The organism is Streptomyces sp. NPDC052042 (assembly GCF_044548345.1).
Classification (GTDB): Bacteria; Actinomycetota; Actinomycetes; order Streptomycetales; family Streptomycetaceae; genus Streptomyces.
Genome location: NZ_JBIUBU010000011.1, coordinates 134644 through 248732 on the forward strand (window position 1 = coordinate 134644; position 114089 = coordinate 248732).

The 114089-nt window shown below is 72.2% G+C and carries 98 protein-coding genes, 1 tRNA gene and 1 pseudogene; 38 read left to right on the forward strand and 62 right to left on the reverse strand.

The window, feature by feature from the left end; genetic code table 11:
- The first annotated feature begins 200 nt into the window (after positions 1-200).
- Positions 201-986 carry a Clp protease N-terminal domain-containing protein gene (locus ACIHCL_RS19890; RefSeq protein ID WP_399863466.1) on the forward strand — a complete coding sequence of 262 codons (786 nt, stop codon included), beginning with the start codon at positions 201-203 and terminating at the stop codon, positions 984-986.
- 251 nt (positions 987-1237) lie between these two features.
- Here the strand turns inward: ACIHCL_RS19890 and ACIHCL_RS19895 are convergent, their stop codons facing one another.
- On the reverse strand, positions 1238-2740 hold the full coding sequence (locus ACIHCL_RS19895; RefSeq protein WP_399863468.1) for a PLP-dependent aminotransferase family protein: 1503 nt from the start codon (positions 2738-2740) through the stop codon (positions 1238-1240).
- Between ACIHCL_RS19895 and ACIHCL_RS19900 the strand changes: the two genes are divergently transcribed.
- Positions 2739-3722, forward strand: a complete 984-nt coding sequence (locus ACIHCL_RS19900; protein WP_399863470.1) for a DMT family transporter — start codon at positions 2739-2741, stop codon at positions 3720-3722. The genes ACIHCL_RS19895 and ACIHCL_RS19900 overlap by 2 nt on opposite strands.
- Positions 3723-3902: 180 nt before the next feature.
- A complete protein-coding gene (locus ACIHCL_RS19905) occupies positions 3903-4115 on the forward strand; it encodes a DUF1918 domain-containing protein (RefSeq protein WP_399863716.1) in 213 nt (70 codons plus the stop codon).
- Between the two features lie 96 nt (positions 4116-4211).
- On the opposite strand, the gene ACIHCL_RS19910 is transcribed toward ACIHCL_RS19905, so the two are convergent.
- Positions 4212-5507 carry a glycoside hydrolase family 10 protein gene (locus ACIHCL_RS19910; protein WP_399863472.1) on the reverse strand — a complete coding sequence of 432 codons (1296 nt, stop codon included), beginning with the start codon at positions 5505-5507 and terminating at the stop codon, positions 4212-4214.
- Positions 5508-5729: 222 nt separating this feature from the next.
- Between ACIHCL_RS19910 and ACIHCL_RS19915 the strand changes: the two genes are divergently transcribed.
- Positions 5730-6590: a 3-hydroxybutyryl-CoA dehydrogenase gene (locus ACIHCL_RS19915; RefSeq protein ID WP_399863475.1), complete on the forward strand. Its 861-nt coding sequence runs from the start codon at positions 5730-5732 to the stop codon at positions 6588-6590.
- 214 nt (positions 6591-6804) lie between these two features.
- Here ACIHCL_RS19915 and pheT read toward each other — a convergent pair whose 3' ends face one another.
- The 7 genes from pheT to infC all read right to left on the reverse strand — a co-directional run bounded on the left by pheT (position 6805) and on the right by infC (position 14588).
- Positions 6805-9318, reverse strand: coding sequence for a phenylalanine--tRNA ligase subunit beta (pheT, locus tag ACIHCL_RS19920; protein WP_399863478.1), 2514 nt, complete (start codon positions 9316-9318; stop codon positions 6805-6807).
- The gene (gene pheS, locus ACIHCL_RS19925) at positions 9318-10445 is read right to left on the reverse strand and encodes a phenylalanine--tRNA ligase subunit alpha (RefSeq protein ID WP_399863480.1); all 1128 of its coding nucleotides are present in this window, start codon (positions 10443-10445) and stop codon (positions 9318-9320) included. Before pheS ends, pheT begins: the two co-directional genes overlap by 1 nt.
- Before the next feature lie 191 nt (positions 10446-10636).
- The gene (locus tag ACIHCL_RS19930) at positions 10637-11860 is read right to left on the reverse strand and encodes an ATP-binding protein (RefSeq protein WP_399863482.1); all 1224 of its coding nucleotides are present in this window, start codon (positions 11858-11860) and stop codon (positions 10637-10639) included.
- A gap of 246 nt (positions 11861-12106) precedes the next feature.
- Positions 12107-12937: a TrmH family RNA methyltransferase gene (locus ACIHCL_RS19935; protein WP_399863485.1), complete on the reverse strand. Its 831-nt coding sequence runs from the start codon at positions 12935-12937 to the stop codon at positions 12107-12109.
- A gap of 134 nt (positions 12938-13071) precedes the next feature.
- Positions 13072-13458, reverse strand: a complete 387-nt coding sequence (gene rplT, locus ACIHCL_RS19940; RefSeq protein WP_073787782.1) for a 50S ribosomal protein L20 — start codon at positions 13456-13458, stop codon at positions 13072-13074.
- 110 nt (positions 13459-13568) lie between these two features.
- Positions 13569-13763 carry a 50S ribosomal protein L35 gene (gene rpmI, locus ACIHCL_RS19945; RefSeq protein WP_399863488.1) on the reverse strand — a complete coding sequence of 65 codons (195 nt, stop codon included), beginning with the start codon at positions 13761-13763 and terminating at the stop codon, positions 13569-13571.
- Positions 13764-13883: 120 nt separating this feature from the next.
- The gene (gene infC / locus ACIHCL_RS19950) at positions 13884-14588 is read right to left on the reverse strand and encodes a translation initiation factor IF-3 (RefSeq protein ID WP_399863718.1); all 705 of its coding nucleotides are present in this window, start codon (positions 14586-14588) and stop codon (positions 13884-13886) included.
- A 341-nt stretch (positions 14589-14929) separates the two neighbouring features.
- Between infC and ACIHCL_RS19955 the strand changes: the two genes are divergently transcribed.
- On the forward strand, positions 14930-15328 hold the full coding sequence (locus ACIHCL_RS19955; RefSeq protein WP_399863490.1) for a DUF1844 domain-containing protein: 399 nt from the start codon (positions 14930-14932) through the stop codon (positions 15326-15328).
- Between the two features lie 124 nt (positions 15329-15452).
- On the opposite strand, the gene ACIHCL_RS19960 is transcribed toward ACIHCL_RS19955, so the two are convergent.
- From ACIHCL_RS19960 to ACIHCL_RS19970, 3 genes are all read right to left on the reverse strand, one after another.
- Positions 15453-16226, reverse strand: coding sequence for an SseB family protein (locus ACIHCL_RS19960; RefSeq protein WP_399863492.1), 774 nt, complete (start codon positions 16224-16226; stop codon positions 15453-15455).
- 179 nt (positions 16227-16405) lie between these two features.
- Complete coding sequence (mycP, locus tag ACIHCL_RS19965; RefSeq protein WP_399863494.1) at positions 16406-17602, reverse strand: type VII secretion-associated serine protease mycosin; 1197 nt, start codon at positions 17600-17602, stop codon at positions 16406-16408.
- Positions 17599-18645 (reverse strand): hypothetical protein, encoded by a 1047-nt coding sequence (locus tag ACIHCL_RS19970; RefSeq protein WP_399863497.1) that lies wholly within the window; start codon positions 18643-18645, stop codon positions 17599-17601. The genes mycP and ACIHCL_RS19970 overlap by 4 nt, the downstream gene beginning before the upstream one ends.
- 184 nt (positions 18646-18829) lie before the next feature.
- Between ACIHCL_RS19970 and ACIHCL_RS19975 the strand changes: the two genes are divergently transcribed.
- The 3 genes from ACIHCL_RS19975 to ACIHCL_RS19985 all read left to right on the forward strand — a co-directional run bounded on the left by ACIHCL_RS19975 (position 18830) and on the right by ACIHCL_RS19985 (position 22253).
- The gene (locus tag ACIHCL_RS19975; RefSeq protein ID WP_399863499.1) at positions 18830-20032 is read left to right on the forward strand and encodes an amino acid deaminase/aldolase; all 1203 of its coding nucleotides are present in this window, start codon (positions 18830-18832) and stop codon (positions 20030-20032) included.
- A gap of 610 nt (positions 20033-20642) precedes the next feature.
- Positions 20643-21371 carry a FadR/GntR family transcriptional regulator gene (locus ACIHCL_RS19980; RefSeq protein WP_399863502.1) on the forward strand — a complete coding sequence of 243 codons (729 nt, stop codon included), beginning with the start codon at positions 20643-20645 and terminating at the stop codon, positions 21369-21371.
- A gap of 111 nt (positions 21372-21482) precedes the next feature.
- Positions 21483-22253 (forward strand): gamma-glutamyl-gamma-aminobutyrate hydrolase family protein, encoded by a 771-nt coding sequence (locus ACIHCL_RS19985; protein WP_399863504.1) that lies wholly within the window; start codon positions 21483-21485, stop codon positions 22251-22253.
- A gap of 305 nt (positions 22254-22558) precedes the next feature.
- On the opposite strand, the gene ACIHCL_RS19990 is transcribed toward ACIHCL_RS19985, so the two are convergent.
- On the reverse strand, positions 22559-23491 hold the full coding sequence (locus tag ACIHCL_RS19990; RefSeq protein WP_399863506.1) for a LysR family transcriptional regulator: 933 nt from the start codon (positions 23489-23491) through the stop codon (positions 22559-22561).
- A gap of 70 nt (positions 23492-23561) precedes the next feature.
- Between ACIHCL_RS19990 and ACIHCL_RS19995 the strand changes: the two genes are divergently transcribed.
- A complete protein-coding gene (locus tag ACIHCL_RS19995) occupies positions 23562-24725 on the forward strand; it encodes a TDT family transporter (protein WP_399863508.1) in 1164 nt (387 codons plus the stop codon).
- Here ACIHCL_RS19995 and ACIHCL_RS20000 read toward each other — a convergent pair.
- The 4 genes from ACIHCL_RS20000 to ACIHCL_RS20015 form a co-directional block, all read right to left on the reverse strand.
- Positions 24664-25371, reverse strand: coding sequence for a helical backbone metal receptor (locus ACIHCL_RS20000; protein ID WP_399863511.1), 708 nt, complete (start codon positions 25369-25371; stop codon positions 24664-24666). The two genes, ACIHCL_RS19995 and ACIHCL_RS20000, sit on opposite strands and share 62 nt — an antisense overlap.
- Before the next feature lie 14 nt (positions 25372-25385).
- Positions 25386-26063 carry a helix-turn-helix domain-containing protein gene (locus tag ACIHCL_RS20005; RefSeq protein ID WP_399863513.1) on the reverse strand — a complete coding sequence of 226 codons (678 nt, stop codon included), beginning with the start codon at positions 26061-26063 and terminating at the stop codon, positions 25386-25388.
- A 270-nt stretch (positions 26064-26333) separates the two neighbouring features.
- Positions 26334-28961, reverse strand: coding sequence for an ABC transporter permease/substrate binding protein (locus tag ACIHCL_RS20010; protein ID WP_399863516.1), 2628 nt, complete (start codon positions 28959-28961; stop codon positions 26334-26336).
- The gene (locus ACIHCL_RS20015; protein WP_399863519.1) at positions 28954-30087 is read right to left on the reverse strand and encodes a glycine betaine/L-proline ABC transporter ATP-binding protein; all 1134 of its coding nucleotides are present in this window, start codon (positions 30085-30087) and stop codon (positions 28954-28956) included. The genes ACIHCL_RS20010 and ACIHCL_RS20015 overlap by 8 nt, the downstream gene beginning before the upstream one ends.
- Before the next feature lie 356 nt (positions 30088-30443).
- Here ACIHCL_RS20015 and ACIHCL_RS20020 point away from each other — a divergent pair, with 356 nt between their 5' ends.
- The 5 genes from ACIHCL_RS20020 (at position 30444) to ACIHCL_RS20040 (ending at position 34939) form a co-directional block, all read left to right on the forward strand.
- A complete protein-coding gene (locus tag ACIHCL_RS20020) occupies positions 30444-31352 on the forward strand; it encodes a 5'-3' exonuclease H3TH domain-containing protein (RefSeq protein WP_399863720.1) in 909 nt (302 codons plus the stop codon).
- 47 nt (positions 31353-31399) lie between these two features.
- Positions 31400-32245 carry a siderophore-interacting protein gene (locus ACIHCL_RS20025; RefSeq protein WP_399863521.1) on the forward strand — a complete coding sequence of 282 codons (846 nt, stop codon included), beginning with the start codon at positions 31400-31402 and terminating at the stop codon, positions 32243-32245.
- Between the two features lie 362 nt (positions 32246-32607).
- On the forward strand, positions 32608-33987 hold the full coding sequence (locus ACIHCL_RS20030) for a cryptochrome/photolyase family protein (protein ID WP_399863523.1): 1380 nt from the start codon (positions 32608-32610) through the stop codon (positions 33985-33987).
- A 161-nt stretch (positions 33988-34148) separates the two neighbouring features.
- Positions 34149-34358: a hypothetical protein gene (locus ACIHCL_RS20035; protein ID WP_399863526.1), complete on the forward strand. Its 210-nt coding sequence runs from the start codon at positions 34149-34151 to the stop codon at positions 34356-34358.
- Between the two features lie 86 nt (positions 34359-34444).
- Positions 34445-34939 carry an SPW repeat protein gene (locus ACIHCL_RS20040; RefSeq protein WP_399863528.1) on the forward strand — a complete coding sequence of 165 codons (495 nt, stop codon included), beginning with the start codon at positions 34445-34447 and terminating at the stop codon, positions 34937-34939.
- Between the two features lie 122 nt (positions 34940-35061).
- Here ACIHCL_RS20040 and ACIHCL_RS20045 read toward each other — a convergent pair whose 3' ends face one another.
- The 5 genes from ACIHCL_RS20045 to ACIHCL_RS20065 all read right to left on the reverse strand — a co-directional run bounded on the left by ACIHCL_RS20045 (position 35062) and on the right by ACIHCL_RS20065 (position 41696).
- Positions 35062-36132, reverse strand: a complete 1071-nt coding sequence (locus ACIHCL_RS20045; RefSeq protein WP_399863530.1) for a DUF917 domain-containing protein — start codon at positions 36130-36132, stop codon at positions 35062-35064.
- Positions 36125-37720: a hydantoinase/oxoprolinase N-terminal domain-containing protein gene (locus ACIHCL_RS20050; protein WP_399863531.1), complete on the reverse strand. Its 1596-nt coding sequence runs from the start codon at positions 37718-37720 to the stop codon at positions 36125-36127. The genes ACIHCL_RS20045 and ACIHCL_RS20050 overlap by 8 nt, the downstream gene beginning before the upstream one ends.
- Before the next feature lie 51 nt (positions 37721-37771).
- Positions 37772-39205, reverse strand: coding sequence for a purine-cytosine permease family protein (locus ACIHCL_RS20055; RefSeq protein WP_399863533.1), 1434 nt, complete (start codon positions 39203-39205; stop codon positions 37772-37774).
- 116 nt (positions 39206-39321) lie between these two features.
- Positions 39322-40662: a hydantoinase/oxoprolinase N-terminal domain-containing protein gene (locus ACIHCL_RS20060; protein ID WP_399863536.1), complete on the reverse strand. Its 1341-nt coding sequence runs from the start codon at positions 40660-40662 to the stop codon at positions 39322-39324.
- Positions 40659-41696: a DUF917 domain-containing protein gene (locus tag ACIHCL_RS20065; protein WP_399863539.1), complete on the reverse strand. Its 1038-nt coding sequence runs from the start codon at positions 41694-41696 to the stop codon at positions 40659-40661. The genes ACIHCL_RS20060 and ACIHCL_RS20065 overlap by 4 nt, the downstream gene beginning before the upstream one ends.
- A gap of 89 nt (positions 41697-41785) precedes the next feature.
- Here ACIHCL_RS20065 and ACIHCL_RS20070 point away from each other — a divergent pair, with 89 nt between their 5' ends.
- On the forward strand, positions 41786-43303 hold the full coding sequence (locus tag ACIHCL_RS20070) for a PucR family transcriptional regulator (protein WP_399863541.1): 1518 nt from the start codon (positions 41786-41788) through the stop codon (positions 43301-43303).
- Positions 43304-43315: 12 nt separating this feature from the next.
- Here the strand turns inward: ACIHCL_RS20070 and ACIHCL_RS20075 are convergent, their stop codons facing one another.
- From ACIHCL_RS20075 to ACIHCL_RS20135, 13 genes and pseudogenes are all read right to left on the reverse strand, one after another.
- Complete coding sequence (locus tag ACIHCL_RS20075) at positions 43316-43738, reverse strand: SgcJ/EcaC family oxidoreductase (RefSeq protein WP_399863543.1); 423 nt, start codon at positions 43736-43738, stop codon at positions 43316-43318.
- 133 nt (positions 43739-43871) lie between these two features.
- Entirely contained in the window at positions 43872-46700 is a 2829-nt protein-coding gene (locus ACIHCL_RS20080; protein ID WP_399863722.1) for a DEAD/DEAH box helicase, read from the reverse strand.
- 64 nt (positions 46701-46764) lie between these two features.
- Positions 46765-47680, reverse strand: a pseudogene (locus ACIHCL_RS20085) (YegS/Rv2252/BmrU family lipid kinase).
- 31 nt (positions 47681-47711) lie between these two features.
- A complete protein-coding gene (gene tatC / locus ACIHCL_RS20090) occupies positions 47712-48662 on the reverse strand; it encodes a twin-arginine translocase subunit TatC (protein WP_399863545.1) in 951 nt (316 codons plus the stop codon).
- Between the two features lie 64 nt (positions 48663-48726).
- Positions 48727-49020, reverse strand: coding sequence for a Sec-independent protein translocase subunit TatA (gene tatA / locus ACIHCL_RS20095; protein WP_399863547.1), 294 nt, complete (start codon positions 49018-49020; stop codon positions 48727-48729).
- 279 nt (positions 49021-49299) lie between these two features.
- Positions 49300-49491, reverse strand: a complete 192-nt coding sequence (locus ACIHCL_RS20100) for a hypothetical protein (protein ID WP_399863549.1) — start codon at positions 49489-49491, stop codon at positions 49300-49302.
- Positions 49492-49935: 444 nt separating this feature from the next.
- Positions 49936-50196, reverse strand: a complete 261-nt coding sequence (locus ACIHCL_RS20105; protein ID WP_399863725.1) for a hypothetical protein — start codon at positions 50194-50196, stop codon at positions 49936-49938.
- A gap of 28 nt (positions 50197-50224) precedes the next feature.
- Positions 50225-51181 carry a helix-turn-helix transcriptional regulator gene (locus ACIHCL_RS20110; protein ID WP_399863551.1) on the reverse strand — a complete coding sequence of 319 codons (957 nt, stop codon included), beginning with the start codon at positions 51179-51181 and terminating at the stop codon, positions 50225-50227.
- A 12-nt stretch (positions 51182-51193) separates the two neighbouring features.
- Positions 51194-52150, reverse strand: a complete 957-nt coding sequence (locus ACIHCL_RS20115) for a helix-turn-helix transcriptional regulator (RefSeq protein ID WP_399863554.1) — start codon at positions 52148-52150, stop codon at positions 51194-51196.
- Between the two features lie 112 nt (positions 52151-52262).
- Complete coding sequence (locus ACIHCL_RS20120) at positions 52263-52637, reverse strand: FKBP-type peptidyl-prolyl cis-trans isomerase (protein WP_399863556.1); 375 nt, start codon at positions 52635-52637, stop codon at positions 52263-52265.
- A 43-nt stretch (positions 52638-52680) separates the two neighbouring features.
- On the reverse strand, positions 52681-53598 hold the full coding sequence (locus ACIHCL_RS20125; protein ID WP_399863559.1) for an FKBP-type peptidyl-prolyl cis-trans isomerase: 918 nt from the start codon (positions 53596-53598) through the stop codon (positions 52681-52683).
- Between the two features lie 126 nt (positions 53599-53724).
- Complete coding sequence (gene pafA, locus ACIHCL_RS20130) at positions 53725-55086, reverse strand: Pup--protein ligase (RefSeq protein WP_399863562.1); 1362 nt, start codon at positions 55084-55086, stop codon at positions 53725-53727.
- 9 nt (positions 55087-55095) lie between these two features.
- A complete protein-coding gene (locus tag ACIHCL_RS20135; RefSeq protein ID WP_399863565.1) occupies positions 55096-56355 on the reverse strand; it encodes an MFS transporter in 1260 nt (419 codons plus the stop codon).
- Between the two features lie 131 nt (positions 56356-56486).
- On the opposite strand from ACIHCL_RS20135, the gene ACIHCL_RS20140 reads away from it, so the two are divergent.
- Positions 56487-57527, forward strand: a complete 1041-nt coding sequence (locus ACIHCL_RS20140; protein ID WP_399863567.1) for a LacI family DNA-binding transcriptional regulator — start codon at positions 56487-56489, stop codon at positions 57525-57527.
- A 49-nt stretch (positions 57528-57576) separates the two neighbouring features.
- Here the strand turns inward: ACIHCL_RS20140 and prcA are convergent, their stop codons facing one another.
- From prcA to arc, 5 genes are all read right to left on the reverse strand, one after another.
- Entirely contained in the window at positions 57577-58392 is an 816-nt protein-coding gene (gene prcA, locus ACIHCL_RS20145; protein ID WP_399863570.1) for a proteasome subunit alpha, read from the reverse strand.
- Positions 58393-58452: 60 nt separating this feature from the next.
- Entirely contained in the window at positions 58453-59298 is an 846-nt protein-coding gene (gene prcB, locus ACIHCL_RS20150) for a proteasome subunit beta (protein WP_399863573.1), read from the reverse strand.
- Positions 59299-59542: 244 nt separating this feature from the next.
- Positions 59543-59761, reverse strand: a complete 219-nt coding sequence (locus tag ACIHCL_RS20155; protein WP_399863575.1) for a ubiquitin-like protein Pup — start codon at positions 59759-59761, stop codon at positions 59543-59545.
- 120 nt (positions 59762-59881) lie between these two features.
- Positions 59882-61393 carry a depupylase/deamidase Dop gene (dop, locus tag ACIHCL_RS20160; RefSeq protein ID WP_399863577.1) on the reverse strand — a complete coding sequence of 504 codons (1512 nt, stop codon included), beginning with the start codon at positions 61391-61393 and terminating at the stop codon, positions 59882-59884.
- Positions 61394-61612: 219 nt separating this feature from the next.
- A complete protein-coding gene (gene arc, locus ACIHCL_RS20165) occupies positions 61613-63379 on the reverse strand; it encodes a proteasome ATPase (protein WP_399863579.1) in 1767 nt (588 codons plus the stop codon).
- 219 nt (positions 63380-63598) lie between these two features.
- On the opposite strand from arc, the gene ACIHCL_RS20170 reads away from it, so the two are divergent.
- Positions 63599-63943 carry a ferredoxin gene (locus ACIHCL_RS20170; protein WP_399863582.1) on the forward strand — a complete coding sequence of 115 codons (345 nt, stop codon included), beginning with the start codon at positions 63599-63601 and terminating at the stop codon, positions 63941-63943.
- A gap of 59 nt (positions 63944-64002) precedes the next feature.
- Here ACIHCL_RS20170 and ACIHCL_RS20175 read toward each other — a convergent pair whose 3' ends face one another.
- From ACIHCL_RS20175 to ACIHCL_RS20185, 3 genes are all read right to left on the reverse strand, one after another.
- Positions 64003-64575: a hypothetical protein gene (locus tag ACIHCL_RS20175; RefSeq protein ID WP_399863585.1), complete on the reverse strand. Its 573-nt coding sequence runs from the start codon at positions 64573-64575 to the stop codon at positions 64003-64005.
- A 257-nt stretch (positions 64576-64832) separates the two neighbouring features.
- On the reverse strand, positions 64833-65741 hold the full coding sequence (locus ACIHCL_RS20180) for a tRNA (adenine-N1)-methyltransferase (RefSeq protein ID WP_399863587.1): 909 nt from the start codon (positions 65739-65741) through the stop codon (positions 64833-64835).
- 114 nt (positions 65742-65855) lie between these two features.
- On the reverse strand, positions 65856-67106 hold the full coding sequence (locus ACIHCL_RS20185) for a site-2 protease family protein (RefSeq protein ID WP_399863727.1): 1251 nt from the start codon (positions 67104-67106) through the stop codon (positions 65856-65858).
- Positions 67107-67211: 105 nt separating this feature from the next.
- Here ACIHCL_RS20185 and ACIHCL_RS20190 point away from each other — a divergent pair, with 105 nt between their 5' ends.
- The gene (locus ACIHCL_RS20190; RefSeq protein WP_399863589.1) at positions 67212-68117 is read left to right on the forward strand and encodes a RecB family exonuclease; all 906 of its coding nucleotides are present in this window, start codon (positions 67212-67214) and stop codon (positions 68115-68117) included.
- Between the two features lie 79 nt (positions 68118-68196).
- Entirely contained in the window at positions 68197-68868 is a 672-nt protein-coding gene (locus ACIHCL_RS20195) for a response regulator (RefSeq protein WP_399863593.1), read from the forward strand.
- Between the two features lie 81 nt (positions 68869-68949).
- Here ACIHCL_RS20195 and ACIHCL_RS20200 read toward each other — a convergent pair whose 3' ends face one another.
- The 3 genes from ACIHCL_RS20200 to metH all read right to left on the reverse strand — a co-directional run bounded on the left by ACIHCL_RS20200 (position 68950) and on the right by metH (position 75237).
- On the reverse strand, positions 68950-70548 hold the full coding sequence (locus ACIHCL_RS20200; RefSeq protein ID WP_399863595.1) for an ABC transporter substrate-binding protein: 1599 nt from the start codon (positions 70546-70548) through the stop codon (positions 68950-68952).
- Positions 70549-70912: 364 nt separating this feature from the next.
- Positions 70913-71605: an HAD family hydrolase gene (locus ACIHCL_RS20205; RefSeq protein ID WP_399863597.1), complete on the reverse strand. Its 693-nt coding sequence runs from the start codon at positions 71603-71605 to the stop codon at positions 70913-70915.
- Positions 71606-71724: 119 nt separating this feature from the next.
- Positions 71725-75237 (reverse strand): methionine synthase, encoded by a 3513-nt coding sequence (gene metH, locus ACIHCL_RS20210; protein WP_399863599.1) that lies wholly within the window; start codon positions 75235-75237, stop codon positions 71725-71727.
- Positions 75238-75471: 234 nt separating this feature from the next.
- On the opposite strand from metH, the gene ACIHCL_RS20215 reads away from it, so the two are divergent.
- The 5 genes from ACIHCL_RS20215 to ACIHCL_RS20235 all read left to right on the forward strand — a co-directional run bounded on the left by ACIHCL_RS20215 (position 75472) and on the right by ACIHCL_RS20235 (position 82247).
- Entirely contained in the window at positions 75472-76254 is a 783-nt protein-coding gene (locus ACIHCL_RS20215; RefSeq protein WP_399863728.1) for an IclR family transcriptional regulator, read from the forward strand.
- 481 nt (positions 76255-76735) lie between these two features.
- Positions 76736-77527: an MIP/aquaporin family protein gene (locus tag ACIHCL_RS20220; RefSeq protein WP_399863601.1), complete on the forward strand. Its 792-nt coding sequence runs from the start codon at positions 76736-76738 to the stop codon at positions 77525-77527.
- A gap of 57 nt (positions 77528-77584) precedes the next feature.
- On the forward strand, positions 77585-79111 hold the full coding sequence (glpK, locus tag ACIHCL_RS20225; protein WP_399863603.1) for a glycerol kinase GlpK: 1527 nt from the start codon (positions 77585-77587) through the stop codon (positions 79109-79111).
- Between the two features lie 5 nt (positions 79112-79116).
- The gene (locus ACIHCL_RS20230; protein WP_399863606.1) at positions 79117-80727 is read left to right on the forward strand and encodes an FAD-dependent oxidoreductase; all 1611 of its coding nucleotides are present in this window, start codon (positions 79117-79119) and stop codon (positions 80725-80727) included.
- A 446-nt stretch (positions 80728-81173) separates the two neighbouring features.
- Positions 81174-82247: a PAC2 family protein gene (locus ACIHCL_RS20235; protein WP_399863607.1), complete on the forward strand. Its 1074-nt coding sequence runs from the start codon at positions 81174-81176 to the stop codon at positions 82245-82247.
- A 253-nt stretch (positions 82248-82500) separates the two neighbouring features.
- On the opposite strand, the gene mshC is transcribed toward ACIHCL_RS20235, so the two are convergent.
- The 4 genes from mshC to ACIHCL_RS20255 form a co-directional block, all read right to left on the reverse strand.
- Positions 82501-83730: a cysteine--1-D-myo-inosityl 2-amino-2-deoxy-alpha-D-glucopyranoside ligase gene (gene mshC / locus ACIHCL_RS20240; RefSeq protein ID WP_399863609.1), complete on the reverse strand. Its 1230-nt coding sequence runs from the start codon at positions 83728-83730 to the stop codon at positions 82501-82503.
- Positions 83731-84125: 395 nt separating this feature from the next.
- Positions 84126-84980 carry an SCO1664 family protein gene (locus ACIHCL_RS20245; RefSeq protein ID WP_399863612.1) on the reverse strand — a complete coding sequence of 285 codons (855 nt, stop codon included), beginning with the start codon at positions 84978-84980 and terminating at the stop codon, positions 84126-84128.
- Positions 84944-85534 carry a DUF3090 domain-containing protein gene (locus ACIHCL_RS20250; protein ID WP_399863614.1) on the reverse strand — a complete coding sequence of 197 codons (591 nt, stop codon included), beginning with the start codon at positions 85532-85534 and terminating at the stop codon, positions 84944-84946. The genes ACIHCL_RS20245 and ACIHCL_RS20250 overlap by 37 nt, the downstream gene beginning before the upstream one ends.
- 108 nt (positions 85535-85642) lie before the next feature.
- Positions 85643-86365 carry a histidine phosphatase family protein gene (locus ACIHCL_RS20255; RefSeq protein ID WP_399863616.1) on the reverse strand — a complete coding sequence of 241 codons (723 nt, stop codon included), beginning with the start codon at positions 86363-86365 and terminating at the stop codon, positions 85643-85645.
- 73 nt (positions 86366-86438) lie between these two features.
- Here ACIHCL_RS20255 and corA point away from each other — a divergent pair, with 73 nt between their 5' ends.
- Positions 86439-87434 carry a magnesium/cobalt transporter CorA gene (gene corA / locus ACIHCL_RS20260; protein WP_399863618.1) on the forward strand — a complete coding sequence of 332 codons (996 nt, stop codon included), beginning with the start codon at positions 86439-86441 and terminating at the stop codon, positions 87432-87434.
- Between the two features lie 97 nt (positions 87435-87531).
- Here the strand turns inward: corA and ACIHCL_RS20265 are convergent, their stop codons facing one another.
- Positions 87532-88320 carry a ferritin-like domain-containing protein gene (locus tag ACIHCL_RS20265; RefSeq protein WP_399863729.1) on the reverse strand — a complete coding sequence of 263 codons (789 nt, stop codon included), beginning with the start codon at positions 88318-88320 and terminating at the stop codon, positions 87532-87534.
- Between the two features lie 292 nt (positions 88321-88612).
- Positions 88613-89662 carry an LLM class F420-dependent oxidoreductase gene (locus tag ACIHCL_RS20270; RefSeq protein WP_399863620.1) on the reverse strand — a complete coding sequence of 350 codons (1050 nt, stop codon included), beginning with the start codon at positions 89660-89662 and terminating at the stop codon, positions 88613-88615.
- Positions 89663-89802: 140 nt separating this feature from the next.
- Here ACIHCL_RS20270 and ACIHCL_RS20275 point away from each other — a divergent pair, with 140 nt between their 5' ends.
- Both ACIHCL_RS20275 and ACIHCL_RS20280 read left to right on the forward strand, forming a co-directional pair.
- Positions 89803-90786, forward strand: coding sequence for an aldo/keto reductase (locus tag ACIHCL_RS20275; RefSeq protein WP_399863622.1), 984 nt, complete (start codon positions 89803-89805; stop codon positions 90784-90786).
- Positions 90783-93161 (forward strand): helix-hairpin-helix domain-containing protein, encoded by a 2379-nt coding sequence (locus tag ACIHCL_RS20280; RefSeq protein ID WP_399863624.1) that lies wholly within the window; start codon positions 90783-90785, stop codon positions 93159-93161. Before ACIHCL_RS20275 ends, ACIHCL_RS20280 begins: the two co-directional genes overlap by 4 nt.
- A gap of 57 nt (positions 93162-93218) precedes the next feature.
- Here ACIHCL_RS20280 and ACIHCL_RS20285 read toward each other — a convergent pair whose 3' ends face one another.
- Positions 93219-93890: a hypothetical protein gene (locus ACIHCL_RS20285; protein ID WP_399863625.1), complete on the reverse strand. Its 672-nt coding sequence runs from the start codon at positions 93888-93890 to the stop codon at positions 93219-93221.
- Positions 93891-93937: 47 nt separating this feature from the next.
- Between ACIHCL_RS20285 and ACIHCL_RS20290 the strand changes: the two genes are divergently transcribed.
- Positions 93938-94126, forward strand: a complete 189-nt coding sequence (locus ACIHCL_RS20290; protein ID WP_399863627.1) for a DUF5703 family protein — start codon at positions 93938-93940, stop codon at positions 94124-94126.
- Positions 94127-94183: 57 nt separating this feature from the next.
- Here ACIHCL_RS20290 and ACIHCL_RS20295 read toward each other — a convergent pair whose 3' ends face one another.
- The 3 genes from ACIHCL_RS20295 to ACIHCL_RS20305 form a co-directional block, all read right to left on the reverse strand.
- Complete coding sequence (locus tag ACIHCL_RS20295) at positions 94184-94939, reverse strand: chaplin (protein ID WP_399863629.1); 756 nt, start codon at positions 94937-94939, stop codon at positions 94184-94186.
- Between the two features lie 141 nt (positions 94940-95080).
- Complete coding sequence (locus ACIHCL_RS20300; protein WP_399863631.1) at positions 95081-95314, reverse strand: chaplin; 234 nt, start codon at positions 95312-95314, stop codon at positions 95081-95083.
- A gap of 187 nt (positions 95315-95501) precedes the next feature.
- Complete coding sequence (locus ACIHCL_RS20305; RefSeq protein WP_399863632.1) at positions 95502-96827, reverse strand: M20/M25/M40 family metallo-hydrolase; 1326 nt, start codon at positions 96825-96827, stop codon at positions 95502-95504.
- A 181-nt stretch (positions 96828-97008) separates the two neighbouring features.
- Here ACIHCL_RS20305 and ACIHCL_RS20310 point away from each other — a divergent pair.
- Positions 97009-97096 (forward strand) — tRNA-Leu (locus tag ACIHCL_RS20310).
- Positions 97097-97447: 351 nt separating this feature from the next.
- On the forward strand, positions 97448-98383 hold the full coding sequence (locus ACIHCL_RS20315) for a pseudouridine synthase (protein WP_399863634.1): 936 nt from the start codon (positions 97448-97450) through the stop codon (positions 98381-98383).
- 69 nt (positions 98384-98452) lie between these two features.
- Here the strand turns inward: ACIHCL_RS20315 and ACIHCL_RS20320 are convergent, their stop codons facing one another.
- From ACIHCL_RS20320 to ACIHCL_RS20330, 3 genes are all read right to left on the reverse strand, one after another.
- Positions 98453-99082 carry an MBL fold metallo-hydrolase gene (locus tag ACIHCL_RS20320; RefSeq protein ID WP_399863636.1) on the reverse strand — a complete coding sequence of 210 codons (630 nt, stop codon included), beginning with the start codon at positions 99080-99082 and terminating at the stop codon, positions 98453-98455.
- On the reverse strand, positions 99082-100167 hold the full coding sequence (locus ACIHCL_RS20325) for an S-(hydroxymethyl)mycothiol dehydrogenase (RefSeq protein WP_399863638.1): 1086 nt from the start codon (positions 100165-100167) through the stop codon (positions 99082-99084). Before ACIHCL_RS20325 ends, ACIHCL_RS20320 begins: the two co-directional genes overlap by 1 nt.
- 227 nt (positions 100168-100394) lie before the next feature.
- Positions 100395-101096, reverse strand: a complete 702-nt coding sequence (locus ACIHCL_RS20330) for a FadR/GntR family transcriptional regulator (RefSeq protein ID WP_399863641.1) — start codon at positions 101094-101096, stop codon at positions 100395-100397.
- Between the two features lie 164 nt (positions 101097-101260).
- Here ACIHCL_RS20330 and ACIHCL_RS20335 point away from each other — a divergent pair, with 164 nt between their 5' ends.
- A complete protein-coding gene (locus tag ACIHCL_RS20335) occupies positions 101261-101770 on the forward strand; it encodes a gluconokinase (protein ID WP_399863643.1) in 510 nt (169 codons plus the stop codon).
- An 11-nt stretch (positions 101771-101781) separates the two neighbouring features.
- Positions 101782-103179 carry a GntP family permease gene (locus ACIHCL_RS20340; protein WP_399863646.1) on the forward strand — a complete coding sequence of 466 codons (1398 nt, stop codon included), beginning with the start codon at positions 101782-101784 and terminating at the stop codon, positions 103177-103179.
- A gap of 353 nt (positions 103180-103532) precedes the next feature.
- Here ACIHCL_RS20340 and ACIHCL_RS20345 read toward each other — a convergent pair whose 3' ends face one another.
- Complete coding sequence (locus ACIHCL_RS20345; RefSeq protein ID WP_399863648.1) at positions 103533-104780, reverse strand: carboxylesterase family protein; 1248 nt, start codon at positions 104778-104780, stop codon at positions 103533-103535.
- Positions 104777-106126 carry an MFS transporter gene (locus ACIHCL_RS20350; RefSeq protein WP_399863651.1) on the reverse strand — a complete coding sequence of 450 codons (1350 nt, stop codon included), beginning with the start codon at positions 106124-106126 and terminating at the stop codon, positions 104777-104779. The genes ACIHCL_RS20345 and ACIHCL_RS20350 overlap by 4 nt, the downstream gene beginning before the upstream one ends.
- Positions 106127-106430: 304 nt before the next feature.
- Between ACIHCL_RS20350 and ACIHCL_RS20355 the strand changes: the two genes are divergently transcribed.
- The 6 genes from ACIHCL_RS20355 (at position 106431) to ACIHCL_RS20380 (ending at position 112906) form a co-directional block, all read left to right on the forward strand.
- A complete protein-coding gene (locus ACIHCL_RS20355) occupies positions 106431-107906 on the forward strand; it encodes a 2-hydroxymuconic semialdehyde dehydrogenase (RefSeq protein ID WP_399863653.1) in 1476 nt (491 codons plus the stop codon).
- A 166-nt stretch (positions 107907-108072) separates the two neighbouring features.
- The gene (locus tag ACIHCL_RS20360) at positions 108073-108843 is read left to right on the forward strand and encodes a 2-keto-4-pentenoate hydratase (RefSeq protein ID WP_399863655.1); all 771 of its coding nucleotides are present in this window, start codon (positions 108073-108075) and stop codon (positions 108841-108843) included.
- Positions 108843-109298 carry a RidA family protein gene (locus tag ACIHCL_RS20365; RefSeq protein ID WP_399863657.1) on the forward strand — a complete coding sequence of 152 codons (456 nt, stop codon included), beginning with the start codon at positions 108843-108845 and terminating at the stop codon, positions 109296-109298. Before ACIHCL_RS20360 ends, ACIHCL_RS20365 begins: the two co-directional genes overlap by 1 nt.
- Positions 109295-109816: a 3-hydroxyanthranilate 3,4-dioxygenase gene (locus ACIHCL_RS20370; protein ID WP_399863659.1), complete on the forward strand. Its 522-nt coding sequence runs from the start codon at positions 109295-109297 to the stop codon at positions 109814-109816. The genes ACIHCL_RS20365 and ACIHCL_RS20370 overlap by 4 nt, the downstream gene beginning before the upstream one ends.
- A 2-nt stretch (positions 109817-109818) precedes the next feature.
- Positions 109819-110826 (forward strand): amidohydrolase family protein, encoded by a 1008-nt coding sequence (locus tag ACIHCL_RS20375; protein WP_399863662.1) that lies wholly within the window; start codon positions 109819-109821, stop codon positions 110824-110826.
- 259 nt (positions 110827-111085) lie between these two features.
- On the forward strand, positions 111086-112906 hold the full coding sequence (locus ACIHCL_RS20380) for an acyl-CoA dehydrogenase (protein WP_399863665.1): 1821 nt from the start codon (positions 111086-111088) through the stop codon (positions 112904-112906).
- Between the two features lie 100 nt (positions 112907-113006).
- Here the strand turns inward: ACIHCL_RS20380 and ACIHCL_RS20385 are convergent, their stop codons facing one another.
- Entirely contained in the window at positions 113007-113987 is a 981-nt protein-coding gene (locus ACIHCL_RS20385; protein ID WP_399863667.1) for a LysR substrate-binding domain-containing protein, read from the reverse strand.
- Between the last annotated feature and the right edge of the window lie 102 nt (positions 113988-114089).

Here is a 114089-nt window from a genome sequence, read left to right on the forward strand (position 1 = left end):
GGGGCAGGGCGCCACCCTGCCCCCGGGCCGCCCCCGGCCCCGCACCCCCGGGGCGGGGGCGGCCCCCCCCCCGGGCCGGCCCCCCCCCCGGGGGGCCCCCCCCCCGCCCCCGGGGGGGGCGCCGCGCTCCGTCGTTTCCAGCACCCCCGGGTGTCAACTCACGGTTGACACCTCCTCGACTGTCAACCTATGGTTGACACATGGTGAACCCCGTACGCATGACCCATCCCGTGCGCCTCGACGACCTGATCGAGGCCATCAAGCAGTCCCACACCAACGCCCTCGACCAGCTCGCCGACGCGGTCATCGCCGCGGACCACCTCGGCGAAGTGGCCGACCACCTGATCGGCCACTTCGTGGACCAGGCCCGGCGGTCGGGCGCTTCCTGGACCGAGATCGGCAAGAGCATGGGCGTGACCCGGCAGGCGGCCCAGAAGCGGTTCGTCGCCAAGGACCCCGGCGAGCCGTCGGACCTCGACCCCAACCAAGGCTTCGGCCGCTTCACGACCCGGGCCAAGAACGTCGTCATGGCCGCGCAGAACGAGGCCCGGGCGGCGGGCAACGACCAGGTGCGCACCGAGCACCTGGTCCTGGGGCTGCTCAGCGAGCCGGAGGGGCTGGGCGTCGCGTTCCTCAAGGCCCAGGGCATCACTCTGGAGACGGTCCGCCGGGCCGCGACCGAGGCCCTGCCCGCCGCCGCGGACGCGGTGCCCGACCTGATCCCGTACGACCCCGGGGCCCGCAAGGCGCTGGAACTGACGTTCCGTGAGGCTCTGCGCATGGGCCACAACTACGTCGGCACCGAACACGTCCTGCTGGCCCTGCTGGAGCAGGAGGACGGCACGGGCGTGCTGTCGGGTCTCGGTATCGACAAGTCGACCGCCGACGCGGCCGTCGCCGAGGCCCTCGCGTTCTTCGCCGATTCCCTGGACAAGGACAAGGAGGCGGACCAGGGCAAGAGGGCTGACGAGGACGCGGGGGCCTGACCCGAGCAGCCCCCGGTCGGATACGCCCGACGCCCGGCCGGGCCCGTCCGGCCGGGGCGTCGTACGCGTACGGGCGTCGCACGCGTACGGGCGCCGTACGGGGACGGCCCGGGCTGCGCGCGGCGTGCGGGGGTCGCGCACGTCCCGGGGTGGCGCGCACCGACCTCGCGCGCACAGGCACCGTGCGCGTACGACCGCCGTGCGCGTGCGGGGTGTCGGCGCGGCCGGGAGCACCGCCCCGCACCGCGGGATCACGCGCCCCGCGCAGCCGCTCCCCCGCCGGACGCCTCCGATCGGCTCGGCGGCCTTCCCAGGGTCTCCTCGCAGGCGGTGCGCAGCCGGCGGATCCCCTCGACGATCTCGGTCGCACCGGCGACCGCGGCGAAGCTCAACCGGATCTGCGGGGACGGGGGTTCGGCACAGAAGTACGGGCGGCCGGGCGCCACGGCCACTCCCGCGCGCAGCGCCGCCGCGACCACCGCGGCCTCGTCCGTGCCCGTCTCCGTCCCCGGCAGGCGCAGCCACAGGCTGCCGCCGCCCGCGGGGACGTGCGGGAGCGCGAGGGCGGGCAGATCGAGCCGCAGGGCCGCCGCCATGGCGTTGCGGCGGATCCTCAGCTCCGCCGACACGGACCGCAGATGATGACCCCAGGCCGGGGAACCGACCAGTTCCAGCGCGGCCTCCTGGAGCGGCCTGGGCACGAAGAAGCTGTCGACGACCTGGATGGCCCGGAGCCTGCCGAGCACCGGTCCGCGGGCGACCAGCGCGCCCACCCGCAGGCTCGGCGAGGTGATCTTGGTGAGCGAACGGACGTGGACGACCACACCGTCGGGGTCGTCGGCGGCGAGCGGCGGCGGCAGCGGACCGGCATCGTCGTGCACCAGGTACCGGGCGAAGTCGTCCTCGACGATGAAGGCCCCCGCCGCGCGGGCCAACCGCACGACCTCGCCGCGCCGTTCGGGGGCGAGGACCGCGCCCGTGGGGTTCTGGAAGAGCGGCTGGCAGACGAGGACCCGGGCGCCGGTGGCCCGGAACGCGGCGGCGAGCAGATCCGGCCGAACGCCGTCGGCGTCCACCGGTACCGGCACGGGGCGCAGTCCGGCCGCCCGGGCGGCCGCCAGCATGCCCGGATAGGTGGGCGATTCGACCAGCACCGGGGCTCCGGGCGGGGCGAGCGCCCGCAGCGCGACGGCCAGCGCGCTCTGGCCGCCTGCGGTGATCAGCACGTCGGCGGCCGTGAGCGCGGGCCCGGTCTCCCGCGCGAACCAGCCGCGCAGTTCGGGCAGCCCGTCGGTGGGCGGGCGCCCCCAGGCACCGGGCCGGCGGCCGGCCCGGGCGAGGGCCGCGGCGAGCGCCCGCTCCGGCTGGAGCGAGGAGTGGAGGTAGCCGCCGTTGAGCTCGATGACCCCGGGCGGGGGTGCGGCGAGCGTGACCAGGACGCCGGAGGCATCGACGGTGCGCGGCAGCACTTCGGGGCCGCCGTCCCCGCTCAGGGAGACCTCCTGCCAGGAGGTGTCGCCGGGTGGGGGCGTCGCGTCCGCCCGCGGTCGCGCCCGGAAGGCGCCGGAGCCGGGCCGGGTGACGACGAGGCCTTCCGCGGCGAGCCGGGCGATCGCCCGGGAAACGGTCACGGGGCTGACGCGGAAGCGTTCGACGAGAGCCCTGCTTGACGGCAGCTTTCCACCAGGTGAGTAGCGGTTGAGCTCACTCCGGAGAAGATTTACCAGCTCATCGACGCTGCTACGCTCTTGCATGAGAGTCAAAGATAGCGCTACGCAGATGGAGACGATAGCGGTTGACGCTGCTACCGATGCGGCGAACCGCGGCGGCGCCGTTCTTGCCGGACTCGGCGTCGTCGCCTTCTCACTGACCTTCCCGTCCACCGTCTGGGGTCTGGAGAGCTTCGGTCCCTGGTCCCTGGTGGCCCTGCGCAGCGTGCTCGCCGCGCTGATCGCGGGTGGATTCCTGCTGGCCGGGCGCGTTCCGCCGCCGGATCGCGCGCACCGGCCCGGGCTGGTCGTCGTGGCCGCAGGTGTGGTGGTCGGCTTCCCGATGCTCACCACGCTCGCCCTGCAGACCTCGACGACCTCGCACGCCGCCGTGGTGGTGGGGCTGCTCCCGCTGACGACCGCAGTGTTCTCCTCGCTCCGCACCGGAGCCCGGCCGCCCCGCGCCTTCTGGCTGGCGGCGCTCGCCGGGGCGGGCGTGGTGATCGCGTTCACCGTCGGGCAGAGCGGCGGTGCGCTGTCCGCGGGCGATCTGTACCTGTTCGGCGCACTGCTGGTCTGTGCCGCCGGTTACACCGAGGGAGGCAGGCTGGCCACGGTCATGCCGGGCTGGCAGGTGGTCGGCTGGGCACTCGTCCTCTCGCTGCCGCTCGCGGTGGCCGGGGCAGCGGTCGCGCTCCCCCTGGAGCCGGTGCGGCTGACCGCGCACGGGGTGATCGGACTGGTCTGGGTGGCGGCCGGGTCCACCTTCCTCGGCCTGTACGTCTGGTACCGGGGCATGGCGGAGATCGGGGTCCCGCGCGCCAGCCAGCTCCAGCTCGCACAGCCGTTGCTGACTCTGAGCTGGTCGGTCTTCTTGCTCGGCGAGGAGGTGTCGGCGGCTGCGCCGGTGGCGGCGGTCGCGGTGCTCGTCTGCATCGCGGTCACCCAGCGGGCGGGCCGCCCCCGGCGCCCGGGACGCGGGCCCCGCACCCGGCCCCGCGCTGCGAGGCGCACCCCGCGCCCGTAACGCGTACCACGCTCCCGGCTCCCGGCTCCCGGCTCCCGGCTCCCGGCTCCCGGCTCCCGGCTCCCGGCTCCCGGCTCCCGGCTCCCGGCTCCCGGCCGCGAACTCTCTCCACCGGGCGAAGTCACGTTTCGGTCATAGACTTGTCGACAAGGATCGCCACCCGTGAGGAGGTCACTGCCGATGGAGGCACGCGCGGGCGACCGGCTGCTCACGCACGGCAGAACCGTGGGGCAGCACGACAAGGTCGCAGAGATCATCGAAGTGCTCGGGGCCGGGGGTACTCCCCCGTACCGCGTCCGGTCCGAGGACGGACACGAGCACGTGATTTCACCTGGTCCCGACAGCGTCGTACAGCACATCGCCGACCGGAAGCGGACACCGGAGACCCCGTAGCGGCCTCCGGCGGCGCTCGTCGTTCCCGGGCCCCGGGCGGACGGCCGATCCCACCGGCCGTCCGCCCCTGACCGCAGTGCCCGCTCCGCCGCTCTCTCAGCGGGGCGGGCGCACCCGGTTGCGGTAGTGGTCGGCCACCACCCGGGCCAGCGCGCCGATCCGGTCCTGCGCCGCGTCCTTGCCGGAGAAGTAGACATGGCCGCGCACCTGGTCCTGGCCCGCGGAGAAGTCGAGGTGGCGGGAGAGTTCGGCCGGGTCCTGCCAGGCGTCCGGCTGGGCGGGGTCGCCGGCCTTGTACAGCGCCTCGCCGATGTACAGGTCGACGCCCGTGCCCCGAACGACCTCGTTCCACCAGGGCACCAGTTCGGCGTAGTCGGCGGCGGCAAAGCCGAGGTGCCAGTAGACCTGGGGGCAGATGTAGTCGACCCAGCCCTTCTTGACCCAGCCGCGGGTGTCGGCGTACAGGTCGTCGTAGGTCTGCACGCCCGCCCTCGTGTCGGAGCCGAGGGGGTCCGTCGCGGCGTTGCGCCACACCCCGAACGGACTGATGCCGAACCGGACGTTCTTCTTGATCTTCTTGATCCGCTCCGCGGTCTCGCGCACGAGGCGGTCGGTGTTGTCGCGCCGCCAGGCGGCCCGGTCGGGGAACCCGGCCCCGTACTTCGCGTACGCGGCAGCGTCGTCGAACTCCTGCCCGGCGACCGGGTACGGGTAGAAGTAGTCGTCCCAGTGCACGGCGTCGATGTCGTAGCGCCGCACCGCGTCCAGCATCGCGTCCTGGACGAAGCGGCGGACCTCCGGGATGCCCGGGTTGTAGTAGAGCTTCCCGCCGTACGGCAGGACCCATTCGGGGTGCCGCCTGGCGGGGTGGGCGGCGGCCAGCCGGGAGGGGTCGGTGTGGTTGGCGACCCGGTACGGGTTGAACCAGGCATGCAGTTCCAGGCCGCGGTCGTGGGCCTCGCGCACCGCGGTGCCCAGCGGATCCCAGCCGGGGTCCTTGCCCTGGACACCGGTGAGGTACTGGGCCCACGGCTCGTACGGCGAGGGCCACAGGGCGTCGGCGCTCGGCCGGACCTGGAAGATCACGGCGTTCAGCCGCCGGTCCACGGCCTCGTCCAGGTGGTCGGTCAGCTCCGACTGCTGTGCGGCGGCCGTCAGACCAGGCTTCGACGGCCAGTCGAGGTTGGCGACGGTGGCCACCCACATCCCGCGCAATGCGCGCCGCGCGGGATGGCGTCCGCCCCGGCGCGGCGGCGCGTCCGCCCGCGCTGTTGCGAAGGCCCCCCGGGAAGGGGCCGCGACGGCGTCGCCCACCAGGACTGCCGAGCCCGCGACCCCGGCGACCACTCCGGCCGCCCCCGTCACGAAGCCTCTTCTGGCCATCTTCCGCATGTCGTCACACCTGCCGTCTCTGTGTCGTCCTCTGTGTCGTCGTCGACACGGTCTTCGTCGGCGCCCGTCGCCTCCGCTTCCGGGCGTACCGCAGAGCATGCCCGCCCCGGCCCGCGATGACCCGTAGGCCGCGGAGTAACGTCGTGGGGTCGGGGCGGGCACCGGAATCACACGGGAACCTGCGACTCGGAGATCAGGGAAAGGCACGAGGTGACGGACTCTATGGCCGATATTTCACGCGTCGGAGTGGTGGGCTGTGGCCAGATGGGCGCGGGCATCGCGGAGGTGTGCGCCCGCAGCGGTCTTGAGGTCAAGGTGGCCGAGACCACCGGCGAGGCGCTGGAGATCGGCCGCACCAGGCTCCACAACTCCCTTTCGAAGGCCGCCGACCGCGGCAAGATCACACCGGAGGAACGGGACGAGACACTCGCCCGGCTGACCTTCACGACCGACCTCGGGGAGTTCGCCGACCGCGATCTCGTCATCGAGGCCGTCGTGGAGAACGAAGGGGTCAAGACCGAGATCTTCCAGGTGCTCGACCAGGTGGTGACCCGGCGGGACGCCATCCTCGCCTCGAACACCTCCTCCATCCCGCTGGTGAAGCTGGCCGTGGCGACCTCCCGCCCGGACCAGGTCATCGGCATCCACTTCTTCAACCCGGCCCCGGTGCAGCAGCTCGTCGAGCTGATCCCCGCCCTGACGACCTCCGACGACACGGTGCGGCGCGCGGAGGCCCTGGCCCGGGACGTTCTCGGCAAGCACCCGATCCACGCCCAGGACCGGTCCGGCTTCGTCGTCAACGCGCTGCTGATCCCGTACCTCCTGTCCGCGATCAGGATGTTCGAGTCGGGGATCGCCAGCCGTGAGGACATCGACAACGGCATGGAGCTCGGCTGCGCCCACCCCATGGGCCCGCTCAAGCTCTCCGACCTGATCGGCCTGGACACCGTGGCGTCGGTCGCCGATTCGATGTACGCGGAGTTCAAGGAGCCGCTGTACGCCGCTCCCCCGCTGCTCCAGCGCATGGTGGACGCCGGCCGGCTCGGCCGCAAGACCGGTTCGGGCTTCTACGTGTACTCCTGATCCCCACCGCTCCTGTTCGGGGCCGGCCCGGGCGATCCCCGGCCGGCCCCGTCCGTGTTCCCGCGAGGCCCCCGCCTCTGCGGGGCCTCGCGGAGGGCGGGGTGCCGAGCCGCTCCGCGGACGGTGCGCACAGGCGGCTCCACCACGCCGAAGGGGCGTGCCCGGCGACCGGGCACGCCCCTTCATGTCTCGCCGCGCGATGCGCGGTGCGCCGTTACGCGCCCCTCAGCACCGCGCCCGTCCGTTCGGCGGCCAGTGCCACCGCGGCGTCACGGGCGGCCGTGGCCTCGTCGACGGTCAGCGTGCGGTCCGCGGCACGGAAGCGCAGCGCGTACGCCAGGGACTTGCGGCCCGCGCCGATCTGATCGCCGATGAAGATGTCGAACAGCCGCAGCGATTCGAGGAGTTCACCCGCGCCCTCGCGGAGCGCCCGCTCCACGTCGGCGGCGGGCACGTTCTCCGCGACGATCAGCGCGACGTCCTGGGTCGCGACCGGGAAGGAGGAGATCCGGGGTGCCTGGACGGGGCCGTCGGCGGCCCGCTCCAGGACGTCCAGTTCGACCTCCATGGCGCAGGTGCGCTCCGGGAGGTGGAGTGCCTTGACCACACGCGGGTGCAGTTCACCGGCATGCCCGAACAGGGTCTCCTCGCCGTTCACCGTGACGTACAGCGCGGCGCAGCGGCCCGGGTGCCACGGCTCGTGCTGGTCGCCGCGGACGGTCACCTCGACCCCCGCCTCGCCGGCGACGACACGGGCGGCCTCGATGGCGTCCGCCCAGTCGGCCGGACGGCCCGCGCCCCACCATCCGGCCTGCTCGCGGGCGCCCGCGAGGACGACCGCGGCACGGCGGGGCTGGTGCGGGAGCACGGCGTCGAGCGCGGCGATCTCCTCGTCGGTGGGGCGGCGGTCGACGGGCAGCCGGACGGCCTTCGCCGCGTCGGCGGCGGGCCGGAAGACGAGCCCGGTCTCGAAGAGCGCCAGGTCGTGGCTGCCCCGGCCGTCGTTGCGCCGCAGTGCGCCGAGCAGCCCCGGCAGCAGCGTGGTGCGCAGCGAGGGCTCCTCGTCGGAGAGCGGGTTGACGAGGTCGACGGTACGGCGGCGGGCGTCGTCGGCGTCGAGCCCCAACTGGTCGAACGCGGCGGAACCGACGAAGGGGTAGTTGAGCGCCTCGACGTACCCGGTTCCGGCGAGCGCCCGGCCGATCCGGCGGTGCAGCCGCTGACGGTCGGTCAGGCCGCGGCCGGACGGCGGCGTCGGGAGCGTGGACGGGAGGTTCTCGTAACCCTCCAGCCGGATGACCTCCTCGGCGAGGTCGTTCGGCTCCCTGAGGTCGGGGCGCCAGGACGGCACGGTCACGACCAGCTCGTCCTGCCCGTAGACGTCGCAGCCGACCTCCTGGAGGCGGCGCACGACGGTCTCGCGTCCGTAGTCGACGCCGGCCACCCGGTCGGGGTGGGACGCGGGCAGCGTGACGGTGCGGGGCGCGGACGGGGCGCGGACCTCGGTGACCCCGGCCTCGGCGGTGCCGCCCGCGAGCAGCACCAGCAGGTCGACGGTGCGCTGCGCGGCGGCGGCCGCGGCCTGCGGGTCGGTGCCGCGCTCGAAGCGCTTGGACGCTTCGGAGGACAGCTTGTGGCGGCGTGCGGTACGGGCGATCGAGATGGCGTCGAAGTGCGCCGCCTCGATGACGACCTCGGTGGTGCCGTGGGCACCCTCCTGGGCGTCCGCGATCTCGGTGTTGGCGCCGCCCATGACGCCCGCGAGGCCGATCGGGCCGCGGTCGTCGGTGATGACCAGGTCCTCGGCGTCCAGGACGCGGACCGTGCCGTCGAGGGTGGTGAGCTTCTCGCCCTGCTGGGCGCGGCGCACCCCGATCGGCCCGTCGAGACGGGTGCGGTCGTAGGCGTGCAGGGGCTGGCCGAGCTCCAGCATCACGTAGTTGGTGATGTCGACGGCGAGCGAGATCGGACGCATCCCGGCCTTCTGCAGCCGGCGCTGCATCCAGATCGGGGAGCGCGCCTCGGGCTGGAGGCCGACGACGGTGCGCGCGGTGAACCGGTCGCAGCCGATCGGGTCGGCGACCTTGACCGGGTGGCCGAACGCGTTGGGCGCGGGCACGTCGAGGAGCGCCGGGTCGCGCAGCGGCAGCCCGTAGGCGATGGCGGTCTCGCGGGCGACGCCTCGCATGGACAGGCAGTAGCCGCGGTCGGGCGTGACGGCGATGTCCAGGACCTCGTCGACGAGCTGGAGCAGCTCGATGGCGTCGGTGCCCACCTCGTGCTCCGGCGGAAGCACGATGATGCCGTGCGTGCCGTCGTTGCCCATGCCGAGCTCGTCGGCGGAGCAGATCATGCCGTGCGAGGTCCGGCCGTACGTCTTGCGCGCGGAGATCGCGAAGTCGCCGGGCAGGACGGCACCCGGGAGGACCACGACGACCTTGTCGCCCACGGAGAAGTTGCGGGCTCCGCAGACGATCTCCTGCGGCTCGCCCGTGCCGTTGGCGTCGCCGACGTCGACGGTGCAGAAGCGGATGGGCTTCTTGAAGCCCTCCAGTTCCTCGATGGTCAGGACCTGTCCGACGACCAAGGGGCCCTTGAGGCCGGCGCCGATCTGCTCGACGGTCTCGACCTCCAGCCCGACGTCGACGAGCTTGGCCTGTACGTCACGGCCGGTCTCCGTCGCCGGCAGGTCGACGTACTCCCGCAGCCAGGAAAGCGGGACACGCATCAGATCTCCATCCCGAACGGCCGGGTGAAACGGACGTCACCCTCGACCATGTCTCGCATGTCTTCGACGTTGTGGCGGAACATCAGCATCCGTTCGATGCCGAACCCGAAGGCGAATCCGCTGTACTTCTGGGGGTCGACGCCGCAGGCGATGAGCACCCTGGGATTGACCATGCCGCAGCCGCCGAGCTCGATCCAGCCCTCGCTGCCACAGGTGCGGCAGGGGCGGTCCGGGTTGCCGACGGACGTGCCGCGGCAGACGTAGCAGACCATGTCCATCTCGGCGGACGGCTCGGTGAACGGGAAGAAGTTCGGCCGCAGCCGGGTCTTCATGTCCGGGCCGAAGAGCGCCTGGACCATGTGGTCGAGGGTGCCCTTGAGGTCGGCCATGGTGAGGCCCTCGTCGACGGCCAGCAGCTCGATCTGGTGGAAGACCGGGGTGTGCGTCGCGTCGAGCTCGTCGGTGCGGTAGACGCGGCCGGGGCAGACGACGTAGACGGGGGGCTCGCGGTCGAGCAGGGTGCGGGCCTGGACCGGCGAGGTGTGCGTGCGCAGCACGACCCCGGACTCGTCGGTGTCGGTGCGGTCGGCGCCGCGGACGAAGAAGGTGTCCTGCATCTGCCGGGCCGGGTGGTCGGGCACGAAGTTCAGCGCGTCGAAGTTGAACCACTCGGCCTCGGCCTCGGGGCCTTCCGCCACCTCGTAGCCCATGGCCACGAAGACGTCCGCGACGCGCTCCATGAGGGTCGTCAGCGGGTGGCGGGCGCCGGCCGGGACGCGGTCGTGGGGCAGCGTGACGTCCACCGCCTCCTCGATCAGCACACGGGCGTCCCGCTCGGCCTCCAGCTCCGCCTGACGCGCGGCGAGGGCCTTGTTCACGGCGCCTCGGGCCTGGCCCACGCGCTTGCCGGCCTCGGCCTTGGCGTGCGGCGGCAGGGCGCCGATCTCCCGGTTGGCGAGCGCCAGCGGCGAGGTGCCGCCGGTGTGCGCGGTCTTCGCCCGGGCGAGCGCGTCGAGGTCACCGGCGGCGGCGAAGGCGGCGAACGCCTCGTCCCGCATGCGCTCGATCACTTCCGGTTTCAGTGCCTCGACCTCGACTGGGTCGTACGACTTGTTCGGTGCCGACATCTCTTCCCGTGCTTCCGATTGGCTGGTACTGCTCTGAACCGGGAACGCCCCGGACCCCGACGGCCCCGCCCGACGGCTGGAGGACGCAAAGGTGCCAAAGGACGAGTCTAAAGGGCGACGGGCGTGCCGAGGGTCCGCGGGAGGCGCGGACGGCCTCCACCGGGCCCCGCCGCCGGTCCGTCCGGCCGCCGCTACGCGAGGTGCGCGGGGGTGTTCACGGGCAGGACGAACCGGAATTCGGCGCCGCCGCCGAGACCGCGGCCGACCGTGATCGTTCCGCCGTGCGCCTTGACGATGCCCTTGACGATGTAGAGGCCCAGGCCCGTGCCGCCCCGCTTGCTGCCCCGCCAGAAGCGGGTGAAGACGCGGGCCATCGACTCCTCGGGGATACCGGGCCCCTCGTCGCTCACGGTCACCGCCGCTCCCTTCTCGTCATCCTTCGCCGGTGCGGGTGCGACTTCGATGGTGACGGTTCCCTCGCCGTGGCGCACGGCGTTTTCCAGGAGGTTGCCGAGGACCTGGTCGACCTTGTCCGGGTCGGCCCAGACCGCGGGCAGCGGCTGGCAGGTGCGGACGAGGAAGCGGTCCGGGTTCTGCCCCTTCGCGGTGAGGGCCTGGACATGGCGTTCGACGGCGGCGGAGAGATCCACCGGCTGCCGCCGCAGCTCCAGCCGGCCGGAGTCGATCCGGGAGATGTCGAGCAGTTCGGCGATGAGCCGGGTGACGCGGCTCGCGTCCGCGTCGACGGTCTCCAGCATCAGGCGCTTCTGGTCGTCGGTGAACCGCTCCCACTTGGCGAGGAGCGTCGCGGTGAACCCCTTGACGGAGGTCAGCGGGGAGCGCAGCTCGTGGGCGACGGTCGCGATGAGTTCGGCGTGGCTGCGCTCGTTGCGGCGCCGGGCCTCGGTGCCGCGCAGGGAGACCACCACGCGGTGCACGGGGCCGGTGGGGTGCTCGCGCACGTACCGGGCGGAGACCAGGACCTCGCGGCCGCCCGGCAGCAGCAGATGGCGTTCGGGCTGGCCGGTGCGGGTGGCGAGGCCGCCGTACGGATCGGTCAGGGCCCACCAGCGGCGGCCCTTGAGGTCCTCCAGCGGCAGCGCCCGGTCCAGCGGACTGCCGAGGGCGGTCGCCCGGGGCACGGCGGTGATACGGGCGGCCGCGGCGTTGAAGCAGACGATCCGGCCGGACTCGTCGGCGATGACCAGGCCGTCGGGCAGGTCGTCGGGGTCGACGCCCCGGGGGAAGTCGCCGGATCCCGCGGTCCCGGGGGAGTCGCCGGGGCCGGTGCCCGGGCGGGAGACGGGGGCGGCGGGGCTCCGGCCGTCGGTCGGCCCGTCCGCGGCGTCGGAGTCCTCGCAGGCGTGCACGGCGGCGGTGCGTGTTCCGTGCGGCCTGTTCATGCCGACGCCCATATCCCCTGTCCCACCCCTCGAACGCCAACCGGTGCAGTGGGCCCCCGGCTGGTCACCCTACTAGTCGTCGGCGACACCGTGACACCCTGCGGGGGCGCGCACCCGCAGTGCGCCGTGCGGCCGTACGGGGGCGTGCCGCCGTCGCGGGCGCGGCCGGTGCGGACGGCCCGGTTCTCGGAGGGTGGGAGTTCCCCCGAAGGGGGCGTCCTTCCCGATCACGGATGTGCACGCCCCGAGCGCACGGGCTCAGCGGGCCCGCTGGGCCCGTGCGGAGGCGTACAGGCAGACGGCTGCCGCGGTCGCCAGGTTGAGACTCTCGGCCCTGCCGTGGATCGGTACCCGCACGACCGCGTCGGCCAGCGCCCGGGTCTCCTCCGGCAGCCCCCACGCCTCGTTACCGAAGACCCAGGCGGTGGGGCCGCCCATGGTCCCGGCGTCGAGTTCGTCGTCGAGGTCGTCGTCGCCCGCGCCGTCGGCGGCGAGGATGCGCACGCCCGCCTCCCTCAGCCCGCGGACGGCCCGCTCGACCGGGACGCCGACGACGACCGGCAGGTGGAAGAGCGAACCGACCGAGGCCCGGACGGACTTGGGGTTGTAGAGGTCCACCGAGGCGTCCGTGAGCACGACGGCGTCGGCGCCCGCGGCGTCGGCGCAGCGCAGCACCGTGCCCGCGTTGCCGGGGTCGCGTACGTGGGCGAGGACGGCGACCAGTCTCGGCCGCACGGCGAGGACGGCCTCGAACGGGGAGTCGAGGAAGCGGCACACGCCGATCAGGCCCTGCGGGGTGACGGTCTGCGACACGTCGGCGAGCACGCCCGCGTCCGCGAGGTGCACCCGGGCCCCGGTCGCACGGGCGGCCTCGACGATGTCGGCGTACCGCTCGGCGGCCTCGACGGTGGCGAAGAGTTCGATCAGCGTCGGCTCGCCGTCGGCACCGCGATGTGCGGCGGCCTCGCGCACGGCCTGCGGGCCCTCGGCGATGAACCTGCGCTCCTTGCCGCGGAAATTGCGCTTGGCCAGCCGCCGGGCGGCGATGATGCGCGGCGATCGCGGGGAGATCAGTTCGGGGGTGCCCATGGTCGGCGGCGAGCCTCTCTGCGTACGGAGGTGACGGCCGTACGGAACGCGTACGGGACGGGGTACAACGCACCGGACCCGCAGGCGGCGAGCGCCTGCGGGTCCGGCTCAGCGAACGGGAAGGACGCCCGGGATCAGGCGGCGGCCTTCGGGGCGTTGACGTCGCTCGGGAGGGCCTTCTGGGCGACCTCGACGAGCGCGGCGAACGCGTTGGCGTCGTTGACCGCGAGCTCGGCCAGCATCTTGCGGTCCACCTCGATGTTGGCGGCCTTCAGACCCTGGATGAGGCGGTTGTACGTCATGCCGTTCTGACGCGCGGCAGCGTTGATGCGCTGGATCCACAGCTGGCGGAAGTCGCCCTTGCGCTTCTTGCGGTCGTTGTAGTTGTAGACGAGGGAGTGGGTGACCTGCTCCTTCGCCTTGCGGTACAGCCGCGAGCGCTGGCCGCGGTAGCCGCTGGCCTGCTCCAGGATCGCGCGGCGCTTCTTGTGGGCGTTTACTGCGCGCTTGACGCGTGCCACTTGTCAACTCCTTGCAGCGGGGCCGTGGTTGTACTCACACGGCCCGGAAACGATGGGGTCCCGGTCTTCAGTCGAGGGTGCCGCCCGCGGGGTCGCCCGGGGCAGCGGACTCACTTGCCGAGAAGCTTCTTGACCTTCTTGGCGTCGGCCGGGGCCGCCACAACCGTTCCGGTCAGCGAACGGGTCTTCTTGGACGACTTGTGCTCCAGAAGGTGGCGCTTGCCGGCGCGCTCGCGGACCACCTTGCCCGAGCCGGTGATCTTGAAACGCTTGCTGGCACCGCTGTGCGTCTTGTTCTTCGGCATCGCGCCGTTCTCTCCTCGTCGGTGGCGCCCCCTCGGTGCGGGCACCGGACAGCAGGGGCGTCAGATCTTGATGGGTTTCCGGGGTGAACTCGGGGCCGCCTGGATGGCGGCCCCCTGAGATCACGCCTCGGAAGGTGTCTCGTCGGTAGCCTGCGGGTCTCCGTCCGCGGCGTCGGCGCCGGAGCCGGAGCCCTGGCGTCCCGCCTTGCGGGCGGCCTGGGCCTCGCGGGCCTCGGCCATGGCTTCCGTCTTCTTCTTGTGCGGGCCCAGAACCATGATCATGTTCCGGCCGTCCTGCTTCGGGTTGGACTCGATGAAACCGAGGTCCTCCACATCCGAAGCCAGACGCTGGAGCAGTCGGAAGCCCAGTTCCGGCCGGGACTGCTCACGACCACGGAACATGATCGTGATCTTGACCTTGTCGCCCTGCTTGAGGAACCGGACGACGTGACCCTTCTTGGTGTCGTAGTCGTGCGGGTCGATCTTCGGCCGGAGCTTCATCTCCTTGATGACCGTGTGCGCCTGGTTCTTGCGCGCCTCACGGGCCTTCATGGCCGACTCGTACTTGAACTTCCCGTAGTCCATGAGCTTGCACACGGGCGGACGGGCGGTCGCCGCCACCTCGACCAGGTCGAGGTCGTACTCCTGCGCGAGTTCCAGGGCCTTGGCAAGCGGAACAATCCCGACCTGCTCGCCACTGGGACCGACAAGTCGCACCTCGGGAACGCGAATCCGGTCGTTGATGCGGGGCTCGGCGCTGATGGATCCTCCTCGGTAGCACCACGCGACCGCCTGGCGGACAGCCGCGCAACGTCTGTTTCGTATGAGACCAACCGCGCAAGGACACGAAAAATGCCCCGGACGGGACACAGGCGGGGCTCCTGGAACAACCGGAGCACCGCCGCGGTCTTCCGCGGGGCGCATCGGGCGGATCCATCGTCCGTACGGAACGATGGGCACCACCTGACCGGTGACCCGCCGTCCCTAGGGACGGCCAGGTGGGAGATCGGAGCCTCCACTTGTGGGCCGGGCACAATGTTGCCCAGCCGGTCGACACACAAGGTTAGCAGCTCCACGGGGCATGCACCAACCGCCGGCGAGCCGCCCGCGTCCGTCGGCCGCTCCCCGGGACCGGACCGGGTCGGTGGGGGCCTATCGTAGGGCGCATGAGCGACACGATCCCCAGCACCGACTCCCAGGGTTCCCCGGGTTCCGCGGATTCTCCCGGTTCTCCCGGCTTCGACGAGATGGCCCGCGACATCGCGGAGGTGCCCGCGGTCGAGGTGATCGTGACGGTCGCGGTCAATCTGATGAGCGCCGCCGCCGTGAAGCTCGGCCTGACCGAGGGGGGCGACGAGCACAAGGACCTCGACGAGGCCCGCAAACTGGTCCAGGCCCTGGCCGGGCTGCTGGACGCCAGTACGACGGAGATCAGCTCCTTCCACGCGGCTCCGCTGCGTGACGGCCTGAAGTCGCTCCAGCTGGCCTTCCGGGAGGCGTCGCTCGTGCCGGACGAGCCCGGTCAGGGCCCCGGCGAGAAGTACACCGGTCCGGTCTTCGGCTGACCGACCGGTCCGCCGCTGCTTCCGCAGGCCCCCGTTCCACGACGTGTGAGCCCACCACCCGGGGAGGGTGGTGGGCTCACACGTCGTACGGGGCCGGATTCCGGGAGGGGCCGGTTCCGGGGGCTCAGCGCGCGAACAGGGCCTCGCCCGGTGCCGCCGCGTCGGCCGGGAGCACCGCCAGGTCCAGGCCGCGCACCAGACGGGCGCGCAGGACCCCGTCGGCCGCCAGCCGCTCGGCGACCCGGCGGGCCGTGCCGGCGGGGTCGGCCTCCGGGGCGAGGACGAGGGCGAGCGTGCCGTCGGCGCTGCCGGGGCCGAGATGGGCGCGGAGCACGGCCGGCTCGGCGGCGACCGCGTCACGCACCGCCGACGTGACCGCGGGGTCGTCCAGCGGGTCGGCACTGGTGCGGCCCTCGGCGAGGGCGAGCAGCGCGGAGCCGGTCAGCTCGAACGGGACCGGTCCGGCGAGGTCGAGGACGACGGTGTCCGCCTTCTCGTGCGCGGCGGCGCGCAGAGCCTGGTACAGGGGCACCGCGACGGGGCGGGCCTTCGGGTCCCAGCGGGCCAGCGAGTCGGTCGAGGTAAAGGCGGGCAGGGCGCGGCGGTCACCGGCCTGCAGGGTGGGGACGGCCATGTCGCTGGTCTTCTCGCGGCGCAGCCCGCTCCCGCGCCCTGCGCCACCACCCTGCCGACCGGCTTCGCACTCCCCTGGGCCCTCCTCCACCTCGCCGAGCACGGCGACGACGGGGACCAGGAGCCGGGTCCCCTGGAGTGCTTCGAGTACCGGGCCGACCGCCTTGCGGTTCTCGGCCCAGGCGGCGAGCGCCGCCGCGAGTGCCGGGTCGGCCGAGCCGTCGTCGTCGGAGTAACCGGGGTCCGGGATGTTCTTCAGCTCCACGGGGCGAGCGTAGCCCCTGCGCGGGTACGCCCTTGCGGCAGGTCGGCGCGCGGTCGGCGGACCTTCTCCCCCGGCCCTTCGGACGGAACCGGTTCTCACCCGGCCGTCCGGACAAGCGGCGGACCGGTCGTCGCCCCGGCCCTCCGGCCGGGGCCGTGCGCGGTCGCCCGCGGGCGACCTCAGGCCCGGCGGCGCACTCCGCCCCATCCGCCGCGCCACAGCAGCACGCCCAGGGCCAGCAGGACCGCTCCGAGACCGCCCGCGGCGAGGGCGAGCCGGCCCGTGGTCCCGGTGTCATGTCGCTCGGGGGCGGGCCCCGGCCCGAAGTACCGCTCGCGGTACCCGGCCGCGGCCGACTCGGCCCGCAGACCGGCGCGGTCGAGCCGGGCGGCGGCCTCGATCGCGGCGGCGGGGTCCGCGATGCCGTACCCGCGGGCGTCGTCGTGGCCGGAACCGGAGCCACCGCGGGCCGTGTCCGTGAGCAGCCGTTTGATCTGGGCCGGGGTCAGCCCGGGGTGTGCGGAGCGCACGAGCGCGACGGCGCCGGAGACGAACGCGGCGGCGGCGGAGGTGCCCCACTCCACGTAGTACTGGCGGTCGGGGGCGGCGACGACGATGTCGACCCCGGGCGCGCTGACGGCCGTGTACCAACTGCGGGTGGAGAAGGCGGCATGGGTGCCGTACCGGTCGACGGCGGCGACGGCGATCACTCCGGGGTAGGCGGCCGGGTAGGAGATGTGGTCGCCCTTCTCGCCGCCGTTGCCCGACGAGGCGACGACGACGGCCCCCTTCTTCAGCGCGTACTGGATGGCCGCGTCCTCGCCCGCTTCCGGATGGGCCGACTCGCTGTCGTCGCCGAGCGAGAGGTTGATGACGTCGGCGCCGTGGTCGGCGGCCCAGCGGATGCCGTCGGCGAGGGCCGTGCCGCGGGACTCCCTGGCTTTGGCACGGGCCGGGTCGGAGGCTTCGAGGATCACCCGGACCGGGAGGATCTTCGCCTCGGGCGCCACGCCGAGCACCCCGTCGGCACGGTCGGCGCCGTGGCCGCGCCCCGCGATGATGCCCGCCATCGCCGTGCCGTGCCGTGCCCAGGAGCGGTCACCGCGCCGGGCACCGAAGCCGATCATGTCCTTGCCGGGCAGCACCTGGCCGGCCAGGTCGGGGAGGCTGCCGTCGACCCCGGTGTCGACGACGGCGACGGTGACCCCCCGGCCCTTGGTGGTCCGCCACGCCTCGTCGGTGTGGAGCGCCTGGAGGCCCCATTGCTGGTCCCGTATGGCGTCGGCCCGTGCCGGGGCCGCGGGCAGCAGCGCGAACGCGGTGGCGGCGCAGACCGCGCCCAGCGCGCGGCGGTGGTGACGGGCGCGGCGGCTCATCGCGGATTCTCCGTGAAGTCGGTGACGGCCCGGCGCAGGACGCGCTCGATGCGGTCGGCGACGCCCCGCGCCTCGTGACCGAGTCCCGCCTCGGCGACCGCGCCCCGTGCGTTCGGGACCGCGGCCCTGGCCGCGGGCCGCGGGTCGCCGACGGGGCGCCCGTCCGCGAACCCCGAGACGGAGAACACGACGACGGGCATCCCGGTCGCCACACGGACGGACCAGGCGGCGCGCTGCCGGTCGCCGAACCCGGCGGCGGGCGTGCCGTCGACGGGGTACGTGCGGGGCATCAGGTCGGCGCGGCGGTCGAGGCGCTGGTCGGCGAACCGGTCGCGCAGCGCCGTCATGGCCGCGGCGTCGCCCTCGGTGAAGATCATCCCGACCGTGGTGACGGCGCTCGCGGTGGCGTCGGTGTACGTGGCCCGCAGCAAGCGCTCGCAGCCGACCGGGCTCAGGGCCCTGGCGAGCAGCGGGTCGAGGGCCGGGGCGCAGCCGCCGTCGGGGGCCACGGCGATCCGGGTCCAGACCCGGTCGGCGCCGCCCGGCCCCGCTCCCCGGCCGTCGAGGGTGCGGGGGAAGAGGGTGTCCACGGGGACGCCGCGCCAGGCGGAGCGCGCGACGGTATAGGGGCTGCGGGCGGCCGAGTCGGCGGAGGAGTCACTGGTCAGCCAGGCACCGGTGGCCGCGCCGCCGATCAGTCCGAGGCCGAGCACGACGCACATCGCGGCGGCCGCGACGCGGGCAGGGCGGCGGGTGCGGACGGGGCGCAGCCGGGTGGTGGTCTCGGCGGGCGTCTCGGGGAACGGCTCCCCGTACCCGTACGGGAATCGGGCCGGGGCGGGTGGTGGGGCCGGGGTGACCGGCGGCACCGGGGCGGCGGCCGGGTGCCGGGGCGGCACCGGCGGAGGGATCTGCGGGCCCGGCACGACCGGGGGCGCCGCGGGGTGCGGCAGCGGCAGCGGCCGTGCGGCGGGCGGCGCGGCTCCCGGTGGCACGGGGGTGGGACGGGGCGGGACGGGAGGACGCTGCGCCTCGGTACTCATCCGCCCCCCTGATCCCATTCCGTACCGTGCGCGGATCGACGCCGCAGGCAGGCCCGTTGGTTCGCCGCGTGCCGTCACTCTACGGGGTGGCGGGGCCCGGGTGGGAGCGGGACGCCGAGGCGTCGGGACGAACCGCGCGGATCACCCCCTACCCAGCGGTACGCACGTCTGGCAAGCTGCGGCCATGACTGCCCGCGCCGCCCACCGGACCCGCTACGACCGGGCCACGGCCCATCTGGACGCCCCGCTCGCCGTCGTCGATCTGGACGCGTTCGACGCCAACGCCCGCGATCTGGTGCGCCGGGCGGGCGGGAAGCCGATCCGGGTGGCGAGCAAGTCGGTGCGCTGCCGGGCCCTGCTGGAGCGGGTGCTGGAGCGTCCCGGGTTCTGCGGAGTCATGTCGTTCACGCTGGGCGAATCGCTGTGGCTGGCGCGTGCGGGTTTCGACGACGTGCTGCTGGCCTATCCGTCGGTCGACCGGGCGGGCTTCGCGGAGCTGGCCGCCGATCAGAAGCTCGCCGCGGCCGTGACGGTGATGGTGGACGACCACGCGCAGCTCGAACTGATCGACGCGGCACGGGCCGGCGGCCGGGAGGAGATCCGGGTCTGTCTGGAACTGGACACCTCGCTGCGGCTGCTGGGCGGCCGGGCCCGGATCGGTGCCCGCCGGTCGCCGCTGCGGACTCCCGACCGGCTGGCCGAGCTGGCGCGTTCGGTGGTGCGCAGACCCGGCTTCCGGCTGGTGGGGCTGATGGCGTACGAGGGGCACATCGCCGGGGTCGGTGACGCGGTCGCGGGGCGTCCGCTGCGCTCGCGGGCGATCCGCCTGATGCAGGCCACGAGCCGCAGGGAGCTGGTGGTGCGGCGGGCCGAGGCGGTGCGGGCGGTGCGGGCGGTCGCCCCGGACCTGGAGTTCGTGAACGGCGGCGGCACGGGCAGTGTGCAGTACACCGCGGCGGAGCGCGCGGTCACGGAGATCGCCGCCGGTTCGGGACTGTTCGTCCCCCGGCTGTTCGACCACTACACCTCGTTCGCGGCACGCCCCGCGGCGCTGTTCGCCCAGCCGGTGGTGCGCCGGCCGGGGGTCGGGGTGGTGACCGTCCTCGGCGGCGGCTATCCGGCGTCCGGTCCCGCGGGGGCGGACCGGCTGCCCGTCCCGTATCTGCCGAAGGGGCTGCGTTACGACCCGCAGGAGGGGCCCGGCGAGGTGCAGACCCCGCTGCTGGGCTCGCCGGCCGACGATCTGCTGATCGGCGACAAGGTGTGGTTCCGGCATGCGAAGGCCGGTGAACTCTGCGAGCGTTTCGACGTGTTGCGGCTGATCGAGGGCGACCGGGTGACGGCGACCGTGCCGACGTACCGGGGCGAGGGCCGCACGTTCCTCTGAGCGCGGCGGGGATCCGCTCCGGCGGGGCCGGTCGACCCCGCCGCCGGTCGGTCCCGTCCTCCTTCCCGCGATGTCCGCCCCGTCACGCCGCCCGGCACCTTCCCGGGTTCTCGGTCCGGTCCGGGCAGGACAGGCCCCGGGCCCCTCGCGACATCGGCCGAAGGCCCCTGGGGAGCCGCCCTCGCGGGTGAGGTCGGCGACGGCCAGGGCGGTGCCCTCGTTCCCTGGAGGGCGGCGCGGGGTGGCGGGACCGGCGTGCAGGACGAAGCGGAGGACGGAGCCACTACAGCCGTTCTCACAGCCGGGCGTCGCGCTCCGTCGACGGGGGTTCATATGGGTGTCGACGGCGAGCGGGTGGCCATGGGCCCCGGTGCCGCGCTCCACGGCCTCGCCGAGCTCGTGGAGCGCGGCAACCACGCCGCGGAGCCGTCTCCCCTCCATGCGGGGGAAGGCCGGGACGGCCGTGCCGACCCACCGTTTCCGGCCGGGGCGCGCAGTCCCTCGATACCGAGCGGCGGCGTCCGGCCTCCCACGGGACATTCCTCCCTCGGACCATCGGAAGGCATAAGGTATGCGACAGAACCTTTGATTATGAAGGGAAGCGCGGGGCGTGGCCGAGGAAAGCGAGCTCACCGACCACCTGCTGCCCCTACTCCGGCCGGTCCGGGCGGGCAACGGCTTCGAGGAGGCACTGGAGCGGATCCTCCAGGTGGTCAGGCTGCGCCTGGTGCCGCCAGGCGGGCGGCTGCCGGCCGAGCGCCAACTGGCCGAACTGCTGGGGATCAGCCGGGTCACGCTGCGCGAGGTGCTGAAGGCGCTGCATGACCGGGGCCTGGTGGAGAGCCGCAGGGGGCGGTACGGCGGCACCTTCGTACTGCCTCGGAACACCGGCGCGGGCGAGGCGGAGCTGCGCCGGAGGGCGGAGTCGGCCGGCCTGGAGGACGTGCTGCGCTTCCGCGAGGTGCTGGAGGCCGGGGCAGCCGTGCTGTGTGCCGAGCAGGGGCTGACGGACGAGGGGGTCCGGCGGCTGCGTACGGCGCTGACGGCGACTCACGAGGCCCCCCTGGGCGAGTACCGCAGGCGCGACACGCTGTTCCATCTGACCCTGGCCGAACTGTCCGGCTCACCTTCGCTGGCCGCGCAGTACGCGGCGGTCCGGGCCACCGTGAACGACCTGCTGGACTGCGTGCCACTGCTGGTGCGGGACCTGGAGCACTCGCAGCAGCAGCACACGGGCCTCGTCGAGGCGGTCCTGGACGGGGACGCGGAGGCCGCGCGCGCGGTGACACGCGAGCACTGCGACGGTACGGCCGCGCTGCTGCGCGGCTTCCTGGCCTGAGCGGCCGACGGCCGGTCCCACCCGGATCGCCGCTCCGGGTGGGACCGCCGCTCCCACCCGGTTCGGCGATCCCGCCCGAATACAAAGGTGTTCTCTGCCACCATTGGCGCCATGGAACCGAACCCGCCCTTCGGCGGCGGTCGACCGGAGGGATCGCCCGTGCCCGCACCTCTCATCGGCGTCTCCACCTATCTGGAACCCGCGGCCCGCTGGGGCGTATGGGAGTTGCCCGCCGCGCTCCTCCCCACCGCCTACCCGCGCATGGTCCAGCGGTCCGGCGGGCTGGCCGTGCTGCTCCCGCCGGACGCCCCCTCCCGGGCCGCCGCCGCGGTGGCCCGGCTGGACGGTCTCGTCATCGCGGGCGGCGCGGACGTGGAGCCGGCCCTGTACGGCGCGGAGCGCGACTTCAGGACGGGGCCGCCCGCCGAGGAGCGCGACTCCTGGGAGACGGCCCTGATCCGGGCTGCGTTGGAGCTCGGGACTCCGCTGCTCGGGGTCTGCCGGGGCATGCAGCTGCTCAATGTGACGCTCGGCGGCACCCTGACCCAGCACCTCGACGGACACGGCGGACCGCTGGGGAAGGCCGGCGTCCTCGGCGCACACCCGGTCGCCCCCGTGCCGGGCACGCGCTACGCGTCGATCGTGCCGGAGGAGACGGCCGTCCCCACCTACCACCACCAGTGCGTGCGGCGGCTCGCGCCGGGACTCGTGGCCTCGGCGCACGCGGTGGACGGCACGGTCGAGGCGGTCGAGCTGCCCGGGGCCGCGTGGGTGCTCGGGGTGCAATGGCATCCGGAGATGGGCGAGGACCTGCGGCTGGCACGGGCGCTGGTGGCGGCGGCCTCGGCGGCCAGTCCGGCCGGGCTGCCCGTACCGCGCTGAAGGGCTCGCCCCGCCGCGGCGCACGGGGGCGGACCGGCGGCAGCGCCGTGCCCGGCGACATCGCCCGGAGGGAGCGTCGTCCGGTACGTGCGACCGCGGGGCGGCCGGAAGCCCTCGGACGGGATCTCCCCGCTCGGACGAGGCCGGCGCTCGGGAAGGTGCCGGGCGGCGCGACGGGGCGACGTCTCCGGGAGGGGCGTCGACTGGTGCGGTGGCCGGTGAACCTCTTCCGGCTCACCGCACGCACCGACCGCCGCGGCGCGGGCAGAGTACGCGGCGGGACCTGTGGACCGGCCCGAGCCCCCTCAACGCGGCGGGACGTCCCGCGCCGTCAGTGACAGCAGGTCGCGCGCCGGTCCCGTCGGACGGTGGCCGGTGGGCCACACGGCGCGCAGCTGGCGCCGCAGCCGCATGCCGCCGATCGGGATCTGCACCAGGCGCCGGGAGGACAGCTCCTCCCCCACCGCCAGTTCGCTGAGCACGCAGGGCCCCGCCCCGCTCTGGGCCGCGCCCTTCACCGCGGTCGTCGAGGAGAGTTCGAGCAGCGGCGCGGCGAGCCCGCCGTACGCGGCCAGGGCGGCGTCCAGGACCTGGCGGGTCCCCGAGCCCCGCTCCCGCAGCACCAGGGGGGTGGCGGCCAGCTCCCGGGGCGTCAGCGGTGTGCGGCGGCGGGCCCATGCGTGGCTCGGGGCGACCGCCACCACCAGGCGGTCGTGGGCGATGACCGTGCCGTCGAGCCCCGTCGGCACGGAGAGTCCCTCCACGAACCCGAGATCGGCCTCCCCCGTGCGGAGCCGCTCCGCGACCGCCGCCGAGTTCCCGGCGAGCAGCGAGACCGCGGTGCCCGGCCGCTCGGCGCGCAGCGCCATCAGCCAGCCCGGCAGCAGATACTCGGCAATGGTCATGGAGGCGGCGATCCGCAGCCGGGAGTCGCGCCGGTCGCGCAGCGCCTGCGCACCGGCGTCGAACGCCTCGGCCGCCTCGACGATCCTGCGCGCCCAGTCGGTGACCAGCGCGCCCGCGTCGGTGAGCCGGGAACCGCGCGGCGAACGGTCCAGCAGGGCCAGGCCGAGCTGCCGTTCCATGGAACGGATGCGGCTGCTGGCCGCGGGCTGGGTGACCCCGACGTCGCGGGCCGCGCGCCCCAGGCTGCCGTGCCGGGCGACGGCCAGCAGCAGCTCCAGCGCGCCGAGGTCGGGCACCCGGTGGGAGAGCGGAACATGCGCATCGGCGGACATAAAGTCAGCTTATGACCTCATAGGAACGAGATCCCTGGTGGGGTTGGGCGCACTTTCCGAGAATCGTGGCATGGCCATCCATTCCCAGCCCCGACAGTCCTCCGCGCCCTCCCCGGCTGCCCGGCCGCCCGCCGTGCCCCTCCCCCGCCTGCGGCACATCGGCCCCAACTGGTACGCGAGTGTCATGGGCACCTCGATCGTGGCGAGCGCGGGGGCCGCGCTGCCGGTGAGCGTTCCGGGGCTGCGGGGCGCCTGCACGGTGGTGTGGGCGCTCGCGACGGTGGCGCTGGCCGTCGTGCTCGCGGCCCGCGCCGGGCACTGGGCCGCCCACCGCGACCAGGCGCGCGACCATCTGCTGGACCCGGCCGTCGCCCCGTTCTACGGCTGCCTCTCGATGGCGCTGCTCTCCGTCGGGGGCTCGACGATGGTGGTCGGCCGGGACGTCATCGGGCACGGGGCCGCCGTGGCCGTGGACGCCGTGCTGTACACGGCGGGCACGGTGACGGGGCTGGCCGCCGCCGTGGCGGTCCCGTACCTGATGGTGACGCGCCACCGGATCGAACCCGGTACCGCGTCGCCGGTGTGGCTGCTGCCGGTGGTGGCCCCGATGGTCTCCGCGGCGCTCGGGCCCCTGCTGATTCCCGAGCTGCCCGCCGGTCAGTGGCGGGAGGCGGCCCTGCTGGCCTGCTACGCGATGTTCGGGCTGAGCCTGCTGGCCACGCTGGTGATGCTGCCGCTGGTCTTCGCCCGGCTGGTCCACCAGGGTCCGCTGCCGTCGGCGCTGACACCCACGCTGTTCCTGGTGCTCGGGCCGCTGGGCCAGTCGACGACGGCGGTGGGCCAGCTCGCCGATGTGGCGAAGACCGCGACCCCGGCGCCGTACACCGCGGGCTTCGAGACGTTCGCCGTGCTCTACGGAGTGCCGGTGATGGGTTTCGCGCTGCTGTGGCTGGCCCTGGCCTCGGCCCTGGTGGTGCGGGCGGCACGCAAGGGCATGCCCTTCGCCATGACGTGGTGGGGCTTCACCTTCCCGGTCGGCACATGCGTCACGGGCGCCGCGAGCCTGGCCCGGCACACCGGGGTGGCGGCGTACACCTGGCTGGCCGTCGGGCTGTACGTGCTGCTGGTGACGGCGTGGGCGGTGGCCGGGCTGCGGACGCTGCGCGGGCTGGTCAGCGGAGCGCTGCTCGCAGCGCCGCGGGTGCCCGCGCCAGCGACGGCCCGTACCACGTGAGGTACCGCCCGTCGACGAGCGCGGCGGGCAGCCCGGGGAACGCCTCGGGCCCGTCGTCCGCCGTGAAGCGGTACGGCTCGTCCGGCAGGACCACGAGGTCGGCACCCGCCGCGTTGAGCCGGTCGAGCGGAATCCGGGGATAGCGCTCGGCGTGGTCCCCGTAGACGTTGTGGACGCCGAGCCTGGACAGCAGGTCACCGGCGAAGGTGTCGCGGCCCAGCACCATCCAGGGCCTGCGCCACACGGGCACGACCGCGCGGCGCGGGGCCCGGGGCTGCGGCAGCGCGGCCCAGGCGGCCTCGGCCTCGTCCAGCCAGCGCGGCCGGGGCAGGTCGCAGGCGGCGGCCAGGGCCCGCTCCAGTTCCTCGAACGCCTGGTCGAGGTTGCGGATCTCGGTGACCAGCACCTCGGCCCCGCCGGCCCGGAGCGCCGCGAGGTCCGGTGCGCGGTTCTCCTCCTCGTTGGCGAGGACGAGATCGGGCCGGAGCGCGAGGATCGCGGCCACGTCGGGGTTCTTGGTGCCGCCGACGCGGGCGGCGGACAGGTCGGCGGGGTGGGTGCACCAGTCGGTGACGCCGACCAGCCGGCCCGGGGCGGTGACGGCGACGGCCTCGGTGAGCGAGGGGACCAGGGAGACGACGCGCACGGCGGGCACCCCTCTCAGCGGCGCGGGTCGACGGTGGCGTCGATGTGCTCGGCGACCGCCACGACCAGCAGACGGGTGCCGGGCATCGTGGCCCGCCAGCGGTGCCGCACCCCGCCGGACAGGAAGAGCGTGTCGCCCTCGCCCAGCCGGTACGCCCGCCCCTCGGCCTCCACCTCCACGGCGCCCCGCACCACGTACATCACCTCGTCGTTGCGGTGCTGGAACTCGCGCCCGAGGTCGAGTTCGCCGGTGAACTCCAGGGCGCTGAGCTGATGGCGTCCGCGCACCACCCTGCGCACCCCGCCGTGCCCTGCACCGGCAACGATTCCGGCGTGCTCTTCGCCCAAGCCGCTCCCGTCGCACGCCTCGCCCAAGCCGCTCCCGTCGCACGCCTCGCCCGCGCCGCTCCCGTCGCACTGCTCGCCGCCGACCGTCGGGCTCCCGGCCGCGCGGACGACATCGACGGCGCGTGCCGAGTCCGCGGCGGCGCGCAGCCGTGCCGCGGTGGTCTCCAGGGCTCCGGCGACCCGGTCCAGGGACCGGGTGCTGGGCCGTGCCCGCTCGTTCTCGATCTGGCTGAGGAACGGCACGGACAGGCCGCTGCGGGTCGCCACCGCGGCCAGTGTGAGCCCCAGCGACCTGCGCCGCCGACGGATCGCGGCTCCCACGCGGAGTGTTTCCTTCTCGTCCATGTGCGGCTCCCTCCCGACTCGTCATCCTTCCGCTTGTCGGCGCATTCCGCACACGGTTGCATGAGATCGGCCGGTTAGGGCCCTCCGGCAGCCACGCGCACGCGGGTCGGCGCCTTCCGGACGGCGGGGTGCCGCGGCCTGACGGCCGCAGAAGAGCATCCAGGCACGGGAAAGGCATCCGGGCACGGGAAAGGGGCGGGCCCGCCGATGGCGACGCCCGCCCCTTTTCGTGTCCCGGGGTTCCGGGGTTCCGGGGTTCCGGTCCGGGCCCTACTGCGGGGCCATGGTGTCCACCATGCCCGGGTTCTTCTTCATCCAGGCGCCGACGGCCTCTTCCTCATGGCCGGTGCCGTGCTTCTGGATCTCGTTCTCCAGACCGGCGAGCTGGTCCTCGCTCAGCTTGAAGTCCTTGAACCACTGCGTCAGCCGGGGGTACGTCTTCGGGAAGTCCTTGCTGGTGATGGTGTGCAGCCGGTCACCGTCGCCGAAAGCCTTCTCGGGGTCCTCCAGCTTGGTCATGTCGAACTCGCTGTACGCCCAGTGCGGGGTCCAGAGCAGCACCGCGATGGGCTCCTTCTTGGCGTACGCGCGCTTCAGCTCGGCCAGCATGCCCGGCGTCGAGGAGTCGACGACCTGGTACTCCTTGTCCAGGCCATAGGTCGGCAGCACGTTCTTCTTCAGGTTCTCCATCGTGGCGGTGCCCGGCTCGATGCCGATGATCCGGCTCTTGAACCGCGACGCCTTGCCCTTGAGGTCCGCGAGGGACTTGACGTCCTTCACATAGGACGGCACCGCGACCTCGATGGACGTCGGGCCGTACCAGGAGCCGAGGTCGGTCAGCTTGGAACCGTACTTGTCCCAGTAGTTCTTCTGGGTGTACGGCAGCCAGCCGTCGAACTGCACGTCGATCTGGCCGCGGGACATCGCGGTGTACATCGGACCGACCTCGAACTGCTTGAGGTTGATCTTGTAGCCGCGCTCCTCCAGGACCGCCTTCCACAGGTAGGTGGCGGCGATGTCCTCCTCCCAGGGGAACCAGGCCACGTCGAGGGGACGGTCGCGCTCGTCCTTGCCGTGGGCGGCCTCGGCCGCGCCGGACCCGGCCACGGGGGTCCACTGGTCCACGGCGCCGGGGCGGGTCTTCAGCCAGGTGCGGACGGCCGCCTGCTCGTTGCCGGAGCCGGCCTTCTGGATCTCCGCCTCCAGGCTGGTGAGCTCGTCCTCGCTCATCTTGAAGTTCTTGAGCCAGGCGCTGACCTCGGGGTTGTCGGCGGAGAAGCCCTTGCGGGCCAGGGTGTGCACGCCGTCGCCCTTGCCCCACAGGCCCTTGGGGTCCTTGAGCTTGGTGAGCTCGAACTGGTTGTACGCCCAGTGCGGCGACCAGAGCGGGACGACGATCGGTTCCTTCTTGGCGTACGCGCGCTTCAGCTCGGCCAGCATGGACGGCGTGGAGCCGTCGACGACCTTGTACTCCTTGTCCAGACCGTAGCCCGGCAGGATCTTCTCCTTGAGCAGGCCCATCTCACCGGCGCTCGGCTCGATGCCGACGATCCGGCCCTTGAACTGCGACGCCTTGCCCTTGAGGTCCTCCAGGGACGTGACGTCCTTCAGGTACGCGGGGACGGCCAGCTCCAGCGAGGTGGGGCCGTACCAGGCACCCAGGTCCTCCAGCCGGTCCTGGTACTTCTCCCAGTACTGGGCGTGGGTGACCGGCAGCCAGGAGTCGGTCTCGAAGTCGATCTGGCCGCCCGCCATACCCGTGTACAGGGCTCCGGCCTCGTACTGCTCGACGTCGACCTTGTAGCCGCGCTGCTCCAGCATCTCCTTCCAGAGGAAGGTGGAGGCGATGCCCTCGTCCCACGGGATGTAGCCCATGCTGATCTTCTTGCCGATGCCCGGCTTCGAGGCGTCGGCGCCCTTGTCCGGACCGTGGGAGCCGAAGAGCCCCATGCCACCTGCGACGAGGGCGAGGACGACGATGCCGGCGACCGCGACGACGGGCTGCGGACGGTGGTTCCAGACCTTCAGTCCGCCGGCCATGGCCTGCGCCTTGGCGACCGCCCGGCGGGCGAGCGGGGAGACCTCGCGGCCGAGCGCGCCGGTCATCCGGTCCAGGTACATGGCCACGATGACGATGGAGATGCCCGCCTCGAAGCCGAGGCCGACATCGACGTTGCCGATGGCGCGGTAGACGGCGCCGCCGAGTCCGCCGCCGCCGACCATGCCGGCGATGACCACCATGGACAGGCCCAGCATGATGACCTGGTTGATACCTGCCATGATCGTGGGCAGCGCGAGCGGCAGCTGCACGCGCAGCAGGGTGTTGCGCCGGGTGGTGCCGAACGCCTCGGCCGCCTCGACGAGCTCGCCGTCGACCTGGCGGATGCCGAGTTCGGTCATCCGGACGCCCGGGGGCAGCGAGAAGACGATGGTGGCGATGATGCCGGGAACGACACCGACGCCGAAGAAGATCACGCCGGGGATCAGGTAGACCATGGCGGGCATGGTCTGCATGAAGTCCAGGACGGGCCGGGTCACCGCGCTCACGGCCTTGGACCGGGAGGCCCATATGCCCAGCGGCACGGCCAGCACCAGCGCGATGATGGTGGCGACGAGCACCAGCGTGACGGTGTCCATCGCCTCGTTCCACAACTCCACGGAGTCGATGAGGACGAAGCCCGCGAAGGCGAGGACACCGGCGAGCAGACCGCGCAGCCACCAGGCGATGACCGCGACGATGCCCGCGAAGATCAGCGGGGTGGGGGCGGAGAGTACGGCGGCGATGCCGTCGAACATGCCGCTCACGACGGAGCTGATCGCGTCGAACAGCCAGGACAGGTGGTTCTGCAGCCAATCGACGGCGGAGTCGACCCAGCTGCCGAGGGGGAGCCTAGACACTGGCCACCTTCTTCACGTCGGCGGCCGGGGTCCGGACGCCCTGCGGGGCCTCGGCGGGGCTCATGGGCTCGCCGAGGACGGCCAGCAGCCGGGCGCGCGGCACGACACCGACGAGCTCGCCCCGCGCGTCGGTGACGGCGACGGCGACCCCGCTGCGGGAGCAGGGGGTGAAGAGCTCGATGATCGGCGTGGACTCGGTCACGGTGGCCGGCGCCTCGCGCAGGACGTCGTCCGGCGTGCGGAGCTCCTTCCCTCCGTCCGTGCTGGTGCCCAGGACGGTCTCCGGATCGGCCATGATGGCGCCCGCGGTGAGCACCCGGGTGCGGTCGACGTCCTGGGTGAAGGACGCGACGTAGTCGTTGGCCGGGGTGACGAGGATGTCCTCGGCGGTGCCGAGCTGGACGATCCTGCCGTCGCGCATCACGGCGATGCGGTCGCCGAGGCGCATGGCCTCGTTGAGGTCGTGGGTGATGAAGACGATGGTCTTCTTCAGACGCTTCTGCAGTTCGAGCAGCTGGTCCTGCATGTCGCGGCGGATCAGCGGATCGAGGGCGCTGAAGGACTCGTCCATGAGCAGCAGATCCGCGTCGGTGGCCAGGGCGCGGGCCAGGCCGACGCGCTGCTGCATGCCGCCGGACAGCTCGTCGGGCCAGGACTTCTCCCAGCCCGCGAGGCCGGTCAGCTCCAGCGCCTCGGCGGCGCGCTTCTCGCGTTCGGCACGCGGCACGCCCTGCACTTCGAGGCCGTACGCGGCGTTCTCCAGCACACTCCGATGGGGGAAGAGCGCGAAGTGCTGGAACACCATGCTGATCTTGGAGGACCGGACATGGCGCAGTTCGGCGGGGGTCAGGGCGGTCAGGTCCTGGCCGTCGAACAGTACGCGCCCGGCCGTGGGCTCCAGGAGTCCGTTGAGCATGCGCAGCAACGTGGACTTCCCGGATCCGGACAGACCCATCACCACGAAGATCTGGCCCGGTTCGACGGTGAACGAGGCATCGATCACCGCTGCGGTCGTTCCGTCGGCGCGGAGCTCGTCACGGTCGGCACCGCCTTCGAGCTTTCGCACCGCTTGATCGGGTCGTCTGCCGAACACCTTGTACAGGTGTTCGGCTTGCAGCCTTGACACATACACCTCGCGCGTTGAACCGAAAAACGGTCTGCCACCCCCTCCGGCAGACCGTAGAGCGGTGCGGGTTCGGCCCGCATGGCACGTGCACTGGTTGAATTCGCTACGTGATTCGCTCCGGCTGCGCGCCTGCCCCCACCCGAACAAGCCAAACACAAGAGTGATTCACGTCACATATGAGCGGCGATTCGACCGGCTCCGGCCTGACCTCGCGCCGGCGGGTGGACACCGCCCGCCGGCGCGGGCATCCGCGACGCCCCTTCCACGTGCGAAGAAGCACCCTCAGCACCCCGGCCGCGCGGCCGACGGCCGCTGTCGGCGGGGTCGGGCATCATCGGGGTGTGACGCGACGACTCATGCTCCTGGACACCGCCTCCCTCTACTTCCGCGCCTACTTCGGGGTGCCCGACTCGGTGCGCGCGCCGGACGGGACGCCGGTCAACGCCGTGCGCGGACTGTTGGACTTCATCGCGCGCCTGGTGCAGGACCACCGCCCGGACGACCTGGTCGCCTGCATGGACGCGGACTGGCGGCCGCACTGGCGGGTGGAGCTGATCCCCTCGTACAAGGCGCACCGGGTGGCGGTGGAGACCGCCGAGGGGCTGCCCGACGAGGAGGAGACCCCCGACACCCTGGCCCCGCAGGTGCCGGTGATCGAGGACGTCCTGGACGCACTGGGCATCGCCCGGGTCGGCGCCCCGGGGTACGAGGCGGACGACGTGATCGGCACGCTCACCCGCCTGTCCACCGGGCCGGTGGACATCGTCACCGGCGACCGGGACCTCTATCAGCTGGTCGACGACGCCCGCGGGGTGCGGGTGCTGTACCCGCTGAAGGGGGTCGGCTCGCTCCAGCTGACCGACGAGACGTGGCTGCGGGAGAAGTACGGGGTGAACGGCTCCGGCTACGCCGACCTGGCCCTGCTGCGCGGCGACCCGAGCGACGGCCTGCCCGGGGTGCCCGGCATCGGCGAGAAGACCGCGGCGAAGCTGCTGGACGCCTTCGGCGACCTGGCCGGGATCATGGCCGCCGTCGACGACCCGGCCGCCCGGCTGACCCCCGCGCAGCGCAAGCGGCTCGACGAGGCCCGCGCGTATGTGGCCGTCGCCCCGAAGGTGGTCCGCGTCGCCGAGGACGTACCGCTGCCCGCGTTCGATCCCGCGCTGCCCGCCGGGCCGCGCGACCCCGCCGCCCTGGAGGCCCTGGCGAAGCGATGGGGGCTGGGAGGCGCCCTGCAGCGGCTGCTCTCCACGCTGGGCACCTGAGATGCTAACTTAGGTAAGCCTAAGCAAATCGGATCAGGGAGAACCTCGTGGCACAGCGACCGGCACGACAGGCACCCAAGGCGCAGCGGGCCCAGGTTCTGCGCACCGAGCGGATCACCCCGAACATGGTGCGCGTCGTGTTCGGCGGTGACGGACTCGCCGAGTTCGAGCTCTCCGGGTGCACGGACCACTACGTCAAGATCTGCTTCGCCCCCGAGGGCGCGGACTACCCGCACCCGTTCGACATGGCCCGCATCCGTGCGGAGCAGCCGCGGGAGCTGTGGCCCTCCAATCGCACGTACACCGTGCGCTCCTGGGATCCGGACACCCTGGAGCTGGCGATCGACTTCGTGGTCCACGGAGACGAGGGGCTCGCCGGGCCCTGGGCGCTCCGGGCGGTCCCGGGCCAGGAGGTGACCCTCCTCGGTCCCGGCGGGGCGTACGCCCCGGACGCGTCGGCGGACTGGCACCTCCTCGCGGGCGACGAGAGCGCCCTGCCCGCCATCGCCGCCGCCCTGGAGCAGATGCCGACGGGCGCCTTGGTGCACGCGTTCGTGGAGGTGGCGGACGCCTCGGAGGAGCAGAAGATCGCCATGCCTGACGGAGTCGGGGTGACCTGGCTGCATCGCGGGGAGCGCCCGGTCGGCGAGGCGCTGATCACCGCAGTGACGGAGCTGGAGTTCCCGGAGGGCGACGTCCAGGCGTTCGTCCACGGCGAGGCGGGCTTCGTGAAGGAGATCCGCCGCCATCTGCGCCTGGACCGCGGGATTCCCCTCCCCCGCCTCTCGATCTCCGGGTACTGGCGGCTCGGGCAGAACGACGACGCCTGGCGCTCGGTGAAGCCCGAGTGGAACGCACAGGTGGAGCGCGAGCAGGAGAGCGTGGCCGCGTAGCACCGCCCGCTCCCGTGTGCCCCCGGCCCCGGCCGGGGGCACACGCGTTTCCGGGGTACGCACGCCGTGGGGTGCGGCGGCTTCGCGTCGAACGGACCTTTGACGGTACGGCCGTGAGGGGGACACGGCGGGTGGGCGGACGAGCGCCCGGCCGGACCGCGTGGAAGGATCTCCCGCACGCCCGACCCCCGGACCGTCACACCGGACCATCGCGCCGAGGCCCGCTGCCGCCGGTTCCCGGGCCCGCGCCGCCGGCCTCCGGGTCCGCGTTCCTCGCGGCCTTCCGGGCGTGCGTTTCTCGGCTCCCGGGCCCGCGCTCCTCGGCTCCCGGGCGTGCGAACGACGACGAAAGGCGTGGGTCCATGCCGGTGTCCGTGGCGCTCTTCACCTCCGACCTGCGGCTGCACGACAATCCGGTGCTGCGGGCGGCGGCGGGCGACGCGGATGCCGTCGTCCCGCTGTTCGTGCGCGACAGGGGGATCCGGCTGGCCGGTTTCGACGCCCCCAACCGTCGGGCGTTCCTCGCGGACTGCCTCCGCGACCTCGACGCGGGACTGCGCCGCCGCGGCGGCCGGCTGGTCGTCCGGAGCGGCGATGTGGTGGCGGCCGCCCGTGCCGTGGTCGTGGAGACCGGCGCGCGCGAGCTCCACATCGCGGCGGGTGTCAGCGGATACGCGCTGCGCCGCGAGGAGCGATTGCGGAACGCGCTGGCGGCGGTCGGCTGCGCGCTGCGCGTCCATGACGCCGTGGTCACCGCGCTCCCGCCGGGCCGGGTCGCCCCGGCGGGCCGGGTCGCCCCGGCGGGCCGGGACCACTTCGCGGTGTTCACGCCCTACTTCCGCCGCTGGGAGGCGGCGGGGGTGCGGGGCGTGCTGCCCGCTCCCCGCACGGTGCGACTGCCGGAGGGGGTGCGCGGCGATCCGCTGCCGGAACGGAAGGAGGTGACCAGGGTGTCGCCCGGACTCGCCACGGGCGGCGAATCGGTGGCACGCCGACTGCTGTCCGCCTGGGTGAACGGTGCGATGGACGACTACGAGCGATGTCATGACGACCTGTCGGCCGACGCGACGTCACGGCTCTCGCCCTACCTCCATTTCGGCTGCCTCTCGGCGGTCGAGGTGGTCCACCGGGCGCGGCGGCGGGGCGGCGCGGGCGCCGAGTCCTTCGTACGGCAGCTGGCCTGGCGGGACTTCCACCATCAGGTGCTCGCCGCCCGCCCCGACACCGCCCATGACGACTACCGCCCGCGCGGCGACCACTGGCGTGCGGACGAGAGCGGGGCCGCCGCCTGGCGAGCCGGGCGCACCGGATACCCGCTCGTGGACGCGGGGATGCGGCAGTTGGCGCACGAGGGCTGGATGCACAACCGAGCGCGCCTGCTGACGGCGAGCTTTCTGACCAAGACGCTGTATGTGGACTGGCGGGTCGGCGCGGCGCACTTCCTGGACCTGCTGGTCGACGGCGATCTGGCGAACAATCAGCTGAACTGGCAGTGGGTGGCCGGCACGGGGACGGACACCCGGCCGAACCGCGTCCTCAACCCCGTGATCCAGGGAAGGCGGTTCGACCCCCGGGGCGACTACGCACGCCGCTGGATCCCGGAGCTGGCCGGGCTGAAGGGCGGCGCCGTCCACGAGCCGTGGAAACCGGCCGCCCGGGAGGCGGCGCCGGACTACCCGGAGCCGATCGTGGACCTCGGCGAGGCACGGGCCCGCTTCGAACGAGCCCGCGGCCTCCGTTGACCGCCTGTCGGCACCGGAGCGGGACGCCCGCACCCGTGCTCGCGCGCGGGCAGGGCGCGGGCAGGGCGCGCGTGAGGAAGTCCCTCCCCGTACACGCTCCGCGGGACACGGAGACGGAGACGGAAACAGATACGGCTACGGAGACGGACACGGTCGCGGCGGTGACCGGCGCACTGGCCGGTGCCGTGTACGGGTACGGCGCGCTTCCGGTGCGCCGGACCGGACCGCCGCACGTTCCGCCCTCCGGGTACGGGACGGACGGGGTGCGGCGGACGGCCGCCCTGGTGGCCCCGGCGGAGCGGCGGGACGGGTCCTCGCCCGGCACGCGTTCCGATTCTCCGGGCGCCCACCCACCCCAGAACTACACATAAGGGGCATATAAGAGCAGAATGGCAGAGCGGGCCGCTCTCGCACGGAAGAGGCGGCCGGGTCCGCGGAAGCGAAGGAGACGAACCCCATGTCGAACCTCTCGCACACCGGCCACGATCTGGCCGGTCACCCCGATGTTTCCGAAATGCGTGACCGCTACGCCCGCGTGTTGGGCGGGCGGGACGTGGCGCTCGTGGACGCACCGGTGTTCCTCGTCGGTCTCTACTGCGCCATCTCTCCCTGGGTGGTCAATTTCCTGGGGGCCCAGCCCAGGCTGTCGACGCACAACCTGATCATGGGTATCGCGATCGCGGTACTGGGTCTCGGGTTCACCGCCATGCCGGAGCGGATGTACGGCCTGAGCTGGGCCATCTGCGCCATGGGCATCTGGATGATCATCTCGACCTGGGTCGTCGGCAGTGCCCCGAGCCTCGGTGTGGTCCTGAACAACGTCATCATCGGCGCACTGACCCTGCTGCTCGGGCTGGTCTGCGCGGGCGCGTCGATGCAGTCCGGCAGGCGCACGACCCGGAGGCGAGCGGCCCGAACCGAGCGGCCGGCCCGAGCCGACCGACCGGCCTGATCAGACCGGCACGAACCGACGGTCGGCACGAACCGACGGTCGGCACGAACCGACGGTCGGCACGAACCGACGGTCGGCCGGTCCGCGGGAGGCGGACCGGCCGACCGTGCCCGGGGCCCGTGTCACCGGCAAAACGGCAGATAGTCCACGTCGTACCCGAAGTACCGCGGTCCGGCCAGGGCCAGACCGCCCGGGGTGGTCCAGCGCGGGTCGCAGGGCGCCGCCAGCACGCTGACGCGCAGCCCGTACCGCAGGCCCTCCGTGGTCACCGGGTCACCGGTGTCGGTGTCCAGCACGCAGATGAGGTCGGGGGTGGTGGCGACCGTCTCGCCGTCCCGGGTGGCGAGCAGGTGCTCGTTCTGGAAGCCGAGTTCGAGGAACCGGCCGGTGTCCCCGCCCACCCCCTCGATCCGGGCGCTCCCCCGGGCGAAGCCGCCCTCGGTACGGCGGCTGACGTCCACGACCTTGCCGGTCAGCAGATGGCTGCCGGACAGCATGGCGCGGGCCGCCCGCACCGGGTCCTCGTGTGCGGCGCGCGCCTCACGGACGGCCGTGCCGAGTCGCTCGGCGAGCGTGAGCGTGGCGGGGACGAGCCCGTCGGCGAGCTGGTCGCCCCGCATCACGGTGTCGGCGCTGGAGATCTGGCAGCCGAGTTCCACGCAGACCGCGCGGGCGATGCGCTCGGCCGCGTGGTTGGAGACGGCGTCGACGATGACCGTGTTGCCCTTGTCGTCGGCGAGCGCCATCGGGGTGTTGGCCACCCCGATCAGTCCGGGCAGTACCATCTGCGCCTCGGGGAACGCCCGGCCCATGGCGTCCCCGTCGATCAGCGGCAGACCCGCCTGGGCGGCGCAGGCGATGGGCAGCATGGAGTTCACGCCGCCGACCTCGATCGGCGCGATGTGGGTGGCGGAGCGGCCGATGTGCCTCTCCAGGGCGCGCAGCGCGGCCACCTCCTCGCCCCCGGCCGGGACGCGTTCCAGCAGGACCGTCGGTGCCCCCATGCCGGAGACGGGAACGACGGTCGCGTCGGCCGGGACCTCGTCGAAGGAGACGAGCCGGACCGGCCCGTGGCGGCGGATGGCCTCCCGCGCCAGCAGCTTGCCGATGTAGGGGTCGCCTCCCCCACCGGTGCCGAGGATGCCCGCGCCGCGCGCGATGTCGTCCAGGTTGTCGAGGGTGATCTCACGCATGTGACGCTGCTCCGAGGGTGTCGGGCGCCCCGGCCGGGGCGCGGGTGGTGCCGATGCCGTTCAGGTCGAGGTCGCCGACCGCCTTGACCCGGATCCGGGTCGCACCGCCGGGCAGGTAGGCCAGCGGGACCTCCTCCACGTCGACGATGCGGACGGTGCCGGGCCGGGCGCCCGCGCTCTCGGCCCGTGCGACGGCCTCCTCGCGCGCCTCGGCGAGCACGGCGTCCCGGCGTCCGTCGGGGACCCGGAAGACCCGGTCCACCTCCCCGCCGACCTGGGCTATGGCGGCGCCCACGGCGTTGGCGACATCGAAGTGGCCGGGGCGCCGCACATCGTCGAAGCCCGGCAGGGACGAGGGCACCAGCACGCTGCCGCCGCCCACCGCGACGACCGGCAGCGCCCCCGGCGCGGTGCGCATCCGGTCGACGGTCTCCGCCAGGCGTTCGGCGATCCGGTCGAGGGCCCGGGCGGTGAAGGCCGGGTCCAGGTGCGCGACGCGGGAGCGGTCGCCGATGTCCGCGCGGCCCGCGGCGACCGCGAGGTCCGTGGCGGTCAGCGTGGATCCGCCGAAGACCAGCGCCTCCTCGGTGAGCCGGTAGCCCACCGAGCGGGGACCTGTCTCGCCGTCGGCCGACACCAGGGATCCGCCGCCGATGCCGAGCGACAGCACGTCGGGGATGCGGAAGTTGGTGCGGATGCCCGCGGCCTCGCTCTCCCCGGCCGCCTCGCGCGGGAAGCCGCCGATCAGGATGCCGACGTCGGCGGTGGTGCCGCCGACGTCCACGACCGCGCAGTCGCCGAGGCCGGACAGGAACGCCGCGCCGCGCATCGAGTTGGTGGGTCCGGAGGCGAACGTCGCCACCGGGTAGGCGCGGGCGAAGTCCACGTCCATCAGGGTGCCGTCGTTCTGCGACAGGAAGAACGGCGCGGTCAGCGAGACATCGGCGAGCGACGTGGCGAAGGACTCGACGATCGCGGTGGCGAGATCGCGCAGGGCCGCGTTGATGATCGTGGCGTTCTCACGGGCGAGCAGCCCGACGCGTCCCAGTTCGTGGGAGAGCGAGAAGTGGACGTCCGGCCCCAGTTCCGCCCCGAGGATCTCGGCGGCCCGGCGCTCGTCCTCCTCCGCCACCGGGGAGAACACCGAGGAGACGGCCACCGAGGTCAGTCCGCGCGCGGCGATGTCGGCGGCGGTGCGCTTCAGTTCGTCCGGGTCGAGCGGCGACAGCGGGCGCCCGTCGAACTCCCGCCCTCCGTGGCAGAGGTAGCCGTGTCCGCCGACGGCCGCCCGCTGGCGCTCCGGCCAGTCGGTCATCGGGGGCAGGGCGGCCGTGGCCGGCAGGCCCAGGCGCACCGCCGCGACGGGAGCGAGACGGGCCCCCTCGATCAGGGCGTTCAGGAAGTGCGTGGTGCCGATCATGACGGCGGTGACGTCCTGCTGCGGCGGGTCCAGGGCCCGGATCGCCGTGGTGACCCCGGAGGTGATGTCGGAGGTGGTGGGGGTCTTCGCGGTCGCGAGGATCCGGTCGTCGTCCCCCAGGAGGGCGGCGTCGGTGTTGGTGCCTCCGACGTCGATTCCGATGCGCATGGTGGGTGTCCGTCTTTCGTAGGGGGTGGGGTGTCGGGTGCGGTCCGCGGGTCAGGCGGGGGCGCTCTGCGTCCGGGCCGCGTCCCGCTCCGCCTCGATCGCCGCGGCAGGCCGCGCGGGCTGGGCGAACGGCAGATCGCGGGCGCCGCGCACCAGGCCGAGCTTGCCGATGACGGCATAGCCGAGCCCGGCCAGCAGCAGGGAGTTGAGCGCCGGTATCCCCCACCACTGGTAGTGGTCGCCGAGCCAGCCGAACAGGGAGGCGACGGCCCACAGGGCGATCGTGGCCGGAACCCAGCTCGGTTCCGTCTCGGGCAGCCGTCCCACGGCGCGCGAGGCGTCGAGCTGCGGGCGCCACTTCTTCACCACGAAGTACTCGGCGACCATGATCCCGGCGACCGGCGGGGTGAGGACGCCGAGAACCGTGAGGAACTCGGTGAACCGGTCCAGGATCCCGGCCGCCGCGGCGAGGCTGCCGAGCACGCCGATGACGACGGTCGTGCCCACCCGGTGCAGCCGGACCTTGAACAGCGCCTCGACGGCACCGATCAGGCCCAGCGACGACGAGTACAGATTCCAATTGTTGATCTTCACGGTGGCGGAGACCAGGACGATGACGCCGATGACCCCGGAGGAGGAGGTGATGATGGCGATCAGGTCGGAGGACTTCACCGCGTAGGCGAGCAGCACGCCGCCGAGCCCCAGGACGTACTCGCCGAGGCTGATGCCGACGACGGTCTGCTTGACCACGTCGCCGGTGTTGCGGTTGAAGCGGGTCATGTCGGGGGTGGTGACCGCGCCGACGATGTACGAGCCGGCCACGATGGTCGCGCCGGTGGCCACGGAGAGGTGGGCACCGAACGGGGCGGCCGTCACCAGGTCGCCGATGTGGTGGCGGGAGAACTCGACGGCCATGGCCCAGCCGGCGAGGCCGAGGAAGGCGGGAACGGTGACGAAGGCGGTCCAGCCCATGACGCGGAAGCCGCGCAGGACCAGTGCCGTGACGCCGAGGCCGCAGACCAGGCACCAGGCCCACAGGGGCAGCGCGGGCACGATGGAGTGGAGCCCGGCCGCGAACACCGCCGTCTGCACGCCGAACCAGCCGAACAGGCTGACCGCGATGACGAGCCCGATGAGGGTGGAGCCGTAGCGGCCGAAGCCGGTCCAGCGGACCAGCATCGAGGTGGAGAGCCCCTCTCTCATCCCGGCGATGCCGACGAAGATGCAGACGACCTCAAGGATCACCGAGCCGAGCGTGAACGCCCAGAACGCGCCCCAGAAGGAGAGGCCGGCGCCGAGCGTGGCGCCCAGCAGGAACTGGGTCAGGTCGGAGAGCTGGCCGAAACGCTGCACGGCGACGTTGAACCAGGAGTAGCGGGCCGCGCGGGGCACGCGCTCCAGCGGGTAGTCCTCGTCCTGCGCCGGGGGCTCGGGCTCGTGTGCGGGCGGCTGCGGCTGGGGCCGCGTCGCGGACTGCTGGGTCATGGGGACGGTCCTCGGGTGGCGGGGGCGGACGGGGGCAGGGAGGGGCGGCACGGCAGCACGGCGGTGGGCTGCTCCGCGGAGGCGGTCGGATGCTCCCGGGGGGAGAACCGTGGGGGTCAGAGCGGGAGGGGCGGTCCCGCGGCCCGGGCGCGCAGGAGCACCGCGCCCGGCAGATACGGCACCGGCAGATCCGGTTCGGACCGGGTCTCCACGCGCCGGGGGTCGGCACCGGCCCGTACGGCTCCGGCCCTCGCCAGATCGCGCACCTCGTCGCGTACGGCGTCGAGCCGGCGGCCGGGACCGCGAGTGACGATGCGGTCGTACTGGCCGCCGACCGGGCTGGCCGCCGCCCCGAACGCCCCGGCGACATCGCCGTGCTCGGGCCGTACGACGTCGAATCCGGCCAGTACGCGGCCGGGCACACCACCCGCGCCGCCGCCCACCAGGATCAGCGGCAGGAGTCCGGGCGCGGGGCGCATCCGGTCGGCGGCCTCGGCCAGGTCGCGGTGCGCGTCGGCGGGCACGGTGATCAGGTCCGGGAAGCGCAGGCTGACGGGTACGCCGCCGAAGCGTTCGCCGGGTCCGGCCTCCTGCGGGTATCCGCCGGTCAGGGCGCCGACCCGGGCGCGGCGACCGCCGATGTCGGCGACCACGGCGTCGCCGAGACCGGCCAGGAGCCCGGCGCCGCGGATGGTGCAGGCCGGGCCGCTGCCCAGGCTGAGCCCGGGCTGACGGCGCAGGTACTCCAGGCTCATGAGCGTGCCGTCGCTTCGGGTGACGAGCACGGCGGCGCCGGGCGCGAGGCCGAGGCGCGGCAGGGTCTCGGCCAGTTCGTCGGCGACCCGTGCCACGAGCACGGACAGGGCGGCGTCGAGGACGGTGGCGTTCTCGCGGGCGAGCAGGCTGAGGGTGCCGACGTCGCTGGAGAGCAGGACGGTGGTGTCCGGACCGGTCTCGGCGCGCAGGATCTCGGCGGCCTCCCGTTCCTGGCCGCCGTCGACCGGCGAGAACACCGAGGTGATGGCGAATGCCTCGGCGCGTCCCGCGAGCGAGGCACCGAACCGGGCGACGGCGTCCCGGTCGAGCGGGGTGGCGTCGCGGGGGGACAGCCCCCCGCCGCCGCGCACGTTCGCGATGCCGGCGCACACCGCGTCGCGCAGCGCCGGGGGCCAGCCGAAGAGCGGCCGGACGGCGTCCGCGGCGGCGCCCCCTACCCGCAGCACCCCGACCCGGGCCAGCCCCTCCCGCTCCCGGACCGCGCGGGCGGCGACCCGCAGCCCCACGGCGAGCTGGGTGGCCCGGCGCCGGGGCTCGGCGGGGAGCGCGCGAACCGCGGCGGCCAGCGAGCCGATGGCGTCACCGGCGAGCGAGGGGACCTTGACGGCCCGCACCGCCCGGCCGTCGTCGAGCAGGACGGCGTCGGTGTTGGTGGGCCCGACGTCCACGCCGAGGATCATGACGTGCCTCCCTCGGACCGTCGGCCGGGGGCGAGCCCCGGGAGGCCGAAGGCGGACGGGCCGGCCAGCCGCAGGCCGTCCGGTGTGTACCAGACGGGGGCGGAGGGCAGCGTGACGAGGCGGACGCGCAGCCCGTAGCGGACCTCCTCGACCGGGACGGCCCAGCCGGTGGCCACGTCGACCAGGGCGATCACGTCCGGGACGACGGCGAGGGGGGTGCCGTCCTCCAGGGCGGCGACGAACTCGCTGCGGGCCTCGACGAGGACCAGCCGTCCGGTGTCCGGGCCGGCGCCCTCCAGCAGGACGGCGGTGGCGTCGTCGCCGTCGGCGTCCTGGGCGGAGTACCGGCGGACTGCGGAGACCTTGCCGGTGAGCAGTGGCTCGGGCCCTTCGCCGCGGCCGAGGGCGAGCGCCCGCGTGACCGATCCGGTGACGGCGTGGCGGGCCGCCTGACCGGCGGTGAGCGGGTAGTCGGCGGACGCGGCGCGCCCGCCGAAGGCGTCGAGGGCGGCGCGGACGAAGTGTTCGAGGTGGGCGCCGTCGACGCCGTCGACGACGACGGTGCGCCCCAGCTCGTCGACGAGGACGGCCGGGCAGGGGCGCAGTCCGGCCAGCTCCAGGACGTTCTGGTCCATGCGGGGAAAGGCGCGGCCCATCGAGTCGGCGTCGAGCAGCGGCAGCCCCAGCCGGGCCGCCCAGGCCAGGGCGACGCACCCGTTGAGGCCGCCGATCTCGCTGCTCATCACCGCGGCCACCGGGGTTCCGTGCAGGCTCTCGAAGCGGGCGCGCAGCCGCGCGGGCTCGTCCCGGCCGCCGATCCGCTCGGCGGCGACCGCGGGGGAACCCACCAGCCCGACCGGCATGACCAGGGCGTCGGCGGGCAGCTCGGCCGGTTCGGCGACGCGCACCGGACCGCAATCCTCGATCGCCTGTCCGGCGATGGGCAGGGTCACATCGGCGGGGCCGCCGCCCCCTGAGCCCAGGACGGCACAGCCCCGCGCGAAGTCGGCGAGTGCTCCGGCGTCCACGTGCATGCGTTCCAGCCTAGGGAGGCGCAAGGCGGGTCGCCTGGGCCATCGGCCCCCTCTTCGCCCCGCCGGTGTGCCGGCGGCACACTGGTGCGATGCCGAACATCCTGGAACTGCTCTCCTCCCCCGGCCTGGACGGGCTCCGCCCGCTGGTCGGACCGCTGGACGCGGTAGAGGTGACGGGGGTGCGCCTGGAGCCGCGCCCGGACGGGCTCGCCGCCCTGCCCGCCGGGACGGTCGCCGTGCTGCTGGCGCCGCTGCCCGGACACCTGCTGGACGTGGCGGTGCGGGACGCCGCGGCGGCCGGGGCGGCCGCGCTGGTCCTGACGGGGGTGGTCGAGGCGCCGCACGGGCTGCCCGCCGAGGTGACGGCCACCGCCCGTGCGCTCGCCGAGCGGGGCCGGGTGGCGGTGCTGTACGCCGGAGGGGACCTCGCCGCCCTCGTGGTGGCGGTGGAGCGGGCGGTGGCTGGATCGGCCGCGGACGCGCTGGCCCGGGTGGCCACCGCCGCGCGGGAGGTGACGGCGGCCGCGGGCGACCCGCGGCGGGTGGCCGAGGCGGCGTCCCGGGCGCTGGGCGTAACCGTGGAGCTGCGGGCGGCGGGACCGGGCGAGGAGGGTGCTGCGGCGGCCGGTCCCGACGGCGAGATCCGGCTCGCGGCCCCGCCCCGCCCCGGTCACGCCGGGTCGGCGGTGCGCTCCGTGCTGGCCCTGGCGGCCCTCGCCGCGGCGGGCGGCGGCCACGGCGACGTCCCCGTGCGCTCCCGGGGCCGGCTGCTCGCCGAACTGCTCGTGGCCCCGCGCGACCAGGCAGCCCGGCTGGCCGCGCGGGGCCGGGCGCTCGCGCTGCCGGTGGACGGCTGGCACATCGCGCTGCGGGTGGAGGCCGGCGGCCTGGACGCCGCCGACCGGCCGAAGGCGCTGGACGCGGTGATGTCCCGAGCGCTGACGCTGCTGCGGTCCTGGGACGGGCCGGCGGCGCACCCGACCGCCGCGGCGCCGTCGGCCGCCGACGCGGTGCAGTGGAACGCCGCCCTGGTCGACGACGCCCTCGTCCTGCTGAGCACCTGGCCCGCCGACCCGGGGGCGGACGGGCGGCGCGCCACCCTGGCCCGGGCCCGGCGCGTGGTGGACCGCCTGGCCGGGCTGCGTCCGGAGGCCGGGCTCCGCTGCGGTGTGGGCTCTCCCCACCGGGGACCGCTGGGCATCCGCACCTCGGCCCGTGAGGCGCGGGCGGCCGTGCCGCGCGGTACCGGGCCGTCGGTGGCCGCGCACGACGCGGTGGGGCTCGACCGGATGCTGCTGGAGTGGTACGCCTCCGACACCGCGCGCGAGGCGGTCGCCGAACTCCTCGCCCCCGTACTGGCGTTGGGTCCGGAGCGCGCCGAGCCACTGCTGCGCACCCTCCAGGGCTATCTGGACCACAACAACTCGCCGGCGTGCGCCGCCGAGGCACTGCATCTGCACCGCAACGCGGTGGGCGCCCGCATCCGCAAGGTCGTCCGGCTGACGGGTGCCGAGCTGGGCGATCCGGACGTCCGCCTCGCCCTCCAACTGGCCTGCCGTGCGAGCCTGTCCGCGCCGCACGACGAACCGCCCGCCGCCGGCGGCTGACCGCGGCGGCGGTCACCGGTCGGTGCGTACCTCCGTGTTCTGGCCCGCGTGCAGCAGCCATCTCCCGTCGCGCTGACGGGTCATGACATACAGTGGGGCGCCTTCCGCGTCTCCCCCGGCCTCGCCTCCGGCCGCGTGGTGGACCTGCCGGACCTTGACCGCCGCGACATCGGGCCGCAGGAACCGCGTGTGGATCGCCTGGTAGGTGACGTCACCGCTCCAGTTCGCGGCGGGGAGCACGGCGCGGGTGAACGCGGCGATCGCGTCGAGGCCGATGAGGACCTTGCCGTGGGCGGTCGTCCAGACGGCGTCCGGGTGGAAGAGCGCGAGGAATCCCTCGACGTCCTTGGCCCGCTGAGCGCGCTCGACCTCGGCCACCACCCGCTCGATGGCCCTGGTCTCGGATTCCATGGTGTCGGTGTCCATGTGGACCATCCTGGGATCTCAACCGCACTTGAGGTCAAGGGAGTCGGGGCATCGGCACCGCCCGGGCCATTCCGACCGTCCGGACGGCCCCGGCTTCCGGGCTCACGGGACCGCCCACCCGTTCCTCGCTGCGCGGCGCGCCTCACCCCAGAGAACTGTAGGCGACGACGCCGCGCAGCACCGCGTCCATCGCCTTGCGGGCGCTCCGCGCCACGGTGCTGCCGTCCCGGGGAGCCGCGGCCTCGATCTGGCCCAGCACGTCGATCACCTGCTTGCACCAGCGGACGAAGTCCCCCGCGGGCATGTCCGCTTCGCTCAGCACCTCGTCCAGCGTGTGTCCGGACGCCCACGTGTAGACGGCCCAGGCGAATCCCAGATCGGGCTCGCGCTGCCCGACCCCCTCCGCCTGGTTGATCTTGAAATCCTCCTCCAGGGCGTCGAGCCGACCCCAGATCCGGACCATCTCTCCCATCGCGGTCCGTACGCGTCCCGACGGCAGCTTGGGGGCCACCGCGTCGTCGGCCTGGCGTGCCTCGTACACCAAGGCCGAGACGCAGGCGGCGAGTTCAGCCGGGTTCAGTCCTTCCCACACGCCGTCCCGCAGGCATTCACTGGCCAGCAGGTCCAACTCCCCGTAGAGCCGGGCGAGTCGCCGTCCGTGCTCGGTGACCTCCTCGCCCCGCAGATAGTCGAGCTCGGAGAGCAGGGCGACGATGCGGTCGAAGGTGCGCGCGATCGTGTTCGTACGGCCCTCGACGCGGCGCTCCAACTGCCGGGTGTCGCGCTGGAGGCGGTGGTAGCGCTCGGCCCATCGGGCATGGTCCTCGCGCTCGTCGCACCCGTGGCACGGGTGTGCGCGCAGGGCCGCTCTCAGGCGGGCTATCTCCCGGTCGTCGGCGGCCGGGGACCGCCCCTTGCGGTGCCGCTCCGGGCTGATGTGCCCGGCCTTGGTCCGCAGGGCGGAGGCCAGATCGCGGCGCGACTGCGGCGAGCGCGCGTTGAACGACTTCGGCACCCGCATCCGCTCCAGCGCCTGTACGGGAACCGGGAAGTCGATCGGGGCGAGCCGCTTCACCTGCCGTTCGGCGGTCAGCACCAACGGCCGCGGCCCGTCGTGGTATTCGAGCCCCCGGTGCCCGTTGGCCCGGCCGGCCGGAAGCCCGGGGTCGAGGACCAGCGCCAGCCCGGCGAACTTGCCGGTGGGCACGTGGATGACATCGCCGGGCCTCAGCTTCTCCAGGGAGGCCGCCGCCTCCGCCCGCCGCTGGGTCGCGCCCCGCTTGGCGAGTTCGTTCTCCCGCTCCTTGAGCTCGCGGCGCAGCCGCGCGTACTCCACGAAGTCGCCGAGGTGGCAGGTCATGCCCTCGCGGTAGCCCGCGAGCCCCTCCTCGTTCCGCTGGACCTGCCGGGAGATCCCGACCACGGACCGGTCGGCCTGGAACTGTGCGAAGGAGGTCTCCAGCAGTTCGCGCGAGCGGTGTCGGCCGAACTGGTGCACCAGGTTGACGGCCATGTTGTACGAGGGCCGGAAGCTGGACCGCAGCGGGTAGGTGCGCGTACCCGCGAGCCCGGCCAGGTAGGCCGGGTCCATGCCGCGCTGCCACAGGACCACGGCGTGGCCCTCCACGTCGATCCCCCGCCGTCCGGCCCGACCGGTCAGCTGGGTGTACTCACCGGGCGTGATGTCGGCGTGCTGCTCGCCGTTCCACTTGACGAGCTTCTCCAGCACGACCGAGCGCGCGGGCATGTTGATGCCGAGGGCGAGGGTCTCGGTCGCGAAGACCGCCTTGACCAGGCCGCGTACGAACAGCTCCTCGACGACCTCCTTGAACGTGGGCAGCATGCCGGCGTGATGCGCGGCGATGCCCCGTTCCAGCCCTTCGAGCCACTCGTAGTAGCCCAGGACGTGCAGGTCCTCGCCGGGGATGGAGGCCGTCCGCTCCTCGACGATCTCGCGGACCAGTCGGCGCCCCGCCTCGTCGTTGAGCCGCAGTCCGGCGTGCAGGCACTGCTGCACGGCCGACTCGCAGCCCGCCCGGCTGAAGATGAACGTGATGGCGGGCAGCAGGCCCTCGGCGTCGAGCCGGTCGATGACCTCGGGCCTGGACGGGGTCCAGATCCGGGTGCGCTGGCGCCGCTCGCGCTCCCGGTCCGCCTCGCGGATCATCTTGCCGCGGCGGCGCTCGCGCGGGTTGTACGTCCGCTGGTTCTCCATCCGGCCGAGCCGGATGAGGTCGGGGTTGACCTCGCGGCGTGCGGTGCCGCGACCGCCGTGGTCGCTCTCCTCCTCGAAGAGGTCGTACATCCGGCGGCCCGCGAGCACGTGCTGCCAGAGCGGCACGGGGCGGTGTTCGGAGACGATGACCTCGGTGTCGCCGCGGACGGTGTCCAGCCAGTCGCCGAACTCCTCCGCGTTGGACACGGTCGCCGAGAGCGACACCAGCGTCACGGACTCCGGGAGGTGGATGATCACTTCTTCCCAGACGGCGCCCCGGAACCGGTCGGAGAGGTAGTGCACCTCGTCCATCACCACGTAGCCGAGGCCCCGCAGCGCCTGCGAGCCCGCGTACAGCATGTTCCGCAGGACCTCGGTGGTCATGACGACCACGGGGGCATCGCCGTTGACGCTGTTGTCACCGGTCAGCAGGCCGACCTTCTCCGGCCCGTAGCGCTTGACCAGGTCGGCGAACTTCTGGTTGGAAAGGGCCTTGATCGGGGTGGTGTAGAAGCACTTGCGCCCCTGCCGGAGGGCCAGGTGCACGGCGAACTCGCCGACGATCGTCTTGCCCGAGCCGGTCGGCGCCGCGACGAGCACGCCCTTGCCGGCCTCCAGTGCCTCGCATGCCTCGATCTGGTACGGGTCCAGATCGAATGCGTAGAGCTCCCGGAAGGGCGCGAGTGCGGTGGCCAGCTCGGCGGCACGGATCCGAGAAGCCTGGTATCGCTCAGCGGGTGAGAGGTCCTCTGTCATCTTGTCCACGAGCCTACCCGCCGCCACCGACAGCGACCCTGTCTTTAATATCCGGCGGGGGCCTTCAGGATCCGGCGGGGGCGCGGGGCCCGAGCAGCACGTTCACCGCGCCGGGCACACATGTCGCGGTGAGCGGCAGCGGCCCCAGGGGTTCACCGTCCGCGTACGCGGTGGCACCGCTGGCGGCCAGTTCCACCGACGAGGCCCGGTGCACGGTCACCGCGGGGTGGGTGAGGTGCGTTCCCTGGTAGACCCGGGGGAAGACCTGGAGGAGCGTGGCGCGGGTGCAGGCCCCCACCACGGTCACGTCGAGGAGGCCGTCGTCCATGACGGCGTCCGCGCAGATCCGCATGCCGCCTCCGTACGACGTTCCGTTGCCGACGGCGACGAGCGTCGCCTCGATCTCCGGCACCGGCCCGTCGTCCGGCCGCAGGCGGTAGGGGACGGGCCGGAACGCGGCGAGTTCGGCGAGGACCGCGAGGTCGTACCTGAAGCGTCCGCCCGCGAAGCGCATACGGTTGCCGCGGTCGTTGACCCGGGAGTCGAAGCCGGAGGCGAGCACGGACCCGAACCACCGCTCCCCGACCCTGCCCAGGTCGATCTGCCGGACGCCGCCGGCCCTGAGCGCCTCGGCGGCCAGCCGTCCCGCGGCGGCCGGGTCCCTGACCGGCACCCCCAGCGCGCGGGCGAAGTCGTTCCCGGTGCCCACGGCCACGACGCCGAGCGGGGTCGTCGTCCCGGCGACGGCCTGGAGCGCGAGGGACATCAGTCCGTCCCCGCCGACGGCTATCAGCACGCCGGTGCCCCCGGCGACGGCCTCCCGGGCCCGCCGCAGCGCGTCGTCGGCGTCCGCTCCGCGGATGGTGCGCACGGAGTGTCCCGCTTCCCTCAACGCGGACGCGGCCGGGGCGCGCGGGCCGCGCGCCCCGGCCGCGTCCTGCGGTGGGATTGACGAAGAGGGGATCTCGCTGGTGGCCCAGGGGACCCTACAAGGTCGGGGGCCCTACAAGGTCAGGTGAAGTCGTCGTAACCGTTCACCCGGTCCCGGTCCGGACTCGCCTGCTGCGGCAGGGCGCTGCGGGACGAGACCGACTCCACCTCTCCGATGTCCTCAGGGGTGAGGTCCAGCTCCGACGCCTCGTCGTCGTCCGGGCCCTCGGCCTCGCGCCGTGCCTTGCGCCGGTCGTTGACGAGGGAGATCGCCGTGGCCAGGAAGTAGAGGACCCAGATCGGTCCGGCGAGCAGCAGCATGGTGACGGGGTCGGTGCTGGGGGTGGCCACCGCGGAGAAGATCGTGATGCCCATGATCATGCCCCGCCACCAGCCGAGCATCCGCTTGCCGGTGAGGATCCCGCCGAAGTTCAGCATGACGAGCAGCAGGGGCAGCTCGAAGGCGAGTCCGAAGACCACGACCATGCGCGTGATCAGATCCAGCAGTTCGTCCAGCGGCAGCTGGTTGTCGAGATCGGCCGGCGAGAAGTCCAGGAGCACCCGCGCCATCGTGGGCAGGGTCTTGTACGCGAAGAAGCCGCCCGCCACGAAGAGCGGGAAGCCCGCGCCCACGAAGGCGAGGGAGTACTTCTTCTCGTGCTTGTGCAGCCCGGGCGCGACGAAGGCCCACAGCTGGTAGAGCCAGACCGGTGACGCGGCGACGATGCCCGCCGTCAGGGACACCTTGAGGGCCAGGGTGAACGGGGTGAGCAGACCGTTCAGGACGATGCGCGCACACGTACCGTCCTCCCTCTTGGCGAGTTCGGCGAAGCTCGACGTGCACCCGACCGACTTCAGCACCGGGCTGGTGAACACCTCGACGATCCCTTTGTAGAAGAAGGCGGCGACGATCGTCACGACGACGATCCCCAGCAGCCCCTTCGCCAACCGGTTACGCAGCTCACGCAGGTGCTCCACCAGGGGCATCCGGCCCTCTGGGTCCTTCTCCTGCTTGCGGGAAGACTTGAGCAACCCACGTCCTCATCTCGTGCAGCAGGCCATCACCGCTCCCGGCGCCTGCGTCGGCCCGTTTCGGTCAGCGGTTGGTCGAGTCGGTCGGCTCGGTGACCGGGCGGGAGCCGGTCACGTCGCCCGGCGCGGCCTTGATGGTGCGCGGGGCGGCCTGGTCCCGGGCCGGGTCATGGTCCGCCGGCTCGGCCGGGGTGGCCGACGGAGCGCTCTCCGACTTCATGGCCTTGGCCTCGCTCTTCAGGATGCGGGCCGACTTGCCGAGCGAGCGAGCCATGTCAGGAAGCTTCTTCGCGCCGAACAGCAGAACAACAACGACGAGGATCAGGATGATCTCGGGAGCGCCGATTCTTCCGAACATAAGCGTGTACCTTCTCACCGAGGCAGCGGGGGTGGGGCGGATCGAACAACGGGCGTCCGATCGTCGTACTGTCAGCGATCGTATCCCGCAGGTGTGAACTCGGATCAAGACCCGTGCGTCCCTGCGGTGACGGCCCACGCCTCGCTCTGCGGGCCGCTTGAGCAGCGTACCCCCCGAGTCCGCGAAACTGGAGGCCGCGCCCCGGCTACCCGATCGCCACCGGTCACGGCCTCACACGAACGCGTGGTCGCGCATACCGAGGCCCCGCGGACGGCGGTGCTAGCGCTGCCCCGTGGCGGCGAGGTCCGTCGCGGCCCGTTCGAGATCCTCCGCGGCGCGGCTGACGCGCTGAGCGGTCCGCGCCACCTGCCGTCCCAGGCGCTGGGCCTCGATGAAGACCTTCACGGCCAGCACTCCCAGAACGGCGATCCCGAGGAACCCCAGGGCGATGGCGAGCATGGGCCAGAACATGCGCAGAGCCTCTATGTGTCGAGAACGTCGGATTCGGGGACGGAGTCGGGGCGGGGCCTGAGCCCCGGCCCCCGCGCCAAGAGGTGCCGGTGCCGTTCACTGCATCGGGCCGCGTCTTCGAACCGGCGGCGTCCGGCCGGCGGCCGGACTGCGCGGCGCCCGGCACGTGCGGTCGCACTGCGGAGGATCGTCCTCCTAGCAGGCTACGTGGGCTTTGGGCCAACGCCGCGAGCGTGCACGCCGGGCGGCGCGACGGGGCAGACGTTGCCGGGAGCGGCACTGGTGCCGCGGCAGGCAACGTTTGCCCGTCGAGGAGCGCGTCCGGTGCGTGCTCTCGGTGTGCCGGCCGGAAACCCTCGTACTGGACCGTACTCGGGTTTTCGGCCGGTGCGGCGAGAGGGCGTGCCGGACGTCGCGACGGGGCGAACGTTGCCTGATGCGGCACTACAGACTCCTGTGCAGGCGCAGCGTCCGCACGCCGCCGTGCGTGAGGAGCTCGACTATCCGCTCCCCGGCGGGCTTGCGGACGGCCGAGCCGCACTCGGGGCAGGTGAAGGAGTAGAACGTGGTGCGGCGGCTGGCGCCCACGGCGAGCCGGATCGCGCCCGCCGTCAGTTCGAACCGCTCCCGGCAGTCCGGACAGGCCGCCTTGAAGCGTACGGACTCCGAAGCCACCGCGGTCGGCGTGCCTGAAATCGCGAACATGTCGCTCATATCTCCCTCGATCGTCCGCTCAGACCGCGTCGTCATAGGCGGCGAGTGCGGCACGTGCCGCCTCCTGGGCGCTCCGCGCCAGCTCCGGCGGGGAGACGATGCGGCCCTCTCCGCCGAGTCTCAGCGCGAGTCTGCGCAGCGAAGCCGGGTCGGGGGTGCGCAGGGTGATCCTCAGCCCGCCGTCCGGCAGTTCCCGGGCGGTGTCGTGCGGGTAGTACTCGGCGACCCACCGCCCTCCGGGGCCGACCTCGACCACGACTTCCGGGTCCTCGGCCGAGGGCTGGACCAGCCCCTCGGACAGGTCCCGCAGTTCGAGCTCGGGCGGGGCGGCCGACTCGTCCAGCAGCCGGATCTCGGCGACCCGGTCGAGGCGGAAGGTGCGCCGGCCCTCGGAGGCCCTGCACCACGCCTCCATGTAGGTGTGCCCCATGGTGAACAGCCGGATCGGGTCCACCGCGCGCTCGGTGAGCTCATCGCGCGCGGGCGAATAATAGCGCAGCCACAGCCGGCGCCGCTCCGAGATGGCCCGGTCGACCTCCGCGAAGACACCGCCCTCGGACTCGAAGGTGACCGAGAGCCGCGAACTGGCCGCCCCGACCTCGCCGGCCGCCGTCTCCAGCTTGGCGGTGGCCCGCACCAGCGCCTGCCGGTCGCTCTCGCGCAGGCCCGGCAGCGTGGCCACGGCGCGGGCGGCGACCAGGAGCGCCGTCGCCTCGTCGGCCGCGAGCCGCAGCGGCGCCGCGACGTCGTCCGGGTTGTGCCACCAGATCCGCTCGCCGTCGGTGTCGATGTCCAGCAGGTCGCCGCCGCGGAAGCTCGTCCCGCACATGGGCAGCACATCGAGGTCCGAGATCAGTTCGTCCTCGGTGATCCCGAAGGCGCGGGCGACGTCCTGGACATGGGCGCCGGGACGCTCACGCAGATACGTGACCAGGGAGAGCATCCGGCGGGTCTGATCGATCGCGTTCGTGGCCATGAACGGGCCTCCTCAGTCCTTGGCCACGGCACGCAGCCGGTCCACCACATCGGCCCGCAGATCCGCGGGTTCCCGCACGACGACGTCCGGGCCGAACTCGACGAGCCAGGCGTCCAGTCCGTGCCCGTACGGAATCTCCAACTCGTCCCACCCGTCCCCGAGTTCCCGGACCGACACGGCCCGCGAGCGCAACGGGTACCCGGCACCGCTCCGCAGCCTGATCAACGCGGTCCGGGTGGCCGTCTCCCCCGCCCAGCTCTCCACGGTCTCGCGCACGGTCACGACGTCGGGCACCTCGGTGGTGAACGTGCCGGCCGCCCGGGAACGCACCTTGCCGGTGATCCGGGAGAGGCGGAAGACCCGCTCGGCGCGGCGGTCCCGGTCCCAGCCGGCCAGATACCAGTGGCCGCGCCAGCATTCCAGGGTCCAGGGCTCGACATGGCGCGGCTCGGGCCGGGCGGCGTTGGCCTTGCGGTAGTCGAAGATCACTGGGCGGCGGTCCCGGCAGGCCAGCATCAGCGGCTCGAACGCGGCCTCGTGCACCGGGATCCGGGGTTCGAGGGCGCTGTGCACCTCGTAGGTGTCCTCGGTCTCCGGCATGCCCGCCGCCCGCAGTTTCTGCAGCGCGCCGCTGGCGGCACCGGCCAGCCGCGCCTGCTGCCAGACCTTGGCGGCCAGTCCGAGCGCGGCGGCCTCCTCGGCGTCCAGCGTGATCGGGGGGAGGCGGTTGCTGTCGCGGCGGGCGAGATACCCGATGTCGCCGTCCAGGCTCTCCACGGTCTCGATGACCAGACCGAGTTCGCGCAGATCGTCCTTGTCGCGCTCGAACATCCGGTTGAAGGCGTCGTCGGATCCCGCTTCCAGGTATGCCTCGATGGAGCCCCGGAGCTCGCGTTTGCTCAGCGGGCGCCGGGTTCCCAGCAGGCACAGGGCCAGGTTCATCAGCCGCTCGGCCTTGGCGATCGCCATCGACGCCCTTTCTTTCCGCTCTACGATCGTCGACCGTACCGCTCCACGCTGCCGGGACAAAAGCGAGGGCCCGCGCCTTGCGGCGCGGGCCCTCGTGGCGTAGGAGACGCGCTCAGACGGCGACCAGGTCGCAGACGAAGATCAGCGTCTCGCCGGGGGCGATGCGGCCGCCGCCGGCACCGCGGTCGCCGTACGCGAGGTGCGCGGGGATGGTCAGCTGGCGGCGGCCGCCGACCTTCATGCCCTGCACTCCCTTGTCCCAGCCCGCGATGACCTGACCGGCGCCGAGCTGGAACTGCAGCGGGGTGCCGCGGTTCCAGGAGGCGTCGAACTCCTCGCCGCTGGAGAAGGCCACGCCCACATAGTGGACGGAGACGGTGTCGCCCGCCTTGGCCTCCGTGCCGTCGCCCTCCCAGATGTCCTTGATCTCCAGATCGGCCGGCGGCTCGCCACCCGGGAAGTCGATCTCGGGCTTCTCGATGCTCACTGAGGTGCTCCTCTTGCTGTCGAAGTGCGCAACCGGGACAGTCTTACATCTTCGCCAGCAGGTCCACGGCGAAGACCAGGGTGGACTTCGCGGGGATGGTCTGCTGCGCCTGGTCGCCGAACCCCTGGTCCGGCGGGATGACGAGGAGCACCCGGCTGCCGACCTTCTTGCCGACGAGGCCGTTCTTGAGGCCCTTCAGGGTGACCTGGGCGAGCGGGAAGGTCTGCGTGCGGCCCGTGGTGTAGGTGCTGTCGAACGTCTTGCCGTCCTTCCACACCAGGCCGACGTAGTGCACGATGACGCTGTCGGTGTCCTTCACGACCTCGCCGTCGGACTCCAGGATGTAGCTGGAGACCAGCTTCGACGGCGGGGTGTTCTTGGACGGGATGGTGACCTTGGGCGCCTTGCCGTCGGTGTTGGTGCCGACCTTCGGCAGGTCGATGTTGTCCTGGGCGACCTCCCTTCCCTTGGCGGAGGCCGGGATCTGTGTCGCCTTCAGGATGTCGACGACGAAGACGAGGGTGGCGTTGGGCTTGATGTCGCCCTGGCCCTGCGCCCCGTACCCGAGGTCCGGCGGAATGACCAGCTGAACCCGGCTGCCGACCTTCTTGCCGACGAGGCCCTTGTCCCAGCCCTGGATGACCATCCCGGCACCGAGGGTCAGATCGAAGGGCTTGCGGTCGAAGCTGTTGTCGAAGGGCTTGTCCGAGTCCCAGGACTGTCCGAGGTAGTTGACCTGGATCGCGTCGCCGTTCTTGAGCGCGGCGCCGTCGCCCTGGCTGAGCACCTTGGTCTTCAGTTCCTTGGGCGGGTTCCCGGACCCCTTGGAAAGGGTGGGCTTCTCCCCGAACTTGGCCCCCGCGGTGAGTGCGGGGAACTCCGATCCGGAGTCGTTGTCGTTGCCACAGGCCCCTGTCAGCAGCAACAGGGGGACGACGAGAAGGCCGGCAAGTCGGCGCACGTGTTCCTCAGATCTCAGACGGCACGGTCGGTTGGGTCCCCGCCACTCTAGGGCGTGCGCGGGGCCCCGTACGAGAAACGTACGGGGCCCGCGCCGCGTCGGTCTCCGGGAACGTACCGCGCCGTCTCACATCCCCGCGATCAGCTTTTCCACCCGCTCGTCCACCGAGCGGAACGGGTCCTTGCACAGCACGGTGCGCTGTGCCTGGTCGTTGAGCTTGAGGTGGACCCAGTCGACGGTGAAGTCCCGCCGCTGTTCCTGGGCCCTGCGGATGAAGTCGCCGCGCAGCCGCGCCCTGGTCGTCTGCGGAGGCACGGACTTGGCCTCGAAGATCTTCAGGTCGTTGCAGACCCGGTCGGCCTGCCCCTTGCGCTCCAGCAGGTAGTACAGCCCGCGGCGGCGGTGGATGTCGTGGTACGCGAGGTCTATCTGGGCGACCCGCGGGTGCGACATCGTCATGTTGTGCTTGGTCCGATACCGGTCGATGAGCTTGTACTTCATGACCCAGTCGATCTCGGTGTCGATCCGGTCGAGCTCCTGGGTCTCGATCGCGTCGAGCGCGCGGCCCCACAGTTCCAGGACCCGCGCGACCGTACCGCTGCGGATGCCGCGGCGGTCGACGAAGTCGACGGCCTTCTCGTAGTACTCGCGCTGCACCTCGATGGCCGACGCCTCACGGCCGCTGGCCAGGCGCACCTTGCGCTGCCCGGTGGTGTCGTGGCTGACCTCGCGGATGGCCCGGATGGGGTTCTCCAGCGTCAGGTCCCGTATCACCGTGCCCGCCTCGATCATGCGGAGCACCAGATCGGTCGCGCCGACCTTGAGCAGCATCGTCGTCTCGGACATGTTGGAGTCGCCGACGATGACGTGGAGGCGGCGGTAGCGCTCCGCGTCCGCGTGCGGTTCGTCACGCGTGTTGATGATCGGCCGGGACCGGGTAGTGGCGGAACTGACGCCCTCCCAGATGTGCTCGGCGCGCTGACTGACGCAGAAGACGGCGCCGCGCGGGGTCTGGAGCACCTTGCCCGCGCCGCAGATCAGTTGCCGCGTGACGAGGAAGGGAATCAGGATGTCCGCGAGCCGGGAAAATTCTCCGTGCCGGGCCACGAGATAGTTCTCGTGGCATCCGTAGGAGTTTCCCGCTGAATCGGTGTTGTTCTTGAAGAGGTAGACGTCGCCCGCGATTCCCTCCTCGTGCAGGCGGCGTTCGGCATCGACGAGCAGACCTTCGAGAATGCGCTCACCGGCCTTGTCGTGGGTGACCAGTTCGGTCAGGTTGTCGCATTCGGGGGTTGCATATTCCGGATGCGATCCCACGTCGAGGTAGAGGCGGGCGCCGTTCCGCAGAAAGACGTTACTGCTGCGGCCCCATGACACGACACGGCGGAAGAGGTAGCGCGCCACTTCGTCAGGGGACAGTCGGCGCTGTCCCCTGAACGTGCACGTGACGCCGTACTCGTTCTCCAGCCCGAAAATGCGGCGGTCCATGACTGAACATTACGCCTTATGGCCTGAGCTGAAACCGGGTTCGACAGCACCGTTTCGATCATTTTCCGATCTCCGCACCGCGACGGCCGTGCTTCCGTGAACCGTTAGGGCCTTTTTCGTGGCCAGGAGAACGAGCAGGGCCGCCACTCCACTGGCCCCTGTCACGACGAAGCCCCACGTGGTGCCGCCGCCTTCGATGGCCGGCCCCGCCACGGCCGTGCCCACCGCCGCGCCCACCCCGAACGTCGTCACCAGCCAGGAGAACGCCTCGGTCACCGTGCCGCGCGGCGCGTGCCGGTCGACGACGATGAACGAGCAGGCCATCGTGGGGGCCAGGAAGACCCCGGCGAGGGCCGTCAGCGCGGTCATCGCGGCCACGCCCGGAGTCAGTGCGAGCGGGAGGTAGCCGAGCGCCAGCAGCGCCACGAGGTACCGCAGCCGGCGTTCCGGGGCCCCGGCCCACTGCCGTGCCCCGTACACCGCGCCGCCGACCAGCGCACCCAGGCCGAGCGCGGCCATCAGCCAGCCGTACACCGACTCCCGGCCGTGGTCGTCGGCGTACGCCACCGCGGCGACGGTGATCGACCCCAGGGCGAGTCCGACGAAGAAGAACGAGCCGAGCAGCGCCAGCAGCCCCGGCGAGCGCAGTGCGCCCAGCCAGTGCGCCTCCCGGGGGGCCGAGCGCCAGGCCCGGGAGGGTTCGGAGAGGACGACCGAGAGCGCCCCCAGGACCCCGATCGCGTTGATGACCAGCAGGGCCGCCGAGGGCGACCACAGGGAGACGAGGAGCGTCACCAGCAGGGGCCCCAGGGTGAACATGATCTCCTGGGCGACGGCGTCCATCGCGTACGCCCGGTGCACCCGCTCCTCGTCACCCAGCACGGCGGGCCACAGGGCCCGCAGGCCGCCCTCCAGCGGCGGGGTGAACACCCCCGCGACGACCACCGCCGCGAAGGCCACGGCCAGCGAGCCAGGGCCGGTCAGCGCCAGCATCCCCATGCCGAGCGCCGACGCCACGGCGGCCGGCAACTGGACCCGCGGCTGCCCGTACAGGTCCACGGCCCGGCCCAGCAGCGGCTGGCCCACCGCGGTGGCCAGCCCGTACACGGCCGCGAGCGCACCGGCGAGGGTGTAGCTCCCGCCCTCGGCCCGGGTGAACAGCACGATCGCGATGTGGGCGGTGCCGTTGGGCAGCCGGCCCACCAGGGTCCCCGCCAGCAGTCTGGCGGCATGCCGCGCTCGGAGGATGTCCAGATATCCGGCGGCCATGTCCCGTCCCTCTCCTCGGGCGCCTCCCGGCACCGACAGGTTTTACGTATAACTACGAGGGTCATACGTATCATGTGCCCAGTCCGCAGGTCCACCGCACGGCGCCTGCCCCGACCGGCCCGGAGGCCCGAGTGACCCGCGCACCGCAGCCCGCATCCGCCCGGCCCACCAGCCGGGACGTCGCACGGGCCGCGGGCGTCTCCCAGGCCACGGTCTCCCTGGTGCTCGGGGACAAGTGGCGCGGCCGGGTCTCCGAGGCGACCGCCGTGCGCGTACGGCACGCCGCCGACGGCCTCGGGTACCTGCCCAACCTCGCCGCCCGCCAGTTGCGCCTCGGCCGTACCAGAACCGCGCTGCTCGTCGTCCCGGCGCTCACCAACGAGTTCTTCGCCCGCGTCTACACCGGCGCCGCCGCCGTCGCCGCCGAACACGGTTTCGGGGTCGTCCTCTACCCGTCCCCGGACGGGGTCGGCCCGGCCAGGGACCCCTTCGCGTCGGCGCGCGCCTCCCTGGACGGGGTGATCGCCTCGTCGATGGCCGCGGGCGCGCTCGACGCGCTGCGCGGCGCGGATCTGCCGCTGATCATGCTCGACAGCGATCCGGCGGACACTTCCGCCGCGGCCCGGGTCGGCCTGGACATCGCCGACGGCATGCGGCAGGTGGCGGACCATCTGCTCGCGCTCGGCCACCGCCGCTTCGTCCATCTGGCGGCGGACATCGACTCCTGGACGTTCACCGCGCGGGCCCGGGCACTGCGCGACGCCGTGGGAGCGGTGCCCGGAACCCGCGTGCGGACCGTCGGGGCGGCACTCGACGTCCACGCCGGGCGCGAGGCCGCCCAGCGGGCGCTGACCGCTGCGGGCCCGCGGCCGACGGCGGTCGTGTGCGACGACGACGTCCTCGCCGCGGGCGCCTGCAAGACTGCCCGCAGGCTCGGTCTCCGCGTCCCGGACGACCTGTCGGTCACGGGCTTCGGCGATCTGGCCCTCGCGACGGCCGTCGAGCCGGAACTCACCACCGTGCGGCTGTCCGCGGAGCAGGTGGGCGAACGCGGCATGGCGGCCCTGCTGGCCGTCCTGGACGGCCGTCCCGCGCAGCCGGGCAGCCTGCCCGTGCACCTGGTGGCACGCGGCTCCTCGGCGTCGCCGCCGGAGAACGCCGAGCGGGTATGACGGTGCCCCGGACCGCCGCGAGGGGCGGACCGGGGCACCGGGCGAGCGTCTACTCCACGTCACCGCCCGAGTCGGCGGAGCCGTCGGCGGGCCCGGTGGTGTCCGTCGTGCCCGCGGCCTCGCCGGACTCGTCGTCGGAGGAGGCGCCAGCCGGCCCGGCACCGCCGCCCGCCTCCAGCAGACGGGCCAGCTGCCGGCCCACGATCCGCTTGAACTTCCGCTGCTGCGGACGCGTACGGTCCAGGACCGCGACCTCCAGCCGCTCGGCCGGGATCTCCCGCTCGCTGCCGTTGGGATCCCGCGACAGCGCCTGCACGGCCAGCTTCAGCGCCTCGGCGAGCGTCATCCCGTCGCGGTGGCGCTGGTCGAGGAAGCCGCTGATCTGCTCGGCATTGCCGCCGACCGCGACCGAGCCGTGCTCGTCGACGATCGAGCCGTCGTGCGGCAGCCGGTAGATCTGGTCGCCCTCGGGCTCGGTGCCGACCTCGGCGACCACCAGTTCCACCTCGTACGGCTTCTCGGCCGCGCTGGAGAAGATGGTGCCCAGTGTCTGCGCGTAGACGTTGGCCAGCCCTCGGGCCGTCACATCGTCACGGTCGTAGGTGTATCCACGCAGATCGGCGTAGCGCACCCCGCCGATGCGGAGGTTCTCGTACTCGTTGTACTTGCCGGCGGCGGCGAAACCGATCCGGTCGTAGATCTCGCTGAACTTGTGCAGCGCGCGGGACGGGTTCTCGCCGACGAACACAATGCCGTCGGCGTACTGCAGCACGACAAGGCTGCGTCCACGGGCGATGCCCTTCCGGGCGTATTCCGCCCGGTCGGCCATGGCCTGCTGGGGTGAGACATAGAACGGCGTCGACACCGGTTTGTCCGTCCCTTTCTGTCAGTGACGAGAGTGTCGGGGAAGCGTCGGGAACGGCGGTCAGAGCAGCGCGGCGCGCGGGCCGTCGGGCTGCTCCATCCGGTGTTCCACGATCGAGCGGGCGATTTCGGAGGATTCCGCATCGGACAGCTTCCGGAAGCCCTCGTCGGTGATGACGGTGACGATCGGGTAGATCCGCCGGGCCATGTCGGGGCCGCCGGTCGCCGAGTCGTCGTCCGCGGCGTCGTACAGCGCCTGGACGACCAGGGTGAGGGCCTGCTGTTCCGTCAGGTCCTCGCGGTAGAGCTTCTTCAGCGAGCCGCGGGCGAAGATCGACCCGGAGCCGGTGGCCGCGTACCCGACCTCCTCGGAGCGGCCGCCGGTGACGTCGTACGAGAAGATCCGGCCCTTCTCGCGGTCGACGTCGTAGCCGGCGAAGAGCGGCACCACGGCCAGGCCCTGCATGGCCATCGCCAGATTGCCGCGGATCATCGTGGAGAGACGGTTCGCCTTGCCCTCCAGGGAGAGCTGGGTGCCCTCGACCTTCTCGAAGTGCTCCAGCTCCAGCTGGAAGAGCTTGACCATCTCGACGGCCAGCCCGGCCGTGCCGGCGATGCCCACCGCCGAGTACTCGTCGGCCGGGAAGACCTTCTCGATGTCGCGCTGGGCGATCATGTTGCCCATGGTCGCGCGCCGGTCGCCGGCCAGGACCACGCCGCCGGGGAACGTCGCGGCGATGATGGTCGTGCCGTGCGGCGCATCGAGGGCGCCCTGCACGGGCGGCAGGCTCCGGTTGCCGGGCAGCGTCTCGGGCGCGTGGGCGGACAGGAACTCCATGAACGAAGAGGACCCCGGCGTCAGGAAGGCAGCCGGTAGCCGCCCGGTGCTACGAGTGTTGGCTTCCACGCGTTTCCCTCCAGGTGTGCGACGGCCTGCGCACGGCGTCGGGAATCCTCCCCGACGTACCGGTGGCCGAACAGCAGTCGATGCGTTTTGTGCCACGGACCCTACCCGCCCCGCGGCGCTGATCCACAAGCAGCGGGAGGGCGGCCCGCACGACTCGCGGCGCCGTGAGCGACCGCGCGGTACGGGCCGAGCCGGCCCGTACCGCGCGCATCCTGATCCACTCCCCCGAGTCCACGGTCGTGAACTACTGTCCGCCCTTTTGCACGAAGGAGCGCACGAAGTCCTCCGCGTTCTCCTCCAGGACGTCGTCGATCTCGTCCAGAACCGAGTCGACGTCGTCGCTCAGCTTCTCCTGGCGCTCCTTGAGTTCGTCGGAGACCTGCGCGTCCTGCGCCTGCTCCTCGACCTCCTCCGTGGAACGCGTCGCCCGCTGCTGTCCGCCGCCGGTGTCCTTGGTCGCCATGTCGCTCACCCCGCTCGGTTCGAAGCACTTGATCAGACCCTACCCACGGGATCCCGCATCGGCCCGGTGATTACCGGGACGCCCGAGGTTCATTTCCATGATTCCCCGGTACCGGCCGTTTCAGCCGCCCGACAGGACCTGAACCAGCTCCTCCGCCGTGCGGCACCGGTCCAGGAGTTCCTTGACGTGGTCACGTGTGCCGCGCAGCGGCTCCAGGGTGGGCACACGCTGCAACGAGTCGTGACCCGGCAGGTCGAAGATGACCGAGTCCCAGGACGCCGCGGCCACGTCGTCGGCGAACTGCTCCAGGCAGCGGCCCCGGAAATAGGCCCTGGTGTCCTCCGGGGGCGCCGTACGCGCCTTCCGGACCGCGTCCTCGTCCAGCAGCCTCTTCATCTTCCCGCGGGCCACCAGGCGGTTGTACAGCCCCTTCTCGGCCCGCACGTCCGCGTACTGGAGATCCACCAGGTGCAGCCGGGCGGCGTCCCAGTCCAGGCCGTCGCGGCGCCGGTAGCCCTCCATCAGCTCCCGTTTGGCCACCCAGTCGAGCTCTCCGGACAGGCTCATCGGATCGTTCTCCAGCCGGCCCAGCACGTCCTCCCAGCGGACCAGCACGTCCTTGGTCTGTTCGTCGGCGTCCGCCCCGTAGCGGTCCTCGACGTACTTGCGGCCCAGCTCGAAGTACTCCATCTGGAGCTGCACCGCCGTGAGGGTCCGGCCGTTGCGCAGCGTGACCAGTTGCTTCAGCGACGCGTCGTGGGAGACCTGGTGGAGGGTGCGCACCGGCTGGTCGACGGCGAGGTCGACGCCGATGAAGCCGTCCTCGATCATGGAGAGGACCAGGGCGGTGGTGCCGAGCTTGAGGTAGGTCGAGATCTCCGACAGGTTCGCGTCACCGATGATCACATGGAGCCGGCGGTACTTCTCCGCGTCGGCGTGCGGTTCGTCGCGCGTGTTGATGATCGGCCGCTTGAGCGTGGTCTCCAGCCCGACCTCGACCTCGAAGTAGTCGGCGCGCTGGCTGAGCTGGAAACCGTGCTCATGGCCGTCCTGGCCGATGCCGACGCGCCCCGCCCCCGTGACCACCTGGCGCGAGACGAAGAACGGCGTCAGATGGCGCACGATGTCCGAGAAGGGGGTCTCCCGCCTCATCAGGTAGTTCTCGTGCGTGCCGTAGGAGGCGCCCTTGTTGTCGGTGTTGTTCTTGTAGAGGTGGATCGGCTGGGCGCCCGGAAGCTGCGCCGCACGCTCGGCCGCCTCGGCCATGATGCGCTCACCGGCCTTGTCCCACAGCACGGCGTCCCGCGGATTGGTGACCTCCGGGGCGCTGTACTCCGGATGCGCGTGGTCGACGTAGAGGCGCGCGCCGTTGGTGAGGATGACGTTGGCGAGGCCGATGTCCTCGTCGGTGAGCTGACTGGAGTCCGCGGCCTCGCGAGCCAGGTCGAAGCCCCGCGCGTCGCGCAGCGGATTCTCCTCCTCGAAGTCCCATCGGGCGCGCCGCGCCCGGTGCATCGCCGCCGCGTAGGCGTTGACGATCTGGGACGAGGTGAGCATGGCATTGGCATTGGGGTGGCCGGGGACGGAGATCCCGTACTCCGTCTCGATGCCCATTACTCGCCGTACGGTCATGCGGCCCTCCTTGCCAGGCGGCGCTCCCCCTCGGGGGGCGGCGCTCGCATACCGCTGCTGGTCCGGTGCCTGTGCGCGGTGCCCGTTCCCGCACTGCGCGACCCGGGTGGTATGCACGAGCCTAGAGCGACTCCGCACCGGTGGGGCGCCGTCGGGCGAGCTGTCCGGAAAGCGATCGGCTGCGGATGCCCGACCGGGCATCCGCAGCCGGTCCGTGCTCTAAAGGTACTGCCCGGTATTGGCCACTGTGTCGATGGAGCGACCGGTGTCCGCGCCCTGCTTTCCGGTGACGAGCGTGCGGATGAATACGATCCGCTCGCCCTTCTTGCCGGAGATACGGGCCCAGTCGTCCGGGTTGGTGGTGTTGGGCAGGTCCTCGTTCTCCTTGAATTCGTCCACGCACGCCTGGAGGAGATGGGAGACCCGCAGGCCCTTCTGGCCCTGCTCGAGGAATGCCTTGATGGCCATCTTCTTGGCCCGGTCGACAATGTTCTGGATCATCGCGCCGGAATTGAAGTCCTTGAAGTAGAGGACTTCCTTGTCGCCGTTGGCGTACGTGACTTCGAGGAAGCGGTTCTCCTCGGACTCCATGTACATCCGCTCGACGACGGACTGGATCATCGCCTGCGCAGCGACTTCCCTGGAACCGGAGTGCTCCGCGACGTCGTCCGCGTGCAGGGGCAGCGAGGGGGTGAGGTACTTCCCGAAGATGTCCTTCGCCGCCTCCGCGTCGGGGCGCTCGATCTTGATCTTCACGTCGAGTCGTCCGGGCCGCAGGATCGCGGGGTCGATCATGTCCTCGCGGTTGGAGGCGCCGATCACGATCACGTTCTCCAGGCCCTCGACACCGTCGATCTCGGCGAGCAGCTGCGGGACGATGGTGTTCTCCACGTCCGAGCTGACACCGGATCCCCGGGTACGGAAGAGGGATTCCATCTCGTCGAAGAAGACGATGACGGGTGTGCCGTCTCCCGCCTTCTCCCGGGCGCGCTGGAAGACCAGGCGGATGTGCCGCTCGGTCTCACCGACGTACTTGTTGAGGAGTTCTGGGCCCTTGATGTTGAGGAAGTAGCTCTTTCCGGCGGGCTGGCCGGTGACCTCGGCGACCTTCTTGGCGAGGGAGTTGGCGACCGCCTTCGCGATGAGCGTCTTGCCGCAGCCCGGCGGGCCGTAGAGCAGGATGCCCTTCGGCGGCCGCAGCTCGTGCTCCTTGAAGAGATCGGGGTACAGGTAGGGCAGTTCGACCGCGTCCCGGATCAGCTCGATCTGGTCGCCCAGGCCGCCGATGCGGCTGTAGTCGATGTCCGGCACCTCTTCGAGGACGAGTTCCTCGACCTCGCTCTTGGGGACCACTTCGTAGACGTAGCCGGACCTGGGGTCGAGCAGCAGGGCGTCGCCGGGGCGGATGGTGGTGTCCAGCAGCGGCTCGGCGAGCCGCACCACCCGTTCCTCGTCGGTGTGCCCGATGACCAGGGCCCGTTCGCCGTCCTCCAGGATCTCCTTGAGGGTGACGATGTCCCCGGCCCGCTCGAATTCCATGGCCTCGACCACGTTGAGCGCTTCGTTGAGCATGACTTCCTGGCCGCGCCGGAGTCCGTCGAGCTCGACACTGGGGCTGACGTTCACCCGGAGCTTCCGGCCCCCGGTGAAGATGTCGCAGGTACCGTCCTCGTTGCTCTGGAGAAACACGCCGAATCCGGCCGGCGGCTGCGCGAGCCGGTCGACTTCCTCCTTGAGGGCCACGATCTGGTCGCGGGCCTCGCGGAGCGTGTTGGCGAGCCGCTCGTTCTGTGCGGTCACGCCCGCCAGGTTGGTCTGCAACTCGACGATCCGCTCTTCGAGAATCCTCGTATGGCGCGGAGAGTCGGCGAGCTTACGTCGCAGGACGGCGATTTCCTGCTCGAGATAGGCGACCTGGCCGACCGGGTCTTCGGACCCCCGCCCGGCCCGGATGCCGCGGTTGATGTCGTCGTCGTGGGCTGCCACGGTCCTCACCTCCTCCAAGGGGAGCTGGACGCTTCCTGACCCTACCTGCGTGGGTGATGATTGAAACCCCTAGATCACAAAGACTGCGGGGCGTGTCCGATCTTCACCCTTGCGTTCCCCCTCGTCCCTGGGGAATACCCACCCTTCAACATCGGAAAGCGGCCGGTTGTATCGTCGGAGCGATCAACCCCCGTCGGGGCCGGCCACTTCTGTTTTGAAATGGTTCGGAAAAACAGGCGACGAACAGGAGAAACGACCGTGCAGCAGGACGCTCCGAGCGGCGACGACGCGCAGGATCTGGAGGTCTGGATCGACCAGGACCTCTGCACCGGGGACGGGATCTGCGCGCAGTACGCGCCCGAGGTGTTCGAGCTGGACATCGACGGTCTGGCGTATGTGAAGAGCGCCGACGACGAGCTGCTCCAGGACAGCGGGGCGACGACGCCCGTGCCGCTGCCGCTGCTCCGGGACGTCGTCGACTCGGCCAGGGAGTGCCCCGGCGAGTGCATTCACGTACGCCGTGTTTCGGACAAGGTCGAGGTGTACGGCCCCGAGGCCGCCTGACGATCCGTAGGGGCTTCCCACCTGATCTCCGGTGGGAAGGTCACGCCCCGGCGCCCCGGTCAGGCGCCGGCCGGGGCCGTACGGGCGCTGCGGACGAAGGCACCGCCCTGCCAGCGCCAGGTGACGTCCTCGCGCTCGTCGGGGCAGCAGCGGGGGACGTCCAGGGACGAGTAGCCGAACAGGGTGGCGGAGACGGCTCCGTCCCTCACCTCGAGATCGCCGACGCTCATCCGCTGGGCGGGGTCCACCAGGGTCGCCACGACCCTGGGCGCGGCCCCGCTTCCCTGTGTGAGGACGTAGACGCCGCTGGGCGGGGTGCCGGAACCGGCCGCGCAGTGGACCACCGCCACGGTCTCGGGGCGGCCGTCCCCGTCCAGGTCGCCGGTGGCCTGCCGGGCGACGGTGTGCTCCTGGCCGCCGCAGTCCAGCGGGTACGTCACCCGACGTGGATCGGGTGCGGCGGGAGCCGGTCCCTGCCCCGTCGTGGTCCGGTGGGTCGACGCGGAGGCCGCGGGTTCCGGCTGGAGCATGCCCGCGACGGCGACGACCGCGGCCAGGGCAGCCGCGGTGGCGAGCCAGTGCAGCGGCCTGGTGTCGGTGTGCGCGAGGTCCGGGAGCTCGGAGGTCTGCACGCGGGATGTCTCCTGTGGTTCCTGTGGACGAGGATGCCCTGGGGCGGGCCGCGGCCCTCGGAGGAGGCGTCGCGGTGGCGCGGGAGGTGGCCAGCATCGTGCCACACCGGATGGAGCGGGTGTAACGGTGGGGTCGGCGCGGACGACTGTCCGTACCGGAAACGAAGGGACGCCGCCGCCGGGTTCCCGTGTTCCGGGAACTCGGCGGCGGCGCCGGTGTGTTGCGCGGGCACGCCGCGCCGGGATGCGTGGAAGGCTCAGCCGCGCGAGGAGGAGCCGCTCTGGCTGCCGGGACCGTCATAGTCCTCGCCGTAGGCGCCCTTGGCGGGGCGACGGCGGCGCAGCGGGGGCTCCACGCCGTCGGCCAGGCGGCGGGCGGTGACGAGGAAGCCGGTGTGGCCGATCATGCGGTGGTCCGGGCGGACGGCCAGGCCCTCGACGTGCCAGTTGCGGATCATCGATTCCCAGGGCTGCGGTTCGGCGAAGCAGCCGCTCTCGCGGATCGACTCGACGGTCCGCGCGAGCTGGGTGGTGGTCGCGACGTACGCGCAGAGGATGCCGCCGGGCACCAGTGCCTTGGAGACGGCCTCCAGGCACTCCCAGGGGGCGAGCATGTCGAGGACGACCCGGTCGACGTCGGTGTCCGAGAGGTTGTCCTGGAGGTCGCCGACGGTGAGCTGCCAGGCGGGGTGGGGTTCGCCGAAGTAGCGTTCCACGTTCTGCCGGGCGATCTCGGCGAAGTCCTCGCGGCGCTCGTAGGAGTGCAGCATGCCCTGCTCGCCGATGGCACGGAGCAGGAAGGTGGACAGCGAGCCGGAGCCGACGCCGGCTTCCACGACGCGGGCGCCGGGGAAGATGTCGGCGAAGGCCAGGATCTGCCCCGCGTCCTTGGGGTAGACCACGGCGGCGCCGCGGGGCATGGACAGGACGTAGTCGGGGAGCAGGGGGCGCAACGCGAGGTAGGCGACGTTTCCCGTGGTCCGGACAACACTCCCCTCGGGGGCACCGATCAGCTCGTCGTGCGGGAAAGAACCCTTGTGGGTGTGGAAGTTCTTTCCGGCTTCGAGCGTGAAGGTGTAGTGGCGTCCCTTGGGATCGGTGAGCTGGACCTGGTCCCCGACCTTGAAGGGCCCGCGTCGGCGGGCGGCACCGGTCGGTTCAGACATGTGACCAGCGTACCGGTGTTTCACGATGCTCCTGCCGCGAGCCGGGGCGGGTGCGGTGGCACCGGGCGGGCCCGTGGCCGGAGGCTGCCGGACGCCCGGTGACCGGACGGCCTCTCAGACGGCGGGCCCGGCCAGGGCGGCGACGAACGCCCGCTCGACGTCGGCGGCGGACAGCACCCCATAGATCTCGCCGGTCTCCTCGACCACGAGGTACTCGGTGGCGGGGTTGGCCCTGAGCCGGTCCAGGAGTTCCTCGCCGACCAGTTCCGCGGAGATCTTCATGCCGTCGGTGAGGTCCTGCGAGAGTCCGCTCACCGCGACCCAGGGGCGGCGGTGCTGGGGGACGGAGACGATGGCCGACTCGCGGACGATGCCCATGGGTTCGCCGCGCCCGTCGACGACGACGAGCGCGCGGGCACCCGCCTCGTTGGCCCGGCGCAGGGCCTCGGACAGCGGAGTGTCCGCCTCCACGGGGACGGCGCGCCGGGTGAGGGTGCGGGCCCGCAGTTCGGGGAGGTGTTCGCGCAGCCGCGCCATGCGCAGGCTGTTGCCGGCCCCGGTCCAGATGATGGCGGCGAGGATGGCGGCGAGCAGGGCGTCGGTGATGGTGTCGGTGCCGCTGAGGTCGCGCGGTTCGTTCCCGAGGGCGCCGGTGTGGGTGAGCAGCGGCAGGCCGAAGAGGGTGACGACGGCGAGGACGCGGCCGACCCAGGCGGCGGCGACGGTGCCGCTCATCGGCCGGCCGGTGATCTTCCAGACGACGGCACGGAGCATGCGCCCGCCGTCCAGGGGCAGCCCGGGGAGCAGGTTGAAGGCGGCGACCAGGAGGTTGGAGATCATCAGGCCGGCGAGGACGACGCCGGGTACGGTGCCGGGCTCGACCAGGTTCATCCCGGCGTAGAAGAGGCCGGCGAGCACCAGGGAGAACAGCGGGCCGACGAAGGCGAGGACGAACTCCCGGCCGGGGGTCTCGGTCTCCTTCTCGATCTCGGAGACACCGCCGAAGAACTGGAGCTGGATCCGGCGGACCGGCAGCCCGTAGTGCAGCGCCACGACCGTGTGGGCGAGCTCGTGGACGAGTACGGAGGCGTAGAAGGCGATCGCGAAGAAGAGGGAGACCAGGTAACGGGCCGCGCCGAGGTCGGGCAGCACCTGTTCGAGCTGGCCGCCGAAGACCCAGGTGATCAGCGCGGCCACGACGAACCAACTCGGCGCGACGTAGACCGGAACGCCGAAGAGGCGGCCCATGAGGAGGCCGCCTCCGGGTCCTTCGGGGCGCCGCGGTCCGTCCTTGTCCGTGCCGGGCCCGGGGGTCGGTCCCCCCGCGCCGGGGTGCGGGCGCCCGTTGTCGCCGCTCTCGTCCACGAGGTCCCTTCGGTCGGTTCCCTGTTTCACGATCATGCCCTGTCCCGGGCCGTGTGGTCGATGGTAAGCCGACGGATGTCGGTGGCGGGCCATAGGGTCGTGCGCATGACCTCCCTGCCGCAGCCGTCCCGGCCGCCCTCGTCCCTCTCACCGTCGCGGGCCGCCGATTTCATGCAGTGCCCCCTGCTGTACCGCTTCCGGGTCATCGACCGGCTGCCGGAGAAGCCGAGCGAGGCGGCCACCCGGGGCACGCTGGTGCACGCGGTCCTGGAGCGGCTCTTCGACGCCCCGGCGGCGGAGCGCACGGCCGGGCGGGCGACGGCGCTGATCCCCGCGCAGTGGGACCGGCTGCTGGAGTCGAGGCCGGAGTTGGCGGAGCTGTTCGCGGAGGATGCCGGGGGTGAACGGCTGGCGCGCTGGCTCTCGGAGGCGGAGCGGCTGGTGGAGCGGTGGTTCTCGTTGGAGGATCCGACGCGTCTGGAGCCCGCCGAGCGGGAGATGTTCGTCGAGACGGAGCTGGATTCGGGGCTGCGGCTGCGTGGGGTGATCGACCGGGTCGACGTGGCGCCGACGGGTGAGGTCCGGATCGTCGACTACAAGACGGGGAAGGCTCCGCGCCCGGAGTACGCGGAGGGCGCGCTGTTCCAGATGAAGTTCTACGCCCTGGTGGTCTGGCGGCTGAAGGGCGTGGTGCCGCGGCGGCTCCAGCTGGTCTACCTCGGCAGCGGGGACGTCGTGACGTACGACCCGGTGAGGGGCGATCTGGAGCGGGTCGAGCGGAAGCTGCTGGCCCTCTGGGAGGCGATCCGGGCCGCGACGGAGAGCGGCGAGTGGCGCCCCCGGCCGACGAAGCTCTGCGGCTGGTGCGACCACCAGGCGGTCTGCCCCGAATTCGGGGGGACTCCCCCAGTGTATCCGCTGGCGGTACGCCCGGCGGAGTCCGAACAGGATGTCCAGGGCAGAATGGACCCGGCCGACGCCCAGGCCGCGCCTTCGCACCAGCGGCGTTAGGCCGGAGCGGACGGCAGTTTTTGAAGACACGGCCTGCGAACCGCCGGGCCATGACCGTCGAGGGACCCTAGGAGACCTTGTGGCAATCCGCGTCCTGCTGGTCGACGACCAGCCGCTGCTGCGCACCGGCTTCCGGATGATCCTGGAGGCGGAGGGCGATATCGCGGTGGTGGGTGAGGCCGGTGACGGCCTCCAGGCTCTCGACCAGGTGCGGGCGCTCCAGCCCGATGTGGTGCTGATGGACATCCGTATGCCGCGCATGGACGGCGTGGAGGCGACGCGGCAGATCACCGGCCCGGACCGGGACGGTCCGGCGAAGGTGCTGGTGCTGACCACCTTCGACCTCGACGAGTACGTCGTGGAGGCGTTGCGCGCCGGTGCCAGCGGCTTCCTGCTGAAGGACGCTCCGGCCCATGAGCTGGTGCAGGCGATCCGCGTGGTCGCGGCGGGCGAGGCGATGCTCGCCCCGAGCATCACGCGCAGGCTGCTCGACAAGTACGCGGACCATCTGCCCTCGGGCGAGGAGCCCGTGCCGGACACGCTGCACACGCTGACCGACCGCGAGGTCGAGGTGCTGAAGCTGGTGGCGCGCGGGCTGTCGAACGCGGAGATCGCCGCGGACCTGTTCGTCAGCGAGACGACGGTCAAGACGCATGTCGGCCATGTGCTGACCAAGCTCGGTCTGCGCGACCGGGTCCAGGCGGCCGTGTACGCCTACGAGAGCGGTCTGGTGCGCCCCGGCGCCCAGTGACGCCGTACGCCCCGGCGCCGGCGAACGGCCGGGCCGGGCCGGGCTCGTGGGGCGGGAGCCGGGAGCGGGTGCCGCCCTGTCTCAGTCGGCGTCGCGGCCGAGCTCCCACAGTCGGATCTCGGCGGAGGGGTTGACCGCCCATTCGACGCCGGAGAGCCCCGTCCGGGACGCGGCGTACTGCTTGCCCTGCCAGATCGGCAGGATGGGCACGTCCTCGGCGACGATGTCCTGGATCCGCCGGAAGGTCTTCGCCGCGGCGCTGCGGTCGGTCTCGCGACGGGACTGCGGAATGAGGGTGTTCTGCGCCAGGGCCGACTGGTACGGCGAGTTCAGGAAGTTGTTCCGGCCGAGGAACGGTGCCGTGTAGTTGTCCGGGTCCGGGAAGTCGGGGAACCAGGCGAATCCGTAGACGGCGTAGTCGCCGCGCACCTGCGCGGGGCGGAACGCCGACCAGGGTGTGCCCTTGACGGCGACATCGAACAGTCCGGTGTCGTTGAGCTGCTGCCGCAGGGTCCTGAACTCGGCGGCGGTGCCGGAGCCGAAGTGGTCGGTGGTGTAGTGCAGGGTGAGCTTCACCGGGGTGTGGACGCCCGCCGCCCGCAGGATCGCCGCGGCCTTCGCGGTGCCGGGTTCGCCGTACTTGTTGTAGAAGGAATTGGTGTGCGTGGTGATGCCCGAGGGGATCAGCGAGTACAGCGGTTCGGCCGTGGTGCCGTAGACCTTGTCCGCGATCTCCCCCCGGTCGACGATCTGGGCCATGGCCTGGCGGACCGCCTTGTTCCGCACGACCGGGTCGTCGGTGTCGAAGCCGAGGTAGCGGATGGCGAGTCCGGGCATCTCGGTGAGCCTGACGTCGTCGTCGGGGTTGTCGAGCAGCCGCCGGGACTGCTCGGGCGACATGGTGCGGGTCATCATGTCGATCTTCTTGTCGTCGAACGCTTTCCCCATCGCCTCGGCGCCGGGGAAGAGATCCAGTTCAACCCGGTCGTTGCGGACGCGCAGATCGCCCTTGTAGCGGGGGTTTTTGGTGAAGAGGACCCTGACCACACGGTCGTTCTCGACCTGCGGCTTCATGGTGTACGGGCCGGAACCGTCCACCTGGAACCCGGTGCGCGGGGACTTCGGCGCGTACGCGGCCCGCGGCACGATGCCGGCGACCGGGGTGGCGAGCTTGTAGGGGAATGTGGCGTCCGGCGCGCGGAGGTGGAAGATGATCTCCCGCTCGCCCTGCGTCTCGACCGTGTCGATACCGGCCAGCAGGGCCACGGGGCCGTTGGGGGCGTTGATGCGGATGACGCGCTCGATGGAGTACTTCACGTCGTCTGGCGTGATGGGGGTGCCGTCGGCGAAGGTGAGGCCGGGGCGCAGTCTGCAGCGGTAGCTCTCGTTCTGGGTGTCCGTGAAGTCGCAGCTCTCTGCGGCCTCGGGCACCGGTGAGCCGCCGCCGCGCGGCACCTGCAGAAGAGACTGCACGGTCTGCCGGAGCACGTTCCACACGCCCGCGTCGTACCCGGTCGCGGGGTCGAACGGTGCGGGGTCGTCCTTGGTCGCGACGAACCGGTCGGTGGTGCCGACGACGATGGTGTCCCGGCCACCGCCGCCCTCGGGCCCCCCGCATGCGGCGATCACGGGCGCGAGTACGCACGCGATGGTCGGCAGCACCAGGGTCTTGCGGTTCATCTCGGTCGCTCTCCCTCGTCCGGGCATGGAGAGAGTGAGATTAGCGGGCCCCGGCGGCAGGCTTCGTTCACTGCCGCACGCTATGTGACCGGACGGTTATGGGAAATGTCGGCGAGCTACTTTCCCCGCTCCGCTTCCCTTTCCTCAGACAGGGATCAAACGGGATACTTCGGAGCGACAAATGGGGCACCAGGGATGATCTTAAGAGTTCTTCTCGCACATTCCGGTGATCAACCTCACGCCCCGGCCTTTTCTTCCGCGCTGTTCTTGCGGAGTTCTGTCACGCGAATGTGACAGGAAAAGCACGGAATCACGCCGGGTTTCTCGAACCTTTCACAGGAAATCCCAGGCGTGGTTCCGGCACTCAGACGACCAGGCCCCGGAGGAACGCGAGATCGACCTCCTCCAGCGAGCGCACGACCACCCGGCCGTTCGCGGGGGCGATGGGTGCGACGGACGGCACGGCGACCACCCGGCAGCCCGCGGCCTCCGCCGCCGCCACTCCGGTGGCGGTGTCCTCGATGACCGCGCACCGCCCGGGCTCGGCCCCGAAGCCGGAGGCAGCGGTCAGATAGGGCTCCGGATGCGGCTTGGTACGGGCGACCTCGTCGCCGGCGATGCTGAGGGCGAAGTGGTGCTGGCCCACCGATTCCAGCACCCGGTCGATGATCCGCCGGTGCGAGGCGGAGACCAGGGCGGTGGGCATGTCGTGCCGGGCCAGCTCCGTCAGCAGCCGCTTCGCGCCCGGCATCAGCGGTACGCCGCGGTCGAGGCGCTTCTCGAATCGGTCGTTGAGCAGCACGGTGAGCTCGGCGAGGGTGATGTCCGCGCCGGTCGCGTCCATGAGGTAACCCGCGCTGCGGGTCATCGGCCCGCCGACGACCACGTCGCGCCACGCCTCGTCGAGCTGGTGTCCCAGCTCGGCGAAGACCTCCACCTCGGCCTCCCACCAGAAGCCTTCGGTGTCGACGAGGGTCCCGTCCATGTCGAGCAGGACGGCCTGCAACGCGGCGCCTTCGGCCGTACGGGTCATGGACGCGGGGACCGTGCTGGTCATCCGGCACACCTTCCGTGAGGGACGAGAAGGCCGGTCACCGTTTCCCGTGGGAAGGGCGACCGGCCTTCACTGGACCGACCAGTGTACGGCGTGTCGTGCGACCGCGCGTTGAACGCCGTCTAACGCGCGTTGAAGTACTTCGCCTCCGGGTGGTGGATGACGATGGCGTCCGTGGACTGCTCCGGGTGCAGCTGGAACTCCTCCGAGAGGTGCACCCCGATCCGCTCCGGCCGCAGCAGCTCGGCGATCTTCGCCCGGTCCTCCAGGTCGGGGCAGGCCCCGTATCCCAGCGAGAAGCGGGCGCCCCGGTACTTCAGCGCGAACATGTCCTCCACCTCGGCCGGGTCCTCGCCGCCGAAGCCGAGCTCGGAGCGGACCCGGGCGTGCCAGTACTCGGCGAGGGCCTCGGCCAGCTGCACGGACAGGCCGTGCAGCTCCAGGTAGTCGCGGTAGGCGTTGGCCTCGAAGAGCTTGGCGGTCTCGCCGCCGATCCTCGAACCGACGGTGACCACCTGGAGACCGACCACGTCCGTCTCGCCGGACTCCTCGGGACGGAAGAAGTCCGCGAGGCAGAGGCGGCGGCCGCGGCGCTGGCGCGGGAAGGTGAAGCGGGTTCGCTCGGAGCCGTCCTCGTGGAGCAGGATCAGGTCGTCGCCCTTGGAGACGCACGGGAAGTAGCCGTAGACGACGGCGGCCTCCAGCAGGTTCTCGGTGTGGAGCTTGTCGAGCCAGCCGCGCAGATGCGGGCGGCCCTCGGTCTCCACCAGTTCCTCGTAGGTCGGCCCGTCGCCGGCCCGGGCCTGCTTGAGGCCCCACTGGCCCTTGAAGAGCGCGCCCTCGTCCAGCCAGGACGCGTACTCCTTGAGCTGGATGCCCTTGATCACCCGGGTGCCCCAGAACGGCGGCTCGGGGACCCGGTTGTCGACGGCGACGTCGGACCGGACGCCCTCTTCCGGTTCGTCGACCTCCAGGACGGCGGTGTCGCGCCTGGGCACCCGACGCTGCTTGAGCTCGGGGAGGGTCGCTCCGGGGACGCCTCGCTTGACCGCGACGAGTGCGTCCATCAGGCGCAGCCCCTCGAACGCGTCACGGGCGTAGCGGACCTCGCCCTCGTACAGCTCGTGCAGGTCCTGCTCGACGTAGGCCCGGGTGAGCGCCGCTCCGCCGAGGATCACCGGATACACGGCGGCCAGCTTGCGCTGGTTGAGCTCCTCCAGGTTCTCCTTCATGACCACGGTGGACTTGACCAGCAGCCCGGACATGCCGATGACGTCGGCCCGGTGCTCCTCGGCGGCCTCCAGGATCGCGGAGACGGGCTGCTTGATTCCGAGGTTGACGACGTTGAAGCCGTTGTTGGACAGGATGATGTCGACGAGGTTCTTGCCGATGTCGTGGACGTCGCCGCGCACGGTGGCCAGCACGATGGTGCCCTTGCCCTCGGCGTCGGACTTCTCCATGTGCGGCTCCAGGTGGGCCACCGCCGACTTCATGACCTCGGCGGACTGGAGCACGAACGGCAGCTGCATCTGGCCCGAGCCGAAGAGCTCGCCGACCACCTTCATGCCGTCGAGCAGGGTGTCGTTGACGATGTCGAGCGCGGGGCGGGTGAGCAGGGCCTCGTCGAGATCGGCCTCCAGGCCGTTCTTCTCGCCGTCGATGATGCGGCGCTTCAGCCGTTCGTCCAGCGGGAGTGCGGCCAGTTCCTCGGCCTTGCCCGCCTTCATCGACTTGGTGCTGACGCCCTCGAAGAGCTCCATGAGCCTCTGAAGGGGGTCGTAGCCCTCGGACCGGCGGTCGTGGATGAGGTCGAGGGCGACCTGCACCTGCTCCTCGTCGAGGCGCGCGATCGGCAGGATCTTGGAGGCGTGCACGATCGCGGAGTCGAGACCGGCCTTGACGCACTCGTCGAGGAAGACCGAGTTGAGGACGGTACGGGCGGCCGGGTTGAGGCCGAAGGAGATGTTGGACAGGCCGAGCGTGGTCTGCACCTCGGGGTGGCGCTTCTTGAGCTCGCGGATGGCGCCGATGGTGGCGATGCCGTCGCCCCGGCTCTCCTCCTGCCCGGTGCAGATGGTGAAGGTGAGGCAGTCGATGAGGATGTCCGACTCCCGGATGCCCCAGTTGCCGGTCAGGTCCGCGATCAGCCGCTCGGCGATGGCGACCTTGTGCTCGACGGTACGGGCCTGGCCCTCCTCGTCGATGGTCAGGGCGATCAGCGCGGCGCCGTGCTCGGCGGCCAGGGCCGCGACCTTCGCGAAGCGCGACTCGGGGCCGTCTCCGTCCTCGTAGTTGACCGAGTTGAGGACGGCCCGTCCGCCGAGCTTCTCCAGACCGGCGCGCAGCACCGGCACCTCGGTGGAGTCCAGCACGATCGGGAGGGTGGAGGCGGTGGCGAAACGTCCGGCCAGCTCCTCCATGTCGGCGACGCCGTCGCGGCCGACGTAGTCCACGCACAGGTCGAGCATGTGCGCGCCCTCGCGGATCTGGTCGCGCGCCATCTCCACGCAGTCGTCCCAGCGCCCTTCCAGCATCGCCTCGCGGAACTTCTTGGAACCGTTGGCGTTCGTGCGCTCGCCGATCGCCAGGTAGGAGGTGTCCTGGCGGAACGGGACGGCCTGGTACAGGGATGCGGCGCCCGGCTCGGGGCGGGGGTCGCGCGGGGCGAGGGCGGAGCCGCGGACGCGTTCGACGAGCTGGCGCAGGTGCTCCGGGGTGGTCCCGCAGCAGCCTCCCACCAGCGTGAGCCCGTACTCCTGGACGAACGTCTCCTGGGCGTCGGCCAGGCCCTCGGGACCGAGCGGGAAGTGCGCCCCGTCCTTGGTGAGTACCGGCAGACCGGCGTTGGGCATGCAGAGCAGGGGGATGCGGGAGTGCCGCGTGAGGTAGCGCAGGTGCTCGCTCATCTCGGCGGGGCCGGTGGAGCAGTTGAGGCCGATCATGTCGACGCCCAGCGGTTCCAGCGCGGTGAGCGCGGCGCCGATCTCGGAGCCCAGCAGCATGGTGCCGGTGGTCTCGAAGGCCAGGGAGACCAGGATCAGCAGGTCGCTTCCGGTCGCCTCCAGGGCGCGCCGGGCGCCCAGCACGGCGGCCTTGGTCTGCAGGAGGTCCTGCGTCGTCTCGATGATGAGCGCGTCCACACCGCCGGCGATCAGGCCCTCGGCGTTGCACTGGAAGCCGTCGCGCAGCGTGGTGTACGGGGCGTGGCCCAGGGTCGGCAGCTTGGTGCCGGGGCCAATGGAGCCGAGCACCCAGCGCTGCTGCCCGGTGGAGGCGGTGAACTCGTCGGCGACCTCGCGGGCGATGCGGGCGCCGGACTCGGAGAGCTCCTGGATGCGGTCGGCGACGTCGTACTCGCCCAGGGCGGAGGCGTTGGCCCCGAAGGTGTTCGTCTCCACGCAGTCCACGCCGACGGCGAAGTACTCCCGGTGCACGGAGGCCACGATGTCGGGGCGCGTGACGTTCAGGATCTCGTTGCAGCCTTCGAGGTCCTGGAAGTCCTCAAGCGTGGGGTCCTGCGCCTGGAGCATGGTGCCCATGGCACCGTCGGCCACCACCACGCGGGTGGCGAGCGCTTCGCGCAGGGCTGCTGCGCGTCGGCGGCTGTCGGCGGAAGGGGTCGGCAACGAGGCCATGGATGTACTCCCTGGAATGCGACGGCTGTCGGCTTTGCGTCTTCGGTGGAAGGCGCACCAGGCCAGCGTAGCCGGGAGGTGGCCGGGGTTGTCACTCCGTCCATGGAACGGACGGCATGCTGTGGCGGGGCGGTGTCCGGATCCAGTGGGTGCGAAGGGCTGCGGTGCGGTTTCCCTCCACGATCGAGCACTGGTCGGCATCGACCGATAGTGTTCAGCATTGTCGAACCACAGGTGGAGGAGTACGGCGCGATGGCGAAGAACATCCAGTCGCTTGAGCGAGCGGCGGCGATGCTGCGCCTGCTGGCGGGCGGCGAGCGGCGGCTGGGGCTGTCCGACATCGCCTCCTCGCTGGGCCTGGCCAAGGGGACCGCGCACGGCATTCTGCGCACGCTCCAGCACGAGGGCTTCGTCGAGCAGGACGCCGTGTCGGGCCGCTATCAGCTGGGCGCCGAGCTGCTGCGCCTGGGCAACAGCTATCTGGACGTCCACGAGCTGCGGGCCCGCGCGCTCGTCTGGACGGACGACCTGGCCCGCTCCAGCGGCGAGAGCGTCCACCTGGGGGTGCTGCACCAGCAGGGCGTCCTGGTCGTCCACCACGTCTTCCGGCCCGACGACAGCCGCCAGGTCCTGGAGGTCGGGGCCATGCAGCCGCTGCACTCCACGGCCCTGGGCAAGGTGCTCTCGGCGTACGACCCGGTGGCGCACACCGAGGCCGCGGAGGGCGAGCGGCGGTCCTTCACCCCGCGCACGGTCACGGACGCGGAGGAGTTCGAGTCGGTGCTCGACCTGGTCCGCGCCCGCGGCTGGGCAGCGGACGTGGAGGAGACGTGGGAGGGCGTGGCCGCGGTGGCCGCCCCGATCCACGACCGCCGGCGGATGCCGGTGGGCGCGGTGGCGGTGACGGGCGCGGTGGAGCGGGTCTGCGCGGACGGGGAGCTGCGGCCCGAGCTGATCGCGGCGGTACGGGACTGCGCGCGGGCGGTCTCCCGGGACCTGGGAGCCGGGCGCTTCTGACCGCTTCCCGCACGCGGCGGACCCGCGACCACGCCCGGCCCGCGCCGGGCGCCCCCGGCACGCGACAGCCGCCCCCGAAAAAACGGCGGCCGCCGCCGGCCCGCGCCGCCCCCGACGACCGCTCCCGGCCAACCCTCCGAGGGGCGTTCCGGTGCGTGCCGGGCGCCCCCGACGGCCGCCTCCCGGTGCACGGTGAGTGCCCCGGCGGGCGACTCCCGGCGTACGGCTCCCGTTCCCTGGCCGCCGTCCGTTCGAACGGACGGCGGCGCGGGTAACCGAGTTTTGCACCACAGAACTCTTGACGCCTGAATCACCTGAGGGAAGCATTGCCGTTCGCCGGTCGGCATTGTCGAACAGCTAACGGAAATTAACGTTAGGGTGTGACAGCGCCCCAGGCCGGAGAACGCCCTCGCACGAGGGCACGGACCACCGGAGGGACCCGGGGTTCGGCTTCCCTGGACCGAGGACAAAGGAGTCGCGGGTGTCCAGCTCCGACATCTTCATCGGCGAGACCATAGGAACCGCCGTGCTCATCCTGCTCGGCGGCGGTGTGTGCGCCGCCGTCACGCTCAAGCACTCCAAGGCGCGGAACGCCGGCTGGCTTGCGATCACCTTCGGGTGGGGTTTCGCCGTGCTGGCCGGCGCGTACCTGGCCGGGGGCGTGTCCGGCGCGCACCTCAACCCGGCGGTCACGATCGGGCTCGCGATCGAGGGCGGCACCCGGTGGAGCGACGTGCCGCTGTACATCGGCTCCCAGATGCTCGGCGCGATGATCGGCGCGGCCCTGGTCTGGCTCACGTACTACGGGCAGTTCCGGGCGCACATGACGGATCCGGAGATCGCGGGCGCCCGGTCGGGTGAAGAGGCCGTGGCCGACCCGGCCTCCGCCCCGAAAGCGGGCCCGGTACTGGGCATCTTCTCGACCGGTCCCGAGATCCGGCACGCGGTGCAGAACCTGGTCACCGAGATCATCGCCACCGTGGTGCTCGTCCTCGTGATCCTCACCGAGGGCCTCAACAACGACGGCAACGGCCTCGGAACGCTCGGCGCGCTGGTCACCGCCCTGCTCGTGGTCGGCATCGGCCTCTCGCTCGGCGGCCCGACCGGTTACGCGATCAATCCGGCGCGCGACCTCGGTCCGCGTATCGTTCACGCGCTGCTGCCACTGCCGAACAAAGGCGGTTCCGACTGGGGCTATGCGTGGATCCCCGTCGTCGGACCGCTCGTCGGCGGCGCGATCGCGGGCGGGCTCTACAACGTCGCCTTCGCCTGACGCATGACGTACAGAGTCCCCATCCCCCAAGACCACACAGACCTCCGGGAGCACACCGTGACCGACGCACACACCACCGGCCCGTTCATCGCGGCCATCGACCAGGGCACCACCTCCAGCCGCTGCATCGTCTTCGACCGGGACGGCCGGATCGTCTCCGTCGACCAGAAGGAACACGAGCAGATCTTCCCGAAGCCGGGCTGGGTCGAGCACGACGCCACCGAGATCTGGGAGAACGTGCAGGAGGTCGTCGCCGGAGCCGTCGTCAAGGCCGGCATCACCGCCGCCGATGTGAAGGCGATCGGCATCACCAACCAGCGCGAGACCACGCTGCTCTGGGACAGGATCACCGGTGAGCCCGTCCACAACGCCCTGGTCTGGCAGGACACCCGGACCGACGCGCTCTGCAAGGAGCTCGGCCGCAACGTGGGCCAGGACCGATTCCGCCGCGAGACCGGTCTGCCGCTCGCCTCGTACTTCGCGGGCCCCAAGGTTCGCTGGCTGCTGGACAACGTGGAGGGGCTGCGCGAGCGCGCCGAACGCGGCGACATCCTCTTCGGCACCATGGACTCCTGGGTCATCTGGAATCTGACCGGCGGCACGGACGGCGGCGTCCACGTCACCGACGCCACGAACGCCTCGCGCACCCTCCTGATGAACCTGCACACCCTGGCGTGGGACGAGAAGATCCTCTCCTCGATGGAGATCCCGGCGACGGTGCTGCCCGAGATCCGCTCCTCCTCCGAGGTGTACGGCACCGCGAAGGGCGGCGTCCTGGACGGGGTCCCGGTCGCCTCCGCGCTCGGCGACCAGCAGGCGGCCCTGTTCGGCCAGACCTGCTTCTCCGAGGGCGAGGCCAAGTCCACGTACGGCACCGGCACCTTCATGCTGATGAACACCGGTGAGCGGCCCGTCAACTCGTACAACGGACTGCTGACGACCGTCGGGTACCGGATCGGCGACGAGAGGCCGGTCTACGCCCTGGAGGGCTCCATCGCCGTCACCGGATCGCTCGTCCAGTGGATGCGCGACCAGATGGGCCTGATCAACTCGGCGGCCGAGATCGAGACCCTGGCCTCGTCGGTCGAGGACAACGGCGGCGCGTACTTCGTGCCCGCGTTCTCGGGCCTGTTCGCCCCGTACTGGCGCTCCGACGCCCGCGGCGTCATCGCCGGCCTGACCCGCTACGTCACCAAGGCGCACATCGCCCGTGCCGTGCTGGAGGCCACCGCCTGGCAGACCCGCGAGATCACCGACGCCATGACCAAGGACTCCGGGGTGGAGCTGGCCGCCCTCAAGGTCGACGGCGGCATGACTTCCAACAACCTGCTGATGCAGACGCTCGCCGACTTCCTGGACGCGCCCGTGGTGCGGCCCATGGTCGCCGAGACGACCTGCCTCGGCGCCGCCTACGCCGCCGGTCTCGCCGTCGGATTCTGGCCGGACACCGACGCCCTGCGCGCCAACTGGCGCCGGGCCGCCGAATGGACCCCTCGCATGGCCGCGGACGCCCGCGACCGCGAGTACAAGAACTGGCTCAAGGCCGTGGAGCGGACCATGGGCTGGATCGAACACGAGGAGTAAGCGACATGACCACCCTGCAGAGCGTCCCGGCCCTCGGGACACACCCGGCCTCCGGCTCCCTGCCGAGCCGCGCCGAGACTCGGGAGCAGTTGTCCGGGGCCGCGTACGACCTCCTGGTGATCGGTGGCGGCATCCTGGGCATCTCCACGGCCTGGCACGCCGCGCAGTCCGGGCTGCGGGTGGCCCTGGTGGACGCCGGCGACTTCGCCGGCGCCACCTCCTCCGCCTCCTCGAAGCTGCTCCACGGCGGTCTGCGCTATCTGCAGACCGGTGCGGTGAAGCTGGTCGCGGAGAACCACTTCGAGCGCCGTGCGGTGTCCCGTGAGGTGGCCCCGCACCTGTCGAACCCGCTCACCTTCTACCTGCCGGTGTACAAGGGCGGTCCGCACGGCGCGGCCAAGCTGGGCGCGGGTGTGTTCGCGTACTCGGCGCTGTCCGCGTTCGGCGACGGCGTCGGGCACGTGATCAGTCCGGCGAGGGCCCGTCGCGACGTGCCGGAGCTGCGCACGGACGGTCTGAAGGCCGTCGCGGTCTACGGCGACGACCAGATGAACGACGCCCGGATGGCGCTGATGACGGTCCGCGCGGCCGTCGACGCGGGTGCCGTGGTCCTCAACCACGCGGCGGTCACCGGGCTGCGGTTCACCCGCGGCCGGGTGACCGGCGCCGACCTCCAGGACCGCCTGGACGGCACGGAGTTCGGCGTCAGCGCCCGTCTCGTGCTGAACGCCACCGGGCCGTGGGTCGACCACCTGCGCAGGCTGGAGGACCCGAACGCGGCCCCGTCGGTGCGCCTGTCCAAGGGCGCGCACCTGGTGCTGAGGCGCACGCGTCCGTGGAACGCCGCACTGGCCACCCCGATCGACAAGTACCGCATCACGTTCGCCCTGCCGTGGGAGGACATGCTGCTCCTGGGCACCACGGACGAGGAGTACGAGGGCGATCCGGCGGACGTCGCCGTCAATGAGAAGGACGTCGCGCAGATCCTCGACGAGGCGGCGTTCTCCATCAGGGACCAGCAGTTGTCGCGCGACCTGATCACCTACTCCTTCGCGGGTCTTCGGGTGCTCCCCGGCGGGCCGGGCGACACGTCCAAGGCCAAGCGCGAGACGGTCGTGACGGAGGGCCGCGGCGGGATGCTGTCGGTCGCGGGCGGCAAGTGGACGACGTTCCGCCACATCGGCCGCACGGTGATGAACAAGCTGGCGGCGCTCCCGGGCCACCCCCTCGGCGGCGACATGGAGCCGATCTCGCGCCTGCCGAAGAAGCTCCCGCTGCCCGGCATCGCCAACCCGAACGCGGTGACCCACCGGCTGCTGGTCGACGGCGCCGCGCCCGGCCCCCGGATGGCGGCCGACACGGCACGGCACCTCGCCACGCACTACGGTTCGCTCGCCTTCGACATCGCGCGGCTGGCGAACGAGAACCCGGCGCTGGCCGAGCGTGTCCACCCGGACGCGCCGGAGATCTGGGCGCAGGTCGCCTACGCCCGGGACCACGAGTGGGCCGGGACGGCGGACGACGTGCTGCGCCGCCGGACGACGCTGACGATCCGGGGTCTGGCCACGGACGAGATCCGGGCGCGCGTGGAATCCCTGCTCGGCGAGCGGGGCTGACGGGACGCTCGCGGGAAGCGGACGGGGCGGCTCCCACGGCGGGACCGCCCCGTCCGCGTACCCCCGCCTCCGTCGGCCGCCCCCGTTTCCCCGGCCCTCCCCGCGCGTCCCTCTGATGCCCCGGCCCTCCCCGCGCGTCCCACCCCGACCCACCACCACACGCGTCCGTACACCCCGACCCACCACCACACGCGTCCGTACACTCCGGTCCGCACCAGGGGCAGCGGCAGTACCCCGGCGAAGACGACGGCGTCGCGCCGTCCTCGCCGGGGCGCGGCCCCTCGGCCCGGCGGTCCCGACCGGACGGGCCGAGCACCGTGTCGGAGCCGCCCGGTCCCGCGATCCATGACGGCGGGTTCACTCGGCTCTGTCCGAGGGCTGCGTCGGGAGTGGCCGGAAGCCGTAAGGTTGTTGCGTACTTGAGGGAACTTCGGAAGGAGGCCTGGGTGATCGAGCTCGAGGGGGTTCCCGAGCTGATCGACCCGGTCATGGTGGCCGCGTTCGAGGGATGGAACGACGCAGGTGACGCCGCCTCCACGGCGGTCGCGCACCTGGACCGGGAATGGAAGGGGGAGGTGTTCGCGGCGCTGGACGCCGAGGACTACTACGACTTCCAGGTCAACCGGCCGACGATCTGGCTGGACGGCGGGACGCGCAAGATCACTTGGCCCACCACCCGGCTCTCGGTGGTCCGTATCGGTGGGGAGAAGCCCCGCGACCTCGTCCTGGTCCGGGGCATCGAGCCGTCCATGCGCTGGCGCTCGTTCTGCAACGAATTGCTGGGCTTCGCCCATGAGCTGGGCGTGGAGATGGTGGTGATCCTGGGCGCGCTGCTCGGCGATGCCCCGCACACCCGCCCGGTCCCGGTCAGCGCGGTCACCTCCGACCCCGATCTGGCCCGGACCATGGACTTGGAGGAGACCAGGTACGAGGGCCCGACGGGCATCGTCGGCGTGCTCCAGGAGGCGTGCACCCACGCGGGCGTGCCCACGGTCAGTCTGTGGGCCGCGGTGCCGCACTACGTCTCGCAGCCGCCGAACCCGAAGGCCACCCTCTCGCTGCTCAACCGCCTGGAGGACCTCCTCAATCTGCGCATCCCGCTGGGCGAACTGCCCGAGGACGCGCGCGCCTGGCAGCTCGGCGTCGACCAGCTGGCCGCCGAGGACAGCGAGGTGGCGGAGTACGTCCAGACGCTGGAGGAGGCCCGGGACACCGCGGAACTCCCCGAGGCGAGCGGCGAGGCCATCGCCCGGGAGTTCGAACGCTATCTGCGCCGCCGGGACACCGGTCCGGGCCAGGGGCCCGGTGGACACGCGACGGAGAGCGGCGACGTCGCGTATCTGCGCGACACTTCAGGTGGCCGGAACCGCCCGCCGAAACCGCCGAGGCCGGAGGACGGCGGTGGAACGGCGCCCGGCGCCTCGCCCGCGAACGGCCCCGCCCGTTCCGAGGCCGCCGACGGCGGGGACGGGGACGACGGCGGGCCGCCGCACCCCCCGGAGGACTCTCCCGAGGAGTGACCCGCGGGGGCGCACCGGACGGCGGGCTCGCCGGACGGCGTACCGACGCGTGCCGGGCGCATCTCCCCGGCATGCGTCGGCGCGGAACGGAAGCACACCCGCGGGAGAACAGCCCACGCGCCGTGGGCGACAGAACGAACAACGAACCACCCGCACACGGGCGGAACGGAACCGGCCCCGGACTTCGTCGAGAAGTCCGGGGCCGGTTCGCCGGATGGGGGGATCGGCGGGACCTCCCCGCCGCGTACGGGTGCTACAGCGCGACGCCCAGCAGCGCGTCGACGGCGCGCGAGACGAGACCGGGGGCGCTCTCGTCCGTGCCGCCCTCGGCATGCTGCCGCTCGGCCCAGCGATCCACGGCGGCCAGCGCCGCGGGGGCGTCCAGGTCGTCGGCGAGCGCCTCGCGGACCTCCTCGACCATGGCCTCGGCCGACGGACCGTCGGGCCGGGACACGGCGGAGCGCCAGCGTCCGAGCCGGGCGACCGCGTCGGCGAGCACCTGGTCGGTCCACTCCCAGTCGGCCCGGTAGTGGTGCGTGAGCAGGGCGAGGCGGATCGCCGCCGGGTCCACGCCGTCGCGGCGGAGCCGTGAGACGAAGACCAGGTTGCCCTTGGACTTGGACATCTTCTCGCCGTCCAGGGCGACCATGCCGGCGTGCACATACGCCCGCGCGAACGGGTACTCGCCGGTCAGCACCTGGGCGTGCGAGGCGCCCATCTCGTGGTGGGGGAAGGCGAGGTCGGAGCCGCCCCCCTGCACGTCGAAGCCCATGCCGAGGTGGTCCAGCGCGATGGCGACGCACTCGATGTGCCAGCCGGGACGGCCCGGGCCGAGCGAGCCGCCGTCCCAGCTCGGCTCGCCCTCGCGGGCGGCCATCCAGAGCATCGGGTCGAGCGGGTTCTTCTTGCCGGGACGCTCCGGGTCGCCGCCGCGCTCGGCGGACAGCAGCCGCATCGCCTCCGTGTCGAGGTGGGAGACGCCCCCGAAGTGCGGATCGGCCTCGATGGAGAAGTACACGTCGCCGTCGAGTTCGTAGGCCGCGCCGGCGTCCCGGAGCCGTTCGACGAGCGGGACGATGCCAGGTATCGCCTCCACCGCGCCGATGTAGTGCTTCGGCGGGAGCATGCGCAGGGCGGTCATGTCCTCGCGGAACAGGGCCGTCTCGCGCTCGGCGAGTTCGGTCCAGTCCTGACCGTCGCGCACGGCCCGTTCCAGCAGCGGGTCGTCCACGTCGGTGACGTTCTGCACATAGTGAACCTGCCGCTTGGTATCGAGCCACACGCGTTGAACGAGGTCGAACGCGTTGTAGGTCGCCGCATGACCCATGTGGGTCGCGTCGTACGGAGTGATGCCGCAGACGTAGATGCGGGCGACGGGACCGGGTTCGAGAGTGATCCGTCCGCCGGTCGCGGTGTCGTGGATCCGAAGGTCGCGGCCCTTGCCGGGCAGGGCGGGGACCTCAGAAGCGGGCCAGGCATGCATGCCACGAGACTAACCGGATGCACGTTCCGGATACGAACCGGATACCGGATCCTGGCCGAAGAGGCGCTCTTGCGGGGTGCGGCCCCGCCTGCTCGGGCAGGGAGTGGGGCGACGCCGGAGGCGCCTGTGCCACATCATTCCCGTCCGTCACCCGCCGCCCGGCCGTCGGAACGTCCTGTTCTCCCCGGGCTTCGCACCGGGCACCCCGCCGCTCCGAAGCTCTGCGGGGCGTGCTCCCCCACCGCGTGCCCGAACACCGCGCGCCCCGGCCCTCGCCCACGCCGGACCGCCCTCCCACCGGACCGGGTGCGCGCCGGAGCGCCGCTCGCGCCCGCGCCGGCGGCTCGGTGCCCGCACCGGAGCCCGTACTCACACCGCGGGCCCGGGGATCCGTCTCACACCGGCGGCCAGGGGATCGCCGGCCACGTCCCGCTCGGTTCCGGATGCCGCCCCGCCGCCTTCAGCCCCGCCACACGTCCCCGCAGCGCCTCGATCTCGACCGCGGTGATCAGCTCGCCCAGCCGGGTGATGAGCGGGGTACCGGGAGCCAGTTCCGCGCCCAGCCGGTCCACGACGCCGACGGCCTCGGCCGTCAGCGGCTCCCCCGCCCACCCCCACAGCAGGGTGCGCAGCCGGTCCTCGGCGTTGAAGGTCACGCCGTGGTCGATGCCGTAGAGACGGCCGCCGGGCGAAGGGAGCAGATGACCGCCCTTGCGGTCGCCGTTGTTGATCACGGCGTCGAGGACCGCCATGCGCCGCAGCTCCGGGTCGTCGGCGTGCACCAGCAGGGCCGTCCTGCCCGCCTCGACCTCGGCCCGGACGACGGCCTTCCAGCCCTCGCCGGGCTCGTCGTCCTCGATCAGCGCGAGCAGCGGGCGCCGTTCGTCCCCGGCGGGCCCGTCGCCGTCCGGCTCGATGTCGATCCACAGCTGGCACATGCCCTCGCCGTACGGACCGTCCCGGAGCACGGTGGGCGGTATGAGCCCCCAGCCGGTCGTCTCGGAGATCTCGTACGCGGCCACCTCCCGCTGGGCGAGGGTGCCGTCCGGGAAGTCCCACAGCGGGCGCTCACCGGCCACGGGCTTGTAGACGCAGGCCAGTTCCGCGCCCTCGTGGACGACCGTGCAGAGGAGCACCGCGTTGGACGCCTCGCGGACCCGGCCGCGGACGGTGAGCCGACCCTCGGTGAGCACGGTGACCAGTTCGGCGTCGGTCAGGCTCCGCGGCGGTATCCGTTCTGGCGCGGGCATACGTGTCCTTCCGGGTCGAGCGGCAGGCTGCACAGCGGGCACGGGGGGCGCCCGGCGTTCACGACGTCCAGGGCACGCTTGGCGAAGGCCCGCGCCTGCGCGCCGCTCAGCCGGACCCGGAGCACCGGCGGACCGTTCTCCTCGTCCTGCAGCAACCGCTCCTCGGCCTCCGCGAGGTCCTCGTCGGACTCCACGTCCAGTTCGACCAGCGCCTGCGCCTCGATGATCATGCACTGTTCCTCGCCGTCCCAGGCGAGCGCCATCGTGCCGACCCTGAACTCCTCCTCGACGGGCGCGTCGAGGGGGGCGGTGTCGGTGACGTCCATGGGCGCGACGGCGGGCACCGGCGAGTTCCCGCCGGTCCTGCGCACCACTTCGTCGAGCAGTTCGTCGATGCGCTCGGCGAGTGCGGCGACCTGCGTCTTCTCCAGGGCCACGCTGGTGACGCGGCTGCCCGAGGATGCCTGCAGGAAGAACGTACGACGTCCAGGCAACCCGACCGTGCCGGCCACGAAGCGGTCCGGGGGGGCGTAGAGGAACACCTGACGGGACACGTCCTGTCTCCCTTGAAGATCGGCGGCGGATGGGGAATGGGGCGGCCGGGGCCGGTGGGTCTCCCGGTGGGGGCGCCTACGGCGCGTCCACCCTACTGCGCGGAGCGATCACGGCGCCCCGGCTCCGCCGCCGACGGTCGCGTCGGCTTCGGCCCCGGTGGACGGGCGCGCGTCCGGCCCCGCCCCGTCGCCCCGCTCGCGCGGTGCCAGGGGGGCCAGGTCCCCGGTGTCGCCGAGCCGCAGCAGGAACGGCCGCAACGCGGTGTAGCGGATCGCGGTGACCGAGCACGGGTCCACGTGGATCCGCTGGAAGAGGTCGAGGTGCAGGCCGAGCGCGTCGGCGACGAGCGCCTTGATGACATCGCCGTGCGAGCACATCACGTAGGCCGCGTCGTCGCCGTACTCGGCCTCGATCCGCGCGTTCCAGTCCCGTACGGCGTCCACGGCGCGCGCCTGCACGGCGCGCAGGGACTCGCCGCCGGGGAACGACGCGGCCGACGGGTGCCGCTGCACGACGCTCATCAGCGGCTCGTCGGCGAGTTCGGCCAGCTTGCGCCCCGACCAGTCGCCGTAGTCGCACTCGTTGATCCGCTCCTCGGTGTGCGGCACCAGGTCCGGCCGGGCCTCGAGCAGCGGGCGCAGGGTGTCCCGGCAGCGTTGGAGGGGACTGGTCACGGCGGCGGCCAGGGGCAGCGCGGCCAGCCGTCCGGGGAGCGCCGCGGCCTGCGCGGTTCCGTGCGCGTCGAGGGCGACGCCGGGGGTGCGGCCGGCGAGCACCCCGGCCGTGTTGGCGGTGGAGCGTCCATGGCGTACGAGGATCAGGGTGGGCATACGAGCCAGCGTAGGCCGCCGACGGGACGCCCGGAGGTCTGCCGGGATGCGCCGCGGCGGACGGCAGGGAAGAATGCCCGCCGTGATAGTGGACTGCGCGATCTACCGGAACGGGCGCCGTACCGAAGGCCCCGAAGACCTCTCCGCCGCCCTCGCGGAGGCACGGGCCACCGGAGACGCGTTCCTCTGGATCGGGCTGTACGAACCGACGGAGCACGAGGTCGAACGCGTCACCAAGGCGTTCGACCTCCACCCGCTGGCCGTGGAGGACGCCCTGAGCGCACACCAGCGGCCCAAACTGGAGGTGTACGAGGACTCGCTGTTCGCGGTCATCAAGCCCGTGGTGTACGAGCACGCGAGCGGCACCGTCACCACCGACGAGCTGATGGCTTTCATCGGTGATTCGTTCGTCGTGACGGTCCGGCACGGGGAGGGCGCGCCGCTCGCCGCGGTACGGCGCCGGCTGGAGTCCGAGCCGGAGGTGCTCCGGCACGGGCCGACCGCGGTGCTGTACGCGATCAGCGACGCCGTCGTCGACCACTACATCGAGGTGGCGGGCGAGCTCCAGACCGACCTGGAGGAACTGGAGACGGAGGTGTTCGCACCGACCGGCTACGCGAACACCACGAACACCGCGTCCCGCATCTACACCTTCAAGCGGCAGATCATGGAGTTCCGCCGTGCCGCGGGCCCGCTGAGCGCCCCCATGACCCGGCTGGCGGGCGCGGACGTGCCGTTCGTCCACGAGCACTCGCAGCCGTTCTTCCGGGACGTGAGCGACCACCTGACGCGCGCCAACGAGTACGTGGAGGGGCTGGACCGGCTGCTCTCGGACATCCTGTCCGCCCATCTGGCCCAGGTGGGCGTGCGGCAGAACGACGACATGCGCAAGATCTCGGCCTGGGCGGCGATGGCCGCCGTCCCGACCATGGTCGCGGGCATCTACGGCATGAACTTCACGCACATGCCGGAGCTCGGCTGGACATGGGCGTACCCGGCGGTGATCGCGCTGATGGCCACGGTGGTCTTCGCGCTGCACCGGCTCTTCAAGCGCCGCGGCTGGCTCTGACCCGGGCCGGCCCCGGCGGGGGCACCGGATCACGCGGCCCGGCCGCTGCCGTCCCCCCGGCACCGCCGCGCGACGTTCCGGACCGCCCGGGCCCGGCTCAGACGAACTCGGCCTCCCGGCGCGCGGGACCACTCAGCGCGTCGCGGCGCTCCGGCTGCTCCAGGCTCACCATGCGCCGCCATCCCACGAGCCGTTCGTACGCGTACATCAGGTGGATTCCCGCCGCCAGCACGCCCGCCCTGGCCCGGGACCAGCCGAGGACGCGGCCCATGTGCTCCATCACGGCGAGGCCGACGTCCCGGTACACCTCGATCTCGGCGAGCGCGTACGCACGCAGGACGCGCTGGATCGTACGGCCGTGTCCGGCCCGGGCGAAGCGCAGCAGTTCCTCGTGGCAGTACGCGAGGTGGCTGTCCTCGTCGTCCGCGATCGCCCTCACCGCGCGGCCGATGTCGGGGTGGTCGGCGAAGTGTCTGCGCAGCAGGGCCATCTGCTCGGAGGCGCGCTGCTCGGTGACCCGGCTGTGGGCGAGATAGGTGATGATGTCGCGCTCCGTGAGCGGCTCCCGCCGCGCCAGCCGTTCATGGGCGAGGCCGATCCCCCGCCGCTCCAGCAGCATCGTGTAGTCGGTCTCGGGCGGGATCTCGACCGGACGCAGTCCGCGCTTCTTCAGGAGGGCCCCGAAGATCCGCCCGTGCTTGTCCTCGTCGGCGCCGTGCCGGGCGATCCTGGGCGCCAGGGCCCGCTGGCTCTCGGGCGCGAGGGCCGCGATCCGGCCGTTCTCCCAGCCGCCCTGGGCCTCCCCGCCGGCCGCGATCGAGCAGAACAGCCGGTACGACTCGTCCTTGTCGAGAATCTCCTGGAACAGGCTCCTCACCGAGAACACCACTGTCACCTCCTTGCCGGCGTCGGCCCCTCGTCAGTCAAAGGCGGCACGCCCGTCCGGGCAACAGGAACGGCCTCCTGCTACGCCGGACGGGCTGCACGGGCCGTGCCGTGGCCGAAACCTTTCACCTCTGGTGGGAGAGGCGTAACCGTGCGCCGCCGGGGGCGTTGTTCCGCGTAACGGCCGTGGCGGGGAGACCCCGAGCCCCCGCCACGGCCGTGGCCCGGCCCCCGGGCCGGAAGTCCCCGGAAGCCCCGCGGGAACGCGTATGACGCGGGCGGGCAGACCCGCGTCAGGCCAGCCCGGACCGCTCCAGGGCGTCCGTACCGGCCCGCAGCGCCGCGATCCGCTCGTCGAGCGTGAATCCGGCCGGGGCCAGGGTGAGTGTCGTGACACCCGCCGCGGCGTACGCCTGCATCCGCTCGGCGATCCGCTCGACCGGGCCGAGCAGCGTGGTCCGGTCGATCAGTTCGTGCGGGACGGCGGCGGCGGCGCCGTTCTTGTCGCCGGACAGGTACTTGTCCTGGATCTCGGCGGCTTCCTTCTCGTACCCCATGCGCTGCGCGAGCCGGTTGTAGAAGTTCTGCTCGCGGCTGCCCATGCCGCCCACGTACAGCGCGGTGTACGGGCGGAACGTGTCCGCGAGGGCGCTGATGTCGTCGCCGACGGCGAGCGGCAGCGTCGGGCACACGTCGAAGCCGTCCATCGTGAGCCCCGCCTTCTCGCGGCCGGCCCGCAGGTGCCTGACCGCGGTGTCCTCCAGGTGCTCGGCCGAGGGGAAGATCAGGAGCGCCCCGTCGGCGATCTCGCCCGTCTGCTCCAGGTTCTTGGGCCCGATCGCGGCGATGTAGAGCGGGATGTGCTCGCGCTGCGGGTGGACGGTGAGCTTGAGGGGCTTGCCGGGACCGTCCGGCAGCGGGAGCGTCCAGTGCCGCCCCTCGTACGTCAGCCGTTCCCGGGACATCGCCCGGCGGACGATCTCGACGTACTCCCGGGTGCGGGCCAGGGGCTTGTCGAACGTGACGCCGTACCAGCCCTCGGAGACCTGGGGCCCGGACACGCCGAGGCCGAGCCGGAAGCGGCCTCCGGAGAGCGAGTCGAGGGTGGCGGCGGTCATCGCCGTCATGGCGGGCTGACGGGCCGGGATCTGCATGATCGCGGAACCGACGTCGATGGACTCGGTCCGGGCGGCCACCCAGGCGAGCACCGTCGGCGCGTCGGAGCCGTACGCCTCGGCCGCCCAGCAGACGTCGTAGCCGAGCCGGTCGGCCTCCTGGGCGACGGCGAGGTTGTCGCCGTCCATTCCCGCACCCCAGTAACCGAGATTGATGCCGAGCCGCATAGCCGCTCCCCTTACCGATCAGTAACGTCTCTGGGTCCTGGACTCTAGCGCCCGTCGGCCCGTCGCGGCAGGGGCGACTCGGCGCGGGGTTGTCCACAGCCCTCCGCCGTGTACGGTTCCGGCCAGTAATCTCAGCGCCCATGGAGCAGAGGCATCTCGGCCGCACCGGCCTTCGCGTGTCCAGGATCGGGCTCGGCACCCTCACATGGGGCCGGGACACCGACGAGCACGACGCCGCCGAACAGCTGAACGCGTTCTGGGAGGCGGGCGGCACCCTGATCGACACGGCCGACGTGTACGGCGGCGGGGAGGCCGAGTACCTGCTCGGTCGGCTCACCGACGGCCTGGTGCCGCGGCACGAGCTGGTCATCGCCACGAAGGCGGGCAGTGTCGCCGACCCGTACCGCAGGTTCAACGGCTCGCGCGGGCATCTGCTCGCCGCCCTGGACGCCTCGCTGGAACGGCTCGGCACGGATCACGTCGATCTGTGGCAGGTCCACGCCTTCGACCCGATGACCCCGCTGGAGGAGACGCTTCAGGCGGTGGACCTGGCGGTGTCCAGTGGCCGAGCCCGGTACGCGGGCGTGTCGAACTTCTGCGGCTGGCAGCTGGCGAAGGCGGCCACCTGGCAGCTGGCCGCGCCCGGTGTGCGCACCCGGCTGGCGAGCACGCAGATGGAGTACTCCCTGCTGCAGCGGGGCGTGGAGCGGGAGGTGCTGCCGGCCGCGCTCGATCTGGGCGTGGGGCTGCTGCCGTCCTCCCCGCTGGGCCGGGGCGTGCTGACCGGGAAGTACCGCACGGGTACGCCCGCGGACTCGCGGGGCGCCTCGGAGCTCCTGGCCCCGTTCGTCGAGCCGTATCTGGACGACACGGCGGCCCGCGTCGTGGACGCCGTGGCGACGGCGGCGGACGGCCTGGCCACGACGCCGCTCCAGGTGGCGCTCGCCTGGGTGCGGGACCGGCCGGGCGTGGTGGCCCCGATCCTCGGCGCGCGCAACGCGCGACAGCTCATGGAGGCGTTGTCGGTGGAGACGCTTAGTCTTCCTGACGAGATCTGCCAGGCGCTCGACGACGTGTCGGCGCCCGTGCACCGCTATCCCGACCAGGACTGGAGCACGCTGTGACCGCGCTTCCCGGGGGAGACACCCCCGGCACCCCGGACGCCGACGACGCCGGCGCCGTCGAGGACCCCACCCCTCCCACCTCGTCCGCGCCACCCGCGCGGAGCGGGGACGGGGAGACGCGCGAGGGAACGACGGCGGACGCCACCACCGGCGCCGCGGGGGACGACGACGGCTCCGCCCCCGGGGGGACGGCCGGGACACCGGCACCCGCGGCCGACGCACCGGCCGTGGACGAGACGGCCCGGGACGTTCCGGACGGCGGGGACGAGGGCACCGCCTCGGAGGAGGCCGGGAGCCGAGGGACCGCCGGGGACGGGGAGACCGGGGACGGGGGGGCTGAGGGCGAGGAGGCCGCGCCGCTCTCGGAGGCCGAGGCCGAGCTCGCCGCCCAACGCGAGTTCAGGGAGCGGATCGAGCGGCGCAAGGCGGAGAAGGCGGGCCCCATCGCGGCCGGCGGGAAGCTGAGCGGCACGGCGGCCGATCTGCTGGCCGCCGTACGTGCCGTGGAGAGCGGCGAGGAGCCCGACTCCACGTACTTCGACTCATCCGCGCCCGCCGCCGCCCCCAGGCGGCCCGCGCCCGCGCCCGCTCCGGCACGCCCCCGGCCGCCCCAGCCCGCGCCGACGCCCCGGGGCCCCTCGCCGCAGACCGTGGCCGAGGTGGCCGCCGTGCTGGCCCAGGGCGGTGCTCCCGAAGCGCTCGCGGGGCCGACGGCCGAGGCGCTCGGCACACAGGCGGCCGACGCCCTGCGCCAGGACCCGTGGCGGATGCTGGCCGTGCCGGGCGTCAGACCCGATCAGGCCGACGGGTTCGCGCGGGCCCTGCTGGGCGCCGGCTGCGGCCCGGACGACGAGCGCAGGACCGCCGCCCTGGTCGGCTGGCTGCTGGAGCGGGCCGCGCTCCGGGGACACACGGCGCTGGAGGCGGCGGCGGTCCGGGCCGCGCTCACCGAGCACGCCGTCTCCGATCCCGAAGCGGCCGTGCGCCATGCGGTGGCCGCGGGCGTCGTCCTCGTCTTCCAGGAGGACGAGGACGGTGAGGGCCCAGCCGCCGACACGGGTTCCGGGGAGGGCCCGGAAGCGGAGCGCACGGAGGGCGCCGGGCAGGAGGCGGTACGGGTGCTGCTCGGGCTCGACCGGTACGCGCTCGCCGAGGAGAGCCTCGCCGACGGCCTGGCCCGGCTGGCCCACGCCTGCGAGAAGGGCGCCGACTGGTCGAAGGCGGCCTCGGCCGCGCGTTCCCCGTCGGCGGCCGAGCTGATCCGCGCGGTCGCGGCCCACGGTCTCGTGGCGCACACCGGTGGCGAGGCCGCCCGAGCCGAACCCGCCGCGCTCCTCACCGCCGGCCGGGGGCTGGGGCTGCGCGTCCTGGGCGCCGCGCACGGCGTCGACGGCAGGCGCAGGCTGGCCGAGGCGACCGGCGATCCGTCGGTCGCCGTCACCCTCGCCGGACTGCTCTCCGGCGCAGAGGGCCCCGGGCGGGACGAGGAGGGGGCGATCGACGTCGACCTGCTCGTCGTGCTGGACGCCCCGCAGCTGGACGTCGAGACCGCCGCGATGCTCGTGGAGTCCCTGGCCGACGGCACCCGGCTGGTGCTCAGCGGCGACCCGGGCGTGCTGGGTTCGGCGGGCGCGGGCCAGGTGTTCGCGGATGTGCTGGCGGCCCGCGCCTGCCCACAGGTCGTCTCCCGCACGCCCGATCCGGGGCCGCTCGGCGAACTGGTCTCCGGCATCGGCATCGGCGAGCTGAACCAGGTCGAGGCGCCGGGCAAGGAGGTGGTGATCGTCCCGGTGCGCGACGCGGGCGAGGCGGTGCACCGCACCGTGCAGCTGGTCGCGGACTCGGTGCCGCGCGCCCTCGGCATCCCCTCGGCCGAGACCCAGGTCATCACCGTCGGCCACGGCGGTGCGGCGGGCACCCGCGCGTTGAACACGGCGCTCAAGCAGCGGCTCAACCCCGGTCCGGGGCGGTTCGGCGGATTCGATCCGGGCGACCGGATCGTCCATGTCCCGGCGCCCGGCAGGGCCGTGCTCGGGACGGTCGTCTCGGCCGACGCCGAGGGCCTGCACCTGGACTGCGCGGGCGCGCGGATCGTCGTGCCCCGGCAACGGGTGGTGTCGTCAGTGCGCCACGGCTGGGCCCTCAGCGCCCATCAGGCGGCCGGGACGCGGTGGCCCGCGGTGATCGTCGTTCTGCCGGGCGACGCGGCGTCCGAGCTGAGCCGGCCGTGGGTTTACACCGCGTTCGGCCGGGCCGAGCGGCATCTGTCCGTGGTGCACGAGGTGGACCAGGCGCTCCAGCGCGCGGTCGCCGAGCCCCCGGCCCGGGACCGTACGACACGACTGCGCGGCCTCCTGGAGGCGGCGGCCCGCTGACCGGGCCGCACACCGTTCCCCTGCCGCCCCGGCCGGATCCGGCCGGGGCGGCAGGGATCAGGGGGTGTCCGCCATCAGCCCCGCTCGCTCGTCCTCGACCTCGTCGTCCTCGTCATCCTCGTCGAAGACGGAGCTGACGTCGAAGCGGCACACCACGTGTTGCGGGTCCGCGTCGTCGAAGGGCGCGTCGAGCCACTCCCCCGCCTCCGGCAGCTCCTCCACGGCCACGACCCAGAGGGTGGAGTCGGCCTCCTCCAACCCGAACTCGGTGTGCCGGGAGGCGATCTCGTCCGGTTCGTACTCCCCGAACAGCACCCCGAGCGCCGCATGGACGCTGGAACCGACGACCGCGGCGCTCCCGGTGGCCCGTTCGTCGGGTTCGGTATCGGCGATCCGTTGCGCCTGTGCGAACAGCCGCGGCGGCTCCACCACGGCGTAGTCCCGCCGGATCAGAACGCTGAGCGCGTTCGGCTCCTCGGGGCCGGTGTACGGAGGCAGGGACCCGTCCGCACCCGGGATCTCGAAGGGGGTGACCTCGTCGTAGCGGTCGTAGAGCAGTTCGTCGTAGACCTCGGCGGCGGCGGCCAGTGCGTTGAACGCGTCGTAGACGGCGGGATCGTCGTCCCCCGTCCGGCGTTCGACCGCGGCCAGGTGGCGGTCGATCGCGGATTTGATGGCTTCGGCGGCGGCGCGTACCTCGGCAGCGGTGGGCTGCGCAGCATCAGACATGGTGCAGACGCTATCCGTAGCGGGCCTCTGCCCGCACAATGGGGGCGATGCGGGAATACGAATTTGTCGATGTGTACGTACCGCGCGGAGTGTCTCGGAAGGAGACCGCCCGCCTGCTGACCGACCATGCCGAGTACAGACACTGGGAGCTGGACCGACTGACGCTGCGCCGCGACGGCAGCCGCAGGGTGCGGCTGCGCAGGCGGATCATCCGTCAGCTCCGCGCCACTTGGTGAGGAGGGCGGGCCCCGCGACCGCGGGACCCGCCCTCCTCGCTTCGCCGCCTCGGTCCGTTACGCGGACAGCCTGGCGCGGCGGTAGAACACCGCGCCCGCACCCGCCAGGAGCAGCCCCCCGGCCACCGGGACCAGCAGGTCGATACCGCCCGCCCCGGTCTGGGCGAGCTGCGGAACGTTCTGCGCCTTGGGCGCATTCGGCTCCGTGTGCGGGCCCGGTACCGGCGGCTTGTGCTCGGTGACCGGGGTGACCGGCGGAGTGACCGGCGGAGTGACCGGAGGGGTGACCGGCGGAGTGACGGTGTCCGTGTGGTTCCCGCATTCGTTGCCGAAGGTGGGATTGAGCAGTCCGCCGATGGTGACGCTGTTCCCGCAGGCGTTCACGGGGATCTCGATCGGCACCGCGATGTTGTTGCCGGACAGCACGCCCGGCGATCCCTTGGCGACGCCCTGGGCGGTTGCCCCGCCGCCGATCGGGGCCCGGTGCTTGCCCGTTCCCGGCCGGCTCGCCTGGGCGAGATCGCCGTCCACCTGACTGTCGGAGGCGTGCTTGCCCGCGGAAGCCTTCTGCGAACCGTTACCGCAGGTGTTCCCGAACGCCGGGTTGAGCAGCGCCACCACGTCCACGGAGTTTCCGCAGACGTTGACCGGTACGTCGACCGGGATCTGCACCGAATTCCCCGAGAGCACTCCCGGGGAGTCCGCCGCGCCGCCGGACGCTTCCGCGTCCGCGTGCGCGTATCCACCGCTCAACGCGAGCACGCCGCCCGCTGCCGCCACGGTGATCAGGCCCTTGCGCGTGACCTGTCGCATAACTTCTTTCCTGCCTTCTGCCTTCCGGGAATACCCCCGGACTCGATCGTGCGGGGGGCGGAGCGACCAGCAGCCCCGGAGCGCATGGCGGGCACCCCGGGGCCGACCGGATTCAAACCCTCACGGGTTGACCCATCGGCGTCAGACGTTGCCGCAGGCGTTGCCGAAGGTGGGGTTCAGCAGCCCGACGACGTCGACCGTGTTGCCGCACACGTTCGCCGGAACGTGCAAGGGCACCTGGACGGAGTTGCCCGAGAGCACACCGGGGCTGCCCATGGCGGCGCCCTGGGCACCGGTGTCCGCGACAGCCATGCCCGCGCCCGAGAGCACCAGACCGCCGGTCACGGCCGCAGCAGCGACAACCTTCTTGATCATTGATTCCTCCTAGTTGGCCATGCGGTCCCAGCCGCGGACCGCATCACCTGTAACGAGGACGAGCTAATCGGGCTACGAGCGTATGGTTCCTTTCACTCGTTCCGGTCAGATACGCACACGCGGGCGATTCTCGGTGTGCGCAGAAGCCGGAAGGTGGCACAGGGTTCTGATCGACGGACGGCGGGGCTCAGCAGTTGTCGATGAACCGGTCGAGCACCCGCACACCGAACTTCAGGCCGTCCACCGGCACCCGCTCGTCCACGCCGTGGAACATGCCCGCGAAGTCGAGCTCCGGGGGCAGCTTCAGCGGGGCGAACCCGAAGCACCGGATGCCGAGGTCGTGGAAGGACTTGGCGTCGGTCCCTCCCGAGAGCATGTAGGGCACCGCACGCGCGATCGGATCCTCGGCCTTGAGGGCGATCTGCATGGCGTCGACGAGCGAGCCGTCGAAACCGGTCTCCAGCGCCTTGTCCGCGTGCACGTCCTCCCGCTTCACCCGGGGGCCGAGGATACGGTCCAGATCGGCCAGGAACTCCTCCTCGAAGCCCGGCAGGAAGCGGCCGTCAACGTGGGCGGTGGCCTGTCCGGGGATCACGTTCACCTTGTAGCCCGCGCCGAGCATGGTGGGGGCCGCGGAGTTGCGCAGCGTGGCCCCGATCATGCTGGCGATCCCGCCGAGCTTCTCAAGCGTGGCGTCCATGTCCTCGGGGTCGAGCGGGGTGCCGAGCGCGTCGGACAACTCGTCGAGGAACGACCGCACGGTCTTGGTCACCCGGACCGGCCACTTGTGCCGCCCGAGCCGCCCGACGGCCTCGCACAGTTCGGTGATCGCGTTGTCGTCGTTGGTCATCGAGCCGTGGCCGGCGGTGCCGTCCACCGTGAGCCGCATCCAGTGCATGCCCTTCTCGGCCGTCTCGACGAGGTAGAGCCGCAGCTTCTCGTTCACCGTGAAGGAGAAGCCGCCGACCTCGCCGATCGCCTCGGTGACGCCGTCGAAGAGGTCGCGGTGCTGGTCCACGAGATACCGCGCCCCGTACGTGCCGCCCGCTTCCTCGTCGGCGAGGAACGCCAGCACGATGTCGCGCGGGGGCTTGCGGCCGCTGCGCAGCCGGTCGCGCACCACCGCGAGGGTCATCGCGTCCATGTCCTTCATGTCGACCGCGCCCCGGCCCCACACGCAGTCGTCCACCACCTCTCCCGAGAAGGGGTGGTGGGTCCAGTCGTGCGCGTTGGCCGGCACCACGTCCGTGTGCCCGTGGATGAGCAGCGCGGGCCGGGACGGGTCCTCGCCCTCGATGCGGGCCACGGTCGAGGCCCGGCCCTTGTGGGACTCGAAGATCTGCGGCTCCAGCCCGACCTCGGCCAGTTTCTCCGCGACGTACTCGGCGGCGCCCCGCTCCCCCGGCCCCGAGTGGTCCCCGTAGTTGCTGGTATCGATGCGGATCAGCTCACGACAGAGGTCCACGACCTCGTCCTCGCCCGAGACGGTCCGGGCCGTGTTGGTCTCGCTCACACTGCTTCCTTCCACTGTCGCCGTGTCCCTGCCTCCCATCCTCCCGTGCCCGCTGCGCCCGCCCAAGGCCCCCCACCTCTCGCCCCGCGCCCTTCACACCTCCCGGCGTGATCGAGCACCCCCGGATGTTTGCTATTGTTTTCCACGTCGGAACGGGCGAGGCCCGCGAGACAGACACCTGGTCCGGGTGGCGGAATGGCAGACGCGCTAGCTTGAGGTGCTAGTGCCCTTTATCGGGCGTGGGGGTTCAAGTCCCCCCTCGGACACCACTGAGAACCCCAGCTGAGCTGGGGTTCTTCTGCATTTCCAGACGGTTTGGGTTCACCGAGGAGCGCTGCGGCGCGAAGATCGCGGGGAGGCCCACCGAAGGCACGGAGGGGTGGGCCCCGAGGTGACGCGGGACCGTCGGCGATCCGGTCCGGGCGCCGGTGGTGTACCGCGAGCGCGGCGGTTCGGTCGACCGCGCCACGTCCCCGGCCGAGCGGCCCTGTCCCGTGCCCAGAGGCGGGGGCGGTGCCGTGTCTGGTGGCTGTGGCCGGGGGATACTGTGCGGACAATCCCAGGACGAGTGCACAAGGAGTCCGTGCCATGCGTACCGCCATGCCGGACGGCGTGCCCCGGTGAGGGGGCGCGCGAAGCCGCCGGCCGCCCCGCTGCCCCAGCGGGACGGGATCGATCCCGTGAGGGTGCGTCTTCCGGAGGACCCGGACGGGCGGTGGGCGACGGTCGGGGACCATCTGCGGGAGCGGTTCGCCGGGGCGGTCGGGGCGGCGCGGGTGGCCGCCATGTTCGCCGAGGGGCGGTTCGTGTCCGTGCGCGGCACCGTGTCCGTCGACGAGCCGTACGCCGCCGGGCGGTACATCTGGTTCCACCGCGACTTCGCGCCGGAGCAGCCGGTGCCGTTCCCGGTCGGGGTCGTCCATCGCGACGCGCATCTCGTCGTCGCCGACAAACCGCACTTCCTGGCGACGACGCCGCGCGGACGGCATGTCACCGAGACGGCGGTGGCCCGGTTGCGCCGCGAACTGGAGCTGCCCGCGCTGCAGCCCGCGCACCGGCTGGACCGGCTGACGGCGGGCCTGGTGCTGTTCGTCGTGCGGCCCGCGGAGCGGGGCGCCTACCAGACGCTCTTCCGGGACCGGCTGGTGCGCAAGGAGTACGAGGCGGTGGCGCCCTACGACCCCGGGCTGGTCCTGCCCCGGACCGTACGCAGCCGGATCGTGAAGGAGCGCGGGGTCGTCGCCGCCCGCGAGGAGCCGGGCCAGCCGAACAGCGAGACCCGGATCGAGCTGCTGGAGCACCGGGCGGGGCTCGGCCGCTACCGGCTGCTGCCCGCCACCGGGCGCACCCATCAGCTGCGGGTCCATATGAACGGGCTGGGGCTGGGGCTGGTCCACGATCCGGTCTATCCGGTGGTCGAGCCCGAGGGCGCGGCCGACGACTGGTCACGCCCGCTCCAACTGCTGGCCCGGGTGCTGGAGTTCACCGATCCGATCACGGGAGAGCCTCGCCGTTTCGAGAGCGGGCTGCGGCTCTCCGCGTGGCCGGACGAATGAACGGCGTCACGTGCGGACACCGGACCCGGGGCCGGTGGCTCCCCGGGGCCGGTGTCCGTCGATGCGGCGTCAGTGGCCGCGCGCGATCCACTCGTCGAGGTGCGGGGCCTCCTCGCCGATGGCCGTGGAGTCGCCGTGTCCGGTGCGGACGCTGGTCTCCGGCGGCAGGGCGAGCAGCTTCTCCCTGATCGACTCGATGATCGTCGGGAAGTGGGAGAAGGACCGCCCGGTGGCTCCGGGGCCGCCCTGGAAGAGCGTGTCGCCGGTGAAGACGGTGGCCAGCTCGGGGGCGTACAGGCAGACGGCACCGGGGGCGTGGCCGGGGGTGTGCAGGACTCGGAGGGTGGTCCCGGCGACCTCCAGCTCGCGGCCGTCGGTCAGTTCGCCGTCCGGGGCGCGGTCGGGGTGGGTCATCCGCCACAGCGGCAGGTCGTCGGGGTGCAGCAGGATCGGCGCGCCGGTGGCATCGGCGAGGGCCGGGGCGGCGTCGATGTGGTCGTTGTGCGCGTGCGTGCAGACGATGGCGCGCAGGGTGCGGCCGTTCAACGCGTTCTCGATGGCGGACGCGTCGTGGGCGGCGTCGATGACGATCGCCTCGGTGTCGTCGCCGACGATCCAGACGTTGTTGTCGACGTCCCACTCCCCGCCGTCGAGGGCGAAGGTGCCGGAGGTGACGAGGTGGTCGATGCGGGCGGCCATCAGAGGACCACCACCGAGCGCAGCACGTCGCCCTCGTGCATCCGGGCGAACGCCTGCTCGACGTCGCCGAGCCCGATGGTCTCGGTGACGAACGCGCCGAGGTCGATGCGGCCCTGCTGGTGCAGGTCGACAAGCATCGGGAAGTCGCGGGACGGCAGGCAGTCGCCGTACCAGGAGGACTTGAGCGAGCCGCCGCGGCCGAAGACGTCGAGCAGCGGCAGCTCCAGCTTCATCTCCGGGGTGGGAACGCCGACCAGGACGACGGTGCCCGCGAGGTCGCGGGCGTAGAACGCCTGCTGGTACGTCTCGGGACGGCCCACCGCCTCGATGACGACGTCCGCACCGTTGCCGCCGGTCAGCGAGCGGATCGCCTCGACCGGGTCGGTGGAGCGGGAGTTGACGGTGTGGGTGGCGCCCATCGACTTCGCCGTCTCCAGCTTGCGGTCGTCGACGTCCACGGCGATGATCCTCGCCGCGCCCGCCAGCCGGGCACCGACGATCGCCGCGTCGCCGACGCCGCCGCAGCCGATCACGGCGACCGAGTCGCCGCGGCCGACCTGGCCGGTGTTGATGGCAGCGCCGATGCCCGCCATGACCCCGCAGCCGAGCAGCCCCGCGACGGCCGGGGAGACCTCCGGGTCGACCTTGGTGCACTGGCCGGCGGCGACCAGGGTCTTCTCGGCGAACGCGCCGATGCCGAGGGCCGGGGAGAGCTCCGTGCCGTCGAGCAGGGTCATCTTCTGCCGCGCGTTGTGGGTGTCGAAGCAGTACCAGGGGCGGCCGCGCAGACAGGCGCGGCACTGGCCGCACACCGCGCGCCAGTTGAGGATGACGAAGTCACCGGGCGCGACGTCCGTGACGCCCTCGCCCACGGACTCCACCACACCGGACGCCTCATGGCCGAGCAGGAACGGGAAGTCGTCATTGATACCGCCCTGCTTGTAGTGGAGATCGGTGTGGCAGACACCGCACGCCTGGATCTTCACCACGGCCTCGCCGGGGCCCGGATCCGGGATCACGATCGTCTCGACCCGTACCGGCTCGTTCTTCCCCGGTGCGATGACCCCTTGCACCTGCTGCGACATACCGCGGTCTCCTGTTTCCGTCATTTCGTGAAGATCGAACGAGAACAACCGTACGCCCAGAAAGGGGTCATGACGGCACGCACCGTTACCGTACGCCGGTGTGCGGCGGCGTGAGGTGCCGGGCGGGCACGCTCGTGTGACGGGGCGGCGGGAACGGTGTGCGGCCGACGTGCCGGGCGGGGACCGTCGGCTCGCGCTCCGGGCCGGGCGGCGCCACGGGGCGGGCCTCAGGGCGCGAGCACGTCCAGCTCGTGCAGGGCCCCCACCGCGATCTCCTTCGTCAGCCGCTCCGCCGTCTCCGCGTCGCCCTCGCGCACCGCCTCGGCGACCCGGACGTGGAGGGTGACCGCCGCGGGGTCCGGATCCTCGAACATGACGTGGTGGTGGGTACGGCCGGCGAGGATCTCGGCGACGACGTCGCCGAGCCGCGCGAACATCTCGTTGCCGGAGGCATCGAGCACGATCCGGTGGAACGCGATGTCGTGCTCCAGATAGCGCTCCAGCTGCTGGCCGCGCGAGGTCGCGACCATCCCGAGCGCGCACTCCGTGAGGGCCGCGCACTGCTCGGGGGTCGCGTTGCGGGCGGCGAGGCCCGCCGCCACCGGCTCGATCGCCGAGCGCAGTACGGTCAGCGACCGCAGTTGGCGCGGGCGGTCGGCACCGGCCAGTCGCCACCGGATGACCCGCGGGTCGTAGACGTTCCACGCCTCGGCCGGCCGCACGGTCACGCCGACCCGGCGCCGGGACTCGACCAGGTGCATGGATTCGAGGACGCGGACCACCTCCCGCACCACCGTCCGGGAGACGTCGAAACGCTGGGCCAGTTCGTCGGTGCGCAGCACCTGTCCCGGCCGGTGCTCCCCGGCGGCGATCTCCAGGCCCACGGTGTCCAGCACCTGCGTATGAAGCCCGGGGCCCTGTGTGGTCATGGCACCAGATTACGGGGCGCCCCTCGGGAAGCCGCGGGGCGCCCCCGGAACAAAAAGTACGACGTTTATGTCACAGAACCTTGAATAAGTCGTACGTATACGTTTCAGTAGCGCGACGGAACGGTGTCGAGGAAGACATCGAAGAGAACAGCGAGGCACCGCCAATGAGCACCCCCCACGTCGTCGTGGTGATGGGCGTCGCAGGGACCGGCAAGACCACGATCGGTCCCCTGCTCGCCTCCGAACTGGGCGTTCCGTACGCCGAGGGCGACGATTTCCATCCCGCGGCAAGCATCGCGAAGATGTCGGCCGGCATTCCGCTGGACGACGCGGACCGGTGGCCCTGGCTGGACGCGATCGGCCGGTGGGCCCACGGCCGGGCAGGGCTCGGCGGGGTGGTGAGCAGCTCGGCGCTCAAGCGGGTCTACCGGGACCGGCTGCGGGCCGAGGCCCCCGGCGCGGTCTTCCTGCACCTGACCGGGGACCGGGGCCTGATCGAGGCCCGCATGGCGGAACGCAAGGGCCATTTCATGCCCACCGCGCTGCTCGACTCGCAGTACGCCGCCTTGGAACCGCTGCAGGCGGACGAGGCGGGCGTCTCGATCGACGTGTCCGGCACCCCTGAAGAAATCACCCAGCGAGCCGTCGCCGCGCTGCGGCGGCTCGACGACTAAGGACCACCACCGTGACCAGTCTCAGCGCCGAGATGCTGGCGGCGGATCCCGTCGAACCGATCACTTCGGCAGGCAACGCGCAGTTGGGCATCGCAGTTCTGGCGGGCATCGCCGTCATCGTTCTGCTCATCACCAGGTTCAAGTTGCACGCGTTCCTCGCGTTGACCGTCGGCTCGCTGGCACTCGGTTCGTTCGCCGGTGCCGCACCGGACAAGACGATCGCCAGCTTCACCACCGGTCTCGGCTCCACCGTGTCGGGCGTCGGGGTCCTGATCGCGCTCGGCGCCATACTCGGCAAGCTGCTCGCCGACTCCGGCGGCGCGGACCAGGTCGTCGACACCATCCTCGCGAAGGCGAGCGGGCGTGCCATGCCGTGGGCCATGGTGCTGATCGCCTCGATCGTCGGTCTGCCGCTGTTCTTCGAGGTCGGGATCGTGCTGCTGATCCCCGTGGTGCTGCTCGTGGCCAAGCGCGGGAACTTCTCGCTGATGCGGATCGGCATCCCGGCGCTGGCCGGCCTCTCCGTGATGCACGGTCTGATCCCGCCGCACCCCGGCCCGCTGGTGGCGATCGACGCGCTCGGCGCCAACCTCGGCGTCACGCTCGCGCTGGGGGTGCTGGTGGCGATCCCGACCGTGGTCATCGCGGGTCCGGTCTTCTCCCGCTACGCCGCCCGCTGGGTGGACGTCCAGGCCCCGGAGAAGATGATTCCGCAGCGTCCCTCGGAGGAACTGGACCGCCGTCCGAGCTTCGGCGCCACCCTGGCGACGATTCTGCTGCCGGTCGTCCTGATGCTGGTCAAGGCCCTGGTCGACATCGTCGTGGACGCCCCGGAGAACCACGTGCAGCGGGTCACCGACGTGATCGGCTCACCGCTGATCGCGCTCCTCGCCGCCGTCATCGTCGGCATGTTCACGCTGGGCCGGGCGGCCGGATTCTCCAGGGGCCGGCTCGCCGGCACCGTCGAGAAGTCCCTCGCCCCCATCGCGGGCGTGCTGCTGATCGTGGGCGCGGGCGGCGGTTTCAAGCAGACCCTCATCGACGCCGGCGTGGGTCAGATGATCCTGGACTTCTCCAAGGACTGGTCGATCCCGGCACTGCTGCTGGGCTGGCTGATCGCCGTCGCGATCCGGCTGGCGACCGGGTCGGCGACCGTGGCGACCATCTCCGCCGCCGGTCTCGTCGCGCCGCTGGCCGCGGACATGTCGACCGCGCACATCGCCCTGCTGGTCCTGGCCGTGGGTGCGGGTTCGCTCTTCTTCAGCCATGTCAACGACGCCGGGTTCTGGCTGGTGAAGGAGTACTTCGGCATGAACGTCAGTCAGACGGTCAAGACCTGGTCGGTGATGGAGACCATCATCTCCGTGGTCGCGCTGGCCTTCATCCTGCCGCTGTCGCTGATTCTGTAGCGAGCGGCCCCCTGCGCACGGTCTCCCCCGCGGCTGCTGCCGGGGCCGTGCCCGTCGGCGCCCGACGGTCCGGTGCGCATGCCGTGGCGTGCGTCCGGGCCGTCGGGCGCCGACGGCGTGTGGGCGGCCGGTACACGGCCTCGTGCCGGGCCGCCCCGGGCCCACGGACGCCGACGGGTCGGGGCAGGGGCGGGCGGAACGGGCCGGGCCGGGCGGGTGGACCGTACTCGGCCGCCCCTCCCCGGCCCGGGGCCCCGCGCCTTTCGTACCCCCGGCCGACCGCACCGGCCCCGGCCCCGGGTTTCCCGCGGGCCGGACCCGGAGCGCCCGGGATCGGGCCGGGCCGGCTCCGGTCAACAGACCCTTCGGCAGGTCAGGGCCGGCGGGACGACGCCGGGGCGGCCGGTGCGGGCGAAGGCGGCCCAGGCGGCGCGCACCGCCCGGCCCAGCTCGTCCACCTCGTCCCAGTCGGCCTCCCCCAACATCGGGGAGTTCCGCCAGGCCGCCCGGGCGCCCAGGAGCAGGGGAAGTTCCAGGCAGTGGGTGGCGCCGTACGGCGAGCCCGCCGGACGCCAGTCCAGCCGGTAGGCGTGCACCCGGGCCCCGGCACGCGCCAGTCGCTGCCCGAGGGCGGTCAGTGGTTCCTCGTACATCCGGCGCGTCGGTCCGGCCGGGTCGCCGTCCTCGTTCGGTTCGTCCGGGAAGGCGGTCATGTCGTCCGCGTTCCAGCCGTACAGGACGTCCAGGTCGCGCGCCCCCGCGTCGAGTGCCCCGCCGGGCGTCCCGACCGGTCCGAACGGTGGTTCCAGGGTGGAGCGGGCGCGGTGGGCGAGGGCGGTGTCCCGCTGCGCGGCGAGCAGGGCGGCGGGTGCGGCGGTGCGCGGATCCGCGCCGGGTGCGTGGACGGCGAGCCGTTCGGCGAAGATCCGTCCGAGCGCGGTCGCTTCCTCGCGGGGGCGGGCCAGGATCGCCAGAGGGGCGCTCTGCAGGATGGCGCGGCGGAACAGCCCGCGGGCCTCGGGCAGTTCCATCAGCAGCCGGATGGAGAGGGCCCCGGCGGACTGCCCGAAGACGGTGACGTCGGTGCGGTCGCCGCCGTACCCGGCGATGTGCCGGTGCACCCACCGGAGCGCCTCCACCTGGTCGTACAGTCCCAGGTTGCCCTCGGAGACCCCGTCGAGGCAGAGGTAACCGAGCGCTCCGAGGCGGTAGTTGACCGACACCACGACGACATCGCCCTCGGCGGCGAGCGCTCCACCGTCGTACCAGTCCATGAGGCCGCCGCCGCTGCTGAATCCGCCGCCGTGGAACCAGACCATCACGGGCCGCGCCCGGTCGTCGCGGGCGGGCGTGGTGACCGTCAGGTTGAGACAGTCCTCACCCTGCGGTCGCCGGTCGAGCGGGGGGCCCATGACCGCGTCGAGCCGGGACGGCGGCTGCGGGCAGATCTCGCCGCTCGACGGGCGGGTGTCGTGACCGGCCGCCGGCCGCGGCCGGCCGAACCGCTCGGCCACGGCATAGCGGATCGGACCGGACCGGTGTACCCGGACATCGGTCCGGTCCGGGTCCTCGCCCGGACCGGGCCTTCGCGCGCCGGTCACGCGGCGCCGCCGGAGAGCGACTCGGCCGGGACCCGCGCCGCCTCCGGTTTCCCCTCCGGCACCAGGCGGAACAGGGCGACGGCGCCCACCAGGCTCACGGTGCAGATCCCCGCGAGGTACCACGTCACCCCGGTCGAGGAGCCGCTCGAGTTGAGCAGCGCCGTGGAGATCATGGGGGCGAGGCCGCCGCCGAGGATCGCGCCCGCCTGGAGGATGAGCGAGGTGCCGGAGTAGCGGACGTTGACGGGGAAGGTGTCGACGATGATGCTGCCCTGCACGCAGTGGGTGACCGGGATGATCAGGCCCATGCCGAGCAGCGCCACCATCGCGAGCGCGGAGTTCCCGGTGTTCAGGAGCGGGAAGAAGGCGAGGCACCAGACGAGGATGGCGGCGGAGCCGGCGATGAACATCGTGCGCCGTCCGTGCCGGTCGGCGATCTTCGTCCACACCGGGATGGTCGCGAACCAGAGGGCGGCGGCGATGGTGACGCTCACGATGAGGAACTGCTTGTCGTAGTCGAGGTGCTGGGAGCCGTACGACAGGGTGAACACCATGAACACATAGGCGACGGCGGAGTTCGCCACGACGGCGAGCAGGGTCAGCACCAGCCGGGGCAGGCCGACCTTGAAGGCCTCGGCCAGCGGGAACCTGACCACTTCGTCGCGGGCACGCGCGCGGTCGAAGGAGGGGGACTCGGTGACCCGCAGCCGGATCAGCAGCCCCACGGCGACGAGCACGAAGCTGAGCAGGAACGGGATGCGCCAGCCCCACGAGGTGAAGGCGTGGTCGCCCAGGAGCGCGTTGGTGGTCAGGAAGACGACGTTGGCCAGGACCAGCCCGCCGGGCGTGCCCATCTGCGGGAAGCCCGCGTACAGGTTCTTCTTGCCGCGTGGTGCGTGTTCCATCGACATCAGGGTCGCTCCGGCGCCCTCGCCGCCGAGTCCGATGCCCTGGACGACGCGCAGGACGACCAGGAGGACGGGGGCCCAGAATCCGATGGTGTCGTAGTTCGGGATGGCACCGATGAGGGTGGATCCGACGCCCATCAGCACGAGGGAGAAGACCAGCGTCGCCTTGCGGCCGATGCGGTCTCCGTAGTGGCCGAAGACCAGCCCGCCGAGGGGGCGGGCGATGAAGCCGACGGCGAAGGTGCTGAAGGCGGCGAGGGTGCCGGCGGCGGGGCTCAGCGACGGGAAGAACTGCTGGTTGAAGATGAGTGCCGCGGCCGTGCCGTAGAGGAAGAAGTCGTACCACTCCAGCGTGGTGCCCGCGAGCGTGGCGAGGGCGGTTCTGCCGGCGGTGGCTCGGGCTCCGCCCGATTTCTCTTCGCGAGGTGAAGTATTCACGGGGTGACCTATCACTTGGATGGCGGGCTGGGGCGGTTCGCTCCGGACAGCCGCTACGACGGCCGGACTTCACCCGTCGTTATCGGTGGATCCTGATGCCCTGAGACATGACGCACAAATAATCAATTGGGGACTCGCCATACCTGTTCAGGTATAGCGGAGCCAACCATTCCTGCTGCAGGGCGGCAGCTCCGCCACAGCGCGGCCCTCTCCCGTCGGCCGGTCTCAGGTATGCCGGTTTCGCTATGGCTACACACAGGAATCGCATTTGTACGGCATGACCGCGGGGATCACAGTGGGACGCATGACGGCAGAGACTGGGCGGTGGATCCGCAACTTCGTCGCCGGGCAGTTCGTGGAGCCCGACGAGAACCGCAGCTTCGAGAAGACCGACCCCGCCACCGGCCGGGCCTTCGCCCGGGTCCACGAGGCGGACCGGGAGCTGGTGGACCGCGCCGTGACGGCGGCCCGGCGTGCCCTGCACGACGGATGGGCGTCGACGCCGGTGCGGGAGCGTACCGCGCTGCTGCGGCGTGCCGCGGACCGGATCGAGGAGCGCTTCGACGAGTTCGTCGCCGCGGAGATCGCGGACACCGGCAAGCCGGTCGTCCAGGCGCGGGAGCTGGACGTGGCGCGCGCCCTGACGAACTTCCGCACGTTCGCCGACATGGCGGCCGCCGCCGGACAGGAGTCGTTCCTCACCGACCTCGCGGACGGCCGGCGAGCGCTCAACTACGCGGTCCGCAAGCCGCTCGGCGTCGTCGCGGTCGTCGTCCCGTGGAACCTGCCCCTCCTGCTGCTGACCTGGAAGGTCGCCCCGGCCCTGGCCTGTGGGAACGCCGTGGTCGTCAAGCCCAGCGAGGAGACCCCGGCCACCGCCACGCTGCTGGCCGAGGTGCTCGCCGAGGTCGGGCTGCCGGCCGGGGTGTACAACGTGGTGCACGGATTCGGCAACGACTCCGCCGGTGAGTACCTGACCGCGCACCCGGGGATCGACGGCGTGACCTTCACCGGTTCGTCCGCGACCGGCTCGCACGTCATGCGGACGGTCGCGCCACGCGTCCGCCCGGTGTCGTTCGAACTCGGCGGGAAGAACGCGGCCGTCGTCTTCGACGACGTCGACCTCGACGAGGCGCTGGCCGGGCTGACCAAGTCGGTCTTCACCAACACCGGCCAGGTCTGTCTGTGCACCGAGAGGGTCTACGTCCAGCGCGGGATCTTCGACGACATCGCCCAGGGGCTCTCGGAGCGGGCCCGGGGGCTGCGGCTGGGCGACCCGCTGGACGAGGCGACGACCACCGGGCCGCTGATCTCGCAGGCCCACCGGGAGAAGGTGCTCGGCTACTTCGAGCTGGCCGAGCGGGACGGGGCGAAGGTGCTCACCGGTGGCGGCGTGCCGCAGCTCGGCCCCGGGACGGCGGGCGGTTCCTGGATCGAGCCGACGCTGTGGACGGGCCTGACCAACGCGCACCGGGCGGTGCGCGAGGAGATCTTCGGCCCGGTGGCCGCCCTCATCCCCTTCGACACGGAGGAGGAGGCGATCGGGCTGGCCAACGACACGGACTACGGCCTCGCGGCCTCCGTGTGGACCAACGACCTGCGTCGCGGGCACCGGGTGGCGCAGGAGATGAACGTCGGAATGGCCTGGGTCAACACCTGGTTCCTGCGCGATCTGCGCTCCCCGTTCGGCGGCATGGGGCTCTCCGGTATCGGCCGCGAGGGCGGGGAGTCCTCCCTGCACTTCTACACCGAGCCGACGAACGTGTGCGTGCAGCTGTGACCGGTCGAGGCGATCGGCTGCCCGCGGCCGGCCGGCAGGTGCCCGATCGCCCGACGGCGATCGGCGGAACCCGGCCGCCCGCGGCCGGACATCCCTGACCGCTCATCACGACCCCCGGCCCGCGCCGCTCGGACACGGCGCGGGCCCCGAAGGAAAGGAGCGACCAGTGATCTCGGCGGAACTGACCGGCATCCTGGCGCAACGGCTGGACACGGCGCAGACGTCCCGCAGGGACACCCCGAGTCTCGCCGACGGCCATGAGCTGGACATCGACGACGCGTACGCGGTGCAGGCCGGACTGCTGGCCCTGCGGGAGGCGCGCGGCGAACGGATCGTGGGCGTGAAGCTGGGGTTCACCAGCAAGGCGAAGATGGCGCAGATGGGCGTCTCGGACGTGATCGTGGGGCGCCTCACCGACGCGATGCGGATCGCGGACGGCGGCGAGGTGGACCTCTCGGGCTTCATCCACCCGAAGGTCGAGCCCGAGGTGGCGTACCGGATCTCGCGTGACGTGGACCTCGACGACCCGTCGACGGACATCGAGGCGTGCGTGGACGCGATGGCCCCGGCCGTCGAGATCATCGACTCGCGGTACCGCGACTTCCGGTTCACCTACACCGACGTCGTCGCGGACAACACCTCCGCGGCCGGGTTCGCGATCGGCCCGTGGCAGCCGGCGGGGGACGTCTCCGACCGCGCGGTGCGGCTGCGCACCGGCACGGACGAGGCGGTGGGGTCGACCGCCGCGATCCTCGGCGACCCGGTGAACGCGCTGCACGCGCTGCTGGACATGTGCCGACGCCGCCGCATCCCGCTGAGCGCGGGCCAGGTGGTGCTGGCGGGCGCGGCCACGGCGGCACTGCCGCTCGCGGCCGGCCCGACCGAGTGCGAGGTGGCGGGCCTCGGTTCCGTCACGGTGAAGGTGAAGGGGTACTGATGAACGACTCACGGGTGATCGAGGGCAGGGCCACCCCGCGCGGGCGGTTCCCGCACGTGAAGGTCGTCGGAGACCTGGTGTTCGTCTCGGGCACCAGTTCGCGCCGCCCCGACAACACGTTCGTGGGTGTGGAGGTCGACGAGTTCGGCACCACGAACCTGGACATCCGGGCGCAGACCCGGGCGGTCATCGAGAACATCCGCGGCATCCTCACCGAGGTGGGCGCCGAGCTCTCGGACATCGCGCAGATCACCACCTATCTGGTGTCCATGAACGACTTCGGCGGATACAACGAGGTCTACGGCGAGTACTTCGACGAGCAGGGGCCGACCCGTACGACCGTCGCGGTGCACCAGCTGCCGCACCCCCATCTGCTGATCGAGATCCAGGCCGTCGCCCGTCTGCCGCGGCCCCGCACGTCCACCACAGCGCACGACATGGAGGTGTCCTCATGACCGCCATTCCCCCGGTCATCGATTTCCAGGGCTGGATCGCCGAGCACGAGCACCTGCTCAAGCCTCCGGTGAACAACCGGACCATGTCCCTGGGCGAGGACTTCATCGTCCAGATCGTCGGCGGCCCGAACCAGCGGACCGACTTCCACGTCGAGCCGTACGAGGAGTGGTTCTACCAGGTCAAGGGCGACATGCACGTCAACCTGATGACCGATGAGGGACCGCGGACCGTGCACATCCGGCAGGGCGAGTGCTGGCTGCTGCCCGGCAATGTGCCGCACTCCCCGCAGCGGCCCGACGCCGGTTCGATCGGCCTGGTCATCGAGCGCGTGCGGGAGGAGGGGACGCTGGAGAAGTTCCAGTGGTACTGCCCCGGCTGCTCCGCGAAGATCCACGAGATCGAACTCCAGGTGCGGGACATCGTGGCCGATCTGCCGCCGGTCTTCGCCGAGTTCTACGCGGACGAGAAGGCGCGCACGTGCCAGGAGTGCGGTGTTCTGCACCCCGGGAAGGGCTGAGCGTGGACCGCACGATCGACGTCCATACCCATTACGTCCCGTACGGCTGGCCGGATCTGACGGCCGAGGCCGGTCCGGACGCGCCGTGGCTGCGGATCGAGTCCGAGTCCGATGCCGTGATCATGATGGGTTCCAAGGAATTCCGGCGGATCCGGTCCGACGCCTGGGACGCCGCGACACGGCTGCGGGACATGGACGCGGACGGGATACACCGCCAGGTGGTCTCCCCCACCCCGGCGTTCTTCTCCTACGGGCGCGGCGGTGCCGAGGCGGCGAAGATTGCGCGCGTCTTCAACGACCTGGCGCTGGAGATCGTCGCCCCGGCACCGGACCGGCTGATCCCGTTCTGCCAGGTGCCGTTGCAGGACCCGGACGCGGCCTGCCGCGAGCTGGAGCGGTGTCTCGCCAACGGCCACCGGGGCGTGGAGATCGGCAACCACGTCGGCGATCAGGACCTGGACAGCGAAGGCGTCGTGACCTTCCTCCAGCACTGCGCCTCGCTCGACGTTCCGGTGTTCGTGCATCCCTGGGACATGGCGAGTTCGCCGCGCCTGGACCGGTGGATGGCACAGTGGCTCACGGCCATGCCCGCCGAGACCCATCTGTCGATCCTCGCCCTGATCCTGGGTGGTGTCTTCGACCGGATCGACGAACGGCTGAAGATCTGCTTCGCGCACGGCGGAGGGTCCTTCGCCTTCTGGCTCGGCCGGATGGAGAACGCCTGGCACGGCAGGAACGACGTGATCGGTACGTCGGAGCGCCCGCCCTCGCACTACCTGGGCCGCTTCTACGTCGACTCGGTGGTCTTCGACGAGCGGGCCCTGCGGCTCCTGGTCGACACGGTCGGCGCGGACCGGGTGATGGTGGGCAGCGACTACCCGTACCCCCTGGGGGAACGTCCGGTCGGCGAGGTGGTCCGCAAGAGCTCCTTCCTGGACGACCGCGGCCGTGAGCTGATCACGTACGGCAACGCGGAACGCTTCCTGGGGCTGGACGGCTCGCGGGGCTGAACCCCGCGCGGGACCGGGTGACGCGCGGAGCCGGGCGCTTCACGCGGCGAACGATCGCGGAGCCGGCCGGGGCCGGGGCATCGGCCCCGGAACCGGCCGGTTCGGCACGGGGCCGGCCCGTCGGCGGACGGTGCCGGGTCCTGGTACGCGCCCGGAACCGCCCGCGCCCCAAGACGCCCCCTTACCTCCGTGGGGACGCTCTCAATCGTCGTGATCATCACACTGTGCCCACCGAACGTTTGAGCTAGCGTTCGGGTTCATGATCAACATCTCACCCTCTTCCGCTCAGACCGCCACCACCATCGCGACCCTGACGCGGGCACTCTTCGGCGAACAGATGGAGCACCACCACGAGCCCTGGCGCAAGCTGTTCGGCACCGAACCATTCCGCTACCGAGAAGGGCTACGGCCAGACGAGCGCGCCGCACTCTCCTACGAGCGTCTGCGCCTGATCAACGACGCGCTCGACAGCCCCGAGGACCTCGTGGCCGACGTGGAACGCCTCACGGCGCTCCACGAATGGGTCGGGCCGGTGGACGCCGGGCTGGGGACGGTGGCGAGCATCCACTACAACCTCTTCCTCGGCAGCCTCCTCGACCACCCCGCCGGCCCGGACCGGGATCTGGGCGAGTTCGTCGGATTACAGCGCACGGGAACCTTCCTGTGCACGGAGGCCGGTCACGGCAACAGCGCCGCACAACTGGAGACCACCGCCACGTACGAACCGGCCTCGCGCGAGTTCGTGCTGCACACCCCGCACGCGGGCGCCCGCAAGTTCATGCCCAACACCAGTCCCACCGGCGGCCCCAAGACCGCCGTCGTCGCCGCCCGCCTCATCACGGACGGCGAGGACCGGGGCGTCTTCCTGTTCCTCACCCCGCTCGGCGACGAGAACGGGCTCCCGACACCGGGGGTCGAGATACGCAGGCTGCCGCAGACGGCCACCGCCCCCGTCGACCACTGCGTGACCTCCTTCGACCACGTCCGCCTGCCGTACGAGGCACTTCTGCAGTCGGACCACGGACGCCTCACTCCGGAAGGTGTCTTCACCAGTTCGATCGGCAGCCCCCGCAAGCGCTTCCTCCAGTCCATCAGCCGCGTCACCGCCGGCAAACTGTGCATGAGCGCCTACAGTCTCGGGGTCACGCGCCACGCCCTCGCCGTGGCCGTGCGGCACGCCCACACGAGGCGGACGACCGGCGTGACGGCGGGCGGCAGCGTTCCGCTGTTCGCCCACCGCAGCCATCACACGCCGCTCCTGGACGCCATCGCGACCACCTACGCCGCGACGTTCCTGCACCGCGCCGCGGTAGGGCGGTGGGCGCGGGCCACCGGGGCCGAGCGGGAGGACGGCGAGCGGTTCGCGGCCGTGGCCAAGGGGTGGATCACCTGGCAGGCCCGTTCCGTCATGACCGAGTGCCGCGAACGCTGCGGTGCGCAGGGGCTGTTCCTGGCCAATGGAATCGCGGGCCAGCTGGCGGCCAATGAGGGGACCATCACGGCGGAGGGCGACAACCTCGTCATCTGGGTCAAGGCCGCCGGCGAGATGCTCCTCGGGCACTTCACCCCGCAGGAGCCGAGCGGAACGCCGCCCGACTCCCGTGACCTGGACGATCCGCTCTTCCTCCAGGAGCTGCTGGCGGACATCGAACGCGTCTGGCACCAACGCGCGCGGGCCCGTCTGCGCGGCGCGGCGGCAGGCAATCCCCTCAACCGGTGGAACGTCACCGTCACCCCGGCGCTGGAGCTGGTCGACGCCCACGCGCACCGCCAGGCCGCCCAGGCCCTGTTGGACGCCGCCGACCAGACCACCCACCCGGAGGCACAGCGCCTGCTGCGGCTGCTGCACCGCCTGTTCGTCCTGCGCCGGGTCGCGGCTCACAGCGGGGACCTGCTCGCGGAGGGGCACCTCACGCCCGATCAGGTGCGGCGGCTCCCCGACGCGGCCGAGTCCGTGATCGCGGACCTCGCGCCCGAGGCCATGACCCTGACGGACGGATTCGCCGCGGTGAACGAGGTCCTCCTCGACCACCCCATCAACCGTCCTGAAGCTTTCGAGGGCATCCTGCCGCCCCATTGAGGGGCCAGGGCGAAGCACAACGGCTGCTGGGGACAGGTGGCACCCCGGTGACGGACGTGGCACCCCGTTCGTCCGTCACCGCCCCGGGCCCTCGCGGGCCCTACGGTGATGCGTCGCCGTCCGCCCCCTGCGGGGACACCTCCTGCGGAGACACGTTCTGCGGGGACATATGGGCGGCGATCGCCTCCAGGCTCCGGATCAGCTCCTGCGCCGAGGGGCCCAGCGCGCGGGCGGCCGACAGGGTCAGTCCGACGCTGTGGCTGATCGGGTCCAGGGGCACGGCCAGCCGGACCAGCCGCGGGTCGTCCTGGACGATCAGGCTCGGCAGCGCCGCGACGACGTCCGTCTCCAGCAGGAGCTGGCGCACGGTGAGGAACGAGGTGGTCTCGACCCGGTTCATCGGCAGCCGCATGCCGTGCCGGGCGAAGAACTCCTCGATCTCCCGCCGCAGCGCGGTCTCGGCACCCGGCAGGATCCACGGGTAGTCCGCCAGGTCCGCGAGTTCCACCGGAGCCCGCCCGGCCAGCGGATGCGCGGCCCTGACCACGAGTTCGACCGACTCGTCGTAGAGCTTGCGGCGCACGATCCGCTCGTCGGAGGGAACGGTGAGCCGGCCGACGACGAAGTCGATGCGGCCCGCCTCCAAGTCCAGGAGCAACGCTTCCGGCGATGCCTCCCGCACGACCACCGTGAGGTAGGGGCGCTCCTTCTTGATCTCGGCGATGGCCCTCGGGAGGAGCACATTGGACCCGGCCAGATGGGTGCCGACGATCACGGTGCCGCGGTCGGCGTCGGCCAGCTCCACCACATGGCGCCCCGCCTGGGACAGCTGGGCCAGCACGGCCCGCGCGTGCTCGGTGAACGCCTCGCCGAACACGGTCGCGGTGACTCCCCGGGGGCCGCGTTCGTACAGCGTGACGCCGAGGATCTCCTCCAGCTCGTGCAGGCTGCGGGTGGCGGCCGGCTGGGTGATGTGCAGCTCCGCGGCGGCACCGACGACGCTTCCCTGCCGGGACAGCGCGTCGACGAGGACCAGGTGGCGGAACTTCAGCCGCCCGTCGAGCAGGCGCGGGATCTTCACTCCCCGACTCTATCCGCGATCCCTGCCCCGGCACCGGACGGGCCGGGGCACGGATACGGGGACCGGGCGAGGGCCGGGACCGGATGCGGGACCGAAGCCGGG

Excerpts from the sequence above, each read along its gene's own strand:
- ACIHCL_RS20020 (WP_399863720.1), top strand. The coding sequence starts at position 30,444 with ATGCTCCTGGACACCGCCTCCCTCTACTTCCGCGCCTACTTCGGGGTG.
- ACIHCL_RS19895 (WP_399863468.1), bottom strand. The coding sequence starts at position 2,740 with ATGCAAGAGCGTAGCAGCGTCGATGAGCTGGTAAATCTTCTCCGGAGT.
- ACIHCL_RS20070 (WP_399863541.1), top strand. The coding sequence starts at position 41,786 with ATGCCGAACATCCTGGAACTGCTCTCCTCCCCCGGCCTGGACGGGCTC.
- ACIHCL_RS20320 (WP_399863636.1), bottom strand. The coding sequence starts at position 99,082 with ATGGCCGCCCGCATCGACCACCTCGTCACCTCCGGCACCTTCGCCCTC.
- ACIHCL_RS20200 (WP_399863595.1), bottom strand. The coding sequence starts at position 70,548 with ATGAACCGCAAGACCCTGGTGCTGCCGACCATCGCGTGCGTACTCGCG.
- ACIHCL_RS20005 (WP_399863513.1), bottom strand. The coding sequence starts at position 26,063 with ATGGACGAGAAGGAAACACTCCGCGTGGGAGCCGCGATCCGTCGGCGG.
- ACIHCL_RS20075 (WP_399863543.1), bottom strand. The coding sequence starts at position 43,738 with ATGGTCCACATGGACACCGACACCATGGAATCCGAGACCAGGGCCATC.
- ACIHCL_RS20065 (WP_399863539.1), bottom strand. The coding sequence starts at position 41,696 with ATGCACGTGGACGCCGGAGCACTCGCCGACTTCGCGCGGGGCTGTGCC.
- ACIHCL_RS20055 (WP_399863533.1), bottom strand. The coding sequence starts at position 39,205 with ATGACCCAGCAGTCCGCGACGCGGCCCCAGCCGCAGCCGCCCGCACAC.
- metH (WP_399863599.1), bottom strand. The coding sequence starts at position 75,237 with ATGGCCTCGTTGCCGACCCCTTCCGCCGACAGCCGCCGACGCGCAGCA.
- ACIHCL_RS20155 (WP_399863575.1), bottom strand. The coding sequence starts at position 59,761 with ATGGCGACCAAGGACACCGGCGGCGGACAGCAGCGGGCGACGCGTTCC.
- ACIHCL_RS19995 (WP_399863508.1), top strand. The coding sequence starts at position 23,562 with ATGGCCATCCATTCCCAGCCCCGACAGTCCTCCGCGCCCTCCCCGGCT.
- ACIHCL_RS19890 (WP_399863466.1), top strand. The coding sequence starts at position 201 with ATGGTGAACCCCGTACGCATGACCCATCCCGTGCGCCTCGACGACCTG.
- ACIHCL_RS20255 (WP_399863616.1), bottom strand. The coding sequence starts at position 86,365 with ATGCCCACCCTGATCCTCGTACGCCATGGACGCTCCACCGCCAACACG.
- ACIHCL_RS20050 (WP_399863531.1), bottom strand. The coding sequence starts at position 37,720 with ATGCGCATCGGAATCGACGTCGGAGGCACCAACACCGACGCCGCCCTC.
- pafA (WP_399863562.1), bottom strand. The coding sequence starts at position 55,086 with ATGGACCGCCGCATTTTCGGGCTGGAGAACGAGTACGGCGTCACGTGC.
- ACIHCL_RS19975 (WP_399863499.1), top strand. The coding sequence starts at position 18,830 with ATGACTGCCCGCGCCGCCCACCGGACCCGCTACGACCGGGCCACGGCC.
- dop (WP_399863577.1), bottom strand. The coding sequence starts at position 61,393 with ATGACCGTACGGCGAGTAATGGGCATCGAGACGGAGTACGGGATCTCC.
- ACIHCL_RS20040 (WP_399863528.1), top strand. The coding sequence starts at position 34,445 with ATGTCGAACCTCTCGCACACCGGCCACGATCTGGCCGGTCACCCCGAT.
- pheS (WP_399863480.1), bottom strand. The coding sequence starts at position 10,445 with ATGTCGGCACCGAACAAGTCGTACGACCCAGTCGAGGTCGAGGCACTG.
- tatA (WP_399863547.1), bottom strand. The coding sequence starts at position 49,020 with ATGTTCGGAAGAATCGGCGCTCCCGAGATCATCCTGATCCTCGTCGTT.
- corA (WP_399863618.1), top strand. The coding sequence starts at position 86,439 with ATGCCCGCCGTGATAGTGGACTGCGCGATCTACCGGAACGGGCGCCGT.
- ACIHCL_RS19970 (WP_399863497.1), bottom strand. The coding sequence starts at position 18,645 with ATGAGTACCGAGGCGCAGCGTCCTCCCGTCCCGCCCCGTCCCACCCCC.
- ACIHCL_RS19915 (WP_399863475.1), top strand. The coding sequence starts at position 5,730 with ATGGCCGATATTTCACGCGTCGGAGTGGTGGGCTGTGGCCAGATGGGC.
- ACIHCL_RS20245 (WP_399863612.1), bottom strand. The coding sequence starts at position 84,980 with ATGCCCGCGCCAGAACGGATACCGCCGCGGAGCCTGACCGACGCCGAA.
- ACIHCL_RS20365 (WP_399863657.1), top strand. The coding sequence starts at position 108,843 with ATGAACGACTCACGGGTGATCGAGGGCAGGGCCACCCCGCGCGGGCGG.
- ACIHCL_RS20045 (WP_399863530.1), bottom strand. The coding sequence starts at position 36,132 with ATGCGTGAGATCACCCTCGACAACCTGGACGACATCGCGCGCGGCGCG.
- ACIHCL_RS20180 (WP_399863587.1), bottom strand. The coding sequence starts at position 65,741 with ATGTCTGAACCGACCGGTGCCGCCCGCCGACGCGGGCCCTTCAAGGTC.
- ACIHCL_RS20190 (WP_399863589.1), top strand. The coding sequence starts at position 67,212 with ATGACCTCCCTGCCGCAGCCGTCCCGGCCGCCCTCGTCCCTCTCACCG.
- ACIHCL_RS20380 (WP_399863665.1), top strand. The coding sequence starts at position 111,086 with ATGATCAACATCTCACCCTCTTCCGCTCAGACCGCCACCACCATCGCG.
- ACIHCL_RS20285 (WP_399863625.1), bottom strand. The coding sequence starts at position 93,890 with ATGTCTGATGCTGCGCAGCCCACCGCTGCCGAGGTACGCGCCGCCGCC.
- ACIHCL_RS20110 (WP_399863551.1), bottom strand. The coding sequence starts at position 51,181 with ATGGCCACGAACGCGATCGATCAGACCCGCCGGATGCTCTCCCTGGTC.
- rpmI (WP_399863488.1), bottom strand. The coding sequence starts at position 13,763 with ATGCCGAAGAACAAGACGCACAGCGGTGCCAGCAAGCGTTTCAAGATC.
- ACIHCL_RS20275 (WP_399863622.1), top strand. The coding sequence starts at position 89,803 with ATGGAGCAGAGGCATCTCGGCCGCACCGGCCTTCGCGTGTCCAGGATC.
- mycP (WP_399863494.1), bottom strand. The coding sequence starts at position 17,602 with ATGAGCCGCCGCGCCCGTCACCACCGCCGCGCGCTGGGCGCGGTCTGC.
- ACIHCL_RS20295 (WP_399863629.1), bottom strand. The coding sequence starts at position 94,939 with ATGCGACAGGTCACGCGCAAGGGCCTGATCACCGTGGCGGCAGCGGGC.
- ACIHCL_RS19930 (WP_399863482.1), bottom strand. The coding sequence starts at position 11,860 with ATGGGCGTCGGCATGAACAGGCCGCACGGAACACGCACCGCCGCCGTG.
- ACIHCL_RS19905 (WP_399863716.1), top strand. The coding sequence starts at position 3,903 with ATGGAGGCACGCGCGGGCGACCGGCTGCTCACGCACGGCAGAACCGTG.
- ACIHCL_RS20230 (WP_399863606.1), top strand. The coding sequence starts at position 79,117 with ATGACCACCCTGCAGAGCGTCCCGGCCCTCGGGACACACCCGGCCTCC.
- ACIHCL_RS19955 (WP_399863490.1), top strand. The coding sequence starts at position 14,930 with ATGAGCGACACGATCCCCAGCACCGACTCCCAGGGTTCCCCGGGTTCC.
- pheT (WP_399863478.1), bottom strand. The coding sequence starts at position 9,318 with ATGCGTGTCCCGCTTTCCTGGCTGCGGGAGTACGTCGACCTGCCGGCG.
- ACIHCL_RS20030 (WP_399863523.1), top strand. The coding sequence starts at position 32,608 with ATGCCGGTGTCCGTGGCGCTCTTCACCTCCGACCTGCGGCTGCACGAC.
- ACIHCL_RS19910 (WP_399863472.1), bottom strand. The coding sequence starts at position 5,507 with ATGCGGAAGATGGCCAGAAGAGGCTTCGTGACGGGGGCGGCCGGAGTG.
- ACIHCL_RS19985 (WP_399863504.1), top strand. The coding sequence starts at position 21,483 with ATGGAACCGAACCCGCCCTTCGGCGGCGGTCGACCGGAGGGATCGCCC.
- ACIHCL_RS20270 (WP_399863620.1), bottom strand. The coding sequence starts at position 89,662 with ATGCGGCTCGGCATCAATCTCGGTTACTGGGGTGCGGGAATGGACGGC.
- ACIHCL_RS20060 (WP_399863536.1), bottom strand. The coding sequence starts at position 40,662 with ATGATCCTCGGCGTGGACGTCGGGCCCACCAACACCGACGCCGTCCTG.
- ACIHCL_RS20335 (WP_399863643.1), top strand. The coding sequence starts at position 101,261 with ATGAGCACCCCCCACGTCGTCGTGGTGATGGGCGTCGCAGGGACCGGC.
- ACIHCL_RS20170 (WP_399863582.1), top strand. The coding sequence starts at position 63,599 with ATGGTTCGGAAAAACAGGCGACGAACAGGAGAAACGACCGTGCAGCAG.
- ACIHCL_RS20135 (WP_399863565.1), bottom strand. The coding sequence starts at position 56,355 with ATGGCCGCCGGATATCTGGACATCCTCCGAGCGCGGCATGCCGCCAGA.
- ACIHCL_RS19900 (WP_399863470.1), top strand. The coding sequence starts at position 2,739 with ATGAGAGTCAAAGATAGCGCTACGCAGATGGAGACGATAGCGGTTGAC.
- ACIHCL_RS19990 (WP_399863506.1), bottom strand. The coding sequence starts at position 23,491 with ATGTCCGCCGATGCGCATGTTCCGCTCTCCCACCGGGTGCCCGACCTC.
- ACIHCL_RS20355 (WP_399863653.1), top strand. The coding sequence starts at position 106,431 with ATGACGGCAGAGACTGGGCGGTGGATCCGCAACTTCGTCGCCGGGCAG.
- ACIHCL_RS20105 (WP_399863725.1), bottom strand. The coding sequence starts at position 50,196 with ATGTTCGCGATTTCAGGCACGCCGACCGCGGTGGCTTCGGAGTCCGTA.
- ACIHCL_RS20300 (WP_399863631.1), bottom strand. The coding sequence starts at position 95,314 with ATGATCAAGAAGGTTGTCGCTGCTGCGGCCGTGACCGGCGGTCTGGTG.
- ACIHCL_RS20205 (WP_399863597.1), bottom strand. The coding sequence starts at position 71,605 with ATGACCAGCACGGTCCCCGCGTCCATGACCCGTACGGCCGAAGGCGCC.
- ACIHCL_RS20370 (WP_399863659.1), top strand. The coding sequence starts at position 109,295 with ATGACCGCCATTCCCCCGGTCATCGATTTCCAGGGCTGGATCGCCGAG.
- mshC (WP_399863609.1), bottom strand. The coding sequence starts at position 83,730 with ATGCATGCCTGGCCCGCTTCTGAGGTCCCCGCCCTGCCCGGCAAGGGC.
- ACIHCL_RS20330 (WP_399863641.1), bottom strand. The coding sequence starts at position 101,096 with ATGACCACACAGGGCCCCGGGCTTCATACGCAGGTGCTGGACACCGTG.
- ACIHCL_RS20290 (WP_399863627.1), top strand. The coding sequence starts at position 93,938 with ATGCGGGAATACGAATTTGTCGATGTGTACGTACCGCGCGGAGTGTCT.
- ACIHCL_RS20115 (WP_399863554.1), bottom strand. The coding sequence starts at position 52,150 with ATGGCGATCGCCAAGGCCGAGCGGCTGATGAACCTGGCCCTGTGCCTG.
- ACIHCL_RS20100 (WP_399863549.1), bottom strand. The coding sequence starts at position 49,491 with ATGTTCTGGCCCATGCTCGCCATCGCCCTGGGGTTCCTCGGGATCGCC.
- ACIHCL_RS20325 (WP_399863638.1), bottom strand. The coding sequence starts at position 100,167 with ATGTCGCAGCAGGTGCAAGGGGTCATCGCACCGGGGAAGAACGAGCCG.
- ACIHCL_RS20080 (WP_399863722.1), bottom strand. The coding sequence starts at position 46,700 with ATGACAGAGGACCTCTCACCCGCTGAGCGATACCAGGCTTCTCGGATC.
- ACIHCL_RS19935 (WP_399863485.1), bottom strand. The coding sequence starts at position 12,937 with ATGGGCACCCCCGAACTGATCTCCCCGCGATCGCCGCGCATCATCGCC.